We start from the raw sequence: 114922 nt of genomic DNA on the forward strand, positions 1-114922 counted from the left end.
GAGGCTCACGTGAGAAGGCCGGGGAATACGGAATGAAGACCGGTAAAGGATGGTACGATTACCAGCAACAGAAGTAGTAAAGGAAGGAACACGGTACAGGAGCATGTGGAGAAGTGTCGTTGAGGATCTAACCAAGCTCTCCATCTGGGTGTAGGAGCGAGAAGACCTTATTAAGATGCTGAAGAAGTGTTTCTTCACGTTCCACGTTTGGGCTGGAAGGGAAGGGGGAAGGTTTTCCGACCTAAGGGGAAATGGACCTGAATGAAGAAAAGAACGGAGGAAAAGCGTGAGATCTCTTTCCCTCCGTTTGGGTTTCCGGCCTTTTTTTTAGTTTCTCAGGAGATGTTGCGCCGCTTGACCATTTCAGCGAGGACCTTATCAGCCACTGTCTTCCAGTCCACTTCCAGCGCGTCGTATATCGATTTCATTTTGGGCGCCAGTTCAGAAGGAGAAAACTTGGATTCGTAGTGCGTTGTGGTATTTTTCGTGGCATCACTAGGCTCGTGGCCAAGAATTTCGGACGTATAGCATTTTTCTATCCCGATCGTTTTTCCGACGCTGGCGATGGTGTGACGGAAAGAGTGAAACACTTTGACGCCCGTTTGACCGTTAGGGAATGTTTGGGCTGCGTCTTCGCCCAGTCTTTCCTTGACGTAAGTATTCCACCATCTTGCAGCGTTCCGCGAGAAGGAGGCTTTTGTTCCTCGCCCCTTGGTGAATCCCCAGATATTGTCCGTCTCTTCCTTTTCGATCATCAAGAATTGCATGATCCGAACAAGGGGTTCCGGTACCGGGATGGTTCTTTTGGAAGCTTTGTTCTTCACCCGGGTTCCCATTTCAGCATTTTCGTCGATCCGCAGGCACAGGATACCGTCGGCAGTAAAAATATCGCCCCGGCATAATTGCCCCAATTCTTCCGCCCGGGCGCCCGTCAATGCCCCGAAGAGAAAGTAGGCCGGCGTCCCGATGGCTTTTCCCCCCTTGAGCGAATCTGTTACGAAGGTGCTGTCGAAAAGCTTCTGCAGGTCATCAGGGGAGTAGGTGAGACGGACAAATTTCTGTTCCTTGTCCGGAAGCACCACTTCTTTCTTCACTATGGAATAGGGGACTTTCAAAGCCCGGGGATAGAAATCGTGGCCCCTCTTCAGGATCATATTCAGCGCGGTGGTCCATTTTTCCACCGTAGCGTTGGAAATCTTCTCCTCTGGTATTTTCCCCCGGAGAAGTACATTGGGATCGAGATCCTCCATCTTTTGTCCCTGCCGGGCAGACAGCCGGGTATTGAAAATATCCATGAGTTCGGTGAGATGTTCCTTGGTTATTTCGGAAACTTTTCTGCCTTGGCCGAAATAGCGAAGAATGAATTTGAATTTCGACTCAAACTCTCCTCGGGTCTTTTCCGTCCAGCGAACTTCCTTCCGGGCTTTTGATGTAGTCTTCTCGGCAATAATTTCCTGTACGAGCGTTGCGATTTCCGGGTCTTCATAGTCCGGTCCTACAGTGGGAAGGGGTGTAGTATTATTCACTGAAACTGCCGGCGGCACTACCGGATGTTCGGATCTGTAGGCAATTTGTACGGATTCCGGCGGAAGAATGCCGTTGAGTTCCCTTAGGGCACGGTCGCAATTCGCCAGTGCGCCGGATACGAATTTTTGGGCGATCGACGGGAAATGCCTGTTTGTGTGGGGGATGAGTTTCCGGACGTTGTAAAGGTCGGTAAAAGCTCTGGCCTTTAGTATGTTCCGGAAATTCTTCTTCCGGACAAGGAGATAGAGGGTCAGGTCCTCAACCTCCATTGATATCCCGAGATTGTACCCTTCGACAATGCGGTGGTCGGATGCAAGGAGTTTTTTTTCAAGAAAGGCCCAGTCATTTGCGATGAGCAGCTCCACCATTAAGTCTATCTCTCGCTGGGAGAATTCCGTTTCAGGTGATTTTTCGGAGGTGACGGGGATGATTCTTCTTTTTCCCTCGAAAAGCTCCCAAAAGTTATTGTGCTGCTTTGTGTCACCGTAGACCTCGTTGATCGCTTCCTTTTCCGTCTCTTCGTCGGGAGTCAGATGAAGGGAGTGGTCACGGGCCAGGGCAACCGACTCGACGGAGTCGTCCCAGGAAGGGTTGTACTTGTCGGTGAGAAGCAGGGCTTCCTCATGGAGCAATTTGACTCTTTCGTCTTTTTCTTCAGGCGTGAGATTCATGGGCAGAAAAATCAGTCCAGCGCGAAGGTATTCTCCTCTTTTTCGCGCGAGTTTGAGGTAGGGGGTTTTGAGGGAGAGCCGGATTTCCGATTTGTTCCATAGGAATCGCTCCGTTTGAGGTATGACCCAGCGGAAATAATAAATATTCCCGCGGCGCTCGATGAATGGAACACCAGTTTGTAACACCAAGGGTGCTGTACGCTTTTGGCGCACAGCGTGTATACCGTTTTTCTCTTCTGTTTCCAGTATTAAGGCATGATTAATGGCGGAGAAGGAGGGATTCGAACCCACGGAACCTCACGGTTCAGACGCTCTCCAAGCGCCCGCCTTCGACCACTCGGCCACTTCTCCGCATACAACGGCGAACATTATATCACAGCTTTCCAAGATTGCCATACCTGGGAAACAGTTCTTCAGCTGGCGGAGAAGGTGGGATTCGAACCCACGGGGCAGCAAGCCGCCCAATTGATTTCGAGTCAATCCCCTTCGACCACTCGGGCACTTCTCCGCACAGAAAAGAATTATACACGTTCACTTTCGGCTTGCCAAGTGCGGTTTCCTAAATCCGCAAATTTTTCAGGCAGCGGGAGTGTCGCCGGGCATAAGGTGAATTCGCCCTCCCCCAGGGGCGAAGAGATCTCGCTCCGCGCTCTTTGGCGCTCTTTGGCGCTCTTTGCGGAGGGATCCCCAGGGGAGGGCGGACAGTGCCAAGGGACGAGGAACCGACACGGATGTCGGTTTCACAAGCACGCCGTACTTTTCATTCGCTGTGATAGAGCTTCCGGTGTTCCCTGAACAGGGCGTAGTGTTTTTTGAGCATCTGTGGAATCGGGAGGTTGTAGGGACATTTGGGCAGGCATGCGCCGCACTCCACGCACAGGGGAAGCGTCTCGAGAGCCTGTGTCACGTACCCGCACGCCACTTGGGGGGACATGCGGGAGGCGAGCAGGGGGTAGGTCATGCCGAGGGTGATGGAAACTCCGTGGGGGCAGGGCTGGCAGTACTCGCATCTGCGGCAGAACTCCTTTCCCATAGTGTCGGCGATGGATTTCATGGTCCTGCGGTCTTGATCGGTCACGGCATTGGGAGAATCGTAGAAAGAGGTCACCTGGTCGACGGATTCCACCGAGTCGTACCCCGGAATGGGCAGGATGTACGGATGTGACCTCAGGAACTTGAAGGCGAGAGGCGCGTCGCTGATGGCCCCGCCGGCAAAGGGCTTCATGGCAATGAAGGCGAGACCCATTTTTTGAGCGAGGGGGAGAAGAGACTCTGCCGCTCCTGTTTCGATGAAATTGAACGGAAACTGGATGGAGACGAACTTGCCTGTGGAGATGGCCTTTACGGCCATGGGGATGCCGTGGGACGTGATGCCGATAAACCTGACCTTCCCCTGTCGTTGGGCCTCCAGAGCGGCGTCGAGGGCTCCGCCGGGAGCGATGATGGCCTGCCAGTCCTTTTCCTGGACGACCTGGTGAAACTGGAAGAGATCGATATAGTCGGTCTTCATTCGCTTCAGGCTAAGGTCGATGTGCTCCGATACGCCTTTTCCGTCACGGTTCTTGCTCTTGGTAGCGATGAAGATTTTCTCCCTCACGCCGGACAGCGCCAATCCGAATTTTTCTTCGCTTCCCTCATAGGAATTCGCGGTATCAAAGAAGGTAATTCCTTTGTCGTAGGCCCTTTTGAGGACCCTCACCGCTTCGTCCGTTGTGAGCCTGATGATGGGAATGCCGCCGAAGCCGAGTTCTGAAACGATGGCGCCTGTGCTGCCGAATGGAAGGTAGCGCACGATTACCAGCTCCTTCGAGAATAACAAGATTGTATTAAGGATACCAGAGATTCCACTTTTGAGAGAAGGCTGCATGCACTGTCAGGAACCTAAGGCGGGCACAGAAAAAAAAGGCTCCTCCCGTGGCGCCGGAGGAACCCTTTCCTCATCATGTTCCGGACATTGGATTTTCTAGGCTTTCGCCTCTACGCCGCAGAAGACCTCCGCCATCTTCCCGAGGGCGATGTCGATCTCCTGTTTTGTTATAATCAGTGGGGGAGCGAACCGGATGATCCAGTTGTGGGTCTCCTTGCAGAGAAGCCCTTTCTCCTTGAGGGCGGTGGTGTAGTTCCGGGCCTTGCCTGCGGATTCGTGAAGAACCACGCCGATAAGAAGGCCTTTCCCCCTGACCAGTTTGATCTTTGGGGAGTTCAAAGCCCGGATTCCCTCCATGAAATAGGCTCCAAGTTCCGCGGAGCGTTCGGCCAGCTTCTCCTCGAAGAGCACGTCGATTGATGCGGATGCCACGGCGCAGGCAAGGGGGTTCCCTCCGAAGGTCGAACCGTGGGTCCCGGGAAGAAACACGCCAAGGACGTCCTTGTCGGCGGCGATGGCGGAGACGGGCATCACTCCGCCGCCGAGCGCCTTGCCCATGATGATGATGTCGGGCGTGATCCCTTCGTGCTCGAAGGCGAAGGTCTTTCCCGTGCGGCAGAATCCCGTCTGGATTTCGTCAACTGCAAGGAGGATGTCGTTCTTCCGGGCAATGGATTCAAGTCCCTTGAGGAACCCTTCCCTCGGCACTACCACGCCGGCCTCTCCCTGAATGGGTTCTACAAGTATGCCGACAGTATTTTTATTTACGGCCTTTTCCACCGCTTCGAGATCGTCGTAGGGGACGACGACAAATCCCGGGGTGTAGGGGCCATAATTATCCTTTGCGTCGGGATCGACGGAGAAGGAGATGATGGTGACCGTTCTGCCGTGGAAATTCCCGGCGAAGACGATGATTTCAGCTTTGTCCTTTTCAACGCCCTTGACCATGTAACCCCATTTTCTCATGGTTTTGATGGCTGTTTCGACGGCTTCCGCACCGGTGTTCATGGGGAGTATCATTTCTTTCCCTGTTACACCGGAAAGTTTCTGGGCGAAGAGGGGCCACTTGTCGTTGAAGAAAGCCCTCGAGGTGAGCGTGAGGATATCGGCCTGGTCCTTGAGTGCCTTGATTATTTTTGGATGCCGATGTCCCTGGTTCACTGCCGAGTATGCCGAGAGCATGTCTATGTAACGGCGTCCTTCCGGGTCTTCGACCCAGATACCTTCAGCCTTTGAAATTACGACTTCCAGAGGATGGTAGTTGTGGGCACCGTATTCATGTTCCATTTTCATCAGTTCTTCTGATGTGTAGCGGGCCATCATGTCACCTCTTTCCAAGATTTCGATTCTTCGCTCCTGAAGTTCATTCTATTTGTTTTTATAGAAAGCAGTTTATTACAGGAACGAAAAGAATCCTACACTATTCTCGCCCAAGGAGCCCTTTTTTTCAAGCTGCGGATTTAGTTCAGGATGGAAAGAACGGACTTCTCATGAGAGAAGGGAGGCAAAAGAGATGTAGAGGGCATCGTTTTTTGATATACTGAAAGAAAAAGGGGTATTGCGCAATTTGTATTCCCTTTGAAAGGAGGGTGCAGGTTACAGCGCCGGCGGTGTTCCGTGTCCCATACTTTTTCTGAAGGGAGTTGTTTTTTCATGAGAAAGATGTCGCGAATACTGATATTTTCGGTCCTCTTCGTTTTTCTGGCCTCGGCTGCCTTTGCCGCCTTCCCTGAAAGAGCCGTTTCCGTCGTCTGCCCCTGGGGAGCGGGCGGCGGAACAGACAGGCTGACCCGTTTCATGGCGGCCCAGCTCGAGAAAGAACTCGGCAAGCCTTTCCCCGTCACAAACAAGACGGGCGGCAACGGCGCCGTCGGTCATTCGGCAGGAGCCTTTTCAAAACCGGACGGTTATACAATCACCATGGTGACCCTGGAACTGGCCACCATGCACTGGATGGGTCTGACAGAACTCACATATGCGGATTTCGACTACGTGATCCAGCTGAACCAGGACCCCGCCGGGGTGATGGTGAAGGCTGACGCTCCATGGAAGAACCTCGGTGAGCTTCTTGAAGCGGTGAAGGCTGATCCTGAAAAGTTCAAGTTCTCCGGAACTGCTGCCGGCGGTGTCTGGGACCTTGCAAGGATAGGGATGCTCGACAAGGCGGGCATCCCTGTCAATGCCGTCAGCTGGATCCCCACTACGGGAGCCGCTCCCTCGATCATCGAGCTTCTTGGAGGTCACGTGGAAGTAATCACCTGCAGCCTTCCCGAAGCGGCCTCCCAGATTGCAGCCGGAGAAATACGCCCCCTGGCCATTATGGCCGATTCCCGGGACCCCGCTTTCCCGGATGTTCCGACACTGAAAGAAAGCGGCATCGACTGGTCGGCCGGAACGTGGCGGGGTTTTGCCGTCCCGAAGGGCACTCCTGCCGAAGTAATCGATGTCCTGTACAACGCCATGAAAAAGATTACCGATTCCGACGAATACAAGGAGTTCATGGGCAAGAACGGCTTCGGGGTAATGATCCGCGGTCCGAAAGAGTTCGCTGAATTCGTCCGCCGGCAGGATACTGACCTCAAGAACGTCATGGAACTGGGCGGCTATCTAAAAAAATAGTTCCCTTACCAGGGAAAGCATCCCGCCGAATCCCGGCGGGATGCCCTTTCTTCCGGAGGCTGTCAATGAAAAAAACTCTGAGAATCATCTTCGGCGTATCGCTGGTCCTTGTTTCCCTGTGGGTTATCCGTACAAGTTCCACATTTCCGGAGGCTGTATCTGCCGGAAAGAAAATCCCCGGCCCGGCATTTTTCCCGGTTCTTCTTTCCGTTGTGCTGATTCCCTGCGGGCTGTACCAGGTGGTTTCAGGCCTGAAGTCCGGGGAGGAAGCCTCCGGCAGGGGATGGGGCCCCGTAGGGGCGAACGGGGTAATTGTAATACTTTCCCTTGCAGTATATGTTCAGCTTATGCAATGGATGGGATATGCTCTTTCCACCGTTCTTTTTTCCATGTTTCTCCTTCTCCGTCTCAGGGTAAGCGTGCTGAAAGCTTTCGCAGTGACATTCATTACAGTCGTTTTTATTCTTCTTGTCTTCGGCCGCGTCTTTCAAATTCAGCTCCCCCTCGGCGAGTTGGGACTTCCATGGTAGGAGGAGCCTGATATGTTCGAGGAAATACTCGCCGTTTTCCGCCCCGCCATTTTTTTCCCGTGGATCCTTTCCATGGCCTTCGGAGTCCTTATCGGAGGAACCCCCGGTCTGACGGCCACCATGGGGGTGGCCCTCATCATACCCGTAACCTATTACATGGAACCTCTCGCAGGAATGGCCATGATTCTCGGCGTTTCCTTCACGTCCATCTTCACCGGTGACATACCGGCAACCCTCCTTCGGATTCCCGGGACCCCGGCTTCAGGAGCTGCGACACTCGACGGCTACGAGCTGACAAAACAGGGACGGGGAATGGAAGCCCTTTCCATTGACCTTCTCTGTTCCGCCATAGGGGGTTTCATCGGAATGCTCCTTCTTATGGCGGTCGCCCCTCCGCTGGCAAGATTTGCCCTCAAATTCACCAACTTCCAGTATTTCTGGCTCGGAATCTTCGGTCTGAGCATGAGCGCTGTTCTGAGCGCGGGAAGGCCCATCAACGGCGTTTTGTCCGCAACGCTCGGGCTTCTTGTTTCCACCGTCGGAATGGACATCACCACCGGTCTTCCCCGGTTCACCGGGGGAAACATGGAACTTCTGGAAGGAATCGGGTTCATACCTGCCATGGTGGGACTCTTCGGCCTCTCAGAGGTGCTCAAGAATGTGGGAGACGCAAAGCTCCTCGGCACAAGCAGCATACCTGAATTCGGGCGCATCTCCCTTTGGGAAACCCTGAAGATTATTCTCCGGAACAAGCTGACCGTTTTAAAGGCCTCGATTCTTGGCACGTGCGTCGGTGCCCTTCCCGGCGCCGGAGCCGACATTGCCGCATGGGTCGCCTACGGTATGGAGAAAAAGACATCCAAACACCCCGAAGAATTCGGCAAGGGATCGATAAAGGGAGTCATTGCCCCAACGAGCGCCAACAATGCGGCCTTGGGAGGAACCTGGATTCCGGCCCTTGTCTTCGGCGTTCCCGGAGATTCGATCACGGCAATTGTCCTCGGGGCAATGCTTATGTACGGGCTGAGGCCGGGACCGCTCATTTTCCAGGAGAACCTGAAACTCGTTCACGGAATTTTCGCGGTCGGACTGATTTCTCAGTTTCTTCTCATTCCGGTGGGGCTCATCGGGATTCGGGTTTTCGGAAAGATCCTGAGAATGCCCCGGAATATCGTCATGGTCATCGTGCTCATTTTCTCGGTCATCGGCTCCTACGCCATCAGAAACAGTTTCTTCGACATCTACATCATGGCCGCGTTCGGTGTTGCCGGTTTTTTCTTTGAATACCTCGATATTCCCCTGCCTCCGCTCATTCTCGCCATTATCCTGGGGCCGATGATAGAGGACAATCTGAGGGTGGGGCTTATCAAAACCCACGGAGGGCTCGGCAAATTCATCTTTGACCCGATCTGCCTCACCCTGATTATTCTCATCTTTTTCGTCTTTTTCGGAGGTCCTGTCATGAAATTTTTCAGGAGGGGAAGAAAGGAGTAATTTTCCTTTCCCTTTTATGGTGTGTCCGGGCAAGGGGTAAACGAAAAAATGTTCTGCCGCTCAAGATTCCCTTCGGGGAATCTTTTTTTTATTTCGTCTCTTCTTTGCGTTATTGCATTATCCATAGCATATGCTATCATGCTAAAGTATTTTTTTGATGGTTCTTCGAAAAAGAATTCCTAAAGGAGTTTTCGACTGACATGACGGCATTTCTCGATCAATTTTCCCTCGCCGGCAAAACTGCGGTGGTGACCGGTGCGGGCCGAGGTCTTGGGAAGGGGTATTCTCTGGGGCTTGCCGCGGCAGGGGCTGCCGTGGTGTGCGCTGATATTGACGGAACGGCCGCCGAAAAAACGGCCGCAGAGATCCGCCTTTCCGGCGGAAGAGCCGAAGGTATCCGCCTAGACGTGACGAGACCAGACGAGGTCCGGGAGTGTTTTCGTTCGACGGCGGACAGGATGGGGAGTCTCGATATTCTTGTGAACAACGCGGGTGTGGAGGAGATCAATGATTTCCTTTCGGTGACGGAGGAACAGTACGACAAGATCATGGCCGTCAACCTCAGGGGAGTGTTTTTCTGCGCCCAGGCTGCGGCACGGATCATGGTAACGCAGGGCCGGGGGAAAATAGTGAACATCGGTTCTCTCGGCAGTGCCATAGGCCTGGCGAAGTCCTCCGTGTACTGCGGAACCAAGGGCGGAGTAGTGCAAATCACGAAGGCCATGGCTATCGAACTGGCACGATCGAACATCCAGGTGAACGCCATGGGGCCCGGATACTTCAGAACACCCATGACCGAGCCCTTCTTCCTCGACCCGGATCACAAGCGGTGGATCGAGGAGCGCATTCCGGCGGGGAGGGTGGGGACTGCCGAAGATCTCCTGGGTACGCTCGTGTTTCTCTGCAGTTCCGCCTCGAACTATCTTACAGGGCAGATTATCTATATTGATGGTGGCTGGCTCGCGAGTTGACCTTCCGGAAGGAGCAGGAAAATGATCGTTTTAAAGGAAGCGAAAAAAAGAGGAGCGGAAGGAACCGAGTCGGTAGAGAAGACGGTGAGGGACATCCTCAAGGATGTCCGGTCGGGTGGCGACGAGGCCGTCAGGAATTACACGGAAAAATTCGACGGTTTCCGGCCCGCTTCACTGCGGGTTGACGAAAAAACAGTCCGGGAAGCTTACAGCAAAGTGTCCCAGGAAATGGTGGAAACCCTGCAGTTCGCGGCCCGGAGAATCCGCGATTTCGCCGTGAAACAGAAGGAGTGCATGAAAGAACTCCGCTGGGAAATTTCCCCCGGCGTTGTCCTCGGGCACAGGCTCATTCCCGTGGCTTCCTGCGGGTGCTATGTTCCCGCAGGAAGATACCCCCTTCCGTCGTCGGCACTGATGTCGGCCATTCCGGCAAAGGTGGCGGGTGTGAAACGCATAGCGGCCTGTTCACCGGCGAGCAGGGGGCAGGAGGGTATTCACCCCGCCGTTCTCGTGGCCATGGATATTGCCGGCGTGGACGAAATCTACTGCATGGGGGGAGCCCAGGCCGTGGGAGCCTTCGCTTTCGGCACGGAAACTCTGGAACCGGTGGATATAATCACAGGGCCCGGAAACCGCTATGTGACGGAAGCAAAACGCCAGGTGAGCGGGTCCGTGGGAATCGATATGCTTGCCGGCCCGAGCGAGGTGGTCATCATTGCCGACGGTTCGGCACCCCCCGAATGGGTGGCGGCCGACGCTCTCGCCCGGTGCGAGCATGATCCGAACTCGTGGACGGTTATCGTGACCACCAGCAGGAAACTTGCGGAGAAGACCGCCGAAGAGATTCTCCGGCAGGCTGAGGGTCTTCCCACGGGAAAGGCTGCTCTCGAAGCATGGCAGAACAATGGAAGGATCCTGCTGGCCGATTCCCTGGAGGAAGCCGTGAAAATCGCCGACGGTATCGCCCCGGAACACCTCCAGGTAATGACCGAAAACAGCTTGGAAACCGCGGAAAAACTGACTAATTTCGGTTCACTTTTTATCGGCCCCTATGCCCCGGTTGCGTTTGGGGACTATGTTTCCGGCCCGAACCACATTTTGCCGACCGCCCGGTGCGCACGGTTTTCCAATGGAGTGTACGCCGGAACCTTTATAAAGGTCAGCTCCTACCAGGAAATCACCCGCGAGGGCGCATATTCCCTGGCAGAAAAATGCGCCGCTTTCGCCGACATGGAGGGGCTTTTCGGCCATAAGCGGTCCGCGGAGCTTCGGAAAAAAGACGGCGTGAGCGACAGGAAAGAAGAATGATAGCACCCGCCCTTTCCCTGAACGGGATCTCAAAAATATATCCCGGAACGGTCGCCCTTGACCGGGTGTCCTTTGAGGTCTACCCCGGTGAAGTCCACGGGCTCATCGGTAAAAACGGGGCGGGGAAGTCCACCCTTGTGGGAATTCTCGCAGGTCTTATTGAACCGACGGAAGGGACTATTTCCCTGGGAGGCCGTTCATTCCGCTCTCTTTCCCGTGTCCGGGCAAAGAGGGAAGGAGTGGCCATCGTTCCCCAGGAGCCGGAACTGATCCTGGATCTTTCGGTGGCGGAAAACCTTTTTCTCGGGGAACTTCCCTCCCGAAAAGGCATTCTGGACAGGAAAACAATGCGCGCCGGAGCCGAAGAAGCCCTTTCAGCCTACGGAATCGGCATAAACGCCGACCTCCTGGCGGGAGATCTTTCCCTGAGCGAAAGGCAGTTACTGCTCATACTGAAATCCTGCGTGGTGGAAGACGCACCCATCGTCGTCCTCGACGAGTCTTCCGCACCGCTCAGCGGCAAGGATGCCCGGATCCTCAGGAAAATCGTCGAGGATCTGCGCTCCCGGGGAAAGGCAATAGTGTACATCTCCCATCATATCGACGAGCTGCTCGACATCTGCGACAGGCTGACTGTCCTGCGGGACGGGAAAACAGTGGCAGTGAGCGAGAGGGCTTCCATGGACCACAAATCTCTTTCAGAGCTCATCATAGGAGAAGAAACGGCCTTCTCCGGGGGGCGCCATGAAGACGCCCCGCCTCCGGGGGAGGAAATTCTCAGGGTCGAAGGGCTTTCCAAGTGGGGGACGTTCGGGAATATTTCCTTTTCCCTGAGGCGGGGAGAGATCCTGGGACTTGCCGGGCTCCGGGGAAGCGGGAGGACAGAACTGCTGAAGGCTCTCGCCGGCATCGAACCCGCCGACGAAGGAGGAATTTTTCTCCGGGGTAACAGCGTTTGTTTCCGTTCTCCGGCGGAGGCTCTTGCCGAAGGAATCGCCTATCTTCCCGAGGAGAGGGAAAAGGAGGGGCTCCTCAGCTCTTTTTCCATCCGGGACAATCTCCTTCTCAACAGCCTCGGGAAAATCTGCGGCGGCAGGTTCATCAACTGGGAAAAAAGCGAGGAGCGTGCACGGGCCGTTTTCAGGGATGTGCAGATAAAAGCTTTTTCGATCCATCAGGGAGTAGAGGAACTTTCGGGAGGCAACAGGCAGAAGGTGGTCATCGGGCGGATCATGACGAACAGCCCGGAAATTTATCTTCTGGACGAACCCACCAGGGGAGTGGACATCGGCGCGAAAAAGGCGATCCTGTCCATTGTCTCCGGAAGGATCAGAAACGGAAGCGGCGTCATCATCACCTCCCCGGGGCTGGATGATCTCATTGATATATGTGACAGGATTCTCGTCCTTTCAAAGGGCGCCGTCTTCAGGGAATATGAACGGAAGGATTTCAGCGAACACAGGTTGTTCCTCGATATGCAGGGATTCGGACAACAGGATCGGAGAGGTGGAAGAGAATGTCAGGCGGTTTGAAGCTCAGGCTCGCCCTACTGGACAACATTATCTGGATGATGCTTATCGCGTTTTTTTCGGTGTGCGCTCTCAGCATACCGGCCTTTGCAACCTGGACCAACCTGGTAAACATTCTGTACCATACGACCATCATGAGCATGCTCGTTCTCGCCCAGGGTTTCGTTCTCATGAGCGGGAACCTGGACTTGTCCATTGATGCCGTTCTCGCCTTCGCTCCAGGCATGGCGGTTCTGATGTCGGTGAAGTGGTTCCCCGGGATACTCGGCAGCCCCTGGACAGCAATTTTTCTTACCCTGTCCATCGGGGCCCTGCTCGGGCTTTTCAACGGTTTCTGCGTCGCCCGGCTCGGAATGAACGCCTTCATGCAGACCCTCTCCGTCTCCATCATCCTCAGGGGGCTTGTCCTGTTCTTCATTCCCCTGTCTATTTTTCCCCTCGATCCGGTGTATTCCTTCATCGGGAAGGCAAGGATAGCCCAGCTCGGCAATATCCCGGCGGCGATACCGGTGACGTTTCTCATTTTTTTCATCTTCCACGGGCTGATCAACTACACGGTCTTCGGAAGAAATTATCTCGCCACCGGCGGAAACGCACGGGCAAGCTTCGTCGCCGGCATCAACACGAACCGGATGATCATCCTGGGCTTCATGGTCGCCGGAATTCTGTCGGCCATAGCAGGAATGCTCACGGCGGGAAGGCAGGATTCCGTATCAAACACCATGGGAAACGGAATGACCCTCCTCGCTTTCGCCGGAGCCCTCCTTGGCGGTACATCCATGTCCGGGGGGAAAGGGTCTGCCTTCGGCATGCTCGGAGGGGCTATTTTACTTGGCATGTTTTCCAACGCCCTGAATCTTCTCGGCGTGAAGGTGACCCTGATCCACGCCGCCCAGGGAACGCTCATCTTTCTTGCGATCCTTGTTGACCGGTTCAGGGTTTCGCTCCGGAGCTCCATGCTGCGGAAAGAACAGATACGAACGCTCGACAGGGAAGACGACCGTGGAGCGGATCACACAGTCGTGAAACAAAGGGAGGAATCAGTATGAAGAAGTTCCTGAACACGGTCATGACGGCGGCATTGGTTCTCGCATTTCTGTCCGCGGCGGGCGCAACAGAGAAGAAACTCACAGTGGGACTCGTGGTAAAGGAGCCGACAGCCCCCTACATCCAGGCATTCATGAAGGCTGCTGAGGAAAAGGCGGGGGAACTCGGCGTGGATCTCCTTATCCGTGACGGCGAGGGAGATTCCATGAAAATAATGGATATTATCGACACGTACATGGTCCAGGGAATTGATGCCTTTATCCTGGGAGGTGCGGTGGATCTCCGTGCTCTCGTTCCGGGAATCCGCAGGCTCAACGAAGCAAAGATTCCTGTGGCGGCCCTGGATACATCTCCGGAAGGAGGGGTTGTGGATTTTTTCCTGTCCTTCGACCTGGCACAGTCGAGCGCAAAAGCGGCCGAACTATTCGTCGAGGGGATAAAAAAACGGAACGGCGGCACGGTTCCCGCGGGCGTCGTACTCGAAGTTCTCGGGGATAAAGCGGATATGTTCAGCCACGCCTGCACCGAAGGCTTCAACTCCGTTCTCTCCAGGTATCCCCAGCTCGAAATCGTCCAGGGTGAGGGCAAATGGAACAACACGGATTCCCATGCGGTCGTCTCGGATCTTCTGACCCGGTTCGAAAACAAGGTTCTCGGGATTTACGTCCAGACTCCGGACATCATGGGACCGGGAGTTGTCGCGGCCATCGAGGCGGCCGGACTGAATGCGGCGGATTTCGGTATTACGGGAATCTGCATAGGACCTGAGGGAATCGACCTTATCAAAAAGGGGAAAATGCTCGGGGCTGTCGCTCAGCCGGCATATGACGCCGCCGCCCTTGCGGTTCAGTACCTTGTTGACAAGCTGAGGGGAAATCCTGTACCGAAAATCGGAGATACCGTAGTCGTCGAAGGAGCCTTATGGTCTCCCGCAAGGGTCATACGCAACCCCTGGGCGGACGGCGGAGCTTTCGTAGTGCTCCAGGGACCGCTCGTTCCCCAGGAGGTCAGTCCCGATGACCCGAGACTCTGGGAGAATATGCTGACAAAGTAGCATGATGGAGTATAATAGGACAAATTTTTCTGGAGGTGCATTCATGATATCCCGTAAAAGAGTGTCGAGGGCAGTTGTTCTGATTTCCGTTCTTCTTGTTGTGGCAGCAGTGTCGGGAATGGCGTCGGCAGGGCCAAGGCTGGACAGGATCATGGAGACGAAGGTGCTCAGGGTGGGAACCCCAGGCGATTACCGTCCGTTTTCCATGCTGGACAAGGCATCGGGAAAATACGAAGGTCACGATGTGGAACTTGCGGAGCTTCTTGCCTCGGAGCTCGGAGTCACGGTGGAGTTTGTCCCCACAACGTGGCCGAAACTCATGGATGAGTATCTTGCCGGATCTTTTGATATCGCCGTGGGAGGAATCACCAGGAGCCTGGCCCGGATGCTGAAAGGGGATTTTCTGCCGCCCTACGCCCCCAACGGGAAAGTCGCCCTTATCAGAAAGGCGGACAGGGAAAAGTTTTCCTCCTTGGAAGCGATGGATGTACCGGAAACGACGGTTATTGTGAATCCCGGCGGAACAAACGAAAAGTTTGTCCGGGCCAATTTCAAAAACGCCAAAGTCGTGGTTCACCAGAGCAATGCTGAAATACCCGCCATGATTGCGGAAGGCAAGGGCGACGTCATGATCACCGAAGTCTACGAGGCTGTGGTGTATTCACGGAAGGACGAGAGACTCTACGGCGCATTCACGGACAAACCCCTGACGAAAATAAGTTTTATGGGGTTCTTTATCCAGAAAGATGACCCTGACTTCCTGCGGGTAATGCACTATCTTTGGAACGATGCAAAGCTTCGGGGAGACCTCGACAGGCTCTTCGACAAGTGGCTCAGATAGCCCTAAATCCGCTAATTTTTCAGGCAGAGGGAGTGTCGCCGGGCATAAGGTGAATTTGTCCTCCCCAGGGGCGAAGAGATTATCCCCTGGGGGAGGGCGCCTGAGGTGAGAGAAACCGCGGTTTCACAAGCAGGCCACCGGTGGCGCTCCCCGCTGAGGTGCGGATTCAGGATAGCTTCGGGCTGGCGGAAAGAAATACTCCATGCTATAATTTCCGGGTTCAACACCCCCGCAGCCGTCTGCGGGGAATCCAGTCCCGTGCGGCGGAGATCTCCGAACCCTGTCAGGCCCGGAAGGGAGCAGCAGTAAGGAAAATTCTCCGGGTGCCACGGGGAAGCTGGGTTTCCCGCAGACGGCTGCGGTTATTCGTCCCCTTCAGAGGGAATCGTTCTGACAGGAGAAATTTCGACAAGAGCCTCGATGAGCTTCTCCAGATTGTCAAAATCCGGAGAGTGTGCCTCATGAACGCATTTCTGAAGGTAATTCTTCAGAATTTCTATACAGGCTCTCTGCATGGCCTTCCTGGCCGCGGAGAGCTGCAAAAGTACATCGTAGCAGGGTTTTTCCTCGATGATCATCCGCTGGATTCCCCGAAGCTGGCCCTCTACACGGCGAAGTCTGTTCAGCATGGCCTTTTTGTCCTGAGGCAGGTTTTCCAGCCGCTCGATGAGTGATTCTTTTGCCATTTCCACATGCCCCCAGTCGTTTGTTTGTCCTGTTGAAATACGGGGTATATCGTACTTCTTCCGCAGTTGCCGGTCAACTGCGGGTTGTGGTATACTCTTCCGGTCCTCATTACACACACAAACTGATGGGGCTGGGGGTTGCTGTGCCTGAAAAGCATGGTCCCGGTTCCGGATGACGTTTGTGGAGGGAAAAACATTTTTCAGGAGGGGTTATTGTGGCAGTAGTCAGCATGAAACAGCTTTTGGAGTGCGGCGTTCATTTCGGTCATCAGACCCGCAGGTGGAACCCGAAGATGAAGCCCTTCATCTTCACGGAGCGGAACGGAGTGTATATCATTGACCTCCAGAAGACGGTCAGGGGCCTGGAGAAAGCCTATGACTACATCAGGGAAGTCGCCAAGAACAACGGTTCCGTTCTTTTCGTCGGGACCAAGCGGCAGGCCCAGGACACCATAAGGGAAGAGGCCGAGAGAAGCGGCCAGTTCTACATTAACCAGCGCTGGCTCGGAGGACTGATGACAAACTTTCCGACGATCCGGAAACGGGTTGCCCGCATGGTGGAGCTTCGCAAAATGGAGGACGAGGGGAACTGGGCAAACCTTCCCAAGAAGGAAGTTGCCCTTCTGAGGAAAGAACTCGGCAAGCTCGAAAAGTACCTCAAGGGAATAACCAACATGAAGGCTATTCCCGACGCAATCTTCCTTATCGATCCCCGCAGGGAGGAAAACGCCGTCCTCGAAGCCAGGAAACTCGGAATTCCCGTCATTGCCATTGTGGACACAAACTGTGATCCCGAAGTCATTGACTTCCCCATCCCCGGAAACGACGATGCCATCAGGGCCATCAAGCTCATAACCGGTCTTATGGCCGACGCTTTCATCGAGGGACGGCAGGGCGAGGATGCCGGCGTAAAGATGATCTCCTCCGAAGAAGGGGAGGCAGTCGAAGTCTCCTCAGACAACATAATTGAGGTCAAGGAACGTCTTCACGAAGTGTATGACGATTCCGAGGAAGAAGCTTAAGCTATAAAGGGAGGCAGTGAATATGGGAATTAGCGCCGGAGCTGTCAAGGAACTCCGCGATAGAACAGGTGCCGGAATGATGGACTGTAAGCATGCCCTTGCGGAAAGCAACGGCGATGTGGAAAAGGCCATTGATTACTTGCGTGAAAAAGGCCTCGCAAAGGCTGCAAAGAAGGCCGGCAGAACCGCGTCTGAGGGAAGGGTGTTTTCCTATATCCATACCAACGGGAAACTCGGTGCCTTTCTTGAACTGAACTGTGAGACCGACTTCGTCGCCAAGACGGACGAATTCCAGGATCTGGGCCATGAGCTGTGCATGCAGATCGCTGCCGCCGCTCCCCAGTTCCTCTCTCCTGAAGAAGTGTCCGCGGACGTGCTGGAGCGTGAGCGCGAAATTTACAGGCAGCAGGCCCTTGAAGAAGGCAAGCCCGCCAATATCGTCGACAAGATTGCAGACGGAAAGATCAACAAGTTCTACGAGATCAACTGCCTTTTGGAGCAGGCCTGGATCCGTGACGGCGACAAGAAGATAAAGGATGTCGTCATGGAAGCCATCGCCAAACTCGGCGAAAATATCGTCGTAAGACGTTTCGCCCGCTTCTCCATAGGCGAATAGGCAGAGCGGCGAAAGGCGGGGCGAAATGCCTCGCCTTTTTTCTATCTTCCGAGTTTATCACACCGGAGAAAGGGAAGGGATAGATATGCGTTTCAGAAGAATCCTTTTGAAACTCTCGGGAGAGGTCCTCTCCTGCTCTAACGGATTCGGGTTCGACTTCGACGCCGTGCGCCGCATCGGCGAAGAAATAGTCGAGGTGGCCCAGTCCGGAATCCAGATCGCCATGGTTGTCGGGGGCGGCAACATGCTTAGGGGCCGGGATCTGGAAAAGCTTGGGGTTGAACGGGCCCAGGCGGACTATATGGGCATGCTGGCCACAGTGATGAATGCCCTCTGCCTTCAGGATGTTCTGGAGAAATTCGGCGCTCCCACCCGGGTCCAGACCGCCATCGAGATGCGCCAGATGGCAGAGCCCTACATCAGGCGCCGTGCCCTCCGTCACCTGGAAAAGGGCAGGATCGTTATTTTTGCCGCCGGCACGGGATCCCCCTATTTTTCAACCGATACAGCGGCGGCTCTCCGGGCTGCCGAAATGGAAGCCGATTGCCTGTTGAAAGCCACAAAGGTAGATGGTATATATAATGCTGACCCCAAGAAACACCCCGAGGCGGTGCTTCTGCACAGGCTGACCTACATGGATGCCCTGCGGCAGCAGTTCGAGGTGATGGACGCGGCAGCGTTTTCCCTCTGCATGGAAAACGCTATTCCGATAATTGTGTTGAACATACTCAAGAAAGGAAACATGAAGAACTTTCTTTTGAAGGGTACCGACACGGGAACCATCGTTTCTGCGCAAGAGGACGGCGGGGCTTGAGAGAACGGAACAGGCGTCCGTCTTTCCATTCTTCATTAAGAGGAGGAATTCCGGTATGCCGAAAGAAGAGCTGAAAGTACTGCGGGAACGCATGGAAAAGGTCATCGAGCACCTGAAGGGCGAGTTTCTCGCCATCAGGACAGGTCGGGCTCACCCGGGACTGGTGAGCGACATCAAGGTTGATTATTACGGGGCCCCCACTCCCATAAAGCAAATTGCTACCATCTCGGTTCCGGAGGGGAGGCAGATTGCCATTTCTCCCTTTGACAGATCTGCCCTTAAGCTGGTCGAGAAGGCCATACTGGCTTCATCCCTCGGCGTGACGCCCCAGAACGACGGGGAAATTATCCGGATAAACCTGCCGGAGCTGACCAGGGAACGACGGGTGGAACTCACCAAACTGGTGGGGAAATACGCTGAGGAAAGCCGCATCGCACTGAGAAATCTTCGGAGGGATTCCAACGAAACCCTCAAAAAGATGGAGAAAAACTCAGAGATCAGCGAGGACGAGCTGAAAAAATACACCAAGGATGTCCAGGACGTAACCGACGAGTTTATCAAAAAAGTCGACGAAATACTGAAGGCGAAGGAAAAGGAGATCATGGAGGAGTAAGCGGGAACTCCGTATATTTCGGAAGGCGGGGGAGCACTCCCGCTTCTTTTTGCAGGAGGGATGACCATGTCGCTGCCAAGGGTATATGTAACCCGCAGGATCCAGGATGCGGGACTCAGCCTTCTTCCCGGGCGGGTTGCGTTTGAAGTGTGGGAAAAATCAGCCCCCGTCGACCGGGATGTGCTTCTGGAAAAAGCCTCGAAAGCGGAGGGGCTCCTGTGCACTCTTTCGGACAGAATAGACGAAGAGCTTTTCTCCCGCTGCCCCGGGCTGAAAGTGGTGAGCAATTACGCCGTGGGATTCGACAACATCGACGTGGAAGCTGCCACAAGAAGGGGAATTCTGGTAACGAACACGCCCGACGTGCTTACCAACGCCACCGCCGACATGGCTTTTACCCTGATGCTCGCCTCCGCCCGCCGGGTAGTGGAGGCGAACGAGTTTCTCCGTTCGGGAGACTGGGTCACTTGGCATCCTGATCTGCTTCTCGGGCAGGATGTGTCCGAATCCGTTCTCGGCATCGTGGGAATGGGGAAAATCGGTCAGGCCGTGGCGAGAAGAGCAGCGGGGTTTTCCATGAAGATCCTGTTTTTCAATCGCTCCCCGAGACCCGAAATGGAAAGAGAACTTGCGGCCAGACAGGTGTCCCTCGATGAACTGTTGAGAGAGAGCGACTTCGTTTCCCTTCATTGCCCCCTGAGTGCGGAGACAAAAGGCCTTATCGGGGAACGGGAGCTTCGAATGATGAAGAAATCCTCCATACTCATCAACACGTCAAGGGGAGCGGTGGTGGACCGGGAAGCTCTTTACAGGGCCTGTTCGGAACAATGGATCTGGGGCGCCGGGATCGATGTCTTCGAGAAAGAGCCTGTTCCCCTGGACGAGCCCCTGCTGAAACTGAAGAACGTCACCACCACACCTCACCTCGGAAGCGCCACGATAAAGGCGAGGGAGGGCATGGCACGAAAAGCCGCCGAAAACCTCCTGGCCGCGCTGGAAGGAAGAAAACCGGCCGACCTGGTGAACCCCCAGGCCTGGAAAAAATAGCAACTTAATCGCCCCTCCGGCGCGATGCCGGAGGGGCGATTTTTTCAGCAGTCGTTCCGGTCTATTTCAGCTCTTCGAGGAACTCTTTGAAACGTCTCATTCCCTCGCGGATTTCCGCCTCGGAGTTCGAGTAGGAAATGCGAACGTTGCCCGGCGCCATGAAAGCACTGCCGGGCACGAGGGCGACGTACTTGGATTCCAGGAATATCCTGCACAGTTCCGTGTCGTCGGAAAGAACCTGCCCGTTCCACGTTTTGCCGAGGATTTTGTCCACGTTGAACCACACGTAGAAAGCTCCCTTGGGCTCGGTGAAGGATATGTAGGGCATATCCCTCATGAGCTCCACGATGAGATCCCTTCTTTTGCTGAAGGCCTTGTGCATGGTCCGGACATCCTGATCGGCTTCCTTCAGGGCGCCGACTGAAGCCCACTGGGCGACGGAGCATGCATTGGAGGTGATGTGCCCCTGGAGGTCGCCGATATATCCCATGATGGACGAGGGGCCGAGGGCGTAGCCGATCCGCCAGCCTGTCATTGCGAAGGCCTTGCTGACTCCGTTGATGATGATGGTGAGGTCCTTTGCTTCAGGAACGAGGTTCAGAATCTGGTGGTGCTTTTCGCCGCAGTAGACAAGCCGTTCATAAATTTCGTCGAAGATGATGACGATGTTGTTTTCCATGGCGAGTTTGCCGAGATCCCTGAGGCACTGCTCGTCATAAATGGCGCCCGTGGGGTTGTTGGGAGTGTTTACGATCATGGCCCGGGTTCTCGGTGTAATGACTTTTTTTACTTCGTCGTACCGGGGGATGAAATGGGTTTTACTCGTGTCCACGAGAACCGCTTTCCCGTCGAAGAAGCGGATCTGTTCCACGTAGCTCACCCATGCGGGCGTGAAGACCAGGACTTCGTCGCCCGGGTCGATGACGCAGCCGAGAGCCTCGTAGAGAAGGGGTTTCGCTCCTGCTCCGACGACGACGTCGGCGGGAGCATATTCAAGGCCGAAATGGTCTTTATAGTAGGCGCAGACCGCCTCACGAAGCTCGGGAATGCCCGTTCCCGGGGTATAGTGGGTCTGTCCTTTCTTCATCGCTTCTTCGGCGTAGCGGATTGCCGAAGGGGGAGAGTCGAAGTCGGGTTCTCCGGCGCCAAAGGAAATAACCGGCTTTCCTTCCCGTTTAAGGCTTTTGGCTTTTGCTGTAACGGCGAGGGTTGCTGAAGGTTCCATCTTTCGGGCTCTCTCGGAAATGTACATGATATACTACCTCCTGCACAATTTGATGTTGGTGTCATTATACCCCATTCAGAGGGTGATGAGGGTTTTACTTAAATCCGCAGGCTTTTCAGGCAGAGGGAGCGTCGCCGGGCATACGGTGAATTCGCCCTCCCCAGGGGCGAAGAGATCTCGCTGGGAGCCTCGGGACTCGCTTGGGCAGTTGTCCTGGACGACAATCCGCCCCCCTCGCCCCAAGCGGTCCCCGGTGACACTCCCCGCTGGGGTGCGGATTGAGGCTTTTATTCCTTTTGTTGCCCAGAATCTCCCCTGGTGTTAGAATGATAACATAATCACTGAGCACTGAGCCTGAATGGAGGGATTTGCATGGACATACGCTTTGTCACCCGTGGAGTCGAACTGAAGGATGACCTGAAGGGCTACATGGAAAACAAGATGTCCAAGCTCGAGAGATTTTTCAGCCGCATCATCGATGGTCAGGTTGTGATGAGTTTCGGACGGGGACTGTACACCGTGGAGATCACCTCCAACGCCAACGGGGTTATTATGAGAGGGCAGTCCAGCGCCCCGGACATGAGGAAGGCTTTCGACCAAGGGCTTAAAAATTTGGAGCGGCAGATCAAGAGACACAAGTCGTACCTGAAGGACCGCGCCCAGCTGAAAACCCATGACGTTTCCTTCGAACTGCCTTCGACAGAGACTGATACTGATCTGCCCATTCCTCCCGAAGAGGAAATAGTGAAGGTGAAGCGTTTCCCTCTGCGCCCCATGAGCGCAAAAGAAGCGACCATGCAGATGGACCTTCTGGGGCACGAGTTCTTTCTCTTCAAGAACGCGGAGAACGGTTCCGTCAATGTTGTCTACAAGCGCAAGGACGGCGGGTATGGTCTCCTCGAACCTTCGGAGTGATCCTCCGCTCCCGAAGAGGGTTGTCCGGCACGGAGAGGACCCTGCGCGGGTCCTCTTTTTCTTAGGACGGAACGAACATGCATGAAGTATCCCTTGCGGAATCTATAGCGGCCGCACTGCTTCAGATGCAGGAAGAACATCGCTGGAAATCCGTCGTGGAAGTCCGGCTCAGGATTGGTGCCCTGAGACAGGTTTTCCCCGACATCCTGTCTTTCGCGTTCAATACCGTCACCCGGAGCACCGCCCTTGAAGGGGCCCGCCTGGTAGTGGAAGATGTTCCCCTTTCCTTCCGGTGCAGAGACTGCGGAACTTCGTGGCAGGAAGAAACTGTCTTGTGCCCTTCCTGCGGCTCGATTCACCGGGAAACGGTTGCGGGGATGGAGCTGGATATTGAATCGGTGGAGGTAGAAGAATAATCATGAGCAAGATCGTTACCCTTCAGCAGTCGATTATGGCCGAAGACGAAAAATTCGCAGCATCCATAAGGGAGGCTAACAGGAAAAGAGGACTCCTCATGGTGAATATCATCGGTTCTCCCGGATGCGGCAAGACGACTCTCCTCGAGCGGACCGCGAAAGAATCCGGCCTCTCCTTTGCCGTGATCGAAGGTGACCTGGCGACGAACAGGGATGCTGAAAGACTGGACGTTCTCGGAATTCCCGTGGTGCAGGTGAATACCCACGGAGGATGCCATCTCGAGGCGAACGTGGTTGAAAAGGCCATGGAAACCCTTCCATTGGACTCCCTCGACATCCTCTTCGTCGAAAACGTGGGAAACCTGGTGTGCCCAGCGGAATTCGACCTGGGGGAGGATTTCAAGGCAGCCGTGCTGAGCGCTCCGGAAGGGGCGGACAAACCACTCAAATACCCCTACCTTTTCAGCTCCTCAAAGATCGTTCTTCTAACCAAGACCGACCTTCTTCCTTACCTCCCCTTCGATATGAAGATGTTCACCGACGATGTGAAGTCCCTCAACCCCGAAGCCCCGGTCCTGTACCTCAACGGACTGACCGGGGAAGGTTTCGGTGGATGGACGGACTTTCTGAAAGACAGGATCAAGGAGAAAAAAGCGGATGCCCGATGAGAAAAAACTGCTGGAAAAACTGAACCCCCGGCAGAGGGAAGCGGTCGCCTACTGCGACGGCCCCCTTCTCGTCCTGGCAGGCGCCGGAAGCGGCAAGACCAGGGTCCTGGCCCACAAAATCGCCTATCTCGTGGCAAAGGGGCTTTCCAGGCCGGAGGATATTCTTGCCGTGACGTTCACCAACAAAGCGGCCAACGAAATGAAGGAACGGGTCAGGGCGCTCCTCGGGGACACGGGACGGGAGATGCAGATTTGCACCTTTCACTCCTTCGGCCTGCGTTTTCTTTTCAGGAACAGGGCATTTCTCCCCGCGGTCGGCCTGAAGGAAAGATTCGCCATTTTCGACAGGGGTGACAGTCGCTCCCTGGTCAAAGAGATCATGGAAGGGCTCAACATCGATACGAAGCAGTTCGAGCCTTCATCCATGCTCGACCGTATCTCCACGGTAAAGAACGACTGCCTTCCGGCAGGGAAGAGTTCCCCCCTTCTCGAAGGCATTTACGGCGATGTCTTCAAAGCCTACAACGAAGCGCTGAGACGCCAGAACGCCGTAGACTTTGACGATCTTCTTCTGCTTCCCCTTCGCTTGCTGGCTGCGGAACCGGATCTGCTGGAAAGGGAACGGAACCGTCTTTCGTGGGTGCTGGTGGACGAATACCAGGATGTCAACAGACCGCAATACCTCACCCTCGGCAAACTGGTGGGATCGAAGCGGAAAATAATGGTGGTGGGGGACCCGGACCAGTCCATCTATGGCTGGCGGGGCGCCGACATGACCATGATCCTCAACTTCGAACAGGATTTCCCCTCGGCAAAGGTCGTCATCCTCGACCAGAATTACCGCTCTTCAGGCACTATTCTTGGGGCAGCGAACGCACTGATCGAAGGGAATTCAAAGAGGCGGAAAAAGGACCTGTGGACTGCCCGCAACATGGGGGAGAAAGTCTACACCCTCCTCGGCCGGACGGAGTACCAGGAGGCGGATTTTCTGGTATCGGAAATACGGAGGCTCCATGACAGGGAGGGGTACAGCTACGGCGATATGGCACTCCTGTACCGCATCAACGCCATGAGCCGGGTCTACGAACAAAAATTCCTCGAAAACAGGGTCCCCTACCGGGTCGTGCGGGGAACCGCCTTCTATGACCGAAAGGAAGTGAAGGACATCCTTTCCTTCCTCAGGGCGGCGGTGAACCCCCTGGACAGGGTGTCCCTTACCCGCATCGCCAATGTCCCCGCAAGAGGACTTGGGAAGAAAAGCCTGGAAAAAGTGTTCGCCTTCCTGGAATCCCTGCCCGATCTTTCCGCCGAGGAGTACTGGAAGACCCTTGCTGAAGGGGTCGTGGCGGCGGAGGGAAAGGCAGGAACAGGACTGAGAAACCTGGCACGGCACATGGTGAAGATTCTCTCTCTTTCCGACAGCCTGGCTGACATACTGACCTACATTCTCGACACCATGGGGTATGAGGACATCCTTCGGAAGGACGATCCCGACGGCTGGGAAGAGCGGGTGGAAAACATCAGGGAACTCCGATCCATAGTCCCCACTGGCGGTGATCTCTCGGAAATGCTGGCGGAAGCAGCCCTTTTCACGGACCTTGAAAAACTTGACCTGGACGACAAGAACGCGGTGAACCTCCTGACCCTTCATGCTGCAAAAGGGCTCGAGTTCCCCGTGGTCTTTCTTGTCGGAATGGAGGAGGCCGTCTTTCCCCACTTCAAATGCCTTGAGGACAGGGAAAATATGGAAGAGGAGCGTCGGCTCTGCTACGTGGGCATGACCCGGGCCGAGGAACGGCTCTACATGACCGGGGTCAGGTCCCGCAGGCTCTTCGGCACCACACTACGCAACGGTTTTTCCCGTTTTCTCTGGGAAATCCCTGACAAGTTCAAAACTGTGGACGACAGGGGCGAGGAGGAAAATCAGCATGCTGGCTTTGGGACTAACAGGAGACGTTGGGGCTGGTAAATCGACGTTAACCCGCTTTTGGAAGGAAATGGGAGCTTCCGTCCTGGATGCGGATGAGATCGTCAGGAACCTGTGGAAGCGCCCGGATATCATCGACGAGGCAGTCTCAAGGTGGGGCAGGGGGGTCGCGGACAATTCCGGGAACATCCTGTCGGCTGAAATAGCGGCCCGGGCCTTCAGCTCCCCTGAAGATTATGCCTGGCTCTGCGGACTCCTTCATCCTCTCGTCAGGATTGAAATGGAACGAATATCCGCTTCCCTGGAAGGCTGGGTTGTGGCCGAAATACCCCTTCTTTTCGAGGGCGGCGTGCCGGAATGGATGGACGCTACGGTCTACCTTGCCGCACCGGAAGAAAAGAGACGGGATCGAAATTCTGCGAGGGGATGGGACGGAAAAGAAATTCTCAGGAGAGAATCTTTCCTCCTTCCGCCGGATGAAAAAAAACGGCGGGCTGACATTGTGCTCGAAAACACCGGCACCATTGAAGACCTCAGGGAGACGGCAGGAAAGTATGCGCTCTTTTTCCGCCGTCTCTCAGGCCTTGTCCGGTGCACCGTGACGTTCCGGCGATACGAGGATGCTCTTCTGTACCGTGATTTTCTCAGGAAGGAACGGCTCGGGAGCGAGTTTGAGTGCTGCCGGACCGACGCCCTGGAGAAAAACGAGGGAAGCTGGCTCGTCTCCTTCATTTCCCGGGAGAGCTTTTTTGCCCGTCTTTCCCGTCCGCACGTAATGGACGGCGCCTGGGGCCCGTATACGGCCGCCATACGGCGGATGCCCTACAAAAAACGTATCACCCTTTCGGAGGAACTTGCCCAGTGAAGGTCATCACCAGTCACATGGGCAATGATTTTGACTCGCTGGCAAGCATGGTGGCGGCACAGAAGCTCTATCCCGGCGCCAGGCTCTGCTTGTCCGGCTCCGCAAGCCGCACGGTGAGAAATTTTCTGAAGAAGCACGGCAGCCGGTGGTCAGTGGCGACACCTAAAAAAATCAAGTTTGACGAGATCACCATGCTCGTCGTGGTGGACGCGAGATCCCGTTCAAGGATAGGCCCCTTTGCCTCTCTGATGGGGAAAAAGAGCATCCCGGTTCACGTCTATGACCATCACCCCCCCTCATCAGACGATATTGACGCCGAGTTCATCGCCATCGAGCCGGTCGGGGCGACCACCACCCTCCTCGTGGAAATTCTCCTCGAAAGGAGGATCCCTATTTCCTCCAGCGAGGCGACCCTGTTCGCCACCGGCATTTACGAGGACACCGGAGGCCTCACCTTCAGCGGCACAACCCCACGGGACTTCGCGGCCGTTGCGAGGATGAAGGAACTCGGGGCCGACCTCACAAGCATACCGACGTTCATCGAAATGACCTTCTCCGCTCCGGAGAGGAAAATTCTCGACAGCCTCATTGAAAACAGCTGGGTCAGGTTCATCAACGGCGCAAAAGCCGTATTTTCAGCAGTTTCCTCTCCCGGATACGTGGACGGCCTTTCTCTTTTCGTCCACAGGCTGAGGGATTATTTCGACGCCGATATCGCCATCGCCGCGGTCCGGATGGATACCCGGACTTACCTGATCGGACGCAGCCATGACGATATCCTCGACATGGCTGCCTTCCTTTCCCCCCTCGGAGGAGGCGGCCATCCACAGGCGGCTTCGGTAACCCTCCATAACGCCAAACCTCTTCCCCTCGTAAAGGAAATGGAGCTTCGGCTTTCCGACGCGATCAAGCCTTCGCTGACCGCGGGAGACATCATGACGTCGCCCGTCATGGTAATACCGCCGGATTCCTCCGTGGATGACGCCTATAGGATCATGATACGGTACGGCCATTCCGCCCTCCCCGTGGTGAAGGGAAAGGCCATTCTCGGCCTCATCACGAGGAAAGATCTCGACAAGGCTCACCTCCACGGTTTCGGCAAGACGCTCATAAGGGAATTTATGACCGAGGGAGTCATCAGCATTTCGAGGGAAGCCTCGGTGCACGAGGCCCACAGGCTTTTCGTCACCCACAGCATCGGCCGTCTGCCCGTCACCGACGGAAATCGGATTGCCGGCATCATTACCCGCACCGACCTTGTGAAAGCCCTCTACCCCCTGTCTCTTCCGAGGGAGGAGAGAAGCGATGCCCCTGAGCTTCCCTGGACCGAGGATGTTTCCTGGCTTCTTGAAAAAAGCCTCTCCCAGGAAACGATCGTTTTGCTGAAAACTTTGGGGGAACGGGCGGAAAATCTCGGGATGAGAGCCTACATCGTCGGCGGTATTGTGCGGGATCTCTTTCTCGGGCGGGACAATCTCGACCTGGACATCGTGGTGGAAGGGGACGCCCCCCGCTTTCTGAAAAGCTGGGAAAAAGACGGTCTCCGGGTGTCAGTTCACGAAAGGTACAAGACGGGGACAGTGGTATTCCCGGGAGGCAAGAAAGTCGATGTGGCCACCGCCCGGCGGGAATTTTACGAGTTTCCCGTCGCCCAGCCGAAGGTGTCTACCGATTCCCTGAAGCACGACCTCTACCGCCGGGACTTTACCGTCAACGCCATGGCCGTCTCCATAAACCTGTCCACGTGGGGCATCCTCGTGGATTTCTTCGGCGGACGGAGAGACCTCGGTAAAAAAATCCTGAAGGTCCTCCACAACCTGAGTTTTGTGGAAGACCCCACAAGGGTCCTGAGAGGAATCCGGCTTGAGCAGCGGCTCGGTCTTGCCCTGGAGGACAATACCCTGAGGCTCCTGAGAAGCTGTGTGCGGGGGGGCCTTCTTGTGAGGCTCTCTGGTTTCCGCCTCAGGAGCGAGCTTGAACTTTCCTTCAAGGAGCGTTTCCCCTACCCGGCGGCAAAACGGATGGAAGAGCTGGGAGTCTGGGAAGTGCTGTTCCCGGGGCTCCGCATCGGCGAAACCGGAAGAAGAACCTTCAGGCGACTCGGTGCCTTCCTCGGGCGGATATCCAGGGATTTCCCGGATTTTCGGGGCAGGCAGTGGCTTGCCTTCTTTTCCGCTCTACTCATGGAATCCCCGGAGAATATACGCATTGCCGCCCTCGATAGGCTGAACCTCCCCGAGTCGGAAAGAGGAATCGTAATTAAGAGCCTTTCCGAACTCGGAGCGGTGGAACATGAACTGGGAGGCCGGTCCGGACCTTCGAATTCCAGGATCTATGCGTTTCTAAGGGATGCCGACCCGGTGGCCTGCCTTTTCTGGAGTGCCGCTACCGGACGATGGAGGGTCCGGAGGAGGATTCTTCTATACCTGACCAGACTCCACCGCATATCTCCCGTGTTGAAAGGCAGGGACCTGCTCGAATTGGGATACGGGGCGACCCCGAGAATCGGGGTCATCCTCGAAAAGCTGAAAATGCTCAGGCTTGACGGCATCCTTGAAAATCGGGATGATGAGGTCCGCTACGTGCGGTATAATTTCCCCCTGTGAGCTTTTTTGAAGGAGAGTGAAGATCAATGTTTCGTATGCCCGCACTTGCGGACTTGCTGCTGAGCGTTCCCGCCGTTCTCTGGGCCATAACCTTCCACGAGTTCTGCCACGGCTACATGGCGTACCGGCTCGGAGACCCCACCGCCGCCCGGATGGGCAGGCTGACCCTCAACCCCCTGTACCATTTCGACCCCATAGGGGCCCTCATGCTCCTTCTTTTCAGGTTCGGATGGGCAAAACCGGTGCCCGTGGACCCGAGATACTTCAAGCATCCCCGGAGGGACATGTTCCTCGTCTCCATCGCGGGAGTGAGCGGAAACTTTCTCACGGCCTTCCTGTTCGGCATGATCGCCCGGCTCTTTCCGTATCCCTTTCTCGCGATTCCGGCCCTGAGACAGTTTATCTTCCTGATGATCGTCATCAATATCGGCCTTGCCGTGTTCAATCTCATCCCCATACCGCCCCTCGACGGCTCGAAGCTGCTGTACCCCCTTCTGCCTCCGGCACTCCTCGAGAAGTATTTCTGGCTCGAACGGTACGGTTTTTTTGTCCTTATGATCCTGATTGCTCTGGGTGTGGTACAGGCCATCATGGGGCCCGTGGTGATGTTTTTCCTCAGGCTGATCCTTCTGTAAGGGAGTTTTATAATGAAACTGCTCATCACCAATGACGACGGCGTTTTCGCCCCCGGCATCGTGGAACTGGCCTCGGCTCTCTGCCGGCTGGGCCATGAATGTGCCGTAACCGCCCCCGACCGGGAACGGAGCAGCGTCGGGCACTCCATCACCCTGACTCGGCCTCTCAGGCTCTGGAAGGCCGCTCCGGGACCCTATCCTCCCGAATGCGCAGTATTCGCCTGCGACGGCACTCCGTCCGACTGTGTCGTCCTGGGGATGGAGGAGATCATGCCCGATCCGGACCTCGTGGTCTCCGGCATCAACAGGGGACCGAACCTGGGCGACGACCTGACCTATTCGGGAACGGTGTCGGCAGCCATGGAAGGGGTCATTCTCGGACGGGGAGCCATTGCCTTCTCCCTGGACTGCCATGAAAGCGATCAGGAACAGCATTATGAAACCGCCTCCTCGGTTGCGGGAGCCCTGATCGAATTCATCAGCTCCAATCCGCTTCCCCGCGGAGTCCTTCTGAACGTGAACGTCCCCAATGTACCCTTGTCCCTCCTCAGGGGCATCAGGATCACCCGAAAGGGCGTCCGGCTGTATGAGGGAAAGGTGACCCGCTTTACCGATCCCGGGGGAAGAACCTACTACTGGGTGGCGGGACGCCCGGAGGACCAGCTCGAAGAGGGGAGCGACGTCTGGGCGGCGGCAAACGGGTACGTTTCGGTGACTCCAGTGCACATGGACATGACTCATTTCCCTTCCATCGACACGCTCATAGCAGACGGGGCGGAAAAAATAAACTTCAAGTAACTGAATGCGAATTGCTTGACATATGTTTATTCCTCTGTATAATTTTCTCGTCGGCGTTTTGAAAGGCGAAGACGGGGAAGAGTACTCCTTTGCGGGCAACAGAGAGGAAGAGCCGCGGCTGAAAGCTTTTCCGGCTCCAACGAGGAGGAAGAGGGCCCCTGAGCCTGTTTCGAAGAAAGGCTTTCGGCCAAGTAGAAACAGACACCGGGCGCATTGCGCGCAAGGCAGGGTGGCACTCGGGCAAACGCCCGCCCTTACCGGGGCGGGTTTTTTATTTTTAGAGTATCCTGGAGGGATTTTCATGTCGAAAAAGGGCAAAGTGGTTCTGGCGTACAGCGGCGGTCTTGATACGTCCGTAGCCGTTATGTGGCTTACGGAACAGGGATACGACGTGGTCACCATGACGGCCGACGTGGGCCAGCAGGCAGTGGATCTCGAGGCGGCGAAGAACAAGGCGCTGCGAAGCGGAGCGGTGAAAGCCTATGTTCTCGACCTCAAGAAGGTCTTTGTGGACAAATTCGTCTGGCCCTCCCTGAAGGCAAACGGTATGTACCAGAGCACCTACCCCTTGAACTCAGCCCTTTCGCGGCCTCTCATCGCAGAGGTTATGGCGGAGATAGCGAAGAAGGAAGGGGCGGTGGCCGTGGCCCACGGGTGCACCGGAAAAGGCCAGGACCAGGTCCGCATCGAAGTGTGCACCAATGCGCTCAACCCCGAGCTGCAGGTACTCGCGCCCGTCCGCGACTGGCACTTCACCCGCGAGGCGGAGATGGAGTATGCTCAGGCCCACGGCATCCCCGTCCTTGCTACGGCCGCTTCGCCCTACAGCATTGACGACAACATCTGGGGCAGGTCCATCGAATGCGGCATTCTCGAGGATCCGTGGAACGAGCCCCCATCGGACGCCTTCACTCTTACCGTCGATCCCTGGGACGCGCCGGATGAGCCGGAATACGTGGAGATCGCCTTCAACAAGGGGATCCCGGTAGCTCTTGACGGACAGAAGATGGATGGTCCGCTCCTCATCGAAACGCTGAACGCCAGGGCCGGACGGCACGGAGTTGGAAGGATCGATATGCTGGAAGACCGGCTTGTGGGGTTCAAGAGCAGGGAGGTCTATGAATGCCCGGCGGCTGTTACTCTGATCAACGCCCACCGGGCCCTTGAGACCCTGACTCTTGACAAGAAGGTCATTGCGGCAAAGAAAGAACTGGAAATCAAGTTCAGCGAGCTGACCTATGAAGGCTACTGGTTCTCTCCCCTGAAAGACGCCATCAACTCCTTTATCGAAACGACCCAGGAGTACGTTTCCGGGCTTGTTAAAGTCAGGCTGTACAAGGGAGAAGCCGTAGTGAGAGGCATGAAGTCCGTGGATTCCATCTACAGCCATGCCCTCGCCACCTATTCGGAGGGAGACGCTTTTGATCACAGCGCCGCCGTAGGTTTCATCAAGATCTGGGGACTTCCCATAAAGACCTGGAGGCAGGTCCACGAGTCAAAGGAAGCCATCGAGATTCCCGCCCAGTAACAGGGACGGCAATCAAAAAACCGGGGTCTTCCCTTCGAAGGGAGACTCCGGTTTTTTTGAATGCAGCCGCAAAAGAGATTTGTCAGGAAAAGACGTCTTCAGAGGGGCAGGGGAGACCGCCGAGATCTTTCCTCACCGAACGGACCGCTTCCTTTCCCTTTTCGGACCATTCCTCGAGCTTGGCCGCGATATCGTCCCGGTGGAGACCAAGAATCCTTACGGCGAAAAGGGCGGCGTTCTTTACCCCGTCGATTCCCACCGAGGCAACGGGAACGCCGGGAGGCATCTGGGTCACTGCCAGCAGGGCGTCAATCCCTCCCACGGACCCGGCATTCACCGGAATTCCTACCACGGGAAGGGTAGTATGGGCGGCCACCACCCCGGGAAGGGCGGCGGAAAGCCCCGCTGCCGCAACCAGGACCTGTATGCCCCGTTCTCTCGCCCTGGAGGCGTATCGTGCCACATCCTCCGGGGTCCTGTGGGCCGACGCAACGGTAATTTCCCACGTCACGCCGAAGAAGGTGAAGACGTCCTCAACCTTCTTCACAAGGTCGAGGTCGGATTTCGATCCGAGCAGAATGCCGATTTCGGGTGCTGTTTTCTCTTCATCTCTCATTGTGCAGTTCCTCCTTTACCTGAATGCCTTTCGGCCTATGTCCTTTCTGCAGTGCATGTTTTGAAACGTGATCCGGGAAGCTCCCTCGTACGCCTTTGCAATAGCCTCCTCCAGGGTATTCCCCAAGCCTACGGCGCTGAGTACCCTGCCGCCGGAGGTGACAAAACGACCTTCCGGGTCCAGGGCGGTGCCTCCGTGGAAAACGAGGAAATCCGTCATTCCGGATGCTTCGTCGAGGCCCGCGATTCTTTTCCCCTTTTCGAATGGCCCGGGATATCCTCCGGAAGCCAGAACCACATCGGCGGCCCAACGAACGGGGTCACGGTATGAAAATTCGCTCAGCCGTCCTTCACAGCATGCGATGATCATCTCCCCGAAATCATCCTCGAGAAGAGGCAGCACCACCTGGGCTTCAGGGTCTCCGAACCGGACATTGTACTCGATGACCCTGGGCATCCTGTCCGGGCCGATCATCAATCCCGCGTAGAGTACGCCGCAGTAGGAGATGCCGTCATCCCGAAGGCCCCGGAACGTCGGCTCGAGAATCAGGTTCCTGATCCTGTCGGCAAGGGACGAATCAACCCACGGCACAGGGGAAAAGGCACCCATTCCACCCGTATTCGGGCCTTTATCCCCGTCGAACACTCTTTTATGGTCCTGGCTCGGGGGAAGCATCCTCCAGGTCCGGCCGTCGGTGACGGCGAGAATAGTCAGTTCCTCTCCTTCCAGGGCATCCTCAATGATGACCTTTCTTCCTGATTCTCCGAGGATGCCATCTTCGATCATCCCCCGGGCGGCCTGTATCGCTTCCTCCATGGAAGAAGCGATAACCACGCCCTTGCCTGCGGCCAAGCCGTCGGCTTTGACTATAAAGGGAGGACGGCGTTTTTCAAGGGCTGCCCGCACTTCCCCCACGGTTGAGCAAAGATCCCACGGCGCCGTGGGGATGCCGTGCCTCCCCAGAAATTTCTTGGCGTGGAGCTTGCTGCCTTCGAGCATTGCTCCGGCCTTTCCGGGGCCGAATACTGAAAGCCCCTCATTCCGGAGGTCATCTGCGAGACCGGCGACAAGAGGACCTTCCGGACCGATGACCACGAGGCTGATGGAATGAGCCCGAATAACGGGAAGAAGCTCCCCGGCGGTAGGGCCTGCGGAAGGGTGGAGAACGGCGATAGAAGCCATGCCCGCATTTCCCGGAGCTGCATGAATGGTCCCCACGGCCCCCGATTTCGAGAGGGCCCACACGATGGCGTGTTCCCTGGCTCCACTGCCGACAACCAGAACGTTTTTCATTCTCCCCGCCTCTTCAATGCCGGAACGCGCGCCATCCGCTGATGAACATGGAAATGCCGAGCTTTTCGGCTAACGAGAAGACTTCGCTATCCCGTATCGATCCGCCGGGCTGGATGATTGCCTCGATACCGGCGTCCGCAGCCGCCTTGATACAGTCGGAAAAGGGGAAGAAGGCATCAGAGCCCATGACTGCTCCCCGTGCCTTTTCTCCCGCTTGCCTCACCGCAAAATCAACGGCATGCAGCCTGCTGCAGAAGCCTCTTCCTATACCCACCGCCTCCCGGTTCTTCACGATGGAGATGGCGTTGCTCTTGGACAGTGCCGCCACTTTCCAGGCAAAGAGAATGTCTTCCCAGAGATCCGGCCGCGGTTTTCCTATCCATTCGCCCTTATCGGGAAGGGGAAGGGGTGGAAGGCTGTCCTGCTGTACCAGGAGGCCGCTCCAGGTTCCTGTGAACTGCATCGGAGACACCCTGCCGCCCTTCCAGCGGAGCACCCTGAGGGAAGGTTTCTTTTCCTTCAGGATTTCTACCGTTTCTTCGTCGTAATCAGGGGCGAGGAGCACCTCGGTGAACCTGTCAGCTATGGCGAGTACCGTTTCCATGTCCAGTTTTTTCGATATGCCCACCACTCCGCCGAAGGCGGAAACAGGGTCGCATCCCACCGCTTTCTCGTAGGCCTCCCGCGGAGAGGAACCGCAGGCCATGCCGCAGGGTGTGGTATGTTTGACCACCAGGGCTCCGCAGCAGTCCTGGAGAAGGGCGGACCCTCTCATGGCGCAGTCTGCGTCGAGAATATTGTTGTAGGATAGGGGCTTGCCGGAGATCTGTTCCCACGGCAGATCCGCCAGGGGTGGCAGGTAAAGGGACGCTTCCTGGTGGGGGTTTTCGCCGTACCGGAGGTCCTGTTTCTTTACAAACGCCAGGGACATTTTTTCCGGAAGATGTGAGAGGGCTGCCCCCGTCACTTCAGAGAGTCCGTCGACGATGGCGGCATCATAGGCCGAAGTGGAGCGAAAGGCCTTTAATGCCAGCATCAGCCTTGTTTCCTGGGAAACATCCCCTTCGGAACGGAGTTCGGCGACGGTGCTGCCGTAATCGGCCGGGTCAGTAAGCACGACGACCTGCCGGTAGTTTTTGGCTGCGGCTCTCAGCAGGGAGACTCCGCCGATATCGATGTTCTCGAGAAGCTCTTCCAGTTCAGGAGAGCGCCGGGCCGTCTCCTCGAAGGGGTAAAGGTTGCAGACGATCATGTCGAGCAGGGGAATGCCGAACTGCTCTGTCTCTTTCATGTCCTCAGCCGCGTCTCTCCGGGCGAGAATTCCTCCGAAGACGAGGGGGTGGAGCGTTTTCACTCTGCCCCCGAGAATATGGGGGTACCCGGTGACGTCGGAAACCTCTGTGACGGGCAGGCCGGCCTTCCTGAGATGATCGGCCGTTCCGGAACTGGAAAGCAGTTCCCAGCCCAGGGAGACAAGTTCTTCCGCGAACGGGACAATCCCTGTCTTGTCGAAAACGGAGAGAAGCGCTTTGTTGCCTTTCATTGTTTCAGCTCCTTTCAGATACGGAGGCGCCGGAAAAAAGCGCCGCGAGGGTTTTCCAGTAGAGTCCGTGCTCCGCCCTGTGGATTCGTTTCTCCAGGGATTCGAGGGTATCGGAGGGGCGGACGGGAACTGCCTTCTGGGCCAGTATGGGGCCGGAATCGATGCCTTGATCCACCAAGTGGACCGTTACTCCGGTAATTTTGACCCCGTACTTCCACGCATCCCCGATGCCGTCCCTGCCGGGAAAAGAGGGAAGAAGAGAGGGATGGATATTCACGATGCGACCTCTGTGGGCGGCAACGAATTCAGGAGAGAGGATGCGCATGAAGCCCGCGAGAACGATCCACTCCACCCTTTTCAGGGAGCAGAGGCCGGCGAGCTGCCGTTCGGCACCCGATCTCCCCTCCTTCCCGTAGTCGAGGATTTCCGTCGGGTACCCCATTTCCCCGGCGATTTTCAGTCCGGCCGCCTTCGGGTTGTCGCTCGCGACAAACTCGAGCCGGGCTTCGATCTTTCCCTGGGAGGCAGCACGGGCGATAGCCGCCATATTTGTTCCCCGTCCGGAGATGAGGACGGCAAAGGATGTCATGCTGAAACCCCGCCGATGACATACCCCTTTTCTCCCAGGCCCTCGAGAAGGGAAAGAAACTCGGGGAGCTTCTCTTCCCGGACGATAAAGGCAAAGCCGATGCCAAGGTTGAACACCCTGCGCATTTCGATTTCGTCGATTCCATGGTCCCGAAGAAGGGAAAATATGGGGGGGCGGGGCCAGGCTTCGTAGTCTATAGCAAGGGAAAGACCGCCGGGAATGACCCGCCGGATGTTGTCATAGAGTCCTCCGCCGGTGATGTGGGCCATGCCCCCCACAAGCCCCGACCGGGCCGCCTCGAGGGCGACGGAGACATATAGTCTGGTGGGAACGAGAAGGCTCTCACCGAGAGTTTTTCTCTCAAGGATTTCCGGCGTGTCGGAAAGGCCGCAGGGATTTTCGGACGAGAAAAGAGCCTTCCGGACAAGAGAAAAGCCGTTGCTATGAACTCCCGAACTCGGGATGCCCACCACGGCGTCGCCCGGGGCAATCCGGCTTCCGTCGATAATTTCATCCTCCCGGAGCATGCCGACGGAAAAACCAGCAAGATCCAACCCGTCTTCGCCGTAGGTACCGGGCATTTCCGCAGTTTCCCCGCCGAGGAGGACGCATCCGCTGTCCCGGCAGGCCCTGGCGGCGCTTTCCACGATGGGGCCGAGAATCTCTGGTTTCAGCCTTCCGCAGGCGATGTAGTCGAGGAAGAAGAGGGGCCGAGCACCGCAGGTGACAAGATCGTTCACATTCATGGCCACCAGATCTTGGCCGATCCCGTCAAACTTTCCCGCTGCCTTGGCCACTTCGATCTTCGTTCCCACGCCGTCGCAGCAACCCGCCAGTACAAGACCCCCGGGCAGCCTGTAGAGGCCGCTGAATCCCCCTATGCCCCCGAGCACGTTCGGGGCGGGCGGCATGGACCGGACGATATTCCTGATGGTCTCTACCCATTGGTCCGCAAGGAGAATGTCCACCCCCGCGTCCCTATAGTTCAGGTTCATGGTCTTCTCCTCCCTCCATATATTGGCCGGAAAAGCAGGCCGTGCAGACATCGCCGCTGGGAAGGCCGATCGCTTCGATGAGGTCCTCTTCTGTGATGTAGGAGAGGGAATCCGCCCCCACTTCCCGTTCGAGCTGCCGGAGATTCATCCGGGCCGCCGCAAGCTCCACCCTCGTCGGCGTATCGATGCCGTAGTAGCAGGGGAACCGCACCGGTGGAGACGAAATCCTGACATGAACCTGGTTTGCGCCGCATGCCTTTATCATGGAGATCATCCTCTGGCACGTGGTTCCACGGACGATGGAGTCGTCCACCACAGCGACGTTCTTTCCAGAGAGTATCTCCGTGATGGGGTTGAGCTTGATTCTCACGCCGAGTTCCCGGACCCTCCGGGTGGGTTCGATGAAGGTCCTGCCGACATACCTGTTCCTGACCACGGTCTGCTCGTAGGGGATGCCGCTTTTTTCCGCATAGCCGAGGGCGGCGATGGTTCCGCTGTCCGGCATTCCCGTGGCGATATGGGCTTCGGGGCAGGGCGCCCGGTCGGCAAGCTTTCTTCCAAGTTCTTTCCTGACTTCGTAGACAGAACGACCGCTGATGACGCTGTCCGGCCTGGCAAAATAGACGAACTCGAAGGCACATCCATACCGGCGCTTCACGTCCACCGGAATGGGGATGGAATCCATACCGTTCAGGCCGAAAATGACCACCTCTCCGGGTTCCACTTCCCGTACCACCGATGCGCCTACAAGGTTCAGGGCGCAGGTTTCGGAGGAGACGTAGAACACGTCGTCCCGCTTCCCTATGACGAGCGGCCGGAATCCCCAGGGGTCCCTGGCTGCCACGAGGTCCTGGCCTACCAGCATGGCAAGTGAGTAAGCCCCCCTCAGCCTGGCGAGAGAATCCAGCAATGCGTCCAGGGATTCTTTGTGGGGCTGGTGGGCCATGAGGTGGAGGATGACCTCCGTATCCGTGGCTGAATGGAAAATGGCGCCCCGGTTTTCAAGGAAGAGCTTGATCCCGCCGGCATTGGTCAGGTTGCCGTTGTGAGCCACCGCGAGAGACGTTTTCGAAGTACTCGCGGTAAGCGGCTGGGCATTGGCCAAATCAGGTCCTCCAGCCGTAGAGTACCTGACATGCCCGATGGCGCACGATGTCTCGACGGCTGCAAGTTCCGCCTGGTTCAGGGCAAGGTGGACCAGCCCGGCTCCCTTGATCGAGGAAATCCGGCCTTGGGAATTGACCCAGGCCACACCCGCCGCTTCCTGGCCTCTGTGCTGGAGGGCGTAGAGGCCCAGGTAAACGTCCTCGAGGACTTTTCCCCCCATGGGTGAGTAGGCACCGAAAATACCGCACATTCAGTTATTCCTCCATATTTCCTGTATACGGGCAACCGTCAGGCTGAAGGCTCCCTCGACTGATAGGCTGTCGCCGCCTGCCCGCCCCAGCTCAAGACAGGGATAGCCGCTCCAGATGACTTTGAAGAGAGGTACCCTGGCCATGGGAACGGCATACAGCGCTCGAGCTCCTCCTTCGCCGAAGAGAACCACGTCTTTTCTTGTGGGGATCCCGAGGGTGATTCGTGCCCCGAGGCCGCTTTCAGCGGAGTCTTTCGCCAGGGCGGCGGCAAGCCCTCCTCCGGCGAGAGCCCGCCCGCTTCGTGCTGCTTTTGCACGAGCCGTTCCGACAGCTCTTTCGGAAAAATCCTTCTCGGCCTCACCGGAGAATTCGAGAGGCCGCCCAGACTCCGGCAGCCCAAGGGACCGGATGTACAGGCTGCCTGCGAGAGAAGCGTTACAGGGGCCCACGAGGAAGAGGACGTCCCCTTCTTCCCAGGCACCGGAGGGAAGACAATCTTCGGGGGAAGGAATGAGCCCCACCGTTCCCACCACGGGAGTGGGCAGTATAGCTCCGGATTTCGTTTCGTTGTAAAGGCTGACGTTCCCTGAGACCACGGGGCAGCCAAGGGCTTCGCACGCCGCCGCCATGCCCTTGATGCATTCTTCCAGGGCCCAGTATTGCCCGGGAACCTCCGGAGACGGGAAATTGAGGCAGTCCGTCAGCCCGAGGGGCTCAGCCCCCGCAACCGAAAGGGCACGAACGGTCCGCGCGACCGTTTCCGCTCCCCCCCTGAAAGGATCGAGACCGCATTTCCATGGGTCCGCGTCGAAAACCAGGGCGATAAGAGAATCTCTTCCCTTGATTCTGAGGACGCTCACCGGATGTCCCGGCCCCCTTACCGTATTGAGCTGCACCATGGAGTCGTACTGATCGAAAATCCAGTGTTTGGGGGACATGGAAGGGTTCCCGAGGAGGGAAAGCAGCGTTGTATTCCAGTCTCCCGGAGCGGTGAGCCCGTCCAGATCGAAATTCCATCTTGTTTCGAAATCCGCCGGCCTTTCCGACGGCCAGTGAATAGGAGGGCACCTGTCCCCGATGAGCGAGACGGGAAGGGAGGCGACTTTTTCTCCGTGGAAGAAAATGGAGTAGTCATCCCCCTCCTCGGTTTCACCGATGACCGCGCAGTCAAGTTCCCATTTCCGCGCAACCGAGGAGACGTCTTCCATGTGCTCCGGGTCGATGATGAGCAGCATTCTTTCCTGGGATTCGGAAAGAGCGATCTCCCATGGCTCCATGTCCGCAGCCCGAAGAGGCACCCTGTCGAAGTGGAGTTTCATGCCGACACCGCTCTTTGCCGCCACCTCGCTCGAGGATGATGTAATTCCTGCCGCACCCATATCCTGCATACTGACGATGAGATTTTTCTCCTTCAGTTCAAGGCATGCCTCGATAAGCATTTTTTCCGCGAAGGGGTCGCCGATCTGTATGGAAGGCCTGCTTTCCTTCGCGTCCTCCGAAAGTTCCGCCGATGCGAAAGCGGCTCCGGCAATGCCGTCACGGCCCGTTTTAGAGCCGAGAAGAACCACGAGCTGCCCCGGACGGGCAGTCTGGGAACTGACAATTTTATCCAGCTCGACGAGACCGATGCAAAAGGCGTTGAGAAGGGGGTTTTCGTTGTAGCATGAGTCGTAGGCTGTTTTCCCTCCGACGGTGGGGACGCCCACGGCATTCCCGTAGTCTCCAACGCCCTTCACGATTCCTGCGGAAAGATGCCCCGTTCTCCGGTTGTCAATATCGCCGAAAAAGAGACCGTCCATGGAGGCAAGCGGCCTGGCTCCCAGGGCGAGGATATCCCGTATGATGCCGCCCACTCCAGTGGCTGCTCCCTGGTAGGGCGCAACGGCGGACGGGTGGTTGTGGCTTTCCGCCTTGAACGCCGCTCCCAGGCCATCCCCGAGGTCGACGATTCCCGCGTTTTCGCCGGGTCCGAGGACTACTTTCGGTCCCCTGACGGGAAAATGCTTCAGAAGGTGTTTCGTGGACTTATAGCTGCAGTGTTCAGACCACATTACCCCGAGGATCCTGAGTTCACATTCATTGGGTTCCCTTCCCAGGGCGGCTTCGGCGACGGCGAATTCTTCCTTCCTGATGCCGTATTTACTGAAGTCCATGACGCCTGCTTCCTTTCTCAAGGAAAGAAGCGACGGACCGCCAGAAAAGCCGGCCGTCCTCTCCTCCGAGAATAGCCTCGCATGCCCTTTCGGGGTGGGGCATAAGTCCGAGAACATTGCCCTGCGGATTGACGATGCCCGCGATGTTGTTCACTGATCCGTTGGGATTCCACTCGTCTCCCCCGTCGCCACGGGGAGAGACATAACGGAACACCGTTCCCCCTCTGTTTTCGAGGTCTTCAAGCTCGTCAGCGGGAAGAAAGAAAAGGCCGTCCCCGTGGGCGATGGGAAACTGCACCACCTGTCCTTTTTCGAAGAGGCAGGTAAAGGGAGTTTCCGTGTTTTCCACCGACAAAAAGCAGGACCTGCAGATAAAAGAAAGAGTTTTATTGGGCAGCAGCACTCCCGGAAGAAGGCGGGATTCAGTCAGTATCTGGAATCCGTTGCAGATGCCAAGGACGAGCGCCCCCCGTTCGGCGTGTTCCCTTACCGCCCCCATGACGGGGGAACGGGCCGCTATGGCGCCGCTTCTCAGGTAATCCCCATAGGAAAAACCGCCCGGAAGAATGACGAGATCTGTCCCTTCCGGGATCCGTTCTTCCCTGTGCCAGACGGCATTCACTTCGCATCCGAGAGTATCCCGGACGGAGTGAATGACGTCCTGGTCACAGTTGCTTCCCGGGAAAATGACAACAGAGGTCCTCACCTACTCTCCCTCCACTTCGATGCGGTACTGTTCGATTATGGGGTTGACCAGAAGATCATCGCACATCTTTTCCGCCTCTTTCCTGGCGTCGGCCGGGGAATCGGCGTCGATCCAGAGCTGAATGTACTTCCCGACCTTTGCGGATTCAAGGGATTCGTGGCCGAGGGATACAAGAGAATTGGCCACGGCCTTTCCCTGAATATCGAGAACTCCGTCCTTGAGCTGTACAAAAACATGGACGTGGTGGAGCATCACAAGGCCCCCGCGGAGGATACCCGTCTCCAGATTTCTTCGTAGGCTCCCAGAACGTCACCGAGATCTTTACGGAAACGGTCTTTGTCGAGGCGGTTTTTGGTGTCCCTGTCCCAGAAACGGCAGGTATCGGGAGAAATTTCGTCTGCGAGAAGAAGGTTTCCTTCCGTGTCGATACCGAACTCGAGCTTGAAGTCCACCAGGATGATCCCGAGAGCGAGGAAATATTCGGAGAGAAGAGAATTGACCTTGAGGGTTATTTCCTTTATTTTATTTAACTGCTCAGGGGTCGACCAGCCGAAAAGAAGGGCATGGTCTTCCGTTATGATCGGATCCCCAAGGGCGTCGTCCTTCAGGTAGAGTTCAACCAGGGGGCGGGGAAGCACCTTGCCTTCCTCGACACCGAGACGTTTGCAGAGGGTTCCGGTGGTAATGTTCCTCACCACGACCTCGATGGGGATGATGGTGACCTTTCGGACAAGCTGCTGGAGATCGTCGATCCTGCGGATAAAATGGGTGGGAACGCCTTTTTTCCCCAGGTACTCGAACAGAGCCGAGCTGATGAGGTTGTTGAGCCTTCCCTTGCCTTCGATGGAATCTTTTTTCAGTGCGTTAAAGGCCGTGAGGGAATTTTTATATTCCACGACGTACACTGAAGGATCGTCAGTGGTCCAGACTTTTTTCGCCTTTCCATCGTACAGGAACTCTTTTTTTTCCATGGGGCACCTCCGCTGAGTGATGTGCTCACATTATTTACTAGAATGCCAAAAATGTCAATAAAAGGAGATCTCCCGAAAAATGAAGCCGCTGGAAGAGTTTCCCGTATCGGTCATTGTCCTTGCCGGCGGTTACGGCCGGCGGATGGGTGGAGAAAAACTGTTTGTCGAGATCAACTCTGTTCCCCTCGTTCTGAAGGTGCTCAGGAAAGTGTCCCGATTTTCGGCGGAAATACTGCTTTCCATAGCGCCGAGACAAACACCGTATGTTTCCGCCATGCTCTCGGGTATAATCTCTCAGTACGGCCTGCGTCTCGTGGAAGACAAGCAGGAAGAGGGCGGACCCCTCGGCGGCATCCTGGAGGGATTGAAGCAGGCTTCCCTGAAGTGGTCTTTCGTCTGTGCCTGTGACATGCCCTGGATATCCGAGCCCGTGGTTAAAACCCTGTGGCGCCGCTGCGAGGATGACACCTATGCGATCGTGCCGAGAATAGGCGGATATTTTGAACCTCTCCACGCTTTTTACGACAGGGAATGCATACCGGCAATCGAAAGGGCGGTTCGCTCGGGAGAACGGAAGATCACGTCTTTTTATGACTCGGTGAAGGTAACTGCTGTGGATGAAGGGCATTTTTCCCATCTTCCCGGCTACAAAAAATCTTTCGACAATCTGAACAGCAGAAACGATCTCCTGGATCCGGGAAACGCACACCTCTTTGATTAAAGGAGATTTTGGCACTTTTGGAAGGAGAACAGCATGGAACAGCAGTACATACGCAACTTTTGCATCATCGCCCACATTGACCACGGCAAATCAACCCTTGCCGACCGTCTTCTCGAGAAGACAAACACCATCGGCCTGAGGGACATGAAGCAGCAGATTCTCGACTCTCTCGACCTTGAACGGGAACGGGGCATAACCATCAAGCTCGTTCCGGTGAAGATGAACTATACGGCCAGGGACGGCAGGGAATACGTTCTCAACCTGATAGATACCCCGGGACACGTTGACTTCGGCTACGAGGTTTCCCGGTCCCTTGCCGCCTGTGAAGGAGCGCTGCTGGTAGTGGACGCTACCCAGGGAGTGGAGGCCCAGACACTGGCAAACGCCTACATGGCAGTTGACCAGGGGCTTGAGATCATTCCGGTGATCAACAAGATCGACCTTCCGTCTTCCCGGCCGGACTACGTGATCAGGGAAATCGAGGACGTGGTGGGCCTTGACTGTGACAACGTCATCCTCGCCAGTGCAAAGGAGGGGTGGGGGATTGATGACATCCTGGAACGGGTCGTGGAAAAAGTTCCCACTCCTTTGGGCGACCGTGACGCTCCTCTCCAGGCGATGATTTTCGATTCCATCTACGACAATTACAAGGGTGTCATCTGTTATGTCCGCGTGGTCAACGGCAGGATCCGTGCAGGACAAACCATCCGTTTCATGGCGACCGGAGGGGTCTTCCCCGTGGAGGAAGTGGGGGTGTTCCGTCCGGGCTTCCAGCCCTGCGATGAGCTTGCAGCCGGAGAGGTCGGCTATGTGGTCTCCAATATAAAAACAGTGGCGGAAGCCCACACAGGCGATACAATAACGGACAACAGCAGGCCGGCCGCCTTGCCTTTGCCAGGTTACCGCAAGGTCAAGCCGGTGGTCTTCTGCGGGTTTTACCCCGTTGAGCGGGACGATTACCCCCAACTCAGGGATGCCCTGGAAAAGCTGACCCTCAATGATTCATCCATCAATTTCGAGCCTGAAACATCCGTGGCGCTCGGTTTCGGTTTCCGGTGCGGTTTTCTCGGCCTCCTGCACATGGACGTTTCCAAGGAAAGGCTCCGGAGGGAGTTCGGGGTGGATCTTGTGGCCACGGCCCCTAACGTGGTCTACGAAGTAGTGACGAAGGACGGAGGAATCATCGAGGCTCACAGGCCTTCCGATTTTCCCGAACTCGGCGACATCCAGGAAGTTCGTGAACCGGTCATCAAGATTTCCCTTTTCGTTCCCACGGAATATGTCGGAAAGGTAATGAAACTCTGCCAGGACAAGCGGGGCACCTACATTTCCATGGATTACCTTGCTCCGGACAGGGTACGGCTGGTGTATGAACTTCCCCTGGCAGAATTCATCATTGACTTTCATGACAAGCTCAAATCCCAGACGAGAGGGTATGCATCCCTTGACTACGAATTCTCCGGCCTGAAAGCGGCGGATCTCGTGAGAGTGGACGTGCTTGTGAACGGCGAAGCCGCGGACGCCTTTTCCTTCATCTGCCACAGGGATTCAGCCTATTACAGGGGACAGGCTGCCGTGAGGAAGCTCAAGGAACTCATCCCCAGCCAGCTCTTCGAGGTTCCCATCCAGGCCTCCGTGGGGAAGAAGGTCATCGTGCGCCAGAATGTGAAGGCCCTTCGTAAGGACGTTCTCGCAAAATGCTACGGGGGAGATATCACCAGGAAGAGGAAGCTTCTTGAAAAGCAGAAGGAAGGAAAGAAACGGATGAAACAGATCGGCAAGGTCTCCATTCCCCAGGAGGCATTCCTCGCATTTCTTCAGGTGGAAGAGGATGAGGAAAAATAGCCCTTTGTCGGAAGAGATCGGTTCTTCGCTGGGAACACTTTCCGGGTTCTTTTCGATCTATTTTCATATTCCCTTCTGCCTGCGGAAGTGTCCCTACTGTTCCTTTTTCAGCGTTCCGACCACACCCGGTGAGTGTGAAAAGTACCTGGACCTTCTGAAAAAGGAGATCCTCTTCTACCGGTCTTTCCTCCGAGAGGGATCCGAAGCGTCCACCCTCTACTTCGGAGGCGGCACACCCACCATGCTCACACCGGATCAGTGGGATGACCTGCTGTCGTTCATAGGTGAGAACATTCCCATTTCACCGACCGCGGAAATTACCGTGGAAGCGAATCCGGAATCTTTTACGGAAAGGCATGCCGCAGCCTGGAGGAAAGGGCGGGTTTCTAGGGTGAGTATCGGTGTCCAGAGTTTTTTTGACAGGGATCTTCTCTGGCTCGGACGCCCCCATGATGCCTCAAAAGCACGCAAAGCCGTCCGGACAGCGGTACGGGAGGGTTTTTCCGTCAGCACCGACCTGATGTTCGGGCTGCGGAATCAGACGCTCCGCTCCTGGGCATCTTCTGTGAAGACGGCTCTTGAACTTGGAGCGGGGCACATCTCCATCTACCAGCTGAGCATTGACGAAGGATGTCGATGGCATTCCTCCCCTCCTTCGGGAATGGCTGAAGGATATCCCTTTTACAGGTGGAGCCAGTGGTATCTTCCGCGGAAAGGCTTCAGCCAGTACGAAATCGCCAGTTTTTCCCGCCCCGGACTCCACAGCCGTCACAACACCGCATACTGGCGGAGAGATCCCGTTCTGGGGCTTGGAGCCGGAGCCTGGGGTTTCCTCGGGGAGAAACGGTACCGGAATGAAGACAGCCTGGAGGGGTATGCTTCCTCCGTGCGGGAGCAGGGGGGGAGCGTGGCGGAAATCGAGTCGGTTTCCGGGGAGAAGGCTGCCAGGGAAGCCGCAGTGCTTTTGCTCCGTACAAAATGGGGCATATCTTTCGATACTTTTTCGCACAAATACGGTCAGGCGGTACTTGACAGCATTCTGGACACCCTCAGGCGGGAAGCTCCCGGCGACTGCCTTTCGGAAAACCCGGGCAGCCTTTCGCTGACACCGAAAGGGATGAGGGTCGCAAACGCCCTCTGGAGCCTGATCGTCTGAGAAAAATGAAAGGGGCTGCTCCTGTGGAATATGGAATGATCCGCTTTGGTTCAGGGGAAGATTACGTGGTGGAAGACGTGCTGATGTGTCTCGCGAGGTTTTCGCCTTCGCGCCCCGTAAAGGGGTATGCGGTGAATGTCTCCGACTCCCTGAGGGGAGGCCTTTCCTTCATGGATGGTATGGAGGGGGGAAACGGGTTCAGCGGGGGATCACTCCTTCCTCTGTCGAGGGTCTATGTTTCCCTGGATGAGGAAGGGGGATCCCTTCTTATCGCAGCGGACTCTATGGAGGAGCGTGCCCGGTGGATCAGCGGCAGGATCGTCTCCCGTTCGGGGAGAAACTTCAGCGGTGTGATTCACCATACCTATCCCGGGACGGACTGGACTCTGGTGGGGATCACGACGCCGGGATGGATGCTTCTTTTCGACGAAGACGCCCCGAGAGCTGAACAGGATATCCTCGACAGCGAGGTCCACGTGGCCTATCTCCCGGCTGAGGAACGGCTTATGACGTTTCTTTCCCCTGACAAAAGCACCGGAGAAGCTCTTTCTTTCCTGGCGGAGCACCTGCTTTCATGCCTCCCCTTCAGGGAAGGGGAGGCATGAAAGCAGGTCTCTTCAGACGGTAAGCTGCTTCTCCGCGGAAAGCAGGGCTTCCGTAATCTCGAACATGTTGGAGATTACTCCCGCCCCGATGTCCGCCGTGATGCCGAAATGGTTGGTGCAGGTGCCGCAGACGAGGATTCTGGTTCCCTTCTTCCGAAGAGCGGAGAGATGGTCGCAGGACGACGTGTTTTTCAGGGCGAGCTTGACGCCCTCGTTCATGAGCGCCACCACCGACGGCGGGTTTGAGAGCTGGGATAGGGTGCCGAGGAACCCCTTCATGAGCACTTCCCCCAGGACCTGGTCTCCTCCCCCGATAACACTGTCGGTGATCAGGACGGCCGCATTCTGCAAAATCTTTTCCTGCTCCTCCGTTGCCTGCCCCGGGTCTGTTGCCCAGGCGTTTTTCGTTCCCCTGATGGTAATGGTTCCGTCTTCGTCTATGATCTGAACCCGAAACCCGTTTTTTTCAAGAAAACGCTGGACATTGGATGCGGACACCGCATTGTCGAGGTAGACCTCGAGTTCCTTCTCTCCAGAATCCACATGCGTTTTGGTCATCATGACCGGCTGGGGGCAGCTTTTGCCCCTGGCGTCGATCTTCGCCATACTGTCGCCTCCCCGAAGTGTTTTGAAAATCCTGATTCGTACTGCCTGATATTATAGGGTAGAATATGGCCGGGAGCAAAGTATTTTGCCGCCTCCCGGCCTTTTCTGATGCCGGGGTTTATATTTCTTTTCTCCGGAGAAAGGTGATGTTTCTTTCATGAAGGCACAGGCTACAGAAAAAAACAGACTCCGTGCGCTTCCCGCCATGGACTGCCTTCTCGGCATGCCGGGCATGGAGCCCTTTCTGGATAACATGGGCCGGGAAGCTGTGAAGACGGTCCTTGGCGAGGCCCTTGACATCCTTAGAAAAAAAATACTTGAAGGCGAGGGGGCCGAGCCTTCAGCGGAATCAGTCCTTAAACTTGCTCTTCCCGTACTTGCCGCCAGATCCGGTGGGACTCTCAGGCCGGTTGTGAACGCAACGGGTGTAGTCATTCACACGAACCTGGGCAGGTCATGCCTGGCCTCCGAGGCCGGCCATGCGGTTCTGGCCGTGGCTGACAGGTACAGCACTCTGGAATACGATCTTTCCGAAGGCAAGCGGGGGCACCGGAGCGACCACATTGAATGGCTCCTGAAGGAAATCACTGGAGCGGAGGCAGGACTTGCGGTCAACAACAACGCAGGGGCGGTCCTTCTCATGCTGGCGGGGCTGTGCGCAGGAAAAGAAGTGATCGTCTCCCGGGGTGAACTCGTAGAAATAGGCGGGTCCTTCCGTATTCCCGACATAATGGCCTTTTCCGGGGCCCGCCTCGTGGAGGTGGGATCCACGAACAGAACCCACCTGAGGGATTATGGAAACGCGGTGACGGATAACACGGCAGCCCTTCTGAAAGTTCACCCATCGAATTTTCGGATGGAGGGTTTTACCTCCTCGGTTCCGAGGAATGAGCTTGCCGGTCTCGCCAAAGAAAAGGGGCTCCTTTTTCTCGAAGACTTGGGGAGCGGGACCCTCATCGACATGGCCTCCTTCGGCCTGAAAGGGGAGCCGACGGTCTCCTCATGCATCGACGAGGGAGTGGACCTTGTGACTTTTTCAGGGGATAAAATGCTCGGCGGCCCCCAGATCGGAGGATTGGCCGGCAAAAAAGAGGTTGTGGACAGGCTGCGAAATTACCCCCTTCTGAGGGCACTGAGAGTTGACAAGATGACTCTCGCCGCCTTTGAAGCTACGCTCCGCCTTTATCTTTCAGGAAGACATCTCAGGATTCCGACCCTCGCCATGCTGAATGAAACAGGGGACTCCCTCCGGAAAAAAGCCCGGAGGCTCTCGAATAAACTGAAAATGATTCTCCCGGCAGGCACCGTTTCCCTGGCGGAAGCTGATGACGCCGTGGGCGGAGGCGCTTTCCCGGCGGAACGGCTTCCGGGATGGGCTGTAGGAATTGTCATGGAATCCCTGGGGAGCGCCGGCACCATTCTCTCTTTACTGCGATCCCTTCCCGTTCCCGTCATTGCTGGAGCAAAGGACAATATGGTCCTCCTGCACGTCCGGACTCTCCTTCCGGGAGACGAAGAAAAAATCTGCGATGCCTTCAGGGCAGTCGCTTCCGGGAGGTGACGCCGTGGACCACCGGGAAATATCCCTTGTGCTCGGTACGGCAGGACATATCGACCACGGAAAGACAACCCTTGTAAAAGCGCTTACGGGCATCGACTGCGACCGCCTCAGCGAGGAAAAAAAACGGGGAATAACCATAGAGCTCGGATTCGCCCCCCTCGTCCTCGACGACGGAAGAATTGTAAGCATTGTGGATGTCCCCGGCCATGAGCGTTTTATCCGCCAGATGGTGGCCGGTGCCTCGGGAATTGACGGCGTGCTCCTTGTGGTGGCCGCCGACGAGGGGGTAATGCCTCAGACAAGGGAACATCTCGAGATACTAAAAATCCTCGGTGTAAAGGATGGGCTTGTCGCAGTGACGAAAGCGGATTCTGTCGACGAGGATTTCCTGGAGCTCGCCCTCGAGGATGTCCGTGAGTTCCTTCGCGGTTCCTTTCTGGAGGGAAAACCGGTAATACCCGTTTCCGCAATTTCGGGAACGAACCTTTCCCTTCTCAGGGAGGAACTCGGGAATCTCGTGAACAGAATCCGCCCGAGGCCCAGGAAAGGTCCGTTTTTCCTTCCGATTGACCGGACATTCCCGGTGGCGGGCTTCGGAGTCGTGGTCACAGGTACGGCCTACAGGGGAGAAATATCCGTCGGCATGGAAACCGCAGCTCTACCCTCAGGCCGCGAAGGCAGGGTCCGCAGCGTCCAGGTTCACGGCACCGGGGTCCAGACAGCATGGGCCGGTCAGAGGGTCGCCGTGAGCATAGCCGGTATTTCTTCGGAAGAACTGTCACGGGGAGACGTCCTCTGCGCAAAAGGCGTCTACAGGGCCACGCGGTGTTTCGAGTGCGAGCTCCGGCTGCTTGAAAGCGCCCGAGAACCGGTTCGTCACTGGCAGAGGGTCCGGCTGCACATCGGCACTTCCGATGTAGTGGCCCGGATAGCCCTTCTCGAAAATCCGTTTCTCCAGCCCGGAGAAACGGCCCCGGCACAGATCGTTGCCGAGGAGAATATCGTTTGCCTGGTGGACCAGCGCTTCGTTCTCCGGAGATACAGTCCCCTCGAGACCATCGCCGGAGGGAGAGTCCTCTTCCCCTACGCGGTCAAGCCCAAGGGGAAAAAAGCCAGGATTTCATGCATCGAAAGAGTGCGGAACCTTGCCGCGGTTCACGACCCTGAAGAAAGACTCCTTGCCCTGGTCAGGTCTTTTTCAATGCTGGAGCTTTCGGATGGGGCGCTCTACATCCAGGAATCCCCCGATGAAACGACCCGGCTAGCAGAAAAGCTCAGGAAAAGGGAAGACACCGTGTTTCTCCAGGGGGGAAAAAAACTCCTTCTTTCAAAGAACTGTTTTCTTCGCCTGGCGGGGGACGTGGAAGCCTTTCTCTGGTCATACCATGATTCCCATCCGTCACAGAAAGGCGCTCCTCCCGACGTGACTGTCCTTTCAGCCCTCAAGTCCTTCGACTCGAGGACGGCAAAGGCTTTTCTCGAGGCTCTCGTATCAGGCGGTTCCGTTGTTGTTTCTGAAGAAGGGCTTCTCCGCATGAAGGATTTTCAGCCGAGGGACGACGAGACCTTTGAAAGGCGGTCCGCCGAGATCCTTTCCCTGTGCAGGGAAAGAGGATTCCAGCCTCCCGTCATTTCAGAAGCGAGAGAGAGACTCGCCATCGGCGAGGATGCCTTTTCAACCCTCCTCAACGGCATGCGGGAGACAGGCATGGTTTCCATAGTATCCGGCGAATTTCTTCTTTCAGCGGAGATAGAGAATGAACTCCTCCGAATTCTCCTCAAGGAAAAAGAAGGCGTCACCCTGGCCCGGGTACGGGATATAACAGGCAGTTCGAGAAAATTCATTCTTCCACTGCTCGAATATCTCGATGCAAAGGGCTACACCAGGAGAGCGGGAGAAAAAAGGGTCCTTCTTGCATCGAAGCTCCCCCGGGGAATAGCGGGACCCTGATATACAGGGCTCCTGGGCGGCCCGAGCTCCACAAAACCTAAATCCGCAGGTTTTTCAGGCAGAGGGAGTGTCGCCGGGCACAGCGCCCGGGGGAGAGAAACCGACACGGATGTCGGTTTCAGGTGCAGTTGTCAAGGACGACAATCTGCACCCCCCGCCCAAGCGAGCACCGGTGACACTCCCCGCTGCCTGCGGATTTAGGCAAAATACTGATATTTGATATTTTTTCATATTTATGATAAGATCTATAAAACATTTATAGTGCTGGGAGTGACCCGAATGGCGACAATTACTTCGATCCGTGAACAGGTTGCGTTGTACAAGGGATTGAAAGTCCGGTACCGGACAGCCAAGGGGCGCCGCAAGGTTGAAGAACGCCAGGGAGTCATACTGGAAACCTATCCGAACCTCTTTACCCTTTACGTCGAATCTCAGGAAAGCAAGGTATCTTTCAGCTATGCGGAGCTTCTGACCCGGGAGGTCGAACTGGAACTTCTTTCCGGAAGCAGGAACTAATCCTTTTCGAACGTCAGAAAAAAGACGCCCCGACGCCCCTGCGTGCCGGGGCATCTTTTTTGCTTTCACAAGGGGAGGCTTCTATGTCTTTTTTTGTCCAATCGGACGCAAAAATCAATATCTCGTTGCGGATTACCGGCAAACGGCCTGACGGATACCACGAACTCAGATCGGTTTTTTTGCGACTTTCAGCGGTAGAATCATTGACAATTACCCCGCAATATGATCATAATGTTCGGAACATCTTGTCCGTTTACGGAGAGAAGGTCCCGGGGAAAAATATACTTGAGGAAGTGCTGGCCCGTGCTGGGCAAACCACGAAACTACCGCCCCTTCACATCAGCCTTGTGAAGAATATTCCGCCTGGGAGCGGACTGGGCGGAGGGAGCGGAAATGCTGCCGCCTTGCTCTCCTGGCTGCACCGTATGAGCGGAAAAAAGGATCCCGGGCCTGGAGAGTTCGGATCCGACGTCCCATTCCTTTTCAGTGATGCCGAATGGGCTGCGGTGAGCGGAAGAGGGGAGATCATTATGCCGATCCCATCTCCTCCGGAAACGCCCTCGGTCCTTGTCGCGGTACCTTCATGGGAGATGTCAACCCAAAGAGCTTTTTCCCAGCTCGACAAAACATGGGGAGGACGGTTCCCCATGAATGCCGACGAGGCAGAGAAGGAAACGGAAGATCTTCTTGACGACTTACGAAACAAACGGAACGTTGGACTTTTGCCGAACGATTTTCTGCCGATACTTCATAATTTGTACCCCCGTTATTCGGACCTGTTCAGCGCTTTCGGCGAATACGGTGCAAATGGGTGGGGAATCACGGGAAGCGGGAGTGCCTGTTTCGGGCTCTTCTATGAAAAAAGCGGTCTCGGCGATTTTTTTAGAGACATGACGAGATACGACTGGATACGGAAAATTTTCTGCCTGGAGTGATGACGAAATGAAAGGACAAAGAACAGAACGGCTTATCCGTACTGCAGCGAGGTTTTTAACCTGCCCATCGAAGCAGCTTTCTCTTACATCCCTCGCCGAGGACTTCCTCGTTTCAAAGACGGTCATCAGCGACGATGTGGCGATTATCGACGAGGCCCTTTCCCGGGAAGGAATGGGAGGCATCAGCGTCGACAGGGGAAGAACGGGCGGCGCTTCCTTCGTTCCGAGAATGGCGGCGGCGGTAAAGGAATCCCTCTTGAAGGAAATAACAGACCTCCTCAACTGCGAAGAGCGGTTTCTTCCAGGAGGATTGGTCTATTATAGCGATATCCTTTTCAATCCCCACTATGCCCTCCGCCTAGGATACGCCATGGCGTCCCTCTTCAGCGAGACGAGACCGGATGTGGTCATGACCTCCGAGGTTAAGGGAATCCCTCTCGCCATTTTTACCGCTCATGCCATGGGTATTCCCCTGGCGGTGTGCCGTTTTCGGAACAGGGCGAGCGACGGATCGGCTGTTACCGTCCATTACCCCACGAAGAACGGCGACGTCAAAGCCATGTACATGGGAACCAAACAGCTTGGGAAGGGGAAGCGGGTCCTCATCGTGGACGACTTCATGCGCGGCGGGAGCACCGCGGCCGGAATGCTTCTGGTGGCAAAGGAATTCGGAGCTGAAGTCACAGGAACGGGAATCTTCATGCTTTCCTCAGACCCTGAGGTCAAGGCGGTTTCCTCCTATAAGGCCTTACTTCGGCTCGACGGCGTGGAAAAGAGGCAACCGAAGGTAGCCCTGTGGGAGTGAGCCCCGGTGACGCTCCCCGCTGAGGTGCGGATTTAGGCGGAACGAGCAGGTTTGACGGTAGCCCTCCGCTGATATACAATCCCCTTGATGGAAGGAGGTGACCACATCTTTCATGGGTGTATCTATCAATAAGGAAGAATGTATCGGTTGTGGTGTGTGCGCTCAGGTGTGCCCCGAGGTTTTTTCAATGGACGAAGATGCCGGGGTATCAAAGGTGATTCGCCCCGAAGGCGGCGAGTGCGCTCAGGAAGCTGCCGAGAGTTGCCCTGTGGGATGCATAGTCATAGAGGAGTAATCGGCGGATTTTTTAGAAATAAGGCATGCTCCTTGCATTTTCTCAGAGTCGGGGCGTATAATTGGCAACGCTTCTTTCCGGGCCTATAGCTCAAGTGGTTAGAGCCACCGGCTCATAACCGGAAGGTTCCTGGTTCGAGTCCAGGTAGGCCCACCACGAAATCGCCGTTTCCTTCCGGGGAAACGGTTTTTTTATTTGGGAGGAGGAATCCCGATGCTGGTGAAGGATCTTCTGGGGAACCTTGACGCCATGGTTCCCTTCAGTTGGGCAGAGGAGTGGGACAATTCGGGGCTCCTCGTGGGCGATCCGGAGTCTCCTGTGACGGGAGTAGTTGTATCCCTCGACCCGACTCCCGAAGCCGTGGGATACGCGGTCGAAAAGGACTGCTCCGTCCTGGTAAGCCACCATCCTCTTATCTTTTCTCCGCTGAAAAAACTGGATGTCTCCACCGCTACAGGGAAGGCCGTCTCCTTCGCGCTGAAAAAGGACATTGCCGTGATCTCCATGCATACAAACTGGGACTCCAGCCCGAGAGGCGTCAACGCCGCCATTGCCGCCGCCATAGGGCTGGAGTCCGTCAGTCCTCTTGTTCCCTCCGTCTCCGGTGCATGGGGGCTCGGAGCCCTGGGAAATCTTCCTTCAGCTTTGACAGGGCGGGAACTGGGGCAGGCAATCCGTTCCGCCCTGATGCTCTCCCGTCTCGACCTCTATGGCGACTCTCACCGTCCCGTGTACAGGCTCGCCCTGTGCGGAGGGTCCGGCGGCGGCCTGTGGGACGGAGCGAAAACCGCCGGGGCAGATGCTTACTTCACATCGGACGTGAAGTACCACGAAAGACTGGAAGCTCTTTACGAAGGGCTCATTCTTCTCATTGGAGATCACGGGGAAGTGGAGTCTTTTTCTCTCGATGCCCTGGCGGGGGCTGTTTCAGAAGCCTCAGGATTCGAGGCGTCTGTTTTCAGAAGCACGCCCCGTCTTCCTGTCGTCATTGACTGACACATTCAGCCTATGACGATTTCGGTTCAAATGGTATGATATCCTGGATTTTTTGACGGATTTTTCCGGACATTTCCCATTCGAGGTGGTTAGAAATGAACCAGCGTGTTTTCAGCGGAATGAGACCGACAGGACAGCTCCACCTGGGACATCTTGCGGGAGCCCTGACGAATTGGATCAAGCTCCAGGAAGGATATGAGTGTTTTTACAGCATCGTCGACTGGCATGCTCTCATGTCGGACTATGCCGACAGCTCCAAGATAGAATCGAACTGCTGGGAGGTTCTCATTGACTGGCTTTCGTCCGGCCTTGACCCTGAAAAGTGCGTCATTTTCGTTCAGTCCCACGTCCCCCAGCATGCGGAGCTGCACCTTGCCCTTTCCATGGTCACACCGCTCGGCTGGCTCCAGAGATGTCCCACGTACAAGGAACAGATCATCAACATACAGAACAAGGATCTCGGCAATTACGCTTTCCTCGGATACCCTGTCCTCATGGCGGCGGACATTCTTCTGTACAAGGCTGGAATCGTGCCCGTCGGCGAGGACCAGAGCGCCCACCTGGAAATCGCCAGGGAAATGGTGCGGAGATTCAACGGTTTTTTCGGCGAGGTCCTGATCGAACCGCAGATCATGCTGACCCCCACTCCGAAGGTTCCCGGGACGGACGGGAAAAAAATGAGCAAATCCTACGGAAATTCAATCAACCTTGCCGACAGCCGGGAAGAAGTTTGGAACAAGCTGCGGACCATGGTGACCGACCCGGCCCGGGAAAAACGGACTGACCCCGGCGATCCGGAAAAATGCCCTGTGTGGGATATTCACAGGGTCTTCAACAACTGTGACAGCGAAAAAGCCGAGATTGCGGAGGGCTGCAAAACCGCCGGCATAGGCTGCGTGGACTGTAAAAAGAAGCTGAATATTCACGTGGAGCGGGTCATGAACCCCATACGAGAGAAAAGAGCCTTTTATGAAAAGAACCCCGATCTTCTCGGCGACATCCTCAGGGAGGGTGCGGTGAAGGCCGGGGATGTCGCCCGGAAAACAATGGACGAGGTCGTGAACTCCATAGGATTCGTCCGGAGAGGGTAGGTCGATGAGGTGGTTCAAAACCACGACCTGAGCGTTTTTCAGGCGGAGGTAAGCGGTTTTTCCGGCCCTTTCGACCTGCTCTGCTACCTTGTTGAAAACAGGCAGCTCGATGCCGCCGGAATTTCAGTAGGCCAGGCGGTCAGGATATACGGAGCCTACCTGGCCAATACGAGGCGGGTCTCCGTCGCTGTGGTTTCTGAATTTTTAACACTGGCGGCATCGCTGGTGCTGAACAAGATACGGTCCCTTCTCCCGGGGAAAACAGCAGGGGGAGAAGACGAACCGTCCGGTATGGAAGAAATGGCCCTCGACGAGTACGATGTCGAGGGGAAACTTTCCCGGTACAGGCCCTACAGGAAAGCAGCCCTGTTGCTGTGGAACAGGAAGGAAAAGCAGGATCTCGTTTTTTTTCGTCCTTCCTCCGAAGAAGAGGGACAATCCTGGGACCTTGGCAACCTCTACGGCCTGTGCAGCCTCTGGTGGGATCTTCTGGAAGAAAAACGGGCCTCCTGTCCTTCGGGAAAGACTTCATGTATGGACAGGGATGATGACTGGGAAGGTATGCCTGTTCCTCTCCCTGATGAAGAGCAGATTGATATGAAGATTTCCGAGATAATGGGAATTCTTCATAATGTTCCCGCGGTCTCTTTTTCTCACCTTCTCGGAAACAGCAGAAGCGTGCGTGTTTTCGTCGTGACGCTTCTTTCGCTGCTCGAAATGAGCAGAATGGGGCGAATTCGCATCGTTCAGGAGGAGCTGTTCAGGGATGTGCTCATATACAGTATCTGAAGGCATTTCTGACATCGGCCGCAGGATTCAGGCAATTCTCTTCGTCGCCGGGTCTCCTGTCGGGGATGAAGAGCTCGCCTCGGTCCTGTCATTGCCTCTTTCGGTCACGTCAGGAGAAATAAAGATTCTTGGAGACTTTCTCAGACGGATCAGATCGGGCGTTCTCCTCCAGAAATCGGCAGGAGGATGGAGAATGGTGACGGCGGAGGATGTGGCCGATTCGGTCTCCCTGTTTCGCGATACAGCCCGGACACAGAAAATCCGCCTGAGCAGGGCTGCGGTCGAAACGCTGGCCGTGATTGCCTATAACCAGCCGGTGACCAGGAGCGAAGTGGAGGACATCCGGGGGGTAAGGTGCGAACGGGTTATTGAAACCCTCCTTTCCCACGGGATGATCAGAATTGCGGGAAGGAAGAAGGGCACAGGTTCGCCGCTGCTCTACAGGACAACGGACATCTTCCTGGAGACGTTCGGGCTTTCGTCCATTTCGGAACTTCCCACCCTCGAGGAACTTCAGGAACTTGCGCCCCCTCCCGAAGAAAAACCCAGGAAAGCAGATGCCCTTCCGGTGGAAGAAAACGACGAACAGGGGGAGGAGGACGATCTGCCGTGAACGCGAAGATCAGGCTCAACCGGTACCTGGCCATGTGCGGACTGGGTGCGAGAAGAAAAGTGGAGGGAATAATAGCTTCCGGCCGAGTAAAGGTTGACGGGAAAGTGGTCCTCATGCCGGCTTACCGCGTGAACGAAGAAAATGAAGTTTCCGTTGACGGCAGCCCGGTTACGCCTGAAAGAAAGGTCTACGTCGTCATGAACAAACCTGCGGGCTGGGTATGTTCCGTTAGCGACCCCTTCGATCCGGTCATTGCGGGTCTGCTTCCCGAAAAGTTCAGTTCCTTCCGCCTTTTTCCGGTGGGGCGGCTTGACAGGGAAACGGAGGGTCTGCTTATCCTCACCAACGACGGTGCTTTTGCCCAGGAGGTTGTGCATCCCTCACGGAGAATACTCAGGGAATACCACGCTCTCCTCGACAGGGAAATCAACAGAAAGGCTGTAAAAGGCTGGCTTTCCGGTGTCGAGCTCGACGGACGCCTGCTGAAGCCGGCGAATGTCCGCATCCTTGACCGGGAACCTGCGGACAGGTGGGTCTCCGTGGTCCTGGCTGAGGGAGTCAAGCGTGAGGTGCGCCGGATGGCCCAAAGCCTCGGTTTTGAGGTCGAAGTGCTTGTTCGGAAAAGAATTGGTAAAATGGAGCTGAAGGAACTCCCTGCAGGAAAGTTTGTCGAGATGTCCCGCAGGGAACTCTGGAATGCGATTCGGTTCGGGGGAAGCATTTAGGTCATTCTAGGAGGGCGGAAGATGGACGGAATTGACGAGCGATCACGGGAACTCATTAAAACACGCATTCTCAAAAAAATAAAGGAAATCAAATCTTTTCCTCAGTTCGTCGTAGAAACGATGCGCAAGCTGAATGACCCGGACAGCAGCGCCCAGGATGTGGCCGCCAGCCTTTCCCGGGATGAAGGGCTCGTGATCCGGACCCTCAAACTGGCCAATTCAGCCGCCTACGGAATTTCCAGGGAGATTTCAAGTATCGCGGAAGCCATCGCCCTTCTGGGATACAAGAATATAAGCAACATCGTTCTTTCAGCTTCGGTTTACTCCGTAATGGACAAATCCCTCTCGGGGTATGCCCTCGACAGGGGAGTCCTCTGGCGTCATTCCCTCACAGTGGCCTACGCTGCCCGCTACATTTCCCAGAAGACCAGGAAAGCCCTTCCGGAAGAAGCCTACGTCGGCGGTCTTCTTCACGATATCGGGAAAGTGGTGCTGAACGATTACGTCCGTTTCGGATACGGCATCATCGTCAAGCTGGTGGAGGAACAGCACATTCCCTTCCTTGACGCTGAAATACAGGTTCTCGGTTTTGACCACGCCGCTGTGGGAACCCTGCTGGTGGAAAAATGGGGCCTTCCCGACCCCTTCAAATTCGCCGTGGCCCATCACCATGCTCCAAACGCCCTACAGGAACCGAAATATCAATCCCTGGTCGACGTGGTCCATGTCGCCAATTCCCTTTGCCTCATGCTCGGCGTCGGACTTGGCGCTGACGGACTCCAGAGCTATCTCTATCCCGAATCCCTTGAAAGGCTCGGCATCACGGATTATGAAAACCTTATGTCCGAACTTGTGGATTTCGTCGCCCAGGCAGAAGCCGAGCTCTCGGAAATGGAGGAAGCTTTCCAATGACGGGCCGGCCGCTCATCGTGGCCATCGACGGACCGGCCGGAGCCGGCAAAAGCACCATAGCGAAACGTGTAGCCGGGTCTCTGGGGATACCCTACCTTGACACCGGGGCATTGTACAGGGCCCTTGCCTTCTTTCTCGATGCCAGGGGCATTCCGCCCGTAGAATCAGATATGCTTTTTTCCGCCCTTCAGGAGGTCTCGCTGGAAATCACCGGAAAAGGAATCCTGCTTGAGGGGAAATACGTCGGGGCAGAGATCCGCGCTCCGCGTATTGACGCCATTGTTTCGGCCTACGCATCGCTGCCCATGGTCCGGAACCGCCTTCTTGACCTCCAGCGTGAACAGGGAAAAAGAAAAGGACTTGTCGCGGACGGGCGCGACATGGCGACCGTCGTATTCCCGGACGCCCAGGTGAAGATTTTTCTTACTGCATCTGCGGAGGAAAGGGCACGGCGCCGTTTTCTCGAGCTCAAGGAGCGGAAGGAAAATGCCCGCTTTGAAGATGTGCTTGAACAGATAAGGGAGAGGGACCGGGCGGACAGCAGTCGCTCCGCTGCTCCCCTGAGGAAGGCCGACGACGCTGTCGAACTGAGTACAGACGGGCTCACCATCGGAGAAGTGACCGGCGAGGTACTCGCTATCGTAAGAGAAATCCTGAACAAGGAGAATCATAATGACGCTGTCCAATAAACTGTTTTATTTTTTAGTAAAATGGTTTTTCTACATCGCTCTCAAGGCGTACAACAGGATTTCAATCCGCTGGTTCTCGCCGCTTCCCCGCCGGAATTACATCGTCATAGCCAATCACTGCAGCAATCTTGATCCCGTGGTCCTTGGAGCTATTTTCCCCGGAAGGCTGCGTTTTCTGGCCAAGTCGGAACTGTTTGAGCCCTTTATTTTCGGGAGCATGGTCCGTGCCCTTGGCGCCATTCCGGTGCAGAAACAGGACAGCCAGAGTGCCGGAGCGGCCCTGAGGACATTTTTAAAGCTGCTCGAAGAGGGTGAAAATGTGCTTCTTTTTCCTGAGGGCGCCCGGTCCCTCGACGGGAAACTCCAGCCTTTGGAAGGAGGAGCCGCCCTTATCGCGGTCAAATCAGGAGCGCCTGTCGTTCCTGCCTTTGTCGCCGGAACATTTGAGGCCATGCCTCCGGGAGCAAAATTCGTCAAGCCGCTCCACCTGTCGGTGATTGTCGGCGAGACCATTGAAACAAGCGACTATGCAAGTCTGGGCAGAGAGGGAAGAGACAAGCTGCTCAAAAAACTGGAAGAAGAACTGGCATCCCTGGAACCCAAGGCCAGGGCCCTTCTTTGACGGCCATGCAGGAACGGACGGCGGTGCTCGCGGGACTGGAGCTCCCGGATCAGCCCTTTTCTCCTTCGGTGCTTCTGGAGGAGCTGGAACTTCTCCTCAAAAACCTCGGGATAACATCCGCCGGTTCGGTCATTCAGCGGCGAAGCCGGCCGGACCCTGCCTTTCTTCTCGGAAAGGGAAAGGCTGAGGAGCTGGCTCTCTTCTGCAAAACCGTGGGCGCAACGCTTCTCGTTTGCAACGAACCGCTGACTCCGGGCCAGAAAAACAACCTCCAGAGGACTACAGGGGTGGAGGTTTGGGACCGTCCCTTTGTCATAATGAAAATTTTTGAACTCCGGGCGAGTTCGTCGGAAGCGAAGATGCAGGTGGAGATGGCGCTGTGCAAATATGAGATCCCTCACCTGAAGGGACTTGGAGCCCAGATGTCCCGTCTCGGGGGCGGAATCGGAACCAGGGGCCCCGGAGAAACGGAATTCGAACGGCACAGGAGAAAGCTTGAGCGGCGCGTACGAGACATTAGCAAAAAACTCGGGGTGCTGAAAAGAAAGAGGACGCTTCAGCGCGACCGGAGGAAGAAAATGAATCTTCCCGTTGTTTCGCTTGTGGGTTATACAAACAGCGGAAAATCTTCCCTTCTCCGGGCGCTGAGCAGGGATTCGTCCCTGGTGGCAGAGAACATGCTCTTTTCAACCCTGGACACCTTCATGAGGAAAGTGAGCCTGCCGTCAGGAAGAGAGATCCTGCTTTCCGATACGGTGGGCTTTATAAGGGATCTGCCTCCCGGTCTCGTGGCTGCTTTCAGGACAACGCTTGAAGAAATAGTGTCCTCCGCGTTTCTCGTTTTTGTCCTTGATGTGGCGGCACCGGATTACCAGGAAGTCAGGGAAGTCGTCGAGAAAACGGTTCAGGAAATCGGCGGAGGAGATATCCCCCGTTTTTTTGCACTAAACAAATGCGATCTTCTTGATCCGGATAAAAAACAGGCTGTAGAGGAGAGATTCCGGGAAACAGGAGAAGCCGCCGTTTCAATCAGTGCCCTTTCCGGAACCGGTCTGCCCGAACTGCTCGCGACTCTTGACGCCTTTCTCCAAAAGACTGAGACGATTTCCAGAGAAAGGAATGGGGACTGATGATACGAAGCATGACGGGATTTACGAGGGAAAGCAGAAACTTCGAATGGGGCACTCTCACGGTTGAGATTTCGTCGGTAAACCACAGGTACCAGGAACTTTCGATCCGACTGCCGAGGGAACTGGCTTCCTTCGAATCGGCAATCGGCGGTCTTCTCCGTTCCGGCCTGGGACGGGGAAAGATACGATTTTTCGCCGAAATCAGCTGGGCCCCGAGGTACAAGGCCCTTGCCATTGACGGAGAGGTCCTCCGCAATTATTATACCCAGATCCTCTCTCTTTCCGATGAACTCGGTACCGGGCAGAAACCAGGGCTTCCGTCACTCCTCTCCCTTCCGGGCGTTCTCGAATCGCCCTCTGTTCTCTCCATGGTGGAGGCTCAGGTGGGCGGAGCCCTGGAAGAAATCGTCGGGGCGTGTATAAAGAGCCTCGCCGGGATGCGCGAAAAAGAAGGAGAGAACCTGCGGCGGGCGGTGGAGGAGTATCTTGACTCCTTTGAAACCCTCGTCGGTTCCATCGAGAAATACTGGACAGGGAAAAAAGAGGAGCTCTTCGAAGAACTCCGGAAACGGGTCACTCTTCTGCTCGAAGGAGTGGCCAACGAGGCCGACCAGGGACGGGTAGCCCAGGAACTCGCTCTCATGGGGGACAAATGGGACATCTCCGAGGAATTTGTCCGATCCGGGAGTCATTGCAGACAATTCCGCGCTATCCTTGCAGGTCCCTCTTCAGAGGGAAGGAAACTTGATTTCCTGATTCAGGAAATGAACCGGGAAGTCAATACCATGGGCTCCAAAATTACCGATGCCGAACTCCGTTGGATGGTGGTGGAGGCAAAGACTCTTCTGGAGAAAATCCGGGAACAGGTTCAAAACGTGGAGTGAGGGCGATGACCGCAAAACTGGTTCATATAGGATTCGGCAATATGATCGTAGGGGAGAGGATCGTGGCCATTATTCATCCGACCTCAGCCCCGATAAAACGTCTCAAGGAAGAAGCGAAGGAACAAGGCAGGCTCATCGACGCCACACAGGGCCGGAAGACAAGGGCAATACTGGTTACCGACAGCAACCATGTGGTGCTGTCGGCCATTCAGCCCGAGACAATCGTGAACAGATTCGAGGAAAATACAGAGGATGAATCGCTCGGACAGGGGTAAGCTCTTTGTCCTTTCCGGCCCGAGCGGTGCCGGCAAGGGGACGCTGCGGAAAAAAGTCTTCGAAACGGTGCAGGGCATCAGATTTTCGATCTCATGCACCACGAGACCTCCCAGGAAGGGAGAGAAGGACGGAACAGACTACCGGTTCATTTCTGAAGAGGCCTTTCTTTCCCTTCTGAAGGAGGACAAGTTTCTCGAACATGCGAAAGTGCATGGTCATTACTATGGCACCCTGAGGGACGACGTGGAAAAGGCCCTTTCAGAAGGCTATGATATGGTGCTTGAAATTGACGTACAGGGGGCTTTTCAGATCAGGGAAAAAATGCCCGAGAGCATCCTCGTGTTCGTCTCTCCTCCTTCTCTTGAAGAACTTGAACACCGCCTGATGGAAAGGGGAACGGAAAGCGTGGAAAATCTCCGGCTTAGGCTCGACAATGCCAGGCTTGAGATGATGAAAGCCAAAGATTATGATTACGTTATAATAAACGATGATGCCGAACGGGCTTCCGAAGAGCTGAAGTCCATAATTATCGGCTGCAGATCTAACAGGGGGGAACGAAAATGATTTTTTACGATTTGGATTCTCTGGCCCAGAAACAGGGCATAAATAACAAGTATCTTCTCACCGCCGCAGTGGCTGCCCGTGCCCGTGCTCTCAGTGAGCAGAAAGGGCGCACCCTGGATGAAGACAATGAAAAATTCATCTCCACAGCTCTTCAGGAGTTTGATCTCGGTACAGTCCGCCTCTCCCTGGAACAAGAAACCGCCTCGGAGAACGGCGCCGATTCATGATCCGGCCATGCCCGATTGGAAGCGGAACAGAAAAGTAGTACTCGGCATAACAGGAGGCATTTCCGCCTATAAAGCGCCGGAGATCGTCCGGGCTCTCGTCAAATCCGGGTGCGACGTGGAGGTTGTGCTAACCTCCGACGGTGAAAAGTTCGTCAGCCCCATGGTGCTTTCCACGCTGGCCGGCAAGCGTGTCTGGAGACAATCCGACTTCCTTTCCGACGACACGGGGTGGAAAATCCCCCATATAACACTGGCGGACTGGGCGGATGTGATCATTGTCGCCCCCTGTACAGCGGAAACGCTGTCGAACATGGCGAGGGGAGCGGGAAAGGAACTTCTCTGCTCCCTACTCCTTGCTGCCGGGTCGCCAGTAGTGGTTTTCCCGGCCATGAACGTGAACATGTTCAATCATCCGGCAACGGCCAGGAACATTGAAATCCTGAAAGAAACAGGAATCATCATTGCCGACCCGGAAACGGGAAGCCTGGCATGCGGATACGAGGGAAAGGGAAGACTCCCCTCCGTGGAGGTCATACTGGAGGAAATGTGGAAAGCCCTGTGCCCCTCAAAGAAGCTCGAGGGGAAAAATGTCCTCGTCACCGCCGGGCCCACCCGGGAATTCCTGGACCCTGTCCGTTTTCTCAGCAACCCAAGCACGGGGAAGATGGGGTATGCCATGGCAAGATCCGCCTGGTACCGCGGCGCCTCGATAACGTTTGTTCATGGTCCCGCAGTATTTTCCAACCTCGGCGGTTTTGACGTCAAATCCGTCGTGTCCGCGGAGGAGATGAAGCGGACGGTCTTGTCCCTTTCAGAAGAGATGGACTATATCGTAAAGGCAGCCGCTGTCGGTGATTTCAGGGCAGCCTCTTTCAGCGACAGGAAAATAAAGCGGGCGAATGTCGATACCCTCACGGTAGACCTGGTTCAGAACACGGACATAGCCGCTGCGCTCGGGGAACGGAAGCGACAGGGCCAGATCCTTGTCGGATTCGCAGCGGAAAGCCATGATCTGCTCCTCAACGCCTCTGAAAAAATGAGGCGCAAAAATCTCGATTTTATTGTCGCCAATGATATTACAGCTTCAGGTTCAGGTTTCGGGACCGAGACCAACACTGTCAAACTTCTTTCAGTTGACGGGAGCGCCGAAGAATTCTCCGGAACAAAGGAGGATGTGGCCGAAAGCGTGTGGAGCAGAATTCTTGAAGAGGACTGGCTTCTGTGAATACTGCGGGGGCTTCGTGCTTCTGCAACGTCATCGTCCCGGGGCCATGGTGGAATCTTCTGACCTACGAACTGCCTTCTCCTCGTCGCCGGGGAAGCCGCCTGAGAATACCCTTGGGAAGGGGAACACGGTTCGGAATAATTGAATCGTGTTTTGCCGCTCTTCCTGAAGAGAACGGATTTACCGTTCGTCAGGCGGAACCTTTTTGCGACGGCGCCCCCCTGCTGCCGGAAGAGAATGTCGAACTCCTCGACTGGACGGGAAAAACATTCCTCTGCGGTGCAGGCGAGGTTCTGAAGATGGCGGTTCCTCCCGCCATTCTTTCTTCCCCCGCCGCACTTGAAGACTTCGCTCCCCTCGACGGGCCGGCGCCGGAGAACCCAGGCCGGTACGAAGAGTTATTTCTTTACGAATGTGATACAGTCACCCGCTGGAAAAAACTGCAGGAATCCCTGGACAACGGTTATCCCTTTCTGGCCCTCTTCCCGGAACAGAGGCTGGCCACAGCGTTTTTTGATTTTCTTTCACCTGCTCTCAGAGAATCTTCTCTTCTGTGGCCCGCTACTGGCGGTAAAAAACTACAGAATGCATGGATTACTGCTCGAAAGGGCGGAGCAAGAGGCATAATCGGAGGCCCCGGCGCCGTTTTCGCTCCTCTGGAACATATCCGGTCCGTCATTGTGGATGAAGAAAGCAGCGGCGCTTACAGGACCTACAGGCGCCCCTTTCTCAACATCAGGTCGGTTGCCGCAAGAAAAGCCCTTCTGGCAAAGGCGGCTCTCACCATGTCAGGACGGCTGCCCTCCTCGAGAGTCTATCTCCGGGGAAAACCGAAGTGCACCAGGCGCCCTTCACGGGAATCCGTAAAATTCGTTGATCTTAAAAACAGCCTTTCTTCGGAATTTCAGGGCATTTCGGGCTCCCTTCCCCTTTCCGCCGCTCTTTTCTCTGAAACATCGCGGGTTCTCTCCGCTGGAAAGACGGCCCTCTGGCTTCTGGACAGGAAAGGTTATGCCGGGGAGGTGGCCTGTGAGGAATGCGGGAACCCTATTTTATGCAGTGTCTGCGGCCGGGTGGCAGCCTGGGAGGAAAAACGGCAAAGGCTCCGGTGCTCATCCTGCGGCAGGATTTTCCCCCTTCCCGAGACCTGCCCCTCATGCAGGGGAGTCCTTCTCACCGGGAAACGTCCAGGTCTTGAGGCCCTCCTTCCGGTCGCCCGGGCGACAGCGTCCGATGAAAAACCGGTATTTATCTGGGATGGAACGAAAATCTCAGGGAAGAAGGCGGACCATAACCTCAGGAAGGAACTCTCCGAGGGAGGCATTGTCCTTGGAACCCGTTCCGCCCTGGCACTGTGCGACACGACTGACGTAGGATTTTCCGCCTGGATTGATGCCGACAGCGAGGTGCGGAACGTTTCGTTTCAGGCTAAATTCACGGCCTATTCCATGATATGGGAATCTCTCTGGAGAGGGAACCCGGAGGGACGCACGGTTCTGCTCCAGAGCAGACGTCCCGGCAGCGGATGGCAGAAAGGGATCCTGCTCGGCTGGGATCATTTCTGGAACGATGAACTCCGTGAAAGAAAGGAATTGGAGCTGCCTCCTTTTTCTTTTCTCCTGGAGATCAAGTGTCCTTCCCAGCGCCTGAAAGAGAGTATAATGGCACAACTGAAGGAAACCGGGCTGTGCCCGATGGATCCGGGAGAACCGCCTCTTGTCTTCTGGGTTACGGTTTCTTCACCGGCCAGGGTTTGGAATGCCCTTGCTCCTTTTTATTCCATAGGAAACTCCAGGACCGGTTTTCCCGAAATTACCGTCTGGATAGATTGAGCCCAAGGAGGAAATAGTATCCATGCCAGTAGTATCCATCATCGGAAGACCGAATGTCGGCAAATCAACTCTTTTCAACCGGCTTATCGGCCATCGGGAAGCAATCGTCGACGATATGCCGGGGGTGACCAGGGACAGGCTGTACGGCGAAGCGGAGTGGAAAGAAAGAAAGTTTTACGTTATCGACACTGGGGGCTTTCTTGCCAAGGATGAAAACGCTTTCGTCCATGGCATGAGACAGCAGGTTGGGACGGCCGTAGCCGAAAGCGATCTCGTCCTTTTCGTCATCAATGGAAGGGAAGGCCCTACGTGGATGGACGAAGACGTGGCGGACATGCTGAGGAAATCCGGAAAGCCGGTTATTGTCGTTGCAAACAAAATTGATGATGGAATCCACGAGGACTCCGTCTTTCAGGCCTACTCACTGGGTTTTGAAGATGTCATCGGTGTCAGCGCCGAACATAAACGGTATATTTACGACCTTATGGACCTCATTCTTGAAAAGATTCCCAAAGATGAACCGGCTCCCCAGGATGAAAGTGCCGTGAGAGTCGCCATCGTAGGCAGACCGAACGTGGGAAAATCAAGTATCCTCAACCGCCTCGCAGGGGAAGAGAGGGCACTGGTGAGCGATATCCCCGGAACAACCAGGGACGCCATCGACACCCTGGTCAGGATTGACGAAACCACATTCAGGCTGATCGACACCGCCGGCCTGAGGAGAAAAAGCCGGGTCGAGGACAATATAGAATATTATTCCTACGTCAGAACCCTCCAGGCCATCGACAGGTGTGATGTTGCCCTCCTCGTCATGGATGCCGGGGAACCCTTTACCGACCAGGACAAAAAACTTGCAGGGGAAATCATCGAACGGGGAAAAGGGATAGTGCTGCTTCTGAACAAATGGGATCTCCTCGGCAAGAAAGATACCCTCGGAGATTCCATGAAAAAGAAGATGAAGGATGAAATGGTCTTCGTTTCCCATGCCCCTGTGCTTTTCGTCTCTGCCCTTACGGGCAGAGGGATGCAGAAAATATCGGACGTTGTGATCAAAGTGTTTGAAAACCGGAAGAAACGGATCAAAACCACTTTATTAAACAGGCTTCTCCGTGATATCCTCGCTTTTGACAGGCTGCCGACCGACAACAGGGGGAGAGCTTTCAAGATTTTCTATTGTACTCAGGCAGAGATAGAGCCGCCCACGTTTATCTTTTTTGTGAACTATCCGGAACTGGCGGAAAAGGCTTTTGAAAACCACATAGAAAACGAACTGCGTGAACTGGAAAACTTCGAAGGGGTGCCACTTCGCATTTTCTGGCGTGGGAAAGAGGAAAAATGAAGTTTAATGCTTGACCAGAACTGGACTTACTGCTAATAATAAACGTAATGATGGTTCGGACCTGAGTTGGCTTTATTTTACTCGAACCTGTACCATATTTTAATCCAGAGGAGGCTGTAAAAAGTGACCAAGGCAGAACTGGTAACTGAGGTTGCAAAGGCGACAGGGTTGAACAAAAAAGCTTCCGGCGCTGCCGTCGGAGCGGTTTTCGAAGCCATCGAAAGTGCCCTTGCCAAGGGTGAAAAGATCCAGCTGGTTGGCTTCGGAACGTTCGAAGTCCGTGAAAGGGCTGCCCGCGAAGGCCGGAACCCCCAGGATCCCAAGAAAGTCATCAAGATCCCTGCGAAGAAAGTCCCCGTTTTTAGGCCCGGAAAAGCTCTTAAGGACAAGGTGGAATAATCGTTCTCCTTTCTTTTTTTGTTGGTCTCTTCTCTTTTTTTCAGAGAAGAGACCTTCATTTTTTTATTTTTTGGTGCAGTGCGAGCCATTTTTCCGCGGAAAGCTCTTCAGCCCGCGCATTTTTCCCTATTCCCAACTCCGCAAATACCTCCGGCCACGGAATATCCTCCCTGAAAGTCTTCAGGTTGTTCAGCAGCTTTTTTCTCCTCTGGGCAAAACCGCTTCTGAGCATTCCTCTCCAGGACCCGTCCGTGGCAAGTTCCCGGTGCTCTTTTCCCAAAGTTATTTCCAGCAGGCAGGAATGGACCGCCGGAACCGGACGAAAAGCCGCAGGCGGCACATTCAGCACTTTCCGGGCACTCCCCGTCAGCTCAAGAGTTACCCCCAGCGGATATCGTTCTTTTGTTGAGGGGGGAGCTGTTATCCTCTCCGCAGACTCTTTCTGAACCATGAGAAGGAAATAACCGGCTGAAGGAAGGGTTTCGAGAAGCTTCCAGAGAAGGGGAGTCGTTATGTTATAGGGGATGTTTGCTACAACCTTCGACGGTGCAGGGGAAAGAAGAGAATAGTCCGCCTCGAGGGCGTCACCCCAGATGAGGCAAAAACGGCCGGGGTGGAGAAGGGAAATATCGGAAAGAAAGGGCTCCAGCCCCCTGTCGATTTCCATGCTGAACAAAAAAGTGCAGGGAGAGGCAAGAAGCTCCCTGGTAAGCACTCCCTGGCCGGATCCCACTTCAAGGATGACATCTCCTGCCGCCGGAGCGGCCCTTTCGACGATTTTACGGAGAATGTTTCTGTCGGCAAGAAAGTTCTGGCCCAGGTTTTTTTTGTGTCGGAACGGTTTCCTTTCAATCATGATGTTTTCACTCCAGTAAGAATACAAAAAAGCGGGGTAATAAACCCCGCTTGTTATTCCTGGTCGGGACGAGAGGATTCGAACCTCCGACCACCTGCACCCCATGCAGGTACGCTAACCAGACTGCGCTACGTCCCGTACTGACCGGGATATTTTACCCTTTCCCGGCGCTCCGGTCAAGGGAGAAAATAATGTACTCTTTTAAAAAAGAGGAAGAGGCAACGCCTCTTCCTCTTTCGAGTGATTGAACCTATGCCTCCGCCTTCACGGGCTGCTTGCCCATTTCAGCGAGCTGGCGGTAGATTTCATACCGCTCTTTGGCGTCCTTCTCTGCCTTTTCGAAGAGCTGGTCGGCTATCTCGGGGAATTCCTTCTTCAGGGAGGCATAGCGGACTTCGCTCATGAGGAACTCCTGGAAATTGGCCTTGGGTTCCTTGGAATCCAGAACGAAGGGGGGCTTCCCTTCAAGGGCAAGGTCCGGATTGTACCTGTAGAGGTGCCAGTAACCGGCTTCCACTGCCTTTTTCGTCTGATCCTGGGTCTTGCCCATTCCGGCACTGATGCCGTGGGCAATGCAGGGGGCGTAGGCAATCACAAGGGAGGGCCCCTTGTAGGCTTCGGCTTCCTTCAGGGCCTTCAAGAGCTGGTTCTTGTCGGCTCCCATACCGACCTGGGCGACGTAGACATAGCCGTAGGTCATGGCGATTCGCCCGAGGTCCTTCTTCTTGACCCGTTTGCCGGATGCGGCAAATTTGGCGATGGCCGCGGTGGGAGTGGACTTGGAGGACTGCCCGCCCGTGTTGGAATAGACTTCCGTGTCGAGGACGAGGACGTTCACATCTTCTCCGGAAGCAAGCACATGATCGAGGCCGCCGAAACCGATGTCATAAGCCCAGCCGTCGCCGCCGAAAATCCAGACGGATTTCTTGACGAGATAGTCTTTCCTGCAGGCAATCTCGCACAGCAGCTTGTTGCCTTCAGCTCCGATATCCCTGTCAAGGACGGCAAGCACCTTTTCTGCGGCAGCCTTGGACTTTTCTCCGTCGTCCATGGACTCGAGCCATTCGGTAAACGCGGCCTTCATGTCTTCGGGTATATCCATCGCAACGAGGGCTTTCATGGCATCAACGATGTAATCAACCGTGGCGTTGAGTGAGAGTTTCATGCCGTAGCCGTATTCCGCATTGTCCTCGAAGAGGGAGTTCGCCCATGCAGGTCCCTGTCCCTTTGAGTTGACGGTGTAGGGCATGCTCGGAGCCGAAGCGCCCCAAATGGAGGTGCATCCGGTAGCGTTGGCAATGATCATTCTGTCTCCGAAGAGCTGGGTGACCAATTTAACATAGGGAGTTTCTCCGCATCCCGAGCAGGCGCCGGAGAACTCAAGAAGCGGCTGGGAGAACTGGCTTCCCTTGACGGTGAACTTGTTCGTCTCGGCAGACTTGTCCGAAACGGTGAGAGCGTAGTTCCAGTTCGGGATTTCCTTCTCCTGGGTCGCAAGGGGCTTCATTTCCAGGGCGCCCACAGGGCATATGTCGGCGCAGTTTCCGCAGCCCATGCAGTCCAGAATGTCGACCTGCATCTTGTATTTGCATCCGGGGAATTCTTTTCCTTTGACTTCCACAGCGCCGAATCCTTCGGGAGCCTGGCCGGCTTCCTCTTCGTTCAGGACGAAGGGGCGGATGGAGGCATGAGGGCAGACCATGGAACACTGATTGCACTGGATGCACTTGTCGCTTTTCCACTCGGGAACGTTGACGGCAACGCCCCGCTTTTCATAGGCCGACGTGCCCGAGGGGAAATGTCCGTCCTCCCGGCCGACAAAAGCGCTGACGGGAAGGCTGTCTCCCTGCTGGGCGTTGACGGGCATGCACACATCCCTGATGAAATCGGGGATGTCCTCGGGAAGGCCGCTCAGAAGCACCGGATCGGTGGTGGCGTTTGCCCACTCGGCAGGGATTTCGATCTTCTTCAACGCCTCGATTCCAGCATCCACGGCCTTGTAGTTCATCTCGAGGATCTTGTCACCCTTCTTGCCGTAGGTGTGGTCAATGGCATCCTTCATGTATTTCACGGCATCCTCGATGGGGATAACGCCGGAAAGCTTGAAGAATGCGGACTGCATTATCATGTTGATCCTGTTGCCGAGGCCGATCTCTTCGCCGATGTCGGTTCCGTTCAAAACGTAGAAGTTGATCTTCCTGTTGGCGAGGTAGCGCTTTACCTTCGCCGGAAGATGCTTGTCCAGATCCTCGACGGAAGTCCACTGGGTATTCAGCAGGAACGTGCCGCCTTCCTTCAGACCGGCAAGAACGTCATACAGGTGGACGTACTCTTGTTTGTGACAGGCGATGAAATCCGCCGTGTCGATAAGGTAGGTCGACTTGATGGGCTTTTTCCCGAAGCGGAGGTGGGAAACGGTGATACCGCCCGATTTCTTCGAGTCATAGGCGAAATAGCCCTGGGCATACAGGTCGGTTTCGTCGCCGATGATCTTGATGGAGTTCTTGTTGGCGCCCACCGTTCCATCGGAGCCGAGTCCCCAGAACTTGCATCGAATGGTTCCTTCCGGTGCGGCGGTAATTTGCTCGTTGACCGGCAGGGAGGTAAAGGTGACGTCGTCGGTGATGCTGATGGTGAAATGGTCTCTGGGCTGGTAGGACTGAAGGTTGTCGAACACGGACTTGATGTGGCTCGGAGTTGTATCCTTGGAACCGAGACCGTACCGTCCGCCGACCACAAGGGGCTTCTCTGCCTTGTCCTTGAAGAGAGTGCAGACGTCCTCATACAGAGGTTCGCCGAGCGCCCCGCTTTCCTTGCAGCGGTCAAGCACGGCGATCCTCTTGACGGACGCCGGAAGGACATCGAAGAAATACTTCTCGGAGAAGGGCCTGTAAAGGTGAACTTCGAGCACGCCGGTCTTACCGCCTCTGGCGTTGAGGTAGTCCACCGTCTCCTCGATGGTCTGGCATACTGATCCCATGGCCACGATTACGTGTTCCGCATCGGGTGCTCCGTAGTAGTTAAAGGGGTGGTACTCCCGTCCGGTCAGCTTCTTGATCTCCTGCATGTAGGACTCGACGGTTTCGGGAATAACCGTATAGAAACGGTTGATGGCTTCTTTTGCCTGGAAGAAAATATCGGGGTTCTGGGCGCTCCCCTTCTGGAAGGGATGTTCCGGGTTCAGGGCGCGGGCCTTGAATTTCGCAAGGGCGTCGTAATCCACAAGTTTCGCCAGGTCGTCATACTCAAGGACATCGATCTTCTGGATTTCGTGAGATGTTCTGAAACCGTCGAAATAGTTGAGGAAAGGAATGCTTCCCTTGATGGCGGAGAGATGAGCCACGGCCGTGAGGTCCATGACTTCCTGGACGCTTCCTGCGGCGAGCATGGCAAACCCGGTGCCCCTGCAGGCCATGACGTCGCTATGATCACCGAAAATCGAGAGCGCGTGCCCGGCGACGGCCCGGGCACTGACATCGAAAACTCCGGGGAGCATTTCGCCCGCGATCTTGTACATGTTGGGCATCATGAGAAGAAGCCCCTGGGAAGCCGTAAACGTAGTGGAGAGAGAGCCTGCAGAAAGGCTTCCGTGGACTGCGCCGGCAGCTCCCCCCTCAGACTGGAGCTCGGTGACCCTGACAGTCTTTCCGAAAATATTCTTCCTGCCGTGGGCCGCCCATTCATCAATAACTTCGGGCATTGTGGAGGACGGTGTTATGGGATAGATTGCGGCAACTTCAGTGAAAGCGTATGAGACGTGAGCCGCTGCGTTGTTTCCGTCCATCGTTTTCCAGTTTCTTTTCATTAAGGTACCCCCTCTTGAATTTCAGGCGGGGGCGCCTTGAGCCCCTTGGCCTGATTATTATTCCTTATGAAATAGATGCGAAAGGCAAATCCGGACTGTCGTGTATTCTTATTTTACAACAAAACGGGGATTTTGCATTCTGTATAATTCGGGAGCGACGTCCGGTGAAAAACCAAATACACACTATTTCACTTGCTGATCTTACCATAAAGTTTCGTCCGGTCAATTTGTGAAATGATTTGTGAAATGATTTCTGAATCGTAATCCGTGCAGACACCCGCCGTCGGGAAATTTTTTAAATCGAGCGGCCGGACTGTTGGTCCCTGTTTTTCCGGGAGATGAAAGCCTTCTTCTCCACCGGTTGTGCGGCAGCAGGATCAGGACTGTTATAATTGTAGCCCTGAAATCTTTGAAATGAACGAAGAGGGGTCCCGAATGGTGAGCGATATGAACAGAGTCGTTGTCCTGCCTGAGAAAGAAGATCTTCCCCTCGAAATGGACAGGGGAATGACCGGATCAGATGTGTTTCTGGAGATCGGATTCGGCAACGGAGAATTTCTCGAGAACCTCGCCGGAGAAAACAGGCACGGGGTTTTCTGGGGAGTGGAAATGTCGAAAGCCTGCCTGATGAGAGCCTACAGAAGAATTGAAAAAAAAGGGCTCCATAATGTTTTCCTTATTTGCGGGGATGCCAGGTTTATATTGAAAGAATGCGTCCCTTCCTGTTCTCTTGAGGGGGTTTTTATGAATTTCCCCTGCCCGTGGCCGAAAAAAAAACATTCGAAGCGACGGGTGTCAAGCGGTGAATTTTCGGCGGAAATCGCTAGAGTCCTGAGGCCCGGAGGTTTTTTCGAACTGGTCACCGATGAGGAATGGTACGGGAAGGAAGTTCGGGACGTTCTCTCATCCCATCCTTTGCTTTCCCTCTTTGCATGGGAGGTTAATCCTCCTCGAAGTATCAGGACGAAATATGAAAGAAAATGGCTCGAAATGGGGAAAAAAATATATCTTTCACGATTTTTGAAACAGGACGGGAAGTGCGAAAGAAAATCCGGTTTCCTTGGGAGGGCTGAAGAAGTGCATGTTCGGGTAATGGGAAAATATGATCTGGATTCTTTCCTCGGCAGTCTTTATGGCACGGAAGGCGACGTGCCGGATGGGCGCTGGGTCTTCAGGAAACAGTACGCTGCCGAAGACGGAGTCCGCCTGATTGAGGTGGTCGCCGCTGACGGAGCCTTTGAACAGAAGTTTTTTCTCCAGGCGGTCCAGCGGGAGGAAGACGTGCTGATCAAAGTATCACCCTATTCCGCTCCCTTTCTGACCCCTGCGGTAAGGGGCGCTATAGAAAATCTCGCTGAAAAACTTGGAGTGCGCGCGGAAGCAGAGTCTCTCCACAGACAGGTCTGAGGAGGTGCGGCTCATATGAAGGAAGCCCGTCCAACCTCAGGGAAAGTCCTGCAGGCTCTTTTCAACATTCTCGGCAACATGCGGGACAAATCGTTCCTCGACCTGTTTTCCGGGACGGGCAGAGTGGCCCGCATGGCGAGGGACCGTGGAGCGGCTCCTATAGCGGCCGTGGAAATCGTGCCCCGGAGGGTGAAGGAAATAAGATCCCTTTTTCCCGGAGATGAAGGTGTTACCATACTGACCATGGATGTCAGAAGAGCCGTTGTTTTTTTGCGGAGAAAGGGCTTTTTGTTCGACGTAATTTTCGCCGACCCTCCCTACGGGGCAGGGTGGCCTTCCGTTTTGGGATCAATTCTCTTCCCCCCCGAAGGATCCCTTCTCGCTCCGGGAGGAGCGGCGGTCGTGGAACATTCGGCAAGGGAGAAAATGCCGGAAGGGGAAGGGTGGCGGGTTATTGACACCCGCGAATACGGAGACACGGTCCTGACATTTCTCTCGTCTGCCGGGAGAGGGGGAGAAGAATGAAACGATCCATCAGCGCGGTCTACCCTGGTTCCTTCGACCCGATCACCAACGGGCACATCTACATCGCGGAACGGGCTGCCGCCCTTTTCGACGAGGTTGTGGTCAGCGTCCTGCTGAATACCCAAAAAAAGGCGGCTTTTTCTTTGGAAGAGCGAAAGGCAATGGCACGGGAGGCTTTGAGCCATCTCCCCAACGTCAAGGTTGACTCTTTCTCGGGACTCCTCGTAGACTTTCTGCGGCAGGAGCAGAGCCGCATCATAATCAGGGGGCTCAGAGCCCTTTCGGATTTCGAGTACGAGTTCCAGCTTGCCCTTATGAACAGGCAGCTTGCCCCGGAAATCGAGACGTTGTTCATCGTTACCGAAGCTCGGTATTCATACCTCTCGAGCCATGCGGTGAAGGAGATATACCAGTTCGGAGGAGCAGTTCACGACATGGTCCCCCCGGGGGTCTTTCGGCGGCTCAGGGAACGTTTTCCCCTTCCGGGAAACATTCTCCCATGAGGGGATATCGTTTCTTTTCCTCTCCCGGCGAAAAAACGGCCGTCAGCTCTTCCCAGACGTTGCATGCCGACTGTTCAATACCCGCTAGGAGGAGGGCTTCTCCCTTCATGCCTGCCGGGGCTTTCCCCATCACTGGAAGGCGTGATGAAGACCGCATTTTCCGCAGAATTTCCATGCCCACTTTGTCCGCACCGAGAACCCGTATGTATTGAGGCCCCGAGCGCTGGAGTTCCCTGTTTTCACCATGATCGATCCCAAGAAGGAAATGGATCAGCTGGCGCTGTATTCTGCCCCGGGGATAACGGGCCGTGGTACATTTCGAGACGAACCCGGACCAAGAAGAAGAGAGGGCGGCATATTTTAACAGCCGGTTTTCCATCCCCTCGGTCATCTCGGAGGACCGGGCCAGTTCTTCAGAGGACGTCCTGATAATAAGGAAGCGGATCAGCCTCCAGAGCATTTCCCTGGAAAGAACCACTTTCCCGTTCGTGATGCATCGGTTCAGTATCCTGACGGTAGAGGGGGGCAGGGCTTTTTCGGCCTCTTGCCGCTTGCCTTCCGCCAGGGCTTTCCTCACCGCCGCAGCGCTCGGGAATACGTTTCCGAGGTCCGTGTCATGAAACCCGGCTCCCGTCCGCCGGACAGGTCTGCAGGAAATGCAGTACCCTTTTCTTAGAATCCTCTCCATATAGGAAAGGGCCAGGGTATTGTTCGGCAGCGAAACGAAGGTCCCCCATCCACCCTGAATTTCTTCCAGGGCTGCTGCCCGGGCCTTGACGTAGGAAAATCCCGAATTCAGCTTTTTTTTCAGATTATCCTTGAAATGTGAGGGTTCGTGCACTAGAATATCAAGAAGAGGGGTCGTGTTGAATTCGGGCTGTTCCATTCCAAAAGAAAGAGAATCCACCACACCTGTGGCAGCGAGAATATCCACAGCTCCGGCGGCGAAAACGCCGGCATTATGACAGGAAAAAAAGGCCGGCAGTTCGAGCACGAGATTGGCCCCGGCCCGGAGCGCGGATTCCGCCCTGTCCCATTTGCTCATCACGGCAGGCTCGCCCCGCTGGGTAAAATAAGACGACAGCACGACGACGATGGCGTCGTCCTTGTTTTCTTTTGCTTTTTCAAGATGGAAAAGATGTCCCTTATGGAACGGGTTATATTCGGCCACAATACCTATTATTTTTTTATATATTCAGACCATCCGCCTTCCGCTGGGTTTCAACATAAAATACAGCCTAGGGACGGCGGCGGTCAAGAAGAGGAAGGGGTTGCGTAATGAAAATTCTGGTGGTCAACTGCGGAAGTTCATCCCTCAAGTATCAGCTTTTTGACATGACCGACGAATCGGTCCTCGCCAAGGGGCTGGTAGAGAGAATAGGCATAGAGGGTGCCCGGATCAAGCACACGAAGACAGGCATGGACACCGTCATAAAGAACACGGAGATTTCGAACCACAAGGTGGCCTTCAAGATTGTGGTCGAGGCGCTTCTCGACGACAGCCACGGAGTGTTGAAAAGTCTTGACGAGCTTTCTGCCGTGGGACACCGGGTAGTTCATGCGGGGGAGAAATATGCCGGCTCCGTCATGATCACCCAGGACGTCATCGACGCCCTTGAAGAATGCGTCCCCCTCGCACCCCTTCACAACCCGGCGAATCTTATGGGCATTTATGCCGTTACCGAAGCCCTTCCCAACGTCCCCCAGGTAGGCGTATTCGACACCGCTTTCCATCAGACCATGCCGGGATATGCCTACATGTACGGTGTTCCCTATCACTACTACGAGAAGTACAAGGTCCGCCGCTACGGCTTCCACGGCACAAGCCACTTCTACGTGTCCAGGAGGGCGGCGGCAATCCTCGGAAAACCTGTGGAGTCTCTCAACATCGTCACCTGCCATATGGGCAACGGCAGTTCCCTCGCCGCAGTAAAGGGAGGAAAATCCGTGGATACCAGCATGGGATTCAGCCCTCTTCCCGGCGTGATCATGGGGACGAGATCGGGAGACGTGGACCCGCTCCTTATTTCCTTCCTATCAGAACAGGAAGGCATTGACAACAAGGCCATGAGTCATGTCCTCAACAAGGAAAGCGGGCTTCTGGGAATTTCCGGCGTGAGCAGCGACCTCAGGGACATCGAGGAAGCGGCGGATGCCGGAAACCAGAGGGCCAGGCTTGCCGAGGACATGCTGTATTACGGGGTCAAGAAGTATATCGGATCCTATGCCGCCGCCATGGGCGGAATGGATGCGCTGGTCTTCACCGCCGGCATCGGCGAAAACAGCGACAGGGCCCGGGAAGGCATCTGCTCCGGCCTTGAATTCATGGGAGTCAAGCTTGACCTGGAAAAAAACAAAGTCCGCGGCAAGGAGTGTATCATCAGCACCGACGACAGCCGTGTGAAGGTCCTCGTCGTTCCCACGGATGAAGAACTCGTCATCGCCAGGGATACGAAGAAGATCGCCCTGGACGGGAACTAGGGTAAGAATTCCGAGAGGCCCGTCAAAATGCTCACAGAGAAATCGGCTTCATGGAAATTCGAGCTTGAAACTCCGGAACTCGGCAACCCGGAAGCTGTGACCAGTTTTCATGCCGAAACGGATACAGAGCAGCTCGACAGCATTTTGTACGACGGCCTGGAATTCACCTTTGAGGGGCCGGTCATCGTGGATGCGGAGGCCCGTTGGGCCGACAGCGACCTTGCGGTTTCTTTGAGGATTTCCGCAGTCTTTTCCGCGCCATGTTCACGATGTCTTGAACCTTCACGTATTGAAATTCTGGACGATTTCCTGTATCTTTACTCATTGCGGAAGAAAACGTCTGCAGAAGAGGCTTCCGCAGAGGAAGATTTCCATGTGGTACCGGTGTCGAGATGGCAGCGTTTTTTCGATATTTCGGATCATGTCTGGGAAAGTATTGTCATATCTCTTCCCAGGAAGGTTCTCTGTTCAGCTGACTGCGAAGGGTTATGCCCCCAATGCGGACGGCCTCTCAGAAACGGGGGGTGCGGCTGTTCACCGAAAGAGGTCGATCCGAGGATGGAAAAGCTTCTCGGTATAACGATTGAAGAGACGCCAGAATAACGAAAAGGAGGGAAGTCCAGAATGGCAACGCCGAAAAGCAGGGTATCCCATGCCCGTACACATAAAAGAAAGTCAGAGTGGATCGGGGCTCTTACTGCTCCGGAAGTTACGACGTGCCCCCATTGCGGCGAGGTGATCCAGAATTACCGGGCCTGCAGTGAGTGTGGTTTTTACCGGGGCAGGCAAGTGATAAAGACCGCCTCGGAAGAGAGAAAAGAGGCTTAATCCGGAGAAGCCAGGCAAGAGGAAGGGAGACCTTCCTCTTTTTTTTAATTTCCATCTTCTTCCATTCCGTCTTCTCCCATATTGACCACCGGCCCCCGGGGTACTATACTTGCCAAATCTTAAGAGCAGATACTATCATCAGGTCCCAAAACGGAGGGGACATCCATAAAGTCTCAAAAAAAGAAAAACAGACAGGACAGGCTATTGAAGCTTATCGAACAAAATCCTCTGGCTACCGATGAAGAACTCGCGGCTTCCCTTACGGCAAGCGTGAGCACCATCAGGCTGGACAGGGCTGTTCTGGGTGTTCCGGAGTTAAGGGAAAGAATGCGCTCCATGGCCCAGAAGGCCACCAGCAGGCTCCGCTCCCTGAAGCAGAGCGAAGTGGTCGGAGACCTTCTCGAGCTTGAGCCGAACAAGCTGGCACTTTCGGTGCTTGAAACCCGCAGGGAAATGGCTTTCAGGGAAACGGACATAGTCTGGGATCATTACATCTACGCCCAGGCAAGTTCTATCGCCATTGCCGTCGTGGAAGCAGATCTAGTCATAGTGGATTCAGTGCGGGGAGAATACAAGGGACACGCGAGAGTAGGAGATTCCTTGGTTGCCAGGGCCAAGGTCGGTCTCCATAAAGACAACAGGTACATTGTCAGCGTGAGGACACAGGTAGGCGAAAAGGAAATCTTCGTCGGGAGATTCGTTGCTGCGGTTTTATCGCAAAGCGGATCAGCATAGCGTGAGAGAGGTGAACTCCATTTGATTCTTGCCCTGGATGCCATGGGCGGTGACCATGGCCCTTCAGAGATTTGCAGGGGAGCGATTTCCGCCTGCGAAGAGAACCCTGATCTCGAACTCGTTCTCGTGGGGCAACGTTCTGAAATTGAACCTCTGCTTGAAGGAGTGCCCCGGGACGTTTCCGGGAGAATTTCCATTGTTCATGCCGAAGAAAAGATAGGCATGGACGAGCATCCTACAACGGCCATTCGGAAGAAGCGCCACTCGAGCCTCCGCATAGCCATGGAAATGGTCAGGAGCGGAGAGGCCTCCGGATGTGTTTCCGCCGGAAACACGGGAGCAATTGTCGCGGGCGGTGTCCTGGTGGTGGGACGAATTTCGGGGATTGACCGGCCCGCTCTTGGAGTAGCTCTCCCGACGTTCAAGAAGTACACCTTCCTTCTCGACGTCGGGGCGACCGTTCGGAGCAAGCCCGAAAACCTTTTCCAGTTTGCCCACATGGGCAATGTGTATTCAAAAAAGATTCTCGGTGTACCCGAACCCCAGGTTGCGCTCCTGGCGAACGGTTCGGAAGAAATCAAGGGCGATGAGGTCATAGCGGGGGCAAAAAACCTCATTAAGGCGAGCGGCCTGAATTTCACAGGATACGTTGAAGGCGACGATATTCCCTACAGCCGGGCCGATGTTGTCGTCTGCGACGGTTTTTCAGGAAACGTGCTGCTCAAGTTCGCGGAAGGCGTGATGTCAGCGGTGTACTCCATCCTCAGGGAAGAGATGGGGCACAGAATCATGCCCAAGTTCGGGATGGTCTTCATGATCCCCATGATGAAAGACCTCTGGGCACGGTTCAATTATGAAAAATACGGAGGCACTCCCCTCCTTGGAGTAAACGGGGTTGTGGTGAAGGCCCACGGCCGGTCCAAGGCCGACGCTATCACGAACGCCCTGAGAGTTACACGGAATTTCGTTTTGCAGAACGGAGTCGAGCTTATCAGAGAAGAACTGGGGTAGGTAAAGGAGGTTTCCCTATGGTTTTTTTTTCCGGTGTTTCCGTTTCCATTAAGGGTACGGGAATGTACGTTCCCGAAAAGGTACTGACAAACAACGATATTTCGCAGATGGTCGAAACCAGCGACGAATGGATTCGGGAGAGAACCGGCATCTGCCGCCGCCATATCGCCGCACAGGGAGAGCTGACAAGCGATGTTGCCCTCAAGGCGGCTCGTGACGCCCTCCAGAATTCCGGTACCGATCCTCTTGATCTTGACATGGTTATTGTGGCGACGAACAGCCCTGATACGCTCTTTCCTGGAGTCGGACCCAAAGTGCAGGGGCTCCTCGGAGCCGAAAAGGCCGGCGCTTTTGATGTCCAGTCGGGATGCACGAGCGGCGTGTACGCCCTTACCCTGGCTGCCGGCGGCATTGCGTCGGGGATTTGGAAAAAGGCGCTCGTCATCGGGGCGGAAGTTCTTTCTCCCCTGATCGACTGGACGGACAGAAATACCTGCATCCTGTTCGGAGACGGAGCGGGTGCCGTGGTGCTCGGCGTGTCCGGAGAAGGCGAAGGCCGGTTTATTTCCGCAGACCTGAGGTCGGACGGAACCAAGCACGATCAGATCGCCTTCCTCGGGGGGCTTGTGGAAAACCCGGCCTCACCCGAAACTATTGAAAAAAAGCTCCATTTCATTTCGATGAAAGGGAATGATGTCTTCCGGTTCGTCAACCGGATCATTCCACCATTTTTACGACAGTTTTGCCTTGACTCCGGCATGGAACCGGAAGAAATATCATGGTGGTTTTTCCATCAGGCGAACCAGAGAATAATCGAACGGTCGGCGGAACGTCTCGGGATTTCCCCCGAAAAAGTGGTCATCAACATCGACGAATACGGCAACACTTCAGCAGCTTCGGTTTTCATTGCCCTCCACGAATTTCTCAGGGAGGGCAGGGTGCAAAAAGGAGACAAACTCCTCTTTACCGCTTTCGGAGCGGGCATGACCTATGGAGGTATTATCTATGAAGCATGACTCCGGCACTGTGTTCAGCGAAAACAGGATTACCCGTCTTTTCGGGTGCGAGTACCCCCTGGTTCAGGGGGGCATGGCCTGGGTGGCGGATGCAAACCTTGCCGCTGCGGTGAGTAACGGCGGAGGTCTCGGCATCATCGCCGCAGCGAATATGCCCCCCGACCTGCTCGAATTCCAGTTGCAAAAAGTGAGGACCCTCACGGACAAACCCTTCGGCGTGAATATCATGCTGATGTCGCCCACCGTCGACCAGGTGATCGATCTTGTGGCGAAGTACAGGGTCCCCATCGTGACCACGGGAGCGGGAAGTCCGGGAAAGGTAATCGACATTCTCAAGCCGATGGGGACTATTGTCGTTCCCGTCATAGCCTCGGTCGCACAGGCGAAAAGAGTGGAAAAACAGGGGGCCGACGCCGTGGTGGCTGAAGGGATGGAGGCCGGCGGTCATATCGGTGAGCTCACCACCATGGTCCTCGTACCCCAAATCGCGGATTCCGTTGAAATACCCGTCATCGCTGCCGGCGGCATTGCCGACGGCAGGGGGGTAGCAGCGGCATTCGCCCTCGGAGCTGAGGGGGTTCAGGTCGGCACCAGGTTTATCTGTTGTGAGGAATCCACCGTACATCGTGCATACAAAGAAGCGGTCATAAACGCCAGGGACAGAAGCAACGTGGTAACCGGCCGTTTTACGGGACACCCCGTCCGCTGCCTGAAGAACAAGCTGACCGCAAAATTCGAGGAGCTTGAAAAATGCGGCGCTTCATTGGAAGAGTATGAACGGCTCGGAGCAGGGAAACTCAGGGCCGCGGTAGTAGAAGGTGACGTGGAGTGGGGTTCCGTCATGGCAGGGCAGAGCTCCGCTCTTGTAAATGACATTCGGCCTGCAGCCGACATCATTCAAGAGCTCTTCTCGGAAGCGGGGAACATCGTAAACGCCCTTCCCCGGAAGATCTTCAGGTGAGGTGATACGGCTTATGGCATATTCGCTCATCTTCCCCGGGCAGGGATCCCAGGAAGCAGGCATGGGGAAGGATTTTTTCGATGCCTTTCCCTCCGCGAGGGACGTTTTCCTCCGAGCCGACCAGGCTCTCGGGTTTTCGCTGTCGAGTATCATCTTCAACGGCCCGGAGGAAGAACTCATGAGAACGGCGTTTACCCAGCCGGCGATTCTTACTGTAAGCACAGCTATTCTGGAATGCCTGAAAAAAGAAGCCGGCATCATCCCCGCGCCCCTTTTCATGGCAGGACACAGCCTGGGAGAATACACGGCCCTGGTTGCTTCGGGAGTCCTTTCCCTTGAGGACGGCGTGAGGCTGGTCCATCTTCGGGGCAGGCTCATGCAGGAAGCGGTGCCGGAGGGTGAAGGCGCCATGGCTGCCATTCTCGGGCTCGACCCGGATTTGGTTTCTGCGGTATGCTCGGAAGCGGCGCCCGGAGGGGAGTGCCGGCCGGCGAACTTCAACTCCCCGGGCCAGGTGGTTATTTCCGGGAGCACTCCGTTTGTACGCGCAGTCATGGAAAAGGCAAAAGAGGCCGGCGCAAAAAAAACCGTTCTTCTGAACGTCAGCGCCCCGTTTCACAGCAGACAGATGCGCCCTGTGGCCGACAGTCTGCGGGAAGCCTTCGGTTCACTAGAGTGGCATGAACCTTCCGCGCCGATCGTCTCCAATGCGCTTGCGCGCCCGGTACGCTCCGTTCATGAAATACAGCAGGCCCTTTTCGACCAGACCTTCATGCCCGTCCTCTGGAACGACTCGGTCAACCGAATGGCGGATGACGGAGTAGATACCTTCTTTGAAATCGGTCCGGGATCGGTGCTCAGCGGGCTGGTCAAAAAATGCAGGAAAGGGGTCACTACCCAAACCTGCGGTTCTGTTCCAGAATTCGAGGCTCTTTCAAACAAACTGAAGGAGATGGTGTAGAATGACGGAAGAGAAAACTGCGCTTGTGACAGGTGCAGGCAAGGGGATAGGCAGAGCGGTTGCCCTCCGTCTTGCTACTATGGGGTTTTGTGTCGCGGTTAATTACAATCGGAGCGAAAAACAGGCCGACGAAGTCTGCCGGCTGATCAGGGATGCCGGGGGGATTGCTCTTCCCTTCAGGGGAGACGTTTCTTCCGTGAGCGACGTAAAAAATCTGTTTTCCGATGTGGAGAAGAAACTAAGCCCGGTTTCGGTACTCGTCAACAATGCAGGAATAACGAAAGACGGGCTTCTTATGAGAATGGAAAGTGACGATTGGAATTCCGTGCTGACAGCCAATCTCTCCTCAGTGTATTATTGTACGAAGGAAGCGATTCGGGGAATGGTACGGGCAAAGTGGGGCAGGATCATCAACATCTCGTCGGTGGTCGCCCTGATAGGAAATCCGGGTCAGGCCAATTACTGTGCTTCCAAGGCAGGCATCATCGGCTTTACCAAATCGGTAGCAAGAGAATATGCCGGAAAGGGTATTACGGCAAACGCTCTCGCCCCAGGCTACATAGCCACGGAAATGACGGATGCCCTTCCTGACGCCGCAAGAATCAGGCTTTTACAGCAGGTTCCCGCCGGCCGGCCGGGAACCCCTGAAGATGTTGCGGCGGCGGCGGCCTTTCTCGCCTCAGGGGATGCGGCGTATATAACCGGACAGGTAATCGCCATTGACGGCGGTATGACCATGTGCTGAAATACAATGGAAGGGGGTGAACGAGAATGAAAAAAGAGGAAATGCTCGCCCGTTTGAAAGAAATCATCATCGACAGGCTTGATGTCGAAGAAGACCAGATAGTTCCGGAGGCTTCCTTCGTGGAAGACCTCGGTGCGGATTCGCTGGACATCGTCGAGCTCATTATGGGCATCGAGGAAGAATTTGACATCGAGATTCCCGACGAGGACGCTGAAAAGCTGACGACCGTGGGAGAAGCAATGAACTATACCCTCGGCAAACTAGGAGTTGACGAGTAGTTCACAGAACACCTGACTTGACGGGAAATCCGGAGGGATTTCCCGTCAAGTTCCTTTCGTAAAATTATGTTCCAACCCTGCAGCAGAGGAGTGAAGCGTTTTGAGAAGGGTTGTCGTGACCGGGCTTGGCGTTGTGAGCCCTATAGCAACGGGAAGAGAAAATTACTGGCAGGCTTTGAAAGAAGGCAAGAACGGCATAGGTCCGCTGACGACATTTGATGTGTCTGATTGCCCTGTTCCCTTCGGAGCTGAAATCAAGGATTTCGATCCGCTTCAATGGATGGAAAACAAGGAAGCCAAGCGTTCCGACAGGGTTATTCAATTTGCGGTGGCGGCGGCCGACCTTGCCGTTGCCGATGCGAAGCTTGATACGGCAAGCCTGGATCCCCATAAATTCGGAGTCTATATCGGCAGCGCTCAAGGCGGCCTCGAGACTACCTTCAACAACTTCAAGATCATGATGGAAAAAGGGCCGAAACGAGTCAGCCCGTTTTTCATACCCATGATGATCAGCAACATGTCCACAGCTTACGTGGCCATCAAGCACCATGCGCAGGGGCCGAACTTGTGCGTTGTCACAGCCTGCGCCACATCGGTCCACAGTATGGGCGAAGCATACCACACCATCATTCGGGACGATGCCGATATTATTCTGGCCGGAGGCTCTGAGGCGGCCCTGAGGAGCATCAGCATAGCCGGATTCGCAGCAATGAAGGCGATTTCCACCCGGATGGAGGCACCCGAAAAAGCATCCCGGCCTTTCGACATCGACCGTGACGGCTTTGTCATGGGGGAAGGAGCAGGTGTGCTCGTCCTTGAAGAACTGGAACATGCGATGAAAAGGGGCGCTCATATTTACGCCGAGCTTGTCGGTTACGGTTCAACATGTGACGCAAGCCACATAACGGCACCTGACCCTGAAGGCGACGGAGCGGCCAGAGCTATGAGGAAAGCAATGGCCCACGCAAAATGGCTCCCCGAAGACGTTGATTACATCAATGCCCACGGGACTTCCACCCCTCTCAATGACAAGATGGAGGCCATAGCTATCCGTTCGGTTTTCGGTGAACATACGGACAAGGTGCTTGTCAATTCGACCAAGTCCATGATAGGTCACTGCCTCGGGGCCGCTGGTGCGCTGGAAACCGTGGCGGCCATGCAGTCTATCCAGGAAGGGATTATCCACCCGACGATCAATCTTGACACTCTCGATCCCGAATGCGCCATCAATGTCGTGGGCCCCAGGTCAGTGCATAAGAGCGTCTCCAGGGTCCTCGTCAACAGTTTCGGATTCGGCGGGCATAACGGCGTGGTCGCCTTCCAGAAATTTGAGGATTAGACAGTCCGTTTCTCCATGAACTACGCAGTCTGGTTTTCCGCAGAGCTGGAAAAACTCCAGGATCGCATTGGGTATCATTTCAGCGATGTCGGCAAATTGGAGAATGCCCTTGTGCATTCTTCCTACGCCTACGAAAAGGGCAAGCTGGAACATAACGAGAGAATGGAATATCTGGGAGATGCCGTGCTTGAGCTCGGCGTCTCCCGTTTTCTGTACGATTCCTTTCCTTCCTTCGACGAAGGCAGGCTGACCCGTTCCCGGGCCGCCCTCGTCTGCGGAAAATCCCTTGCCGAGTGGGGGAGGGAGCTCGGACTGAGCGAACTTCTCAGAACGGGGAAAGGCCTTGAAACAGAACAGGTGCGTCACGGTTCTCTCTGTTCCGACGCGGTAGAGGCTCTAGTGGGGGCAGTATTCCTTGACGGGGGATACTCTCGGGCCATGGATCTGGTCGTCCGATATATTGCGTTTCACCTTTCCCGCCATCCTATCGACGGTGATGAAACCGACCCGAAATCCGCCCTCCAGATGCTGGCCCATGAAAAAGGGATGCCGAGTCCTGTCTATGAGGTTCTTTCTGTCTCTGGAAGTGCCCATTCCCCCATATTTTCAGTCCGGGTCCTGATTGGAAGCAAAGAGTCAGGAGCGGGAGATGGTGAAAGCAGAAAAGCCGCTGAATTTGCGGCCGCACGGAACGCCTTTTTTTTGCTGAACCGGGAGGAATTGGAGCCGGAATGAAAAAATTCGCAAAGGCAGGAGTTCATTTCCCCGTTTTTCTTTTTTCCCTTTCTCTTCTTCTGCTTTTCTTTCCTGCTGCGCCGGGATACTCATGGGAACTCCTTGTTTCCTCCCCATGGCTTTCCACGATAGCCCGATTTATCGGCGGAGTCAATGTTGCGGTAAAAGCTGTCCAGGAGTGGGACGATGAAGGAATACCCTTCCGGAAGATCCGCCGGCGGAACATTCTCCCCGAATCAAGAATCGTGGCCCTTGATGTCTTTGAAGCCACCTCTCTGGGGCTTGAGCGAAAGCAGTTTCCCCGTCTTTTCCTTCTTTACGGCACTGTGCCCTTCGACAGGACACGAGCGGACTATTACTTTTCCGACCCGTCAGTTCTTCCGTTTATTGCCCAGAGGGTTCTTACCGCCCTCGCCCAGTTCGATCCCGGGAACTATTCCTATTACCAGAGAAGACTATCGGAATTCCAGACCAGGCTCGACAGTACCGTTCTCGTGGGAAGACAACTCCTCAGGGACTATCCGATATTTGACCTTTCCGGCGGATTTTCCAGCCTTCTGTCGGCTGCAGGATGCACTCTTCTTCCGGAGGACAGGGCATTGGTTGAAAAGTGGAACAGAGCCGAGGACCTGCAGAGCCTGCAGGCCGCGGTCAGCGAAGCGCTAAAACAGCGAATACCGGTAATTGTCGACTCCGGCACCCCAAAGGCGATCAGGGATGCCCTGAAGGGGAACAAGGACATCCTTGTTCTCGGACGCCCGGGACAGGAACAGGACCTTCTCCTCTTTTTTCATGACCAGTTTCTTTTGCTGTGGAATCGTCTTGCCCCTCTCAGGCAGCGCCGGCTGACAGAAAAAGAAGGTCCCTGAAACAACCCGGTCACCCGGCCTTCACGAAACGCTCATGCGGCTTCCCCTATCGCGCTCCCTTCAGGGAGAAGAAGGGATAGGCCGCAAGAAGGAGCATGGCGCTGAGAAAATAAAACGGAACACCCTTCCCGGTATGATCAAGAAGCATTCCTACGAGGACAGGTCCCATGGTCATCCCGAGACTGAAGGCAATATTGAAAAGCCCCATTATGCGCCCGGACCCGTACGTCTTCCCCCTTGCAGCGGCCATGGTGACAAGGGAAGGAGAGGCGAAGGCATGCCCGACACCGAAGGCTATGCTCGCAATGGAGAGGCTCAGGAGAGTTCTCAGGTTCGGAAGGCCCACGAGGGTGACCGCAGAAATCAGCCCCCCTACAAGAATAAGGCGGTTTTTGTTCGGGATGTTGTCGGCAAGTCTGCCTGAAACCCTCTGCAGAAGGCCGGTGGAGAGAGAATTCAGGGAGACCACAAACCCGATTTCGGGAAGAGAAAGCCGTGTTTCCGAGGCAAGAAGGGGAATCATCATCACGAGCACACCCCGGCACATGGCGGAACAGAATTGGAAGAAAAAAACCATCAGCATTTCATGGTCGGTGAGAATGGCGTTAAAAACAGACTTGAACCCGTGGAACTCCCCGCTCCCCCGCCCTGAAGAAAGGGTGCCCGGCAGGAAGCGGAAGACCAGGGCCATGGAAAGCACAGTCAGGGCCGTCATGGCATAGAAAGGCGCGTTAAAGCCGATATTTTCAGCAAGGAGACCGCTCAGGAGGGGCCCCGTACCACTCCCGAGAAAAAGGGCCCCCTGGAGGGATCCGAAAAAAACGCCCTCTTTCCCTTTCGGCGCCACTTCTGCTCCGATGGCCATGGTAATGGGGACAACCATGGCTGAACCGAATCCGTGGACTAGTCTGACTGCAATGAGGCTTCCCGTGGTGGATGCGAAAGTATATGCGACGGACGCAAGAGCGTAAAAAGCAAGCCCTGAAAGAAGGAGCACTTTCCTGTTCATCCTGTCCGCCAGTTCTCCTGAGATGATCATTCCGCCGGTCCTGGAAAAAGAAAAAGACCCTATGATCGTTCCTATGGCGAGACCGCTCGCCCCCAGCCGCTTCGCATAGAGAGGCAGCACCGGGGCAATGATGCCGATTCCCAGCATGGCACAGAACATGGAAAGGCTGAGAACAGTTAAAATTTTTCGGTAGGAAACCTCTGTTGAAGACAACAAAAATGCACTCCAATCGTTCTTTGTTGATTTTTTTCTTCCCTTTCCATATTTCACGTTCATGATACTATCCTTTGTCTACAATTTCAACGCATCCAACCTAAATCCGCACCTCAGCGGGGAGCGTCACCGGAACTCGCTTGGGCGGGGGGTGCAGATTGTCGTTCGTGGCAACTGCCCAAGCGAGTCCCGCGGCTCCCTGCGTTAGCCGGTGGCCAGCCTGTGAAACCGACATCCGTGTCGGTTTCTCTCACCTCAGGCGCCCTCCCCCAGGGGCCTCTCCGCAAGGAGCGCGGAGCGAGATCTCTTCGTCCCTGGGGAGGGCGAATTCACCTTTTGCCCGGCGGACACTCCCTCTGCCTGAAAAATGAGCGGATTTTGGACATCATGAACGGGCGCCACGGCAAAGCCGATTCTATACAGGAAAATAGAGCCTGCTTTCCGGTGAAATGTCCCCCTCCGGGCACCCCGGAAAGAGAGAGGGAACGGTTCATGCCGGAACAAAAAAACCTGAATTCTGAGGCGAAATTCAGGGTTGCCGCAATGCCGGAAATAGGGCTTCCGTGATTTTCGGCTTTCACAAACCCCGAATTACTTCAGTTTCTTTCCTTTTCAGTCCGGAGTGGCATGGACAACGTCAGCGGCACAAAAAGACCTGGTTCCCTCCCTGTTTTCCACTAGAAGCTCTCCATTCTCTCCGATGCCCGCAGCCCTTCCCGCAAACCGCTCTTCTTCAGTTAATACGGTAACGTTTTTCCCGATAGTCGAGCATTCTTCCCTGTATCGGGAAAGGAGGGTCTTACCACCATCGGCGGAAAGCCCCTCTATTAAATGATAAAATTTCTCAATGACCGCCGCACAGAGGATGCCCCTATGGACCGGTTCGGTTCCCGAGCCCAGGGATGCAGCGTTTTCTAGCCCGGCACCGGCAAGGTCCTCCTTGCTCAGGGAAATGTTGATGCCTATTCCTGTACAGCAGTCCCGTATTCTTTCCGGGTCACTCGAAGCTTCTGAAAGGATCCCGCAGATTTTCCTTCCCTCGAACAGCAGGTCGTTCGGCCATTTGAGGGAAACCGTCGTTCCGCAGACGGTGAGTATCGCTTCCCTGACCGCGAGCCCGGCGGCGAGGTTGACCAGCTGCAGGCGTCCGGGAAGCATGCGGGGCCTGAAAAAGACGGAAAAATACAGTCCGGCTCCCCTGGGAGAAATCCAGATTCGTTCTCTCCTGCCCCTGCCCTTCGTCTGTTCTTCGGCAATGACGACAAGACCGTCTATTTCGCTCTGCCTCCCGATTCTTTTCGCAGCCTCCTGGGTTGACGGGACGGTTCCGAAGACATGGATTTCCCCGCCCCAGGGACAATCAGACGAAATCATGCTTCCAATCAAGGAGGGGGCGAGATCGTAACCGGGGAGTTCCCTGAGGATGTAGCCTTTCTGGGGGACGGAAGTCACGACAAAACCTTCCTCCTCGAGATCGCGAACAGCCTTCCATACAGCCTGTCTTGAAATAGACAGCGCCCGGGAGACAACGCCTCCCGATACGACGGTTCCCCCGGAATCGCGGAGAAGGCGGCTGAGTTCAACTGTTGCACGTCGAGATTTCATGGAATGTCCCCCTTATCTTCCATGCCGAATGATATAATGAAAATACACGCAGCACAATGACAACGAGGAGGAATCGACATGGCGATAACGTCAAACGCCACTGTTCTGGAGGAACTGCGGGTCATGAGAAAAGACCTGCAGGACAGTCTTTGACCTGGATTCGATAAGGCAAAAAAAAGAAAAACTGGAAGCTTCCGCTTCTTCTCCTGATTTCTGGAACAGGGAAGATTGTCATACCGTCACGAGGGAAATTGCACAGCTTCAGCAGAAACTTGATACCTGGGAGAGGGTGGACGGCATTTTTCAGGATCTGGCCATTCTCTCCGAAATGCTCTCTGAAACGGATGACGATGAACTACAGCGCGAATTCGATGTCACTTCGGCAAACCTCAAGAAAATCATCGAAAAGGAGCAGCTCCTTCTGCTTCTTTCTGAAGAATATGACATCAACAACGCAATACTTACAGTGCATGCAGGGTCGGGGGGGCTGGACTCCCAGGACTGGGCGGAGATGCTTCTCCGACTTTTCCTTCGCTGGGCTGAACGGGAAGACTTCAAAACAAAAATTCTTGAAATCCTGCAGGATGAGGAAGCCGGAATAAAGAGCGCCACAGTTCTTGTGGAAGGCGATTTTGCCTACGGTTACCTCAAGTCGGAAAAGGGAGTTCACCGCCTTGTCAGAATCTCTCCCTTCGATGCGGCCAAACGCCGCCATACCAGCTTCGCCTCGGTGGATGTCGCACCCGAGCTGCCCGACGATGTTGAGATCGAGATCCGGCCTGAGGACCTGAAGATGGACACATACAGGGCCAGCGGAGCCGGAGGGCAGTATGTCAACAGGACGGATTCCGCAGTCCGGATAACCCATATTCCGAGCGGGATCATTGTTGCATGCCAGAACGAAAGATCCCAGCACATGAACAGACAGGTTGCCATGCAGGTGCTGCGCAGCAGGCTTTTTGAAAAGGCCTGGCACGAAAGGCAGCAGGAGCTTCTGGCAATCCAGGGAGAAAAGAAGGAAATAAGCTGGGGAAGCCAGATACGAAGCTACGTTCTTCATCCCTATACGCTGGTGAAAGATCACCGGACAGGACACGAAACGGGAAACGTTCAGGCTGTTCTCGACGGCGATATCGACGAGTTTATCATGAATTTTCTGCGCTGGAAGAAACAGAACTGACGATTCTTGACCGGGAGGAAATTGCCCATGAAACCTGTTCGTTTTTTTTTGATTCTCCTTTTGTCCGTTTTCCTGTCCGTATCCGCGGAAGGCTCCTCTTTCATGCCTTTCGGGCCAACGCTGGGCGCGACTTCCCTCAGGCCCGGAATGAAGGGGTACGCTCTCACAGTCGTTTCCGGAAGGGAGATAGTCCCCTTCCCCGTTGAAATTGTAAGCGTCATTCCCAAAAAAGGGTCGCCGAAAAACCTCATCATGATCCGGGCATCAGGACCGATAATAGCGAAAACCGGAGGAATTGCCGCAGGGATGAGCGGAAGCCCCGTCTATGTGAACGGAAAGCTCATCGGCGCCATCGGGTACGGATGGAACTTCAGCGAGCACAATCTCGGCCTTGTGACGCCTCTCGAAGACATGGCTTCCGTGTGGGACTGGCCGGAAAAGAAAGTTACACTTCCCGGCCTTCCCTCGCAGGGAGCCGGACCCGACGAAGAGGACAACAAGGAAGAAGAGTCTGAAAACGCACATAACGGAACATCGGGGAAAGACACATCGGGGAAAGACGAAAGGGAAGAGGATGAAGTGCCCCTGCCGAAAGGAGAGGTTTCACCTCTTTTCATCGACGGCATCAGCTCCAGAAAGGCCACGGAAATCACCGCCCTCCTGGGGAAAGAACGGTATGTACCGGGAGGAGGCTTTGCCGAAGACATCCCCGTCGAAATGAATGCCGGGCTTCTGCCGGGAGAGGCTATCAGCGTCCTTCTGGCCTGGGGCGATGTAACCATCGGATCCACGGGGACGCTCACGGCGGTCGCTCCGGACGGGCGGTTTATAGGATTCGCCCACCCCTTCCTCGGAAAGGGAGCCGTGAATTTTCCCGTTGCGAGGGCATATATCCACAGTGTCGTGCCCAGTCTCGAGGCTCCCTTTAAAGTCGGAAGCCCCCTCAGAATTGTCGGAACGGTCACTCATGACAGACCCCAGGCAATCGGAGGACGAATCGGATATTTCACTCCATCGGTTTCGGCCACCCTCAATTTTCAGGACACCGACAGAAATGCGGGCGCAAAGAAACGGTTCCACTTCGTGCCGGATCCTTTCATGGGAGCGAAGCTTTCCACCGGGATATTCACAGGCCTCATCGACGACCTCTGGGGCAGAAAAGGGCAGGGCACAGCCGTTTTATCGCTGACAGTGCACGGAAGGGGCATGGGACAGGGCTGGACCCGGAAGAACATGTTCTTCTCCGACAAGGATCTGGCAGCCGATGCACTGAAGGAAGCGGCTGACCTGCTGGACATCATCTTCCTCAACCCCTTTGCGGAAGTCTACCCCTTCGGAGTGACGGTTTCGGCGGAATTTACCGAGGAACCAAGGCTTATGTTCATCGAGGGCATAGAGGTCAAGGGAGATTCGTTTTCTGCCGGAGACACCGTCGAGGTTGAAGTCAACCTGCGTCCTTACCGCAAAAAACAGGTAAAGAAAATCTTCAAAATCGTCATTCCGAAGGATGCCGGAGGATTCTGCGAAATTCTCGTCAGGGGTGGAGGCATTGAGCCTCTCCACCAGTCTGCAGTCGTCCAGGGATGGAAGACCATTGCGAATTTCCGCCAGATGTTTACCGAAATGTCGGCCCTGGAAACAAACAACGAACTGATTATTGAGTTCAATTACGAAAAGATCGCGAAACGGGGAAAAGAACGCAAGGATACCGAGGATCCGGTTTCCAAGGAAGAACAGGAACTTTTGAGCGAGATGAAAAAACGCCGCCTAGAGGACGGTACTCTCCAGATTTTTAAATCGGAATTTGTGGTTGAGGGGTTGCTCAGAAAGATCGTGAACGTGAAACCGGGCGATGGGAAAAACAGCGAACAGCCGGATAAAGAAGATGGCTAAAGGGATTTTTCTCACCCTGGAAGGCATCGACGGATGCGGCAAAACGACCCAAGCCCGTATTCTTGCCGGGAACCTGGCATCGCGCCTCGGGAATGAAGCCGTTCTCTGGACAAAAGAACCGGGCGGATGGGCGGGAGGAGAGATGATACGGGCTCTTCTCCTGCAACAGGGAATGCAGCATCCTCTAAGCGAACTCTTTCTTTTTCTCGCCGACCGGTGCGAGCATATCAAAGAGGTAATCGCTCCAGCCCTTGATGCCGGCAAAATTGTCGTCTGCGAAAGATTTACCGATTCCACCCTTGCCTACCAGTCATGGGGCAGGAAAATATCCCTCGAAAAAATCGAGGATCTGTTTCGGTGGTGTGCTTTCCCTGTCCCGGACCTGACCTTCTGGATTGATTTGCCGCCGGGGAAAGCCTGTCATAGAGTGTCACGGCGCGGCGGACTGGATCGTATGGAGGAGAAGGGAAAAATCTTTCTTGAGAATGTCCGGAACGGATTTCTATTTCTTTCCGAACGGGAGCCGGAACGAATAATCCGGCTGGACGGGGATAAGGACATAGAGGCCATCGCACAAGAGATCGCGCGAAGGGTGGAGGTGGTTTTTCCCCGTGAAGGTCAAGAAAAACGCCGATGAAAGAATTCCCGGGGGAGATTCAGGGTTCCAGGCGAAAAAGAAAGGCCCTCCCTCCCCGGTACGGGGAGCGGAACAGCGGCCGTTTTCCCAGTCCCTCGAAGACGCGGAGACAAAGGAGCTTATTGAAAAACTGGAACTTTTGGGCAGAAAAATGACCCGGTTTCCTGCGGAAAGCACTCTTCTCCAGTACAGAAACCTCGTGAAAGAGCTTCTCCGTAGGGCACTCGGCGGTTTGCGCATCCGCAGGGACATGAAATGGAGGCGGAATGACCGTAATCTTTACGTAACGGTAGAAAAAGTCGAGTCCATTCTGGGTGAGCTTGAAGACGTTTTCAGGAAGGAAGGCGAAAGGACCCGCATGCTTCAGTTGATGGAAGAGGTTAAGGGATGTCTCATCTCCCTGCTTCTTTAACCGGATCGGAACCCTGGAAGAGGCTCCAGTCTCTCGCCGGCCGTGATCTTTTCCCTCACTGCATTTGCCTGTCGGCACCGGAGAATATCCACGGAATCCTCGCCAGGGAAATAGCGGAATTGATTCTTTGTCTCAACCGGACTGGAGGAGACGACTGTACAGCCTGCAGGGCATGGTCCGGTGAAGATCATCCTGACCTTGTCAGGGGCGGAGAGCCGGGAAAGGCTCCACCCATCGACGCCTGCAGAGAGGTCATACGGACTATGGCATACCGTCCTGTGGTCTCTCATAAACGGTGCGCTGTTATCTTTTCCGCCGAACGCATGCTCCCGCCCGCAGCCAACAGCCTTTTGAAACTTGCTGAAGAACCGCCCGAACACGGCGTTGTGTTCTTTCTCGTTTCGGAGGAAGACCGTCTGCTCCCCACGTTGAAAAGCAGGGCCTGGAAAGTGTCCCTTCATGACGGGAAAAAGGCGGAGAAAAAATTTGTCCCGTCGTCACCGGAAGAGTGGAGCAGATGGACTGAAAAAAACAGCGGCATAGAGATCGACGACTTGCTTCTTCAGTTAGAACAATGGATCCGCCACCTTGTGGAATCCGGTGACCATGAGGAGGCAGGGAGGGCTGAACGCCTGAGAATCCTGCTGGAATCCCGGCGTCTTTCCCGAACCATGGCTCTTGATTTGACAGTGCTGGCTCTCAAGGAGGGTATTGTTTTTGAGCATTTATTTGGCGATTTTTGGTAAACCAAGATATCTTGGACTTCTCGACCTCCAGGAACCGGCACCTGCACGGGGCGCCCGGCTTGTAACGGAAACAATGCGGGGGATAGAACTCGCGCTTCTGGGCGGGCCTCTTTCGCCCGAGCAGGAGGAACGCTACAGAAATTCATGCAGCGACGATTCCACCGACAGCCAGGTAAAGGGCGGCGAACCTGCGCTGCAGGAAATAACCTTCGTCAGGGACGCAACCAAAGAGGACATAAACGAGGCATCCCTAGAAAGGGAAGACGAGAACTCTGTCCTCCTGAAGGCCCGGGGACTGCTCAGAAATCACAACCTTTCCATGAAACTCGTGGATGTCGAGTTTCTTCTCGACAGGAAAAAGCTGTTTTTCTATTTTACCTCGGAACAGAGAGTCGACTTCCGGGCATTCGTCAGGGACCTTGCAAAGGAATTCAAAACCAGAATTGAGCTCAGGCAGATCGGAGTACGAGACGAAGCCAAGGCTGTAAAGGGACTGGCTCCCTGCGGTCAGCGGTGCTGCTGCAGCTACTGGCTCCACCGGTTCACTCCCATCTGCATCAAAATGGTAAAGGAACAGAACCTTGCCCTGAATCCCACGAAAATTTCGGGCATCTGCGGTAGGCTGATGTGCTGCATGTCCTATGAACACCATCTCTACAGAGATCTCTGGAAGGGGCTGCCGAACCCCGGTTCGAAACTCAGAACTCCGGGCGGCAACTTTCTCATCGACGGAGTGGATCTTTCGGCTCAATCCGTCCGGATAAGAACACCTGAGGGGAAGGAAATTCTCGTTAAAACCGAAGAATTCCAGCGGTTCAGGGAAACGGTCATGGAAGGCGGTTCCTGGGAAGACGCAGCTGCGCCCGGGGAACCCAGGAGCACTCGGGATGACACATTCCGCCCGGCAAGGGAAAGAACCGCCGAACCCAGGGAGGAAACGGCGGGAGAAAAGGCTTCTCCCCGCCGGGATCGGCGGAAAACCCAGGAAAAAATTCCCCGGGAGCAGGAAAAAGAGAAGGACGCCGCTACGATGGAGGGAACTGCGAAGAAAAAACGACGGAAAAAAAGGAAACCCTCCCAGGGAGAAAAGGCTTCTCCCTCACCGGTTTCATCTCCGGAAAAGGCAGCTGCTTCCGCTGAAAAACCGAAGCAGCAGGAACAGGAGATCCGGCAGGGCGAGGGGCAGAAAAAAAAGAAACAGAACACAAGACGGAGGCGCCCCCAGAAAGGAAACATGGAAACACCGTCACAGCAGGGCCGGAATCCAAAGGCTACTTCATCACCGGAGGTGTAGAGCGCCGTGGTCTTTTTCGAAAGGTTGAAGCAGGGACTGAAAGGTGTCCGGGAGCGGTGGAGCGGAGGACTCTCCAGCCTCTTTTCCGGAAGCGTTGTGGATGATGCCTTCTGGGACAATCTTGAAGAAGTGCTCATCAGCGGTGACGTGGGAATTGACCTGACGCTCCGGCTAATAGAATCTTTGAAGAAGGAAGCGGGCGAGAAGAGGATCAACAAGCCGGAAGATCTTTTCAGGCTTTTCGAAGAAAAGATTTCTTCCCAGCTTCTTGCCGTTCCCGCCATGGGGCAACCTGTGACCGTAGATCCTCCCTCGCCGACCGTTATCCTCCTTGTGGGTGTCAACGGAAGCGGTAAGACCACAACGGCGGGAAAACTCGCCTCCCGTTGGACGAAGGAAGGCAAAAAAGTCGTATTCGCAGCGGCGGACACTTTCCGAGCCGCTGCTGTCGAACAGCTGAAAGTGTGGGGTGACCGCTCAGGCGTCCGCGTCATTGCCCAGAAACAGGGGAGTGACGCAGCGGCCGTCGCCTTTGATGCCTTCCAGGCCGCAAGGGCATCAGGTGCTGATGTACTTGTAGTGGACACGGCCGGAAGACTTCATTCCAAACACAACCTCATGGAAGAACTAGGGAAGATTTACCGTGTCCTGGAAAAAGAAAGAGGAGAATCCCGGCTGGAAGTGCTGCTGGTCCTCGATTCCGTCATGGGGCAGAACGGCCTTGCACAGGCGGAGACGTTCAACAAAATGCTTCCCCTGTCCGGCGTGGTGCTCACGAAGTACGACAACACCGCCAAAGGGGGTATTCTCCTTGCTATCGCGGATAGCCTGAAAATCCCCGTGCGCTATGTCGGGCTTGGAGAGGGGGAGGAAGATCTCCAGGCCTTCGATGTAAGGGAATTCGTCAAAGCCCTCCTTGGAGATGGCAGCCATGGGTAGGGAAACGAGGAGGACACCCCGCCGACGAAGAGGCGAAAACGGCGGCATGCTTCTTTCACAAGTTCTCCGCGACCTCTACCTCCACGGCATGGAATACTGCCTTTTTTTCTCTCCCGGAGAAGGACACCCCGTCTTTTCAAAGGATCAGATCATCTCCGTGCTTGAAAAGGGTGAAGGGGAAAGAAGCGTTAGTGAACTGACGAAACTCTGCCCTTCATTTTCGACCCTTGAAGATCTTCTCGAAAAAAACGTCCTCGGAAAACAGTCGGAGCTTCTTGTCCTGAAGGACAGCGACTTGAGGATTCTTCCGGTTTCTTCCATATTGGGAATGGCCGGGGGAGAAGTCGAAGCCGGTGTTCCCCTCTGGTGGGATGCCCCCCTTCCTTTCGTATCCTGGGCAGGAGGGCGATTCTCCGCCAACAGGAAAGCGGCGGAGGTACTCAACGGCATCCCTGTACCCAGAAGGGAGGGGCCTGAATTTCTCTGTGAGGTCTCCGGCGGGAAGTGTTTTCTGTTCAGGGAAATTCATCCCGCTGTTTATCTTGTGGACGATGTCTCAGAGGACATGGGGAATGCCAGGGAGATGACATGGTGGGCCGCAGTGGGGAAAGCTTTTGTTTCGCATCTCAGGGGAAAAGGCTGCTCAGTGGAGAAGACAACGGAAGCTCCGTCTTCCGCTGATGATGAACTGGATCAAGTCCTGGCCTGCGTGTGGGACGAAGATATCCTTGGATACCTGAGGGTGAAGGATGGAAAGAAATCCTGACGGCACCTTTTTTTATCCTGTTAAACTTGTCGTGGGTGTCCTCTACCCGGACGAAAACCTGTGGCGGTGGACGGCCGGAAAACTCTCGGGCCTCTGGGGTGCCCCTGAAGACATGAGTCCCGAGTTCCCTTTTACCGTCACGGACTATTATTCCGATATTTCCCCCGTCCTGTTCCGCCGGTTTCTTTCCTTTTCCGGCCTTCGCGACGGCGGGGAACTGCCTGAATGGAAAAGAACCGCCTGCCGCCTCGAGAACGAAAGCGGCGCTCAGAGAACAGTGAACATTGACCCTGGATACGTGAACGGAGCAAGACTGGTGCTTGCATCTACAAAGGACAACGCTCACAGGGTGTATATCGGGGGAGGCATTCACGGGGAGGTTACCCTTCGGTTCAGGTTCAAAAAATGGGAACCTTTCGACTACACCTTCCCCGATTTCGCAGAAGGTCTTTACGACGGTTTTCTTTCAGTCGTAAGAAAAAAATGGATTCGTGAAATGGAATCGAGGAGGCGCGAAAAATGATCGGGAGATACCAAACCGCAGAAATGGGAGCCATCTGGAGCGAGGAGAGCAAATTCCGCGCTTGGCTGGAAGTGGAGCTGGCCGTTTGCAGGGTCTGGATGGAAAAGGGAGTCATCCCGGGGGAAGCCTACACTGACATCTGCGAAAAAGCGTCCTTTGACATCGACAGAATCAACGAGATAGAGGAACAGGTTCACCATGACGTCATCGCCTTTGTATCGGCCGTCGCCGAAAAGATCGGGGAAAACGGCAGGTACATCCACCTCGGCCTGACAAGCAGCGACGTAATTGATACCGCGTCCTCCCTTTTGCTGAAACGTTCTTTCTCAATAGTGAAAGAAAAAACCGCGGTCCTCATGTCTGCCATTGCTGATCGGGCAGAAGAATTCAAGTATACTCCCTGCGTCGGGCGCACCCACGGAATCCACGGAGAACCCACCACCTTCGGCCTGAAGCTCCTCAACTGGCTCTACCAGCTCCAGAGGGACACGGAAAGGCTGGATCTGGCGGAAGAACAGGTCAGCTACGGGAAAATTTCCGGGGCCGTGGGAACGTACGCCCACTGCGAACCTTCCGTGGAGCGGAGAGTATGCGATCTTCTCGGGCTCAAACCATCTCTCGTTTCAACGCAGATTCTCCAAAGAGACAGGCACAGCAACGCAATGAATACCATCGCACTCCTCGGAAGCGCTCTCGACCGATTTGCAACAGAAATTCGCCACCTGCAGAGGACGGAAGTAATGGAGGCAATGGAACCCTTCGGCGCAAAGCAGAAAGGTTCGAGCGCCATGCCTCACAAGAGAAACCCGATCCTGTGCGAACGCATTTCCGGAATGAGCAGACTCCTGAGAGGATACGCCCTCACCGCCATGGAAAACATTACTTTATGGCATGAACGAGATATAAGTCATTCCTCGACGGAAAGGGTCATCTGGCCGGATGCTTTTCACCTGATCACCTATATGCTCTCAAAAATGACATATATTGTTAAAAATATGGTTGTAAATACCACAAAAATGAGAGAAAATCTGGATATAACCCGGGGGCTCGTTTTCAGCCAGCGTGTTCTCCTCGACCTGGTTGAGCGGTTTGGCCTTCCGAGGGAAGAAGCCTACGCCATTGTTCAGGAAAACGCGATGAAATGCTGGTCAGGGAGAAAAACTTTCCAAGAGTTGCTTCTCGAAGATGGACGGATCGCATCCCGCCTTTCCCCGGAGGAACTGGAAGGCCTTTTTTCAACCGATCACTATTTCCGCTGGGTTGACGAGATATTTGCACGTTTTCGCCGGTAACAGGGCAACATACAATCTATTCGGGAGGAGATACTATGTTTGCTGCTGACAGGAACCTTGCGCTTGAGCTGGTGAGGGCGACAGAAGCGGCCGCCATGGCAGCGGGACGATGGATGGGACGGGGAGACAAGAATGCCGTTGACGGAGCGGCGGTAAATGCGCTCCGGTATATTCTCAACACGGTCAGCATGTCCGGTGTCGTTGTTATCGGCGAAGGGGAAAAGGACGAAGCCCCCATGCTCTACAACGGAGAGAAGCTTGGAGCGGAAAAGGCCCCTGAAGTCGACATAGCGGTCGATCCCATCGACGGCACCCGGCTTACCGCTCTCGGTCTCGCCGGAGCCATCAGCGTTGTCGCCGTTTCCGAACGGGGGACCATGTTCAACCCCAAAAACATTTACTACATGAACAAGCTCGTCGTCGGTCCCGAAGCGGCGGACGTTATCGACATCAACCTCACTCCCGAGGAGAACGTGGCCCGAGTCGCTGAGGCAAAGGGGAAGGCCCTTGATGATGTCACAGTGGTAGTTCTGGACCGTCCGCGGCACGAAGAACTGAAGACCCGCATACGAAAAGTCGGTGCCAGAATCAAGCTCATCCCCGACGGAGACATCGGAGGTTCTCTTCTCACATGGAAGGACCGGGGCGGAGCCGATCTCCTCATGGGCATCGGAGGATCGCCGGAAGCGGTCATTACAGCCTGTGCCATCAAGTGTCTCGGGGGCAGCATGCAGTGCAAGCTCTGGCCGAGAAATGACGAGGACATAGCCGAAAGCAGGAAAAGAGGCCTCGATCTTGACCAGGTCCTTACCACTGACGACCTCGTCAGGGGAGACAACGTGTTTTTTGCCGCCACGGGAGTCACCGACGGGGACTTTTTGAAGGGCGTCCGCTACGAAGGGCGGGAGATACATACCAGTTCCATGGTCATGAGATCACGAAGCGGCACTATACGCTTCGTGGACAGTATCCACATGCCGAAGAAGCTGACGGAACTCTCCAAGGTCAGCGGTATCGAATACAGCACGGTCTGACAACAAAGGGCGAACGGGAAAGGCGGGAGTGAACATTTCTTCCCGCCTTCCCCGTTATTTTTTCTTCCACTTTTCAGCCCCTATGGCCACCTGCCCGACTGAAACGCACTCGTCGTTGGGTGGAACAAGCCTGTGGAGCAGGGGATTGAGCCCCTTCTTGCCGAGGAGCGACCTTACCGTCGCAGTCAGTCTCCTGTTCTGCCAGACCCCTCCAGAAAGAGCCACATCCCTTATACCTGTTTCTTCCGCCAAACGGCCGCAGACTTCGGCGACCCCATGGGCAAGGCCGGTATGTATCGCTCCGGCGACACGTTCCCTCCTCATGGTGCCGCGATTTTCCATAACCCATCTGACAGCGGGCCTCCAGTCAAGTATGAAGCGTCCATCCCGACTTTCGACAGTAAAAGGAGCGCTGATCCGCCCTCCTTCCGCAATCCCTTCAAGAGCCATGGCAGCCTGGCCGTCAAAGGTGATTTTTTCCGCAAGGCCCAGAAGGGCGGAAACGCCGTCGAAAAATCTTCCGCACGACGTCGTGAGCGGCGAAATTCCGAGAACCGAAAGAACCTGGCGGATCATGTCTTTTTTTCCCGGCCAGAGTTCTTCTCCCATGTGCCGTGCAGTTTCTTCTCCCAGAGCCATGGCGAGAAGAGAAAGTCCGTAGCGCCACGGCTCCATCACGGCCGCATCGCCTCCTGGAAGGCGGGAAGGAAGAAAGTGCCCTTTTCTGGAGAAACCGGAAGAATCTCCAAGAAGAAATTCTCCTCCCCAGACAGTTCCGTCGGACCCATACCCGGTGCCGTCAAAAATCACCCCTATGGCGGGGCCTTTGACACCGTTTTCGAGCAGGCATGCGGCGAGATGAGCATGATGATGCTGTACCGCCAGCCTTTCGCCTTTAAAGGAAGGAAGGTTCATCAGGGCGGCCGTGGTGGAAAGAAACTGGGGATGAAGATCATGGACGAGATATTCCGGGCTGAGGCCGTACAGCGTCATGAAATGTTTCATCGCCCGGCCGTAATAGGCGGCTGTCTCCCGCTGTTTCATGTCGCCAAGATATTGCCCGGGGAAGACAAGATTTCCTTTTGAAACGCAAAATGTTGACTTCATTTCCGCCCCCGCTCCGAGGATAACCGGAGTGTCTTCCTGGATGGCCATGGGTGCTGGAGTGTAGCCCCTGGCTCTCCGGAGAAGAAAGTATGTCCGGCCCAGGGGAGCGGCCACAGAATCATCGATGGCCATATAAATTTCCCTGTCGTGAAGTAAAAAGAAGTCTGCGATTCCCGCAAGGGCGGAAAGCGCTTTTTCGTTCGAGGAAACGATGGGTTCATCGGAAAAGTTCGCGCTTGTCATGATCAGGGCTTTCTTTCCCTCAAGGATCAGCAGGTGAAGAGGTGAATAGGGGAGGAAGAGTCCCACCGTTTTCTGGCCCGGCGCCACGAGTTCAGAAAGGGGGTATCCCTTTCTCCGGCAGCACAGGACAATGGGTTTTCGCGGGGAAAGAAGCAGTTCCCTGGCGCTTCCCGGGATATATGCCATCTTCTCCGCCTCCTCCATGGAAGAGGCCATAACCGCAAAAGGTTTGTCTTTCCTTCCTTTTCTCTGCCGCAGCAGGGCTACTGTTCCGTCGCAGAAGGGCGTGCATGCTAAGTGGAAACCTCCGATGCCTTTGACTGCGACAATGCGGCCCTCATCCAGGAGGACCGAGCATTTCCTTACCGCTTCGTCGCCCCGGCAGAGAACGGTCCCCCCACTGTCGGTCAGCCGGACCGAAGGGCCGCAGTCGAAGCAGGCGTTCGGCTGCGCATGGAATCTTCTATCGGAAGAGTCATGATATTCCCTGCTGCAGGAAGGGCACATGACAAACGGAGCCATGGCAGTCTTCGGCCGATCGTAGGGGAGGTCCCGTATAATCGTGTACCGGGGGCCGCAGTTCGTGCAGTTGATAAAGGGGTACCGGTATCTCCTGTCCGATGGATCCCGCATCTCGGACGTACAGTCTTCACAGACGGCAAGATCCGGCGGGATGAGGACAGACAACTCTTCCTCCTTTTTGCTTTCGAGAATCCTGAAAGCCGTTTCACCCGAATCCTCCCCCTGCCGGTCCTCCAGAACGACCGCCGAGGTGATCACCGAAGCCGGTGGATTTTCCGAGGAAAGAGCGTGGAGATACCTCTCCAGGACCTCAGGTTCACCGGTGAGTTCAATCTCAACCCCTCCCGAGGTATTTCTGACCGACCCGGCAACACCGAATCTTTCTGCCAGCTTGGCGCAAAAAGGACGAAATCCGACACCCTGGACGATACCGGAGACGAGAATCTTTTTATGGGAAAGCATTGACAAACCTCCAATCTGAATGCATTGTAATATACAAAGAAAAAGGTGCATAGCGGAACGGGGTGATGACGCAATGTCGCTTTTGGACTTCGGTCTCATTCATGTTTACATGGGCGATGGAAAGGGAAAAACAACCAGCGCCCTGGGACTCGTGGTCCGCATGACCGGATGCGGCGGAAAAACGGCTTTTATCCAGTTCATGAAGGGGTGGCTCTACAGCGAAGTTCGGGGACTCTCTTTTCTTCCGGGAGTACGGCTCATTCAAACGGGGCGTCCCGATTACATCTATCCCGGACGAATTGACCCCGTTGATTTCGCCGAAGCTGAAAAAGGACTGCGCGCGGCCCGGCAGGCTCTTCTCTCGGGATGCTATGATCTTGTCATTCTCGACGAAATCAACGTGGCCCTCTCGTTCGGACTGCTTCCTCTCGGGGAAGTACTTGAACTTCTGAAACGTAAACCGCTTCATGTGGAAGTGGTTCTCACAGGGAGAAATCCGCCACCCGAGCTGATAGAAATTGCAGACCTTGTGACGGACATGGCCGAGGTAAAACACCCTTACAGAAAAGGCATTCTGGCCAGAAAGGGAATTGACTGCTGAAAAAGCAACTGAATTCAAGACAAATCCGGGAGGATATCTCTATGGCAAAACAATCTGGAGGAAAACAGATTTCACTGGACCAGCTTCGAAAAAAAACCGACATTGGGTCTCTCGGTTTTGCGACAACTGAGGAACTTCAACCCCTGCAGGAATTTATCGGCCAGAAAAGGGCAGTTTCTGCCATTTCCTTCGGCCTTGAGGTGGAAAGCAAGGGCTACAACATTTTTGTTCTCGGCAATCCCGGCAGCGGCAGAACAACCTACTCTCTCGAGCGGCTCAGGACTGCGGCAGCGAAAAGAGCGGCCCCGGACGACTGGGTGTACGTTTACAACTTCGACGACCCGGGACAGCCGCTTGCGATAAACCTCCCCGCGGGGAAAGGAAAGGCTCTCGGGACAGCCTTTGATGAACTTCTCGAAGAGCTCAAAGTCTCCATCAGCAAGGCCTTCGAGAAAAGCCAGTATGAAGACGCCAAGGCGCAGCTGGTGAAAGCGTTCCAGGAAGAGGTCAACCAGCTCATGGAAGAGGTCAAGGCCTGGGCGATGGAAAAGGAATTCGCCCTGAAGAGGACTCCCCAGGGGTTCGTCAACATTCCCCTTACCGAGGAGGAAGGCGAAAACGGGGAAAAAATCAAGCGGGAAATCCAGCAGGAGGAGTTCGAGGCCCTTTCCGAAGAAGAGCAGAAGACCTGGCAGAAAAAGTCGGAAGAAGTCTCCCAGAAAACCCTGGATACCCTCCGGAAGATCCGCGATCTTGAGAAGGAGTTGAAGGAGCGCATTGTCAAGCTGGAGGCGGAAATCTGCAGAAACGCCATAACGCCATACCTCCATGACGTGAAGGAAAAATTCGGCACTACCGAGGTCCTCTGTTCTTGGATTGACGCCCTGACGGAAGACATCATAGAGAACTTCAGCATCTTCGTCGCAGCAGCCAAGGACGAAAACGCTGAAATAGACTTCACTCGCTATACGGTGAACGTTTTTGTCTGCAACGATCCAGAGAACGGTTCTCCCGTCATATGGGAGACAAACCCGACATACTACAACCTCTCCGGCAAAGTTGAATACGAAAGCCGGCAGGGATATCTGTATACCGATTTCAGGAAGATTGTGCCCGGTGCGTTCCAGAAGGCAAACGGCGGATTCCTCGTTCTGGATGCAGAGAAAGTCCTTCTCAACTTCATGTCCTGGGAGGCTCTCAAGAGGGTTCTCAGGACCGGAGAGGCTAATATAGAAAACCTGGGTGAGCAGTACGGCGCGGTGCCGGTTTCTTCTCTCAGACCCCAGCCTATCCCCATCCGGCTGAAGGTCATCATGGTGGGGACACCGTACCTGTACGCCCTGCTTCAGCACTACGATCCCGAGTTCCGGAAAATGTTCAAGATCAAGGCAGATTTCGACACGGACATGGAGAGAACCCCCGAGACGGAACGGCAGATGGCCCGGTTTATTGCCACCTGCCTGAAGCGGGAGAACGGCCTGCCCTTCGATGCTTCCGGAGTTGCGGAAGTCATCGACTGGTCGAGCAGAATCGCCGACGACCAGGAAAGGATATCCACCGAGTTCAACAAAATAACCGAAGTCATTGTGGAATCATCGGCGTGGACAAAAGCGGACGGAGCCTCCATCGTCACAGGCCGGCACGTACGAAAGGCCATAGAGGAGAAGAAGTTTCGTTCAAACCTGATCCAGGAGCGGATCGCCAGGGCTTACGAGGACGGCGTCATAAGGATTGACACATCCGGGGAAGTCGTCGGACAGATCAACGGCCTCTCAGTGGTGGATCTCATGGACTACCGCTTCGGCCATCCCTCCAGGATCACCGCTAATGTCTATATGGGGCAGGAAGGCGTCGTCAACATCGAACGGGAAGTGAAGCTTACGGGACCGATACACAACAAGGGACTGCTCATCCTGACGAGCTACCTCGGAAGGAAATATGCCCAGGACATGCCCCTTTCCCTCTCGGCCCGCATCACTTTCGAACAGATGTACGGAGGCATCGAGGGAGACAGCGCCTCTTCAACGGAGTTGTACTGCCTTCTTTCCGCCCTTTCCGGTGTTCCTCTGAAACAGGGATTCGCCGTGACCGGATCGGTGGACCAGTTCGGCAATATTCAGCCTATCGGCGGAGTCAACGAGAAAATCGAAGGGTTTTTCCAGTACTGCGAGCATCGCGGCCTCACCGGAGAGCAGGGTGTTATCATTCCGGCCCAGAACGTCCGCCATCTCATGCTTGAGGAAAAAGTCATTGATGCGGTAAAGGCGGGAAAGTTCGGCGTGTTCTCCGTTACGACCATCGACGAGGGGATCGGGCTTCTTACCGGGGTCTTACCGTCCACCATCCACAGAAAAGTGAAAAACAGGCTGAAGAAATGGATGAAAGAAGGGGCGAAACTCAAGAAAAAATACAAGCTCGAGGCGGAAGAAGACGACAACGATGCCGAAGAGTAGCTTTTCCCGTCCCGCCGGAATCGACGAGGTGTTCGACGGCCTGGAAGAGATGTGGGGAAATGAATCGGCTCCTCCGGAACCGGCTCATGATGAACCCCTCGACGGGCTCGTGCTCACTCTTTTGTCCCAGAACACCAACGACCGGAACAGGGACCGGGCTTTCGACGCCCTCAAGACACGCTTTCCCGATTGGGAAACTGCGGCCGGGGCTTCCTCCGGAAGCATAGCGGACTGTATCAGGCCCGCCGGACTGGCAAACACAAAATCGGAAAGGATGCTTCGCATCCTCGATGCAATAAGGAAGACCTTTGGGAAGTATTCTCTGAAGGAACTCAAACACTGGGAGGATACGAAAATCAAGGAATACCTCGCTTCGCTGCCGGGGATCGGTGCAAAAACCATTGCCTGCGTTATGCTGTTCGACCTCGGAAAATCGGCTTTCCCGGTGGACACACACATCGCTCGGTTCTGCAGACGGATGGAGTGGGTCTCGGAAAAGACTGCTCCGGAAGAAATACAGGTTCTTCTTGAGGAATGGGTTCCCAGGGACCGATTTTACGGGGGTCACATAAATATAATTAAGCACGGCAGAGGTATCTGCTGGGCAAGAAAACCAGCCTGCGGGAAATGCCGTATCGCCGGACTCTGTCCCTACAGCGGCAAACACGGGGTCCTCGCCTGAGGGCCCCGTGTTTCAAGCACAGGTCATTTTTCAGGATTCTTCTTTCCGCAGCCGCTCCAGCACAATCTTGTAGCCGTCCGCTCCATATTCGAGGAATTTTTTTACCCTGCTGATTGTCGCAGTGCTAGCTCCTGTTTGTTGGGCGATCTGGGGGTAGGTATACCCTTCGCTCAGGAGCCGCGACACTTCAAGACGCTGGGCCAGGGCTCTGATTTCCCCTATGGTTGCCACGTCTTCGAGGAAACTGTAGATTTCCTCCGGAGTTTCGAGGGAGAGAAACGCTTGGCAAAGCTGATCCGTCAATTTATCCTTCCATTTTTCAACCATCAATGGCACCTCCTCAGCTTCCAAACCGGTCCGGATTTTTTTCCAGTGACGAGAAAAAACGAAGAACTTCAGCCATTTCATCTTCTGTTCCGATCGTCAGCCTGATCCAGCATCGCCGATCTCTTGTTTCCGGTGTCAGATCAAGGAACTTGAAACAAAAATAACCGTCCGCAGCGGAACGGACTTCACCTTCCGAAAAAGGTACCCTCAGCAGAAGGAAATTTCCGTCGCTCCCGAAGGCCTTCCATCCTTCAATGGTATTGACGCCTTGGTGGACTGCTTCCCTCAATCTTCTTACCCTTTCGGCGGAGAAAGCAGGGAATTCAGGATGTGCCAGGACTACCCCCGCCGCAGCTTCCGAAAAAATACCGACATTGAAGGGGCTTCTGGTCTCTTCGAGAGCGGCTGCGGCACGAGTCCCGCAGTATGCCCATCCGAAACGCACTCCGGCCATTCCCCATGCCTTTGAGAGGGTTTTCAGAATGACGACGTTGTCTGGAACCCGCTTTCCGCGGAGCCCGGCCAGAAATGTGGTATCCGCAAATTCTCCGTAGGCTTCATCAATCACCACGAGCGATTCACTTCGGGCAATTACTTCTTCGATAAAAGAAGCAGGCAGGCTTTTTCCTGTGGGGTTGTTCGGCGTATCGAGCAGCACAAGGGCCGGCTTTTCTTTTTCGATCGCTTTAATAAAGTCCTGGACGGGAAAAAGAGGATCATCCCCCTCAAGGTTGACGGGGAAAGTAATGTGCCTCGCCTCTGCGAGCCGCGACAGTCTGTAATATTCGGAGAAAGTGGGAGAAAACGTCAAAACCGGGTCGCCCGGCCGTACAAAGCGGGAAAAGACCATCCAGAGGATTTCATCGCCGCCGTTGCCGGTCACCACTGATTCATCTGAGAGACCGGCTATATCAGCAAGCTGCCGCTTCAGTAAAGGATATTCCGGGTCAGGATACCTGTTGAACAGAAGTCCGGAAATCTTTTCCAAAACAGCATCCCTGATTTCCTCCGGCGTTTGGAAAGGATTTTCATTTTTGTCCAGATATAGGGGCATAATGCTGTCTCCTAAAGTAAGTGTTGAAAACTTTATCATATTACATTGTGCATTTTCTAAAGTTTTTCGCAGTCTACCATGGTGGCGCGTCAATGTCAATCTTACAGGAAGGCCCTAAATCCGCACATCGCCGGGGAGCCTCACCGGGGAACGCTTGGGCGGGGGGGCAGATTGTCACCTTTGACAACTGCCCAGGCGAGTCCCGCGGCTCCCTGCGTTCTGGGCGTTCCCTCCCCGCAGGGGGATTCCTCCGCAAAGAGCGCGGAGCGAGATCTCCTCGCCCCTGAGGAGGGCGAATTCACCTTATGTCCGGCGGCACTCCCTCTGCCTGAAAAGCCTGCGGATTCAGGAAGGCCTGTCCCGTTTCAGGTATGATATTATCACTGTCTCGTAACAAAAAAACTTACCTGCTTGACGAAACAAGGGAGGGTGCACTATAATGCCCTAGTGCTGGCCGGGCTGGCGGAATTGGTAGACGCACGGGACTTAAAATCCTGTGGACGAAGGTCCGTGCGGGTTCGAGTCCCGCGTCCGGCACCAGGAAGAAAATGATCGCGGGGTGGAGCAGTCAGGAAGCTCGTCGGGCTCATAACCCGAAGGTCGCAGGTTCGAATCCTGCCCCCGCAACCAATTTCGGCGGTGTAGCTCAGATGGCTAGAGCATGCGGTTCATACCCGCAGTGTCACTGGTTCGATTCCAGTCACCGCCACCAATTGAGAAAACCATGAAGGCGGAGACTATTCTCCGCCTTTTTCTTTTCTGGAGGTGTCATGGGAAAGATGGAGAAAGCCCCCAGTCCCGATATTCCATTCGATTATTCTCTTTCCCGTCTTGAAAAAGAATTCCTCAAAACAGGCGACTCTCAGGGATGGACACAGACAAACGCCCCCATACTGCTGGCCGTTTCGGGCGGAAGCGATTCTATGGCAATGCTCTGGCTCTTTTCCATGTTCCGCGGAAGGAACCTGATCGTTGCCCATCTCGACCATGGAATCCGCGGTGAGGAAGGAAAGAGCGACGCGTCATTTGTCGCTTCCATGGCAGCCCGGTTCGGGGTCAGACACATCTGCCAATCCATTCCTGTTCCAGCTCTCCTCCAAAAAGGAGAATCCCTCGAAGACGGCGCACGAAGGATCAGGTACCGTTTCCTGGAAGAAACGGCAAAGGCGGAGGGCGCTTGGGGCATAGGAGTTGCCCATACGAGCGACGACTCGGCGGAAACATTTCTGCACAACCTGCTCCGCGGTTCGGGCGTCCGGGGACTTTCCGGAATTCCCGAGAAACGGGGCCTCATTTTCCGCCCTCTCCTGAAATATTCCAGAGAATTTCTCCGGGAGCTTCTCCGCCTCTACGGCATACCATGGAGAGAGGACTCCACCAACGAGGATACGTCCTACCTGAGAAACAAAATCAGAAACGTGCTCATTCCTCTTGTTGAAAGAGAAATAAACAGTTCCGCCCGGAAGCATATCCTGGGAACTGCAGGAGATCTTGCGTTCTTCCGCCGGCAGGAGGAGAAGATCCAGGGTTCTCTTCTCAGGCTCGCTTCCGTATCGCTGCCCTTTTGTTCCTATGCATGTTCGCTCCCGTTCCTGAGACGTCTTGACGGGGATACAACGGCCCTTTTCCTCCGCGGCGCGGGAAGGACCCTTGGACTGAAAACCCTCTCAAGGGAAAGAACCGAAAAACTTGCAGAGCTTCTCAGAAAGGATAATCCCTGGTGTTTTCAGTGGCAGAGCAGCATGTATGTTTTCAGCAGTTTCCCCTTTGTTACCTGGGTCGACCCTGTTATACTTAACCGGGTGGATCCTCCCGGAATTTCTGTGCCCATGGAAGGGATCCAAGGCACTTTTGAATGGAATAACTGGCAGTTTTCCTGGAAAAGGGAAAAATCGGCCGATGCTTCTGCCGGATGGATGCAGGCTGTTTTTCCCTGCACCGGCGATATAAAGATTTTTTCCCTTTCGGAACTGGAGAAACATCGGGACATCTGGGCGCCCCAGTGGGGACGGCATATTTTCCCGGTGCTCCGCTCCGGTTCCTTCGAATGGGTTCCTTTCTGGGGGAAGCGTACAGCCCCGGGGGTAGCCCGTTCCGGGAATGAGGTCGTTCGAATTCAGGCAAAAATTATTCCTTTTACCACTGAAAAGGGGAAAGACGATGGATTACAGGGTTTCGGATATTCTGATTCCGAAAGATGAAATTGAAAAAAGAGTCGCCGATCTGGGCAAACAGATAGCCAGGGATTATGAGGGGCAGGCACTCGTTGTTGTCGGTATCCTGAAGGGAGCGGTCGTGTTCATGGCCGACCTCGTCAGGAACATACCCTCGTCGGTGAACCTTTCCCTTGATTTCATGGCGGTCTCCTCCTACGGTGATTCCACAAAAACCAGCGGAATCGTCCGGATTGTCAAAGACCTGGACAGCAGCATCAAAGACAAAAACGTCCTCATTGTCGAGGATATAGTTGACACCGGACTCACTCTGTCATATCTTGTCAAACTGATGCATGAAAGGCAGCCCGAAAGCGTCAGGGTCTGCGCCCTTCTCGACAAGGAGGAACGGCGGAAGGTCCACGTGAATGTGGATTACAGGGGATTTTCAATCCCCGATAAATTTGTTGTTGGCTACGGCCTTGATTACGCGGGCAAATGGAGGAATCTCCCCTCGGTTCATGTTGTCGAGGTTTCGTGAGAATCGAGATCAGCATTATAAAAATATCTACAATAGTCAGGAGGCGGCGATAATTTGGGCCGATTGGTAAAAAATCTCGGGTTGTATCTCATTCTTATTGTGCTCGTTGTGAGCCTTGTGAACGTTTTTCTTTCTCCCGCCCAGGGTCCCCAGCAAATTCAGGAGATCGGGTACAGCACATTTCTTTCGGAAGTCTCCTCGGGGAGAATCACAGCTGTCACCATACGGGAAAATTCCCTCAAGGGCAAGTTCACCGACGGAAGAGAATTCGTTACCTACGTGGTCGGTATTGAAGACTTGGCAAAGGAAGTCGCCCAGAAGGGAGTGAACGTGGAGGTGGAGCCTCCGCAGAAAACTCCCTGGTGGGCCAACATGCTTTCCTCGCTGTTCCCGACGCTGCTGCTCATCGGAGTCTGGGTCTTCTTCCTCTACAACATGCAGGGCGGCGGCGGCAAGGTAATGAACTTCGCGAAGAGCAAGGCCAAACTCTTTCTCGACAACCGCCCAAAGGTCACGTTCAAGGATGTCGCCGGCTGCGAGGAATCGAAGGAAGAGCTCTCCGAGGTCGTGTACTATCTGAAGGATCCAAGCAGGTTCACAGCCCTCGGAGCAAAGGTGCCCAAGGGCATCTTGCTCCTTGGACCCCCGGGAACGGGAAAAACCCTTCTTGCCAGGGCTGCGGCCGGAGAGGCTGATGTTCCCTTCTTCAGCGTCAGCGGTTCGGACTTCGTCGAGATGTTCGTCGGTGTCGGCGCAGCAAGGGTTCGGGATCTCTTTGAACAGGCTCGAAAATATCAGCCGTGCATTATATTCATCGATGAGATGGACGCTGTCGGAAGGCAACGGGGTGCGGGCCTCGGGGGAGGCCACGACGAACGGGAACAGACACTGAACCAGCTTCTTGTCGAACTTGACGGGTTCGACGAATCGACCGGTATCATCCTCATTGCGGCCACGAACAGACCCGATATTCTCGACCCGGCACTTCTCCGTCCGGGAAGGTTCGACCGCCATATCATCGTAGACCGGCCGGATGTCAAGGGACGGGAGGCTATTCTGGAGGTTCATGTCCGGGGAAAGAAACTCGCTCCCGACGTGAATCTTGAAGTCCTTGCCCGCCGGACACCCGGTTTCGTAGGGGCCGACCTTGCCAACCTTGTGAACGAGGCAGCACTGCTTTCGGCAAGGAACGGAGAAAAAGAAATCTCCATGAAGAACTTCGAGGAAGGGATCGACAGGGTCATCGCGGGACCTGAACGCAAGAGTCGCCTCGTGAGCGAAAAAGAAAAGAGGATCATCGCGTACCATGAGACCGGGCATGCCCTTGTTGCAGGACTGATACCGTCCTGCGACCCGGTGCACAAGATTTCCATCATTCCGAGAGGACAAATGGCTCTCGGCTACACGCTTCAGCTGCCTGAGGAGGATCGTTTTCTCATGTCTCGTTCCGAACTGCTTGACAAGATCTGCGTTCTTCTCGGCGGAAGAGTAGCCGAAGAGATCCAGTTCGGGGACGTCACCACAGGTGCCAGCAACGACCTGGAACGGGCTACCCAGATTGCCAGGCAGATGGTCACCGAATTCGGAATGAGTGAAAAGCTTGGTCTCGTCAAGCTGGGCCACAAGCACCAGGAAGTGTTCCTCGGCAGAGATATCGGAGAGGACCGGAATTACAGCGACGAAGTGGCCTATTCGATAGACCAGGAAGTGAAAAAGATCATCGATTCGTGCTATGGCAGAGTTCATCACCTTCTTGTGGAAAATGCCGACGAGATGGCGAATGTAGCCCGGGTTCTTCTCGAAAAGGAAGTCATCGAGGGGAAGGAACTTGCACGTCTGCTCGGCCTGGAAGAGAAAGAGGAGAAAACCGGTTCCCCGGCGGAAGGGGCAGAAAAAACCACACTGTCTCCGGAAGAAACCGCCGAAGACAGCCGAAGCCCGAACATCCTTGGAGAAGCTCCTGCGGATTAGTTTCGGCAAGGAGGGGAAAAAGAGGAGCCGGGATTTTTCCCGGTTCCCTTTTTCTTTTTCGGAGCAACGGGAAGGAGGGGTGGAAAGTAATGAGAACTGAAGACCGGAAATTCCACCTGGTTTCGGAATGGCCGCCTTCCGGCGACCAGCCTGAAGCCATACGCCGGCTTTCTGCCGGCATCTCGGAAAACCGGCGTTTCCAGACTCTTCTCGGGGTGACCGGAAGCGGAAAGACCTTTACGATTGCCAACGTGATCGCCGAAGCAGGCAGGCCCGTTCTCGTGCTCGCCCACAACAAAACCCTCGCGGCACAGCTTTACAGTGAATTCAAGGGATTTTTCCCTTACAATGCCGTGCATTATTTTGTCAGCTATTACGACTATTACCAGCCTGAGGCCTATGTTCCCGCAACGGATACCTATATAGAAAAAGACGCGTCGGTCAACGACAGAATTGAACGGCTTCGACTCGCTGCAACCAAGGCGCTGATAGAACGGCGGGACGTCATTGTCGTTGCCAGCGTATCCTGCATCTATGGTCTCGGACGAAAGGAGACCTACGAAAAGATCATTTTTCCTTTCTCGGTGGGCGATCGGTGGGAACGGCGGGTGTTCATGGAAAAGCTGCTGGAAAACTACTACGAAAGAAACGATTTGGTGGTGGAACAGGGTAGTTTCCGAGCCAGGGGAGACATAATCGAAATTTTTCCCGCCTATGGGGAGACAGCCCTCCGGATATGTTTTTTCGACGACGAAATAGAAAAAATAGATGAGTTCGATCCCGTTTCGGGAAAGGTAAAAGAAAACCTTGACCATGCTTCAATTTTTCCCGCCCAGCATTATGTTACAGACAGAGATGCCATAGACCGGTCCATCGAGCCCATTCGGGCTGAAATGGAGGACCAGGCAGCGGCATTCGAACGACAGGGGAAGTTTCTTGAAGCCCAACGCATCAGAATGAGAACCCAGTACGACATGGAAATGCTTATGGAAACGGGATACTGCTCTGGAATAGAGAATTATTCGAGATATCTCGACGGAAGGAATCCGGGAGAACCGCCGGGAACACTGCTCGACTTCTTCCCCGCCGACTTTCTCCTTGTCGTGGATGAATCCCACATTACCCTTCCCCAGGTCAGAGGAATGTTCAACGGTGACCGTGCCCGGAAGCTGACCCTGGTGGAAAACGGCTTTCGGCTTCCTTCCTGTCTCGACAACAGGCCCCTGGAATGGGCGGAATTCGAGAAATACATGAAGCAGGCCGTTTTCGTAACAGCGACCCCAGGAGACTACGAGTTCCGGGTTTCCGAGAGAGTGGTGGAGCAGCTCATCCGCCCCACCGGCGTCCTCGACCCTGAAGTGGAGATCCTCCCCGCGAGCGGGCAGGTGGACGACCTCATCGGACGGCTCAGGGAAATCACCTCAAGAGGTGAAAGAGCACTGATAACCACCCTGACGAAAAAATCATCGGAAGACCTTGCGGAGTATCTTGCCGACCTCCAGTTCAAGGTAAAGTACATTCACTCGGAGCTTAACACCTTCGAAAGGGCGGAACTCATTCGGGATCTCAGGAACGGCGAAATTTCGGTCCTTGTGGGAATCAATCTTCTCCGGGAGGGAATGGATCTTCCGGAGGTGTCCCTTGTGGCCATTCTCGATGCCGACAGGGAAGGTTTTCTCCGCTCAGAGCGCTCACTCATCCAGATGATGGGCAGGGCAGCGAGGAATACGGCGGGAAAGGTTATACTCTACGCTGACGAAATCACCGACAGTATACGAAACGCCACCGCAGAGACCGCGCGGAGACGGGCACTGCAGATGAAGTACAATGAAGACCATGGAATAACGCCGGCTTCGATCAGAAAAGACGTCATTTCGCTTCTGCCCGAAGAGCTCATGGCCGACGCAGATTCAGGATATCTACGGAAAAGAGAAAAGGATACCCTGGAAGGGATTTCTCCTGCAGAACTTGAAAAGATGATGTGGCAGGCCGTGGAACGGCTTGATTTCGAGAAGGCGGCCCGTCTCAGGGACACGCTCGCTTCTCTGGAAGGGAAGGAATTGAACCGTGTTGCAATGGATTCAAATCAAAGGAGCAAGAGAACACAATCTAAAAAACATCGACGTTGATATCCCGAAAAACAAGCTCGTGATCATCACGGGCCCTTCGGGATCAGGTAAGTCGTCCCTCGCTTTCGATACTCTCTACGCCGAGGGTCAGCGAAGATATGTAGAATCTCTTTCCGTCTACGCAAGACAGTTTCTTGGTGTCCAGAACAAACCGGACGTGGATGACATTTCGGGGCTCTCCCCGGCAATATCCATTGAACAGAAGGGCGTATCCCACAATCCTCGCTCCATCGTCGGAACCGTCACGGAAATATATGACTTTTTCCGTTTGATTTTCGCCAGGGTGGGCAAGCCCCATTGCCCCTCCTGCGGGAAGGAAGTCATGCGTTATTCCCTCGATGAAATAGTGGACATCATCTTCCGCAGTTTCCCCGGGGAGAGGCTGGAAATTCTCGCGCCCCTGGTGAGGGGTAAAAAGGGAGAATACAGGAACCTGCTTTCCCAGACTCGTGACAAGGGCTTCCTCCGTGTCCGGATTGACGGGGCCGCTCTATGGCTGGAAGAAGAAATATCCCTGGAAAAGAACAAACGCCACACCATAGAGGTCATCGTCGACAGGCTTAGGGTCCAGGAAGACAGGCGGGGCAGAATTGCCGAAGCAGTGGAGAACGCACTCTCCCTCAGTGGAGGCTACGTGGTGGCAGTCCCTGAAAAGGGAGATGAAAAACTGCTCACGGAGAATTTTACCTGTCCCTCGTGCGATATTT

Annotated in this window: 109 protein-coding genes, 7 tRNA genes, 1 other RNA gene and 2 pseudogenes (1 of these 119 cut by a window edge); 91 read left to right on the top strand and 28 right to left on the bottom strand. The window is 55.1% G+C overall.

The window, feature by feature from the left end:
* Positions 1–335: 335 nt before the first annotated feature.
* From JMJ95_RS02370 to rocD, 6 genes and pseudogenes are all read right to left on the bottom strand, one after another.
* Positions 336–2198, bottom strand: coding sequence for a tyrosine-type recombinase/integrase (locus JMJ95_RS02370; protein WP_290682100.1), 1863 nt, complete (start codon positions 2196–2198; stop codon positions 336–338).
* A gap of 30 nt (positions 2199–2228) precedes the next feature.
* A pseudogene (locus tag JMJ95_RS13905) lies at positions 2229–2489 on the bottom strand (DUF6538 domain-containing protein); the annotation flags it as partial.
* Positions 2462–2549 (bottom strand) — tRNA-Ser (locus tag JMJ95_RS02375). The pseudogene JMJ95_RS13905 and the gene JMJ95_RS02375, both read right to left, overlap by 28 nt.
* A 67-nt stretch (positions 2550–2616) precedes the next feature.
* Positions 2617–2706 (bottom strand) — tRNA-Ser (locus tag JMJ95_RS02380).
* 252 nt (positions 2707–2958) lie between these two features.
* Entirely contained in the window at positions 2959–3990 is a 1032-nt protein-coding gene (locus JMJ95_RS02385) for an aldo/keto reductase (protein WP_290682103.1), read from the bottom strand.
* Between the two features lie 171 nt (positions 3991–4161).
* Positions 4162–5385, bottom strand: coding sequence for an ornithine--oxo-acid transaminase (gene rocD / locus JMJ95_RS02390; RefSeq protein ID WP_290682106.1), 1224 nt, complete (start codon positions 5383–5385; stop codon positions 4162–4164).
* A gap of 333 nt (positions 5386–5718) precedes the next feature.
* Here rocD and JMJ95_RS02395 point away from each other — a divergent pair, with 333 nt between their 5' ends.
* The 10 genes from JMJ95_RS02395 to ffs all read left to right on the top strand — a co-directional run bounded on the left by JMJ95_RS02395 (position 5719) and on the right by ffs (position 15805).
* The gene (locus tag JMJ95_RS02395; protein WP_290682109.1) at positions 5719–6684 is read left to right on the top strand and encodes a tripartite tricarboxylate transporter substrate binding protein; all 966 of its coding nucleotides are present in this window, start codon (positions 5719–5721) and stop codon (positions 6682–6684) included.
* Between the two features lie 65 nt (positions 6685–6749).
* Positions 6750–7214 carry a tripartite tricarboxylate transporter TctB family protein gene (locus JMJ95_RS02400; RefSeq protein ID WP_290682112.1) on the top strand — a complete coding sequence of 155 codons (465 nt, stop codon included), beginning with the start codon at positions 6750–6752 and terminating at the stop codon, positions 7212–7214.
* Positions 7215–7226: 12 nt separating this feature from the next.
* The gene (locus JMJ95_RS02405; protein WP_290682115.1) at positions 7227–8708 is read left to right on the top strand and encodes a tripartite tricarboxylate transporter permease; all 1482 of its coding nucleotides are present in this window, start codon (positions 7227–7229) and stop codon (positions 8706–8708) included.
* Positions 8709–8908: 200 nt separating this feature from the next.
* Positions 8909–9679, top strand: coding sequence for an SDR family NAD(P)-dependent oxidoreductase (locus JMJ95_RS02410; protein WP_290682118.1), 771 nt, complete (start codon positions 8909–8911; stop codon positions 9677–9679).
* A 21-nt stretch (positions 9680–9700) separates the two neighbouring features.
* Entirely contained in the window at positions 9701–10987 is a 1287-nt protein-coding gene (hisD, locus tag JMJ95_RS02415) for a histidinol dehydrogenase (RefSeq protein WP_290682121.1), read from the top strand.
* Positions 10984–12519 (top strand): sugar ABC transporter ATP-binding protein, encoded by a 1536-nt coding sequence (locus JMJ95_RS02420; protein ID WP_290682124.1) that lies wholly within the window; start codon positions 10984–10986, stop codon positions 12517–12519. The genes hisD and JMJ95_RS02420 overlap by 4 nt, the downstream gene beginning before the upstream one ends.
* Positions 12504–13565: an ABC transporter permease gene (locus JMJ95_RS02425; protein ID WP_290682127.1), complete on the top strand. Its 1062-nt coding sequence runs from the start codon at positions 12504–12506 to the stop codon at positions 13563–13565. The genes JMJ95_RS02420 and JMJ95_RS02425 overlap by 16 nt, the downstream gene beginning before the upstream one ends.
* Positions 13562–14617, top strand: coding sequence for a sugar ABC transporter substrate-binding protein (locus JMJ95_RS02430; protein ID WP_290682130.1), 1056 nt, complete (start codon positions 13562–13564; stop codon positions 14615–14617). Before JMJ95_RS02425 ends, JMJ95_RS02430 begins: the two co-directional genes overlap by 4 nt.
* A 43-nt stretch (positions 14618–14660) precedes the next feature.
* Positions 14661–15458 (top strand): transporter substrate-binding domain-containing protein, encoded by a 798-nt coding sequence (locus tag JMJ95_RS02435; RefSeq protein ID WP_290682133.1) that lies wholly within the window; start codon positions 14661–14663, stop codon positions 15456–15458.
* Between the two features lie 247 nt (positions 15459–15705).
* Positions 15706–15805: signal recognition particle sRNA small type (gene ffs, locus JMJ95_RS02440), an RNA gene on the top strand.
* A gap of 15 nt (positions 15806–15820) precedes the next feature.
* On the opposite strand, the gene JMJ95_RS02445 is transcribed toward ffs, so the two are convergent.
* Positions 15821–16144 (bottom strand): metal-sensitive transcriptional regulator, encoded by a 324-nt coding sequence (locus JMJ95_RS02445; RefSeq protein ID WP_290682136.1) that lies wholly within the window; start codon positions 16142–16144, stop codon positions 15821–15823.
* Positions 16145–16359: 215 nt separating this feature from the next.
* Between JMJ95_RS02445 and rpsB the strand changes: the two genes are divergently transcribed.
* From rpsB to JMJ95_RS02470, 5 genes are all read left to right on the top strand, one after another.
* The gene (rpsB, locus tag JMJ95_RS02450) at positions 16360–17166 is read left to right on the top strand and encodes a 30S ribosomal protein S2 (protein WP_290682139.1); all 807 of its coding nucleotides are present in this window, start codon (positions 16360–16362) and stop codon (positions 17164–17166) included.
* Positions 17167–17188: 22 nt separating this feature from the next.
* Positions 17189–17782 (top strand): translation elongation factor Ts, encoded by a 594-nt coding sequence (gene tsf, locus JMJ95_RS02455; RefSeq protein ID WP_290682142.1) that lies wholly within the window; start codon positions 17189–17191, stop codon positions 17780–17782.
* Between the two features lie 85 nt (positions 17783–17867).
* Complete coding sequence (gene pyrH / locus JMJ95_RS02460; RefSeq protein ID WP_290682145.1) at positions 17868–18596, top strand: UMP kinase; 729 nt, start codon at positions 17868–17870, stop codon at positions 18594–18596.
* A 55-nt stretch (positions 18597–18651) separates the two neighbouring features.
* Positions 18652–19209, top strand: a complete 558-nt coding sequence (gene frr, locus JMJ95_RS02465; protein WP_290682148.1) for a ribosome recycling factor — start codon at positions 18652–18654, stop codon at positions 19207–19209.
* Positions 19210–19275: 66 nt separating this feature from the next.
* Positions 19276–20256 carry a D-glycerate dehydrogenase gene (locus JMJ95_RS02470; protein ID WP_290682151.1) on the top strand — a complete coding sequence of 327 codons (981 nt, stop codon included), beginning with the start codon at positions 19276–19278 and terminating at the stop codon, positions 20254–20256.
* A 61-nt stretch (positions 20257–20317) separates the two neighbouring features.
* Here JMJ95_RS02470 and JMJ95_RS02475 read toward each other — a convergent pair whose 3' ends face one another.
* The gene (locus JMJ95_RS02475) at positions 20318–21508 is read right to left on the bottom strand and encodes a pyridoxal phosphate-dependent aminotransferase (RefSeq protein ID WP_290682154.1); all 1191 of its coding nucleotides are present in this window, start codon (positions 21506–21508) and stop codon (positions 20318–20320) included.
* Positions 21509–21853: 345 nt separating this feature from the next.
* Between JMJ95_RS02475 and raiA the strand changes: the two genes are divergently transcribed.
* The 9 genes from raiA to JMJ95_RS02520 all read left to right on the top strand — a co-directional run bounded on the left by raiA (position 21854) and on the right by JMJ95_RS02520 (position 31839).
* Positions 21854–22396 (top strand): ribosome-associated translation inhibitor RaiA, encoded by a 543-nt coding sequence (gene raiA, locus JMJ95_RS02480; protein WP_290682157.1) that lies wholly within the window; start codon positions 21854–21856, stop codon positions 22394–22396.
* Positions 22397–22473: 77 nt separating this feature from the next.
* Positions 22474–22812 (top strand): hydrogenase maturation nickel metallochaperone HypA, encoded by a 339-nt coding sequence (gene hypA, locus JMJ95_RS02485; RefSeq protein ID WP_290682160.1) that lies wholly within the window; start codon positions 22474–22476, stop codon positions 22810–22812.
* Between the two features lie 2 nt (positions 22813–22814).
* Positions 22815–23480 carry a hydrogenase nickel incorporation protein HypB gene (gene hypB / locus JMJ95_RS02490; protein ID WP_290682163.1) on the top strand — a complete coding sequence of 222 codons (666 nt, stop codon included), beginning with the start codon at positions 22815–22817 and terminating at the stop codon, positions 23478–23480.
* Positions 23470–25449 (top strand): ATP-dependent helicase, encoded by a 1980-nt coding sequence (locus JMJ95_RS02495; RefSeq protein ID WP_290682166.1) that lies wholly within the window; start codon positions 23470–23472, stop codon positions 25447–25449. Before hypB ends, JMJ95_RS02495 begins: the two co-directional genes overlap by 11 nt.
* Entirely contained in the window at positions 25409–26272 is an 864-nt protein-coding gene (coaE, locus tag JMJ95_RS02500) for a dephospho-CoA kinase (RefSeq protein ID WP_290682169.1), read from the top strand. Before JMJ95_RS02495 ends, coaE begins: the two co-directional genes overlap by 41 nt.
* The gene (locus JMJ95_RS02505) at positions 26269–28878 is read left to right on the top strand and encodes a CBS domain-containing protein (protein WP_290682172.1); all 2610 of its coding nucleotides are present in this window, start codon (positions 26269–26271) and stop codon (positions 28876–28878) included. Before coaE ends, JMJ95_RS02505 begins: the two co-directional genes overlap by 4 nt.
* Positions 28879–28904: 26 nt before the next feature.
* A complete protein-coding gene (locus tag JMJ95_RS02510; RefSeq protein ID WP_290682175.1) occupies positions 28905–29513 on the top strand; it encodes a site-2 protease family protein in 609 nt (202 codons plus the stop codon).
* A 12-nt stretch (positions 29514–29525) separates the two neighbouring features.
* Complete coding sequence (gene surE / locus JMJ95_RS02515) at positions 29526–30311, top strand: 5'/3'-nucleotidase SurE (RefSeq protein WP_290682179.1); 786 nt, start codon at positions 29526–29528, stop codon at positions 30309–30311.
* Positions 30312–30612: 301 nt separating this feature from the next.
* Positions 30613–31839, top strand: coding sequence for an argininosuccinate synthase (locus tag JMJ95_RS02520; protein ID WP_290682181.1), 1227 nt, complete (start codon positions 30613–30615; stop codon positions 31837–31839).
* An 82-nt stretch (positions 31840–31921) separates the two neighbouring features.
* Here the strand turns inward: JMJ95_RS02520 and purE are convergent, their stop codons facing one another.
* Genes purE through purC form a run of 10 tightly spaced genes read right to left on the bottom strand, consistent with a single transcriptional unit; the run spans position 31922 to position 42063 of the window.
* Entirely contained in the window at positions 31922–32455 is a 534-nt protein-coding gene (gene purE, locus JMJ95_RS02525) for a 5-(carboxyamino)imidazole ribonucleotide mutase (protein ID WP_290682184.1), read from the bottom strand.
* 15 nt (positions 32456–32470) lie between these two features.
* Positions 32471–33748: a phosphoribosylamine--glycine ligase gene (gene purD, locus JMJ95_RS02530; RefSeq protein WP_290682187.1), complete on the bottom strand. Its 1278-nt coding sequence runs from the start codon at positions 33746–33748 to the stop codon at positions 32471–32473.
* Between the two features lie 13 nt (positions 33749–33761).
* Entirely contained in the window at positions 33762–35291 is a 1530-nt protein-coding gene (gene purH, locus JMJ95_RS02535) for a bifunctional phosphoribosylaminoimidazolecarboxamide formyltransferase/IMP cyclohydrolase (RefSeq protein WP_290682190.1), read from the bottom strand.
* 4 nt (positions 35292–35295) lie between these two features.
* On the bottom strand, positions 35296–35880 hold the full coding sequence (purN, locus tag JMJ95_RS02540; protein ID WP_290682192.1) for a phosphoribosylglycinamide formyltransferase: 585 nt from the start codon (positions 35878–35880) through the stop codon (positions 35296–35298).
* The gene (purM, locus tag JMJ95_RS02545) at positions 35877–36875 is read right to left on the bottom strand and encodes a phosphoribosylformylglycinamidine cyclo-ligase (RefSeq protein ID WP_290682194.1); all 999 of its coding nucleotides are present in this window, start codon (positions 36873–36875) and stop codon (positions 35877–35879) included. Before purM ends, purN begins: the two co-directional genes overlap by 4 nt.
* Positions 36859–38232 (bottom strand): amidophosphoribosyltransferase, encoded by a 1374-nt coding sequence (purF, locus tag JMJ95_RS02550; protein WP_290682197.1) that lies wholly within the window; start codon positions 38230–38232, stop codon positions 36859–36861. The genes purM and purF overlap by 17 nt, the downstream gene beginning before the upstream one ends.
* On the bottom strand, positions 38233–40386 hold the full coding sequence (purL, locus tag JMJ95_RS02555; protein WP_290682200.1) for a phosphoribosylformylglycinamidine synthase subunit PurL: 2154 nt from the start codon (positions 40384–40386) through the stop codon (positions 38233–38235).
* Entirely contained in the window at positions 40373–41092 is a 720-nt protein-coding gene (gene purQ / locus JMJ95_RS02560; protein WP_290682203.1) for a phosphoribosylformylglycinamidine synthase subunit PurQ, read from the bottom strand. Before purQ ends, purL begins: the two co-directional genes overlap by 14 nt.
* Entirely contained in the window at positions 41093–41344 is a 252-nt protein-coding gene (purS, locus tag JMJ95_RS02565) for a phosphoribosylformylglycinamidine synthase subunit PurS (RefSeq protein WP_290682206.1), read from the bottom strand.
* A complete protein-coding gene (gene purC / locus JMJ95_RS02570; protein WP_290682209.1) occupies positions 41344–42063 on the bottom strand; it encodes a phosphoribosylaminoimidazolesuccinocarboxamide synthase in 720 nt (239 codons plus the stop codon). The genes purS and purC overlap by 1 nt, the downstream gene beginning before the upstream one ends.
* A 79-nt stretch (positions 42064–42142) precedes the next feature.
* On the opposite strand from purC, the gene JMJ95_RS02575 reads away from it, so the two are divergent.
* From JMJ95_RS02575 to JMJ95_RS02590, 4 genes are read left to right on the top strand one after another with little or no spacing between them, the layout of a single operon-like run.
* Complete coding sequence (locus tag JMJ95_RS02575; RefSeq protein ID WP_290682211.1) at positions 42143–42784, top strand: molybdenum cofactor guanylyltransferase; 642 nt, start codon at positions 42143–42145, stop codon at positions 42782–42784.
* Between the two features lie 33 nt (positions 42785–42817).
* Positions 42818–44629, top strand: coding sequence for a translation elongation factor 4 (gene lepA, locus JMJ95_RS02580; protein ID WP_290682214.1), 1812 nt, complete (start codon positions 42818–42820; stop codon positions 44627–44629).
* A complete protein-coding gene (gene hemW / locus JMJ95_RS02585) occupies positions 44616–45785 on the top strand; it encodes a radical SAM family heme chaperone HemW (RefSeq protein WP_290682218.1) in 1170 nt (389 codons plus the stop codon). The genes lepA and hemW overlap by 14 nt, the downstream gene beginning before the upstream one ends.
* A gap of 23 nt (positions 45786–45808) precedes the next feature.
* Positions 45809–46390, top strand: coding sequence for a hypothetical protein (locus JMJ95_RS02590; RefSeq protein ID WP_290682222.1), 582 nt, complete (start codon positions 45809–45811; stop codon positions 46388–46390).
* 12 nt (positions 46391–46402) lie between these two features.
* Here the strand turns inward: JMJ95_RS02590 and yedF are convergent, their stop codons facing one another.
* Positions 46403–46996 carry a sulfurtransferase-like selenium metabolism protein YedF gene (gene yedF, locus JMJ95_RS02595; protein ID WP_290682225.1) on the bottom strand — a complete coding sequence of 198 codons (594 nt, stop codon included), beginning with the start codon at positions 46994–46996 and terminating at the stop codon, positions 46403–46405.
* Positions 46997–47153: 157 nt separating this feature from the next.
* On the opposite strand from yedF, the gene selA reads away from it, so the two are divergent.
* The 25 genes and pseudogenes from selA to JMJ95_RS02715 all read left to right on the top strand — a co-directional run bounded on the left by selA (position 47154) and on the right by JMJ95_RS02715 (position 67372).
* On the top strand, positions 47154–48557 hold the full coding sequence (selA, locus tag JMJ95_RS02600; protein WP_290682228.1) for an L-seryl-tRNA(Sec) selenium transferase: 1404 nt from the start codon (positions 47154–47156) through the stop codon (positions 48555–48557).
* 4 nt (positions 48558–48561) lie between these two features.
* Positions 48562–50508, top strand: a complete 1947-nt coding sequence (gene selB, locus JMJ95_RS02605) for a selenocysteine-specific translation elongation factor (protein ID WP_290682231.1) — start codon at positions 48562–48564, stop codon at positions 50506–50508.
* 279 nt (positions 50509–50787) lie between these two features.
* The gene (locus tag JMJ95_RS02610) at positions 50788–51024 is read left to right on the top strand and encodes a Veg family protein (protein ID WP_290682234.1); all 237 of its coding nucleotides are present in this window, start codon (positions 50788–50790) and stop codon (positions 51022–51024) included.
* 83 nt (positions 51025–51107) lie between these two features.
* Positions 51108–51449: pseudogene (locus tag JMJ95_RS13910) on the top strand (hypothetical protein); the annotation flags it as partial.
* A gap of 105 nt (positions 51450–51554) precedes the next feature.
* Complete coding sequence (locus JMJ95_RS02615; protein WP_290682238.1) at positions 51555–51959, top strand: hypothetical protein; 405 nt, start codon at positions 51555–51557, stop codon at positions 51957–51959.
* A 7-nt stretch (positions 51960–51966) separates the two neighbouring features.
* Positions 51967–52764, top strand: coding sequence for a phosphoribosyltransferase family protein (locus JMJ95_RS02620; RefSeq protein ID WP_290682241.1), 798 nt, complete (start codon positions 51967–51969; stop codon positions 52762–52764).
* 112 nt (positions 52765–52876) lie between these two features.
* Positions 52877–53059, top strand: a complete 183-nt coding sequence (locus tag JMJ95_RS02625; protein ID WP_290682244.1) for a ferredoxin — start codon at positions 52877–52879, stop codon at positions 53057–53059.
* Between the two features lie 79 nt (positions 53060–53138).
* Positions 53139–53215: transfer RNA gene (locus tag JMJ95_RS02630), tRNA-Ile, on the top strand.
* 57 nt (positions 53216–53272) lie between these two features.
* On the top strand, positions 53273–54055 hold the full coding sequence (locus JMJ95_RS02635; protein ID WP_290682247.1) for a Nif3-like dinuclear metal center hexameric protein: 783 nt from the start codon (positions 53273–53275) through the stop codon (positions 54053–54055).
* Positions 54056–54150: 95 nt separating this feature from the next.
* Positions 54151–55146, top strand: coding sequence for a tryptophan--tRNA ligase (trpS, locus tag JMJ95_RS02640; RefSeq protein ID WP_290682249.1), 996 nt, complete (start codon positions 54151–54153; stop codon positions 55144–55146).
* A gap of 9 nt (positions 55147–55155) precedes the next feature.
* Complete coding sequence (locus tag JMJ95_RS02645) at positions 55156–55935, top strand: hypothetical protein (RefSeq protein WP_290682251.1); 780 nt, start codon at positions 55156–55158, stop codon at positions 55933–55935.
* The gene (gene scpB / locus JMJ95_RS02650) at positions 55913–56548 is read left to right on the top strand and encodes an SMC-Scp complex subunit ScpB (RefSeq protein WP_290682254.1); all 636 of its coding nucleotides are present in this window, start codon (positions 55913–55915) and stop codon (positions 56546–56548) included. The genes JMJ95_RS02645 and scpB overlap by 23 nt, the downstream gene beginning before the upstream one ends.
* The gene (locus tag JMJ95_RS02655) at positions 56545–57273 is read left to right on the top strand and encodes a pseudouridine synthase (protein ID WP_290682257.1); all 729 of its coding nucleotides are present in this window, start codon (positions 56545–56547) and stop codon (positions 57271–57273) included. Before scpB ends, JMJ95_RS02655 begins: the two co-directional genes overlap by 4 nt.
* Before the next feature lie 21 nt (positions 57274–57294).
* The gene (locus tag JMJ95_RS02660) at positions 57295–58185 is read left to right on the top strand and encodes an HDOD domain-containing protein (protein ID WP_290682260.1); all 891 of its coding nucleotides are present in this window, start codon (positions 57295–57297) and stop codon (positions 58183–58185) included.
* Positions 58182–58874, top strand: coding sequence for a (d)CMP kinase (cmk, locus tag JMJ95_RS02665; RefSeq protein WP_290682263.1), 693 nt, complete (start codon positions 58182–58184; stop codon positions 58872–58874). The genes JMJ95_RS02660 and cmk overlap by 4 nt, the downstream gene beginning before the upstream one ends.
* Positions 58858–59496: a 1-acyl-sn-glycerol-3-phosphate acyltransferase gene (locus JMJ95_RS02670; RefSeq protein ID WP_290682266.1), complete on the top strand. Its 639-nt coding sequence runs from the start codon at positions 58858–58860 to the stop codon at positions 59494–59496. The genes cmk and JMJ95_RS02670 overlap by 17 nt, the downstream gene beginning before the upstream one ends.
* 5 nt (positions 59497–59501) lie before the next feature.
* Complete coding sequence (gene hflX / locus JMJ95_RS02675; protein ID WP_290682468.1) at positions 59502–60626, top strand: GTPase HflX; 1125 nt, start codon at positions 59502–59504, stop codon at positions 60624–60626.
* Positions 60626–61510 carry a YicC/YloC family endoribonuclease gene (locus tag JMJ95_RS02680; protein ID WP_290682269.1) on the top strand — a complete coding sequence of 295 codons (885 nt, stop codon included), beginning with the start codon at positions 60626–60628 and terminating at the stop codon, positions 61508–61510. The genes hflX and JMJ95_RS02680 overlap by 1 nt, the downstream gene beginning before the upstream one ends.
* Before the next feature lie 5 nt (positions 61511–61515).
* A complete protein-coding gene (locus tag JMJ95_RS02685; protein ID WP_290682272.1) occupies positions 61516–61785 on the top strand; it encodes a DUF370 domain-containing protein in 270 nt (89 codons plus the stop codon).
* On the top strand, positions 61763–62350 hold the full coding sequence (gene gmk / locus JMJ95_RS02690) for a guanylate kinase (RefSeq protein ID WP_290682275.1): 588 nt from the start codon (positions 61763–61765) through the stop codon (positions 62348–62350). The genes JMJ95_RS02685 and gmk overlap by 23 nt, the downstream gene beginning before the upstream one ends.
* Entirely contained in the window at positions 62347–62577 is a 231-nt protein-coding gene (locus tag JMJ95_RS02695) for a DNA-directed RNA polymerase subunit omega (RefSeq protein ID WP_290682279.1), read from the top strand. The genes gmk and JMJ95_RS02695 overlap by 4 nt, the downstream gene beginning before the upstream one ends.
* Before the next feature lie 7 nt (positions 62578–62584).
* Entirely contained in the window at positions 62585–63802 is a 1218-nt protein-coding gene (coaBC, locus tag JMJ95_RS02700) for a bifunctional phosphopantothenoylcysteine decarboxylase/phosphopantothenate--cysteine ligase CoaBC (protein ID WP_290682282.1), read from the top strand.
* Entirely contained in the window at positions 63799–65634 is a 1836-nt protein-coding gene (locus JMJ95_RS02705) for a hypothetical protein (protein WP_290682286.1), read from the top strand. The genes coaBC and JMJ95_RS02705 overlap by 4 nt, the downstream gene beginning before the upstream one ends.
* Before the next feature lie 22 nt (positions 65635–65656).
* A complete protein-coding gene (der, locus tag JMJ95_RS02710) occupies positions 65657–66973 on the top strand; it encodes a ribosome biogenesis GTPase Der (protein ID WP_290682289.1) in 1317 nt (438 codons plus the stop codon).
* Between the two features lie 123 nt (positions 66974–67096).
* Entirely contained in the window at positions 67097–67372 is a 276-nt protein-coding gene (locus JMJ95_RS02715; protein WP_290682293.1) for an HU family DNA-binding protein, read from the top strand.
* Between the two features lie 55 nt (positions 67373–67427).
* Here the strand turns inward: JMJ95_RS02715 and rsmA are convergent, their stop codons facing one another.
* From rsmA to nifJ, 3 genes are all read right to left on the bottom strand, one after another.
* Complete coding sequence (rsmA, locus tag JMJ95_RS02720; RefSeq protein WP_290682296.1) at positions 67428–68228, bottom strand: 16S rRNA (adenine(1518)-N(6)/adenine(1519)-N(6))-dimethyltransferase RsmA; 801 nt, start codon at positions 68226–68228, stop codon at positions 67428–67430.
* A 60-nt stretch (positions 68229–68288) separates the two neighbouring features.
* A tRNA-Pro gene (locus tag JMJ95_RS02725) sits at positions 68289–68366 on the bottom strand.
* A 112-nt stretch (positions 68367–68478) separates the two neighbouring features.
* Complete coding sequence (nifJ, locus tag JMJ95_RS02730) at positions 68479–72033, bottom strand: pyruvate:ferredoxin (flavodoxin) oxidoreductase (protein WP_290682299.1); 3555 nt, start codon at positions 72031–72033, stop codon at positions 68479–68481.
* 435 nt (positions 72034–72468) lie between these two features.
* Here nifJ and trmB point away from each other — a divergent pair, with 435 nt between their 5' ends.
* The 3 genes from trmB to coaD are packed head-to-tail and all read left to right on the top strand — an operon-like array spanning position 72469 to position 74468.
* A complete protein-coding gene (trmB, locus tag JMJ95_RS02735) occupies positions 72469–73440 on the top strand; it encodes a tRNA (guanosine(46)-N7)-methyltransferase TrmB (RefSeq protein ID WP_290682302.1) in 972 nt (323 codons plus the stop codon).
* A 15-nt stretch (positions 73441–73455) separates the two neighbouring features.
* On the top strand, positions 73456–73965 hold the full coding sequence (locus JMJ95_RS02740) for an RsmD family RNA methyltransferase (RefSeq protein WP_290682305.1): 510 nt from the start codon (positions 73456–73458) through the stop codon (positions 73963–73965).
* Complete coding sequence (gene coaD, locus JMJ95_RS02745; protein ID WP_290682307.1) at positions 73962–74468, top strand: pantetheine-phosphate adenylyltransferase; 507 nt, start codon at positions 73962–73964, stop codon at positions 74466–74468. Before JMJ95_RS02740 ends, coaD begins: the two co-directional genes overlap by 4 nt.
* On the opposite strand, the gene JMJ95_RS02750 is transcribed toward coaD, so the two are convergent.
* Positions 74428–75663: a nucleotidyltransferase family protein gene (locus tag JMJ95_RS02750; protein WP_367153741.1), complete on the bottom strand. Its 1236-nt coding sequence runs from the start codon at positions 75661–75663 to the stop codon at positions 74428–74430. The two genes, coaD and JMJ95_RS02750, sit on opposite strands and share 41 nt — an antisense overlap.
* A gap of 83 nt (positions 75664–75746) precedes the next feature.
* Here JMJ95_RS02750 and JMJ95_RS02755 point away from each other — a divergent pair, with 83 nt between their 5' ends.
* From JMJ95_RS02755 to JMJ95_RS02815, 13 genes are all read left to right on the top strand, one after another.
* Complete coding sequence (locus JMJ95_RS02755; RefSeq protein WP_290682310.1) at positions 75747–76949, top strand: acetate/propionate family kinase; 1203 nt, start codon at positions 75747–75749, stop codon at positions 76947–76949.
* 27 nt (positions 76950–76976) lie between these two features.
* Positions 76977–77552: a DUF177 domain-containing protein gene (locus tag JMJ95_RS02760; protein ID WP_290682313.1), complete on the top strand. Its 576-nt coding sequence runs from the start codon at positions 76977–76979 to the stop codon at positions 77550–77552.
* Between the two features lie 21 nt (positions 77553–77573).
* Positions 77574–77777: a 50S ribosomal protein L32 gene (rpmF, locus tag JMJ95_RS02765; RefSeq protein WP_290682316.1), complete on the top strand. Its 204-nt coding sequence runs from the start codon at positions 77574–77576 to the stop codon at positions 77775–77777.
* 165 nt (positions 77778–77942) lie between these two features.
* On the top strand, positions 77943–78512 hold the full coding sequence (fapR, locus tag JMJ95_RS02770; RefSeq protein ID WP_290682474.1) for a transcription factor FapR: 570 nt from the start codon (positions 77943–77945) through the stop codon (positions 78510–78512).
* Positions 78513–78533: 21 nt separating this feature from the next.
* Complete coding sequence (plsX, locus tag JMJ95_RS02775) at positions 78534–79523, top strand: phosphate acyltransferase PlsX (protein ID WP_290682319.1); 990 nt, start codon at positions 78534–78536, stop codon at positions 79521–79523.
* Positions 79524–79540: 17 nt separating this feature from the next.
* A complete protein-coding gene (locus JMJ95_RS02780; RefSeq protein ID WP_290682322.1) occupies positions 79541–80539 on the top strand; it encodes a beta-ketoacyl-ACP synthase III in 999 nt (332 codons plus the stop codon).
* Positions 80529–81500 (top strand): enoyl-[acyl-carrier-protein] reductase FabK, encoded by a 972-nt coding sequence (gene fabK, locus JMJ95_RS02785; protein WP_290682325.1) that lies wholly within the window; start codon positions 80529–80531, stop codon positions 81498–81500. The genes JMJ95_RS02780 and fabK overlap by 11 nt, the downstream gene beginning before the upstream one ends.
* 13 nt (positions 81501–81513) lie before the next feature.
* Positions 81514–82461, top strand: a complete 948-nt coding sequence (gene fabD, locus JMJ95_RS02790; protein WP_290682328.1) for an ACP S-malonyltransferase — start codon at positions 81514–81516, stop codon at positions 82459–82461.
* Between the two features lies 1 nt (position 82462).
* A complete protein-coding gene (fabG, locus tag JMJ95_RS02795) occupies positions 82463–83206 on the top strand; it encodes a 3-oxoacyl-[acyl-carrier-protein] reductase (protein WP_290682333.1) in 744 nt (247 codons plus the stop codon).
* A gap of 26 nt (positions 83207–83232) precedes the next feature.
* Positions 83233–83484 (top strand): acyl carrier protein, encoded by a 252-nt coding sequence (gene acpP / locus JMJ95_RS02800; RefSeq protein WP_290682336.1) that lies wholly within the window; start codon positions 83233–83235, stop codon positions 83482–83484.
* A gap of 100 nt (positions 83485–83584) precedes the next feature.
* Positions 83585–84823: a beta-ketoacyl-ACP synthase II gene (fabF, locus tag JMJ95_RS02805; protein WP_290682339.1), complete on the top strand. Its 1239-nt coding sequence runs from the start codon at positions 83585–83587 to the stop codon at positions 84821–84823.
* A 15-nt stretch (positions 84824–84838) separates the two neighbouring features.
* Positions 84839–85558: a ribonuclease III gene (gene rnc / locus JMJ95_RS02810; protein WP_290682342.1), complete on the top strand. Its 720-nt coding sequence runs from the start codon at positions 84839–84841 to the stop codon at positions 85556–85558.
* Positions 85555–86427, top strand: a complete 873-nt coding sequence (locus JMJ95_RS02815; protein WP_290682346.1) for a hypothetical protein — start codon at positions 85555–85557, stop codon at positions 86425–86427. Before rnc ends, JMJ95_RS02815 begins: the two co-directional genes overlap by 4 nt.
* Before the next feature lie 46 nt (positions 86428–86473).
* Here the strand turns inward: JMJ95_RS02815 and JMJ95_RS02820 are convergent, their stop codons facing one another.
* Positions 86474–87649 carry an MFS transporter gene (locus tag JMJ95_RS02820; protein ID WP_290682349.1) on the bottom strand — a complete coding sequence of 392 codons (1176 nt, stop codon included), beginning with the start codon at positions 87647–87649 and terminating at the stop codon, positions 86474–86476.
* Between the two features lie 612 nt (positions 87650–88261).
* Positions 88262–89254, bottom strand: coding sequence for a biotin--[acetyl-CoA-carboxylase] ligase (locus tag JMJ95_RS02825; RefSeq protein WP_290682352.1), 993 nt, complete (start codon positions 89252–89254; stop codon positions 88262–88264).
* Between the two features lie 78 nt (positions 89255–89332).
* On the opposite strand from JMJ95_RS02825, the gene prfB reads away from it, so the two are divergent.
* The 11 genes from prfB (at position 89333) to glpX (ending at position 99970) form a co-directional block, all read left to right on the top strand.
* A protein-coding gene (prfB, locus tag JMJ95_RS02830) for a peptide chain release factor 2 (protein ID WP_290682355.1) occupies positions 89333–90434 on the top strand; the annotation gives its coding sequence in 2 pieces (ribosomal slippage) (positions 89333–89404 and positions 89406–90434; 1101 coding nt in all).
* Between the two features lie 102 nt (positions 90435–90536).
* Positions 90537–92327, top strand: coding sequence for a SpoIVB peptidase S55 domain-containing protein (locus JMJ95_RS02835; protein ID WP_290682357.1), 1791 nt, complete (start codon positions 90537–90539; stop codon positions 92325–92327).
* On the top strand, positions 92320–92964 hold the full coding sequence (tmk, locus tag JMJ95_RS02840; protein ID WP_290682360.1) for a dTMP kinase: 645 nt from the start codon (positions 92320–92322) through the stop codon (positions 92962–92964). Before JMJ95_RS02835 ends, tmk begins: the two co-directional genes overlap by 8 nt.
* Positions 92939–93376: a DUF327 family protein gene (locus JMJ95_RS02845; protein ID WP_290682363.1), complete on the top strand. Its 438-nt coding sequence runs from the start codon at positions 92939–92941 to the stop codon at positions 93374–93376. The genes tmk and JMJ95_RS02845 overlap by 26 nt, the downstream gene beginning before the upstream one ends.
* Positions 93352–94122 (top strand): hypothetical protein, encoded by a 771-nt coding sequence (locus tag JMJ95_RS02850; protein ID WP_290682366.1) that lies wholly within the window; start codon positions 93352–93354, stop codon positions 94120–94122. Before JMJ95_RS02845 ends, JMJ95_RS02850 begins: the two co-directional genes overlap by 25 nt.
* Positions 94094–95416 carry a regulatory iron-sulfur-containing complex subunit RicT gene (ricT, locus tag JMJ95_RS02855; protein WP_290682369.1) on the top strand — a complete coding sequence of 441 codons (1323 nt, stop codon included), beginning with the start codon at positions 94094–94096 and terminating at the stop codon, positions 95414–95416. Before JMJ95_RS02850 ends, ricT begins: the two co-directional genes overlap by 29 nt.
* Before the next feature lie 6 nt (positions 95417–95422).
* A complete protein-coding gene (gene ftsY / locus JMJ95_RS02860) occupies positions 95423–96355 on the top strand; it encodes a signal recognition particle-docking protein FtsY (protein WP_290682372.1) in 933 nt (310 codons plus the stop codon).
* A 46-nt stretch (positions 96356–96401) separates the two neighbouring features.
* Positions 96402–97121 (top strand): hypothetical protein, encoded by a 720-nt coding sequence (locus JMJ95_RS02865; RefSeq protein WP_290682375.1) that lies wholly within the window; start codon positions 96402–96404, stop codon positions 97119–97121.
* Complete coding sequence (locus tag JMJ95_RS02870) at positions 97105–97644, top strand: DUF4416 family protein (RefSeq protein WP_290682377.1); 540 nt, start codon at positions 97105–97107, stop codon at positions 97642–97644. Before JMJ95_RS02865 ends, JMJ95_RS02870 begins: the two co-directional genes overlap by 17 nt.
* Positions 97641–98936: an adenylosuccinate lyase gene (gene purB, locus JMJ95_RS02875; protein ID WP_290682380.1), complete on the top strand. Its 1296-nt coding sequence runs from the start codon at positions 97641–97643 to the stop codon at positions 98934–98936. Before JMJ95_RS02870 ends, purB begins: the two co-directional genes overlap by 4 nt.
* Positions 98937–98971: 35 nt before the next feature.
* On the top strand, positions 98972–99970 hold the full coding sequence (gene glpX / locus JMJ95_RS02880; protein WP_290682383.1) for a class II fructose-bisphosphatase: 999 nt from the start codon (positions 98972–98974) through the stop codon (positions 99968–99970).
* A 54-nt stretch (positions 99971–100024) separates the two neighbouring features.
* Here glpX and hypF read toward each other — a convergent pair whose 3' ends face one another.
* Positions 100025–102304 carry a carbamoyltransferase HypF gene (hypF, locus tag JMJ95_RS02885; protein ID WP_290682387.1) on the bottom strand — a complete coding sequence of 760 codons (2280 nt, stop codon included), beginning with the start codon at positions 102302–102304 and terminating at the stop codon, positions 100025–100027.
* A gap of 73 nt (positions 102305–102377) precedes the next feature.
* Between hypF and JMJ95_RS02890 the strand changes: the two genes are divergently transcribed.
* The 3 genes from JMJ95_RS02890 to nth are packed head-to-tail and all read left to right on the top strand — an operon-like array spanning position 102378 to position 106040.
* Entirely contained in the window at positions 102378–102905 is a 528-nt protein-coding gene (locus tag JMJ95_RS02890; protein ID WP_290682390.1) for a cob(I)yrinic acid a,c-diamide adenosyltransferase, read from the top strand.
* A gap of 41 nt (positions 102906–102946) precedes the next feature.
* Entirely contained in the window at positions 102947–105358 is a 2412-nt protein-coding gene (locus JMJ95_RS02895) for a Lon protease family protein (protein WP_290682393.1), read from the top strand.
* Positions 105345–106040 carry an endonuclease III gene (nth, locus tag JMJ95_RS02900; RefSeq protein ID WP_290682396.1) on the top strand — a complete coding sequence of 232 codons (696 nt, stop codon included), beginning with the start codon at positions 105345–105347 and terminating at the stop codon, positions 106038–106040. The genes JMJ95_RS02895 and nth overlap by 14 nt, the downstream gene beginning before the upstream one ends.
* Positions 106041–106070: 30 nt before the next feature.
* Here the strand turns inward: nth and JMJ95_RS02905 are convergent, their stop codons facing one another.
* Complete coding sequence (locus JMJ95_RS02905; RefSeq protein WP_290682399.1) at positions 106071–106367, bottom strand: YerC/YecD family TrpR-related protein; 297 nt, start codon at positions 106365–106367, stop codon at positions 106071–106073.
* A gap of 13 nt (positions 106368–106380) precedes the next feature.
* The gene (locus JMJ95_RS02910; protein ID WP_290682402.1) at positions 106381–107421 is read right to left on the bottom strand and encodes an aminotransferase class I/II-fold pyridoxal phosphate-dependent enzyme; all 1041 of its coding nucleotides are present in this window, start codon (positions 107419–107421) and stop codon (positions 106381–106383) included.
* 453 nt (positions 107422–107874) lie between these two features.
* Here JMJ95_RS02910 and JMJ95_RS02915 point away from each other — a divergent pair.
* From JMJ95_RS02915 to uvrA, 8 genes are all read left to right on the top strand, one after another.
* Positions 107875–107961 (top strand) — tRNA-Leu (locus tag JMJ95_RS02915).
* Positions 107962–107974: 13 nt separating this feature from the next.
* Positions 107975–108051 (top strand) — tRNA-Met (locus JMJ95_RS02920).
* Between the two features lie 5 nt (positions 108052–108056).
* Positions 108057–108133 (top strand) — tRNA-Met (locus JMJ95_RS02925).
* A 58-nt stretch (positions 108134–108191) separates the two neighbouring features.
* Positions 108192–109622, top strand: coding sequence for a tRNA lysidine(34) synthetase TilS (tilS, locus tag JMJ95_RS02930; RefSeq protein WP_290682405.1), 1431 nt, complete (start codon positions 108192–108194; stop codon positions 109620–109622).
* Positions 109582–110115: a hypoxanthine phosphoribosyltransferase gene (hpt, locus tag JMJ95_RS02935; protein WP_290682408.1), complete on the top strand. Its 534-nt coding sequence runs from the start codon at positions 109582–109584 to the stop codon at positions 110113–110115. The genes tilS and hpt overlap by 41 nt, the downstream gene beginning before the upstream one ends.
* 54 nt (positions 110116–110169) lie before the next feature.
* Positions 110170–112086, top strand: coding sequence for an ATP-dependent zinc metalloprotease FtsH (gene ftsH, locus JMJ95_RS02940; protein WP_290682411.1), 1917 nt, complete (start codon positions 110170–110172; stop codon positions 112084–112086).
* Positions 112087–112175: 89 nt separating this feature from the next.
* Positions 112176–114215, top strand: a complete 2040-nt coding sequence (gene uvrB, locus JMJ95_RS02945; RefSeq protein ID WP_290682414.1) for an excinuclease ABC subunit UvrB — start codon at positions 112176–112178, stop codon at positions 114213–114215.
* Positions 114154–114922, top strand: partial view of an excinuclease ABC subunit UvrA gene (gene uvrA / locus JMJ95_RS02950; protein WP_290682417.1) — the 5' end (the start) only. The gene runs 2063 nt beyond the window's last position; only the first 769 of its 2832 coding nucleotides appear in the window; its start codon is at positions 114154–114156; the stop codon falls past the right edge of the window. Before uvrB ends, uvrA begins: the two co-directional genes overlap by 62 nt.

It is taken from the genome of Aminivibrio sp. (assembly GCF_016756745.1).
In the GTDB taxonomy this organism is placed as follows: domain Bacteria; phylum Synergistota; class Synergistia; order Synergistales; family Aminobacteriaceae; genus Aminivibrio.

Coding starts and splice junctions, on each gene's coding strand:
- JMJ95_RS02370 (WP_290682100.1), bottom strand. CDS start 2,198: ATGAATCTCACGCCTGAAGAAAAAGACGAAAGAGTCAAATTGCTCCAT.
- rocD (WP_290682106.1), bottom strand. CDS start 5,385: ATGGCCCGCTACACATCAGAAGAACTGATGAAAATGGAACATGAATAC.
- JMJ95_RS02395 (WP_290682109.1), top strand. CDS start 5,719: ATGAGAAAGATGTCGCGAATACTGATATTTTCGGTCCTCTTCGTTTTT.
- JMJ95_RS02400 (WP_290682112.1), top strand. CDS start 6,750: ATGAAAAAAACTCTGAGAATCATCTTCGGCGTATCGCTGGTCCTTGTT.
- JMJ95_RS02405 (WP_290682115.1), top strand. CDS start 7,227: ATGTTCGAGGAAATACTCGCCGTTTTCCGCCCCGCCATTTTTTTCCCG.
- JMJ95_RS02410 (WP_290682118.1), top strand. CDS start 8,909: ATGACGGCATTTCTCGATCAATTTTCCCTCGCCGGCAAAACTGCGGTG.
- hisD (WP_290682121.1), top strand. CDS start 9,701: ATGATCGTTTTAAAGGAAGCGAAAAAAAGAGGAGCGGAAGGAACCGAG.
- JMJ95_RS02420 (WP_290682124.1), top strand. CDS start 10,984: ATGATAGCACCCGCCCTTTCCCTGAACGGGATCTCAAAAATATATCCC.
- JMJ95_RS02425 (WP_290682127.1), top strand. CDS start 12,504: ATGTCAGGCGGTTTGAAGCTCAGGCTCGCCCTACTGGACAACATTATC.
- JMJ95_RS02430 (WP_290682130.1), top strand. CDS start 13,562: ATGAAGAAGTTCCTGAACACGGTCATGACGGCGGCATTGGTTCTCGCA.
- JMJ95_RS02435 (WP_290682133.1), top strand. CDS start 14,661: ATGATATCCCGTAAAAGAGTGTCGAGGGCAGTTGTTCTGATTTCCGTT.
- JMJ95_RS02445 (WP_290682136.1), bottom strand. CDS start 16,144: ATGGCAAAAGAATCACTCATCGAGCGGCTGGAAAACCTGCCTCAGGAC.
- tsf (WP_290682142.1), top strand. CDS start 17,189: ATGGGAATTAGCGCCGGAGCTGTCAAGGAACTCCGCGATAGAACAGGT.
- pyrH (WP_290682145.1), top strand. CDS start 17,868: ATGCGTTTCAGAAGAATCCTTTTGAAACTCTCGGGAGAGGTCCTCTCC.
- frr (WP_290682148.1), top strand. CDS start 18,652: ATGCCGAAAGAAGAGCTGAAAGTACTGCGGGAACGCATGGAAAAGGTC.
- JMJ95_RS02470 (WP_290682151.1), top strand. CDS start 19,276: ATGTCGCTGCCAAGGGTATATGTAACCCGCAGGATCCAGGATGCGGGA.
- JMJ95_RS02475 (WP_290682154.1), bottom strand. CDS start 21,508: ATGTACATTTCCGAGAGAGCCCGAAAGATGGAACCTTCAGCAACCCTC.
- raiA (WP_290682157.1), top strand. CDS start 21,854: ATGGACATACGCTTTGTCACCCGTGGAGTCGAACTGAAGGATGACCTG.
- hypA (WP_290682160.1), top strand. CDS start 22,474: ATGCATGAAGTATCCCTTGCGGAATCTATAGCGGCCGCACTGCTTCAG.
- hypB (WP_290682163.1), top strand. CDS start 22,815: ATGAGCAAGATCGTTACCCTTCAGCAGTCGATTATGGCCGAAGACGAA.
- JMJ95_RS02495 (WP_290682166.1), top strand. CDS start 23,470: ATGCCCGATGAGAAAAAACTGCTGGAAAAACTGAACCCCCGGCAGAGG.
- coaE (WP_290682169.1), top strand. CDS start 25,409: ATGCTGGCTTTGGGACTAACAGGAGACGTTGGGGCTGGTAAATCGACG.
- JMJ95_RS02510 (WP_290682175.1), top strand. CDS start 28,905: ATGTTTCGTATGCCCGCACTTGCGGACTTGCTGCTGAGCGTTCCCGCC.
- surE (WP_290682179.1), top strand. CDS start 29,526: ATGAAACTGCTCATCACCAATGACGACGGCGTTTTCGCCCCCGGCATC.
- JMJ95_RS02520 (WP_290682181.1), top strand. CDS start 30,613: ATGTCGAAAAAGGGCAAAGTGGTTCTGGCGTACAGCGGCGGTCTTGAT.
- purE (WP_290682184.1), bottom strand. CDS start 32,455: ATGAGAGATGAAGAGAAAACAGCACCCGAAATCGGCATTCTGCTCGGA.
- purD (WP_290682187.1), bottom strand. CDS start 33,748: ATGAAAAACGTTCTGGTTGTCGGCAGTGGAGCCAGGGAACACGCCATC.
- purH (WP_290682190.1), bottom strand. CDS start 35,291: ATGAAAGGCAACAAAGCGCTTCTCTCCGTTTTCGACAAGACAGGGATT.
- purN (WP_290682192.1), bottom strand. CDS start 35,880: ATGACATCCTTTGCCGTCCTCATCTCCGGACGGGGAACAAATATGGCG.
- purM (WP_290682194.1), bottom strand. CDS start 36,875: ATGAACCTGAACTATAGGGACGCGGGGGTGGACATTCTCCTTGCGGAC.
- purF (WP_290682197.1), bottom strand. CDS start 38,232: ATGTGCGGTATTTTCGGTGCCTACTCACCCATGGGGGGAAAAGTCCTC.
- purL (WP_290682200.1), bottom strand. CDS start 40,386: ATGGACTTCAGTAAATACGGCATCAGGAAGGAAGAATTCGCCGTCGCC.
- purS (WP_290682206.1), bottom strand. CDS start 41,344: ATGCTCCACCACGTCCATGTTTTTGTACAGCTCAAGGACGGAGTTCTC.
- purC (WP_290682209.1), bottom strand. CDS start 42,063: ATGGAAAAAAAAGAGTTCCTGTACGATGGAAAGGCGAAAAAAGTCTGG.
- JMJ95_RS02575 (WP_290682211.1), top strand. CDS start 42,143: ATGAAGCCGCTGGAAGAGTTTCCCGTATCGGTCATTGTCCTTGCCGGC.
- lepA (WP_290682214.1), top strand. CDS start 42,818: ATGGAACAGCAGTACATACGCAACTTTTGCATCATCGCCCACATTGAC.
- hemW (WP_290682218.1), top strand. CDS start 44,616: ATGAGGAAAAATAGCCCTTTGTCGGAAGAGATCGGTTCTTCGCTGGGA.
- yedF (WP_290682225.1), bottom strand. CDS start 46,996: ATGGCGAAGATCGACGCCAGGGGCAAAAGCTGCCCCCAGCCGGTCATG.
- selA (WP_290682228.1), top strand. CDS start 47,154: ATGAAGGCACAGGCTACAGAAAAAAACAGACTCCGTGCGCTTCCCGCC.
- JMJ95_RS02610 (WP_290682234.1), top strand. CDS start 50,788: ATGGCGACAATTACTTCGATCCGTGAACAGGTTGCGTTGTACAAGGGA.
- JMJ95_RS02615 (WP_290682238.1), top strand. CDS start 51,555: ATGCCGATCCCATCTCCTCCGGAAACGCCCTCGGTCCTTGTCGCGGTA.
- JMJ95_RS02620 (WP_290682241.1), top strand. CDS start 51,967: ATGAAAGGACAAAGAACAGAACGGCTTATCCGTACTGCAGCGAGGTTT.
- JMJ95_RS02625 (WP_290682244.1), top strand. CDS start 52,877: ATGGGTGTATCTATCAATAAGGAAGAATGTATCGGTTGTGGTGTGTGC.
- JMJ95_RS02635 (WP_290682247.1), top strand. CDS start 53,273: ATGCTGGTGAAGGATCTTCTGGGGAACCTTGACGCCATGGTTCCCTTC.
- trpS (WP_290682249.1), top strand. CDS start 54,151: ATGAACCAGCGTGTTTTCAGCGGAATGAGACCGACAGGACAGCTCCAC.
- scpB (WP_290682254.1), top strand. CDS start 55,913: ATGTGCTCATATACAGTATCTGAAGGCATTTCTGACATCGGCCGCAGG.
- JMJ95_RS02660 (WP_290682260.1), top strand. CDS start 57,295: ATGGACGGAATTGACGAGCGATCACGGGAACTCATTAAAACACGCATT.
- cmk (WP_290682263.1), top strand. CDS start 58,182: ATGACGGGCCGGCCGCTCATCGTGGCCATCGACGGACCGGCCGGAGCC.
- JMJ95_RS02670 (WP_290682266.1), top strand. CDS start 58,858: ATGACGCTGTCCAATAAACTGTTTTATTTTTTAGTAAAATGGTTTTTC.
- hflX (WP_290682468.1), top strand. CDS start 59,502: ATGCAGGAACGGACGGCGGTGCTCGCGGGACTGGAGCTCCCGGATCAG.
- JMJ95_RS02680 (WP_290682269.1), top strand. CDS start 60,626: ATGATACGAAGCATGACGGGATTTACGAGGGAAAGCAGAAACTTCGAA.
- JMJ95_RS02685 (WP_290682272.1), top strand. CDS start 61,516: ATGACCGCAAAACTGGTTCATATAGGATTCGGCAATATGATCGTAGGG.
- gmk (WP_290682275.1), top strand. CDS start 61,763: ATGAATCGCTCGGACAGGGGTAAGCTCTTTGTCCTTTCCGGCCCGAGC.
- JMJ95_RS02695 (WP_290682279.1), top strand. CDS start 62,347: ATGATTTTTTACGATTTGGATTCTCTGGCCCAGAAACAGGGCATAAAT.
- coaBC (WP_290682282.1), top strand. CDS start 62,585: ATGCCCGATTGGAAGCGGAACAGAAAAGTAGTACTCGGCATAACAGGA.
- der (WP_290682289.1), top strand. CDS start 65,657: ATGCCAGTAGTATCCATCATCGGAAGACCGAATGTCGGCAAATCAACT.
- rsmA (WP_290682296.1), bottom strand. CDS start 68,228: ATGATTGAAAGGAAACCGTTCCGACACAAAAAAAACCTGGGCCAGAAC.
- nifJ (WP_290682299.1), bottom strand. CDS start 72,033: ATGAAAAGAAACTGGAAAACGATGGACGGAAACAACGCAGCGGCTCAC.
- trmB (WP_290682302.1), top strand. CDS start 72,469: ATGGTGAGCGATATGAACAGAGTCGTTGTCCTGCCTGAGAAAGAAGAT.
- JMJ95_RS02740 (WP_290682305.1), top strand. CDS start 73,456: ATGAAGGAAGCCCGTCCAACCTCAGGGAAAGTCCTGCAGGCTCTTTTC.
- coaD (WP_290682307.1), top strand. CDS start 73,962: ATGAAACGATCCATCAGCGCGGTCTACCCTGGTTCCTTCGACCCGATC.
- JMJ95_RS02755 (WP_290682310.1), top strand. CDS start 75,747: ATGAAAATTCTGGTGGTCAACTGCGGAAGTTCATCCCTCAAGTATCAG.
- JMJ95_RS02760 (WP_290682313.1), top strand. CDS start 76,977: ATGCTCACAGAGAAATCGGCTTCATGGAAATTCGAGCTTGAAACTCCG.
- rpmF (WP_290682316.1), top strand. CDS start 77,574: ATGGCAACGCCGAAAAGCAGGGTATCCCATGCCCGTACACATAAAAGA.
- JMJ95_RS02780 (WP_290682322.1), top strand. CDS start 79,541: ATGGTTTTTTTTTCCGGTGTTTCCGTTTCCATTAAGGGTACGGGAATG.
- fabK (WP_290682325.1), top strand. CDS start 80,529: ATGAAGCATGACTCCGGCACTGTGTTCAGCGAAAACAGGATTACCCGT.
- fabD (WP_290682328.1), top strand. CDS start 81,514: ATGGCATATTCGCTCATCTTCCCCGGGCAGGGATCCCAGGAAGCAGGC.
- fabG (WP_290682333.1), top strand. CDS start 82,463: ATGACGGAAGAGAAAACTGCGCTTGTGACAGGTGCAGGCAAGGGGATA.
- acpP (WP_290682336.1), top strand. CDS start 83,233: ATGAAAAAAGAGGAAATGCTCGCCCGTTTGAAAGAAATCATCATCGAC.
- rnc (WP_290682342.1), top strand. CDS start 84,839: ATGAACTACGCAGTCTGGTTTTCCGCAGAGCTGGAAAAACTCCAGGAT.
- JMJ95_RS02815 (WP_290682346.1), top strand. CDS start 85,555: ATGAAAAAATTCGCAAAGGCAGGAGTTCATTTCCCCGTTTTTCTTTTT.
- JMJ95_RS02825 (WP_290682352.1), bottom strand. CDS start 89,254: ATGAAATCTCGACGTGCAACAGTTGAACTCAGCCGCCTTCTCCGCGAT.
- JMJ95_RS02835 (WP_290682357.1), top strand. CDS start 90,537: ATGCCTTTCGGGCCAACGCTGGGCGCGACTTCCCTCAGGCCCGGAATG.
- tmk (WP_290682360.1), top strand. CDS start 92,320: ATGGCTAAAGGGATTTTTCTCACCCTGGAAGGCATCGACGGATGCGGC.
- JMJ95_RS02850 (WP_290682366.1), top strand. CDS start 93,352: ATGTCTCATCTCCCTGCTTCTTTAACCGGATCGGAACCCTGGAAGAGG.
- JMJ95_RS02865 (WP_290682375.1), top strand. CDS start 96,402: ATGCTTCTTTCACAAGTTCTCCGCGACCTCTACCTCCACGGCATGGAA.
- JMJ95_RS02870 (WP_290682377.1), top strand. CDS start 97,105: ATGGAAAGAAATCCTGACGGCACCTTTTTTTATCCTGTTAAACTTGTC.
- purB (WP_290682380.1), top strand. CDS start 97,641: ATGATCGGGAGATACCAAACCGCAGAAATGGGAGCCATCTGGAGCGAG.
- glpX (WP_290682383.1), top strand. CDS start 98,972: ATGTTTGCTGCTGACAGGAACCTTGCGCTTGAGCTGGTGAGGGCGACA.
- hypF (WP_290682387.1), bottom strand. CDS start 102,304: ATGCTTTCCCATAAAAAGATTCTCGTCTCCGGTATCGTCCAGGGTGTC.
- JMJ95_RS02890 (WP_290682390.1), top strand. CDS start 102,378: ATGTCGCTTTTGGACTTCGGTCTCATTCATGTTTACATGGGCGATGGA.
- JMJ95_RS02895 (WP_290682393.1), top strand. CDS start 102,947: ATGGCAAAACAATCTGGAGGAAAACAGATTTCACTGGACCAGCTTCGA.
- nth (WP_290682396.1), top strand. CDS start 105,345: ATGCCGAAGAGTAGCTTTTCCCGTCCCGCCGGAATCGACGAGGTGTTC.
- JMJ95_RS02905 (WP_290682399.1), bottom strand. CDS start 106,367: ATGGTTGAAAAATGGAAGGATAAATTGACGGATCAGCTTTGCCAAGCG.
- JMJ95_RS02910 (WP_290682402.1), bottom strand. CDS start 107,421: ATGCCCCTATATCTGGACAAAAATGAAAATCCTTTCCAAACGCCGGAG.
- tilS (WP_290682405.1), top strand. CDS start 108,192: ATGGGAAAGATGGAGAAAGCCCCCAGTCCCGATATTCCATTCGATTAT.
- hpt (WP_290682408.1), top strand. CDS start 109,582: ATGGATTACAGGGTTTCGGATATTCTGATTCCGAAAGATGAAATTGAA.
- uvrB (WP_290682414.1), top strand. CDS start 112,176: ATGAGAACTGAAGACCGGAAATTCCACCTGGTTTCGGAATGGCCGCCT.